The organism is Bacteroides sp. 1_1_14, from assembly GCF_000162515.1.
Lineage (GTDB): Bacteria > Bacteroidota > Bacteroidia > Bacteroidales > Bacteroidaceae > Bacteroides > Bacteroides thetaiotaomicron.
In genome coordinates this window covers 167,037-282,379 of sequence record NZ_GG774710.1, presented here as the reverse complement: position 1 = coordinate 282,379, position 115,343 = coordinate 167,037, and the positions used below count along the sequence as shown (strand labels likewise).

The 115,343-nt window shown below is 41.1% G+C and carries 100 protein-coding genes and 3 pseudogenes (2 of these 103 cut by a window edge); 47 read left to right on the top strand and 56 right to left on the bottom strand.

The genetic code is table 11. From position 1 onward, the window contains the following. Positions 1-1,213, top strand: the 3' portion of a protein-coding gene (locus HMPREF9007_RS04275) for a S9 family peptidase (protein WP_008763172.1). It extends 887 nt beyond the left edge of the window; the window shows 1,213 of its 2,100 coding nt (coding positions 888-2,100); its start codon lies off the left edge, out of view; it ends in the stop codon at positions 1,211-1,213. A 145-nt stretch (positions 1,214-1,358) separates the two neighbouring features. Here the strand turns inward: HMPREF9007_RS04275 and HMPREF9007_RS04280 are convergent, their stop codons facing one another. The 5 genes and pseudogenes from HMPREF9007_RS04280 to HMPREF9007_RS04300 all read right to left on the bottom strand — a co-directional run bounded on the left by HMPREF9007_RS04280 (position 1,359) and on the right by HMPREF9007_RS04300 (position 5,290). Continuing rightward, positions 1,359-2,063: a hypothetical protein gene (locus HMPREF9007_RS04280; RefSeq protein ID WP_195577402.1), complete on the bottom strand. Its 705-nt coding sequence runs from the start codon at positions 2,061-2,063 to the stop codon at positions 1,359-1,361. Between the two features lie 103 nt (positions 2,064-2,166). Beyond that, the gene (locus HMPREF9007_RS04285; protein WP_008763170.1) at positions 2,167-2,676 is read right to left on the bottom strand and encodes a flavin reductase; all 510 of its coding nucleotides are present in this window, start codon (positions 2,674-2,676) and stop codon (positions 2,167-2,169) included. Between the two features lie 19 nt (positions 2,677-2,695). Continuing rightward, positions 2,696-3,695, bottom strand: a pseudogene (locus tag HMPREF9007_RS04290) (MBL fold metallo-hydrolase). A gap of 153 nt (positions 3,696-3,848) precedes the next feature. Continuing rightward, positions 3,849-4,931: a PspC domain-containing protein gene (locus HMPREF9007_RS04295; protein WP_008763168.1), complete on the bottom strand. Its 1,083-nt coding sequence runs from the start codon at positions 4,929-4,931 to the stop codon at positions 3,849-3,851. A 32-nt stretch (positions 4,932-4,963) separates the two neighbouring features. Continuing rightward, complete coding sequence (locus HMPREF9007_RS04300) at positions 4,964-5,290, bottom strand: PadR family transcriptional regulator (protein ID WP_032813353.1); 327 nt, start codon at positions 5,288-5,290, stop codon at positions 4,964-4,966. 167 nt (positions 5,291-5,457) lie between these two features. On the opposite strand from HMPREF9007_RS04300, the gene HMPREF9007_RS04305 reads away from it, so the two are divergent. After that, the gene (locus HMPREF9007_RS04305; protein WP_008763166.1) at positions 5,458-5,955 is read left to right on the top strand and encodes a GNAT family N-acetyltransferase; all 498 of its coding nucleotides are present in this window, start codon (positions 5,458-5,460) and stop codon (positions 5,953-5,955) included. Positions 5,956-6,045: 90 nt separating this feature from the next. Here HMPREF9007_RS04305 and HMPREF9007_RS04310 read toward each other — a convergent pair whose 3' ends face one another. From HMPREF9007_RS04310 to uvrA, 3 genes are all read right to left on the bottom strand, one after another. Continuing rightward, positions 6,046-7,560, bottom strand: coding sequence for a peptide MFS transporter (locus HMPREF9007_RS04310; protein ID WP_008763165.1), 1,515 nt, complete (start codon positions 7,558-7,560; stop codon positions 6,046-6,048). Positions 7,561-7,635: 75 nt separating this feature from the next. After that, entirely contained in the window at positions 7,636-8,115 is a 480-nt protein-coding gene (gene ybaK, locus HMPREF9007_RS04315; protein ID WP_008763164.1) for a Cys-tRNA(Pro) deacylase, read from the bottom strand. A 42-nt stretch (positions 8,116-8,157) separates the two neighbouring features. Beyond that, positions 8,158-10,983 carry an excinuclease ABC subunit UvrA gene (uvrA, locus tag HMPREF9007_RS04320; protein WP_032813763.1) on the bottom strand — a complete coding sequence of 942 codons (2,826 nt, stop codon included), beginning with the start codon at positions 10,981-10,983 and terminating at the stop codon, positions 8,158-8,160. A 157-nt stretch (positions 10,984-11,140) separates the two neighbouring features. Here uvrA and HMPREF9007_RS04325 point away from each other — a divergent pair, with 157 nt between their 5' ends. Together HMPREF9007_RS04325 and HMPREF9007_RS04330 are read left to right on the top strand one after the other, a co-directional pair. Next, positions 11,141-12,907, top strand: a complete 1,767-nt coding sequence (locus HMPREF9007_RS04325; RefSeq protein ID WP_008763162.1) for a LysM peptidoglycan-binding domain-containing protein — start codon at positions 11,141-11,143, stop codon at positions 12,905-12,907. A gap of 7 nt (positions 12,908-12,914) precedes the next feature. After that, the gene (locus HMPREF9007_RS04330; RefSeq protein ID WP_008763161.1) at positions 12,915-13,637 is read left to right on the top strand and encodes a porin family protein; all 723 of its coding nucleotides are present in this window, start codon (positions 12,915-12,917) and stop codon (positions 13,635-13,637) included. A 130-nt stretch (positions 13,638-13,767) separates the two neighbouring features. On the opposite strand, the gene HMPREF9007_RS04335 is transcribed toward HMPREF9007_RS04330, so the two are convergent. The 5 genes from HMPREF9007_RS04335 to HMPREF9007_RS04355 form a co-directional block, all read right to left on the bottom strand. Further along, positions 13,768-14,211 (bottom strand): DUF4293 domain-containing protein, encoded by a 444-nt coding sequence (locus HMPREF9007_RS04335; RefSeq protein ID WP_008763160.1) that lies wholly within the window; start codon positions 14,209-14,211, stop codon positions 13,768-13,770. Between the two features lie 106 nt (positions 14,212-14,317). Further along, a complete protein-coding gene (locus HMPREF9007_RS04340; RefSeq protein ID WP_004299989.1) occupies positions 14,318-14,653 on the bottom strand; it encodes a DNA-directed RNA polymerase subunit omega in 336 nt (111 codons plus the stop codon). Positions 14,654-14,667: 14 nt separating this feature from the next. Then, positions 14,668-15,471 (bottom strand): outer membrane protein assembly factor BamD, encoded by an 804-nt coding sequence (gene bamD / locus HMPREF9007_RS04345; RefSeq protein ID WP_008763159.1) that lies wholly within the window; start codon positions 15,469-15,471, stop codon positions 14,668-14,670. 234 nt (positions 15,472-15,705) lie between these two features. Next, positions 15,706-16,131, bottom strand: coding sequence for an amino acid-binding protein (locus tag HMPREF9007_RS04350; protein WP_008763158.1), 426 nt, complete (start codon positions 16,129-16,131; stop codon positions 15,706-15,708). Between the two features lie 108 nt (positions 16,132-16,239). Beyond that, the gene (locus tag HMPREF9007_RS04355) at positions 16,240-17,538 is read right to left on the bottom strand and encodes a phenylacetate--CoA ligase (protein ID WP_008763157.1); all 1,299 of its coding nucleotides are present in this window, start codon (positions 17,536-17,538) and stop codon (positions 16,240-16,242) included. A gap of 135 nt (positions 17,539-17,673) precedes the next feature. On the opposite strand from HMPREF9007_RS04355, the gene uvrB reads away from it, so the two are divergent. Beyond that, entirely contained in the window at positions 17,674-19,707 is a 2,034-nt protein-coding gene (uvrB, locus tag HMPREF9007_RS04360; RefSeq protein ID WP_008763156.1) for an excinuclease ABC subunit UvrB, read from the top strand. A 276-nt stretch (positions 19,708-19,983) separates the two neighbouring features. Here the strand turns inward: uvrB and HMPREF9007_RS04365 are convergent, their stop codons facing one another. Next, entirely contained in the window at positions 19,984-20,688 is a 705-nt protein-coding gene (locus HMPREF9007_RS04365; RefSeq protein ID WP_008763155.1) for an SGNH/GDSL hydrolase family protein, read from the bottom strand. A gap of 313 nt (positions 20,689-21,001) precedes the next feature. Here HMPREF9007_RS04365 and HMPREF9007_RS04370 point away from each other — a divergent pair, with 313 nt between their 5' ends. From HMPREF9007_RS04370 to HMPREF9007_RS04385, 5 genes are all read left to right on the top strand, one after another. Continuing rightward, the gene (locus tag HMPREF9007_RS04370; protein ID WP_008763154.1) at positions 21,002-21,670 is read left to right on the top strand and encodes a DUF4919 domain-containing protein; all 669 of its coding nucleotides are present in this window, start codon (positions 21,002-21,004) and stop codon (positions 21,668-21,670) included. Next, complete coding sequence (locus HMPREF9007_RS04375; protein ID WP_008763153.1) at positions 21,667-22,311, top strand: ElyC/SanA/YdcF family protein; 645 nt, start codon at positions 21,667-21,669, stop codon at positions 22,309-22,311. The genes HMPREF9007_RS04370 and HMPREF9007_RS04375 overlap by 4 nt, the downstream gene beginning before the upstream one ends. Before the next feature lie 664 nt (positions 22,312-22,975). After that, a complete protein-coding gene (locus HMPREF9007_RS27850) occupies positions 22,976-23,293 on the top strand; it encodes a hypothetical protein (protein ID WP_277754702.1) in 318 nt (105 codons plus the stop codon). Continuing rightward, complete coding sequence (locus HMPREF9007_RS04380; RefSeq protein WP_277754701.1) at positions 23,223-24,224, top strand: hypothetical protein; 1,002 nt, start codon at positions 23,223-23,225, stop codon at positions 24,222-24,224. Before HMPREF9007_RS27850 ends, HMPREF9007_RS04380 begins: the two co-directional genes overlap by 71 nt. Before the next feature lie 3 nt (positions 24,225-24,227). Then, positions 24,228-25,247, top strand: coding sequence for a hypothetical protein (locus tag HMPREF9007_RS04385; RefSeq protein ID WP_004312700.1), 1,020 nt, complete (start codon positions 24,228-24,230; stop codon positions 25,245-25,247). Between the two features lie 130 nt (positions 25,248-25,377). On the opposite strand, the gene HMPREF9007_RS04390 is transcribed toward HMPREF9007_RS04385, so the two are convergent. Continuing rightward, positions 25,378-25,614: a helix-turn-helix transcriptional regulator gene (locus tag HMPREF9007_RS04390; protein ID WP_004312699.1), complete on the bottom strand. Its 237-nt coding sequence runs from the start codon at positions 25,612-25,614 to the stop codon at positions 25,378-25,380. A 121-nt stretch (positions 25,615-25,735) separates the two neighbouring features. On the opposite strand from HMPREF9007_RS04390, the gene HMPREF9007_RS04395 reads away from it, so the two are divergent. Further along, a complete protein-coding gene (locus tag HMPREF9007_RS04395) occupies positions 25,736-26,209 on the top strand; it encodes a hypothetical protein (protein WP_008763152.1) in 474 nt (157 codons plus the stop codon). A 73-nt stretch (positions 26,210-26,282) separates the two neighbouring features. After that, positions 26,283-28,241 (top strand): patatin-like phospholipase family protein, encoded by a 1,959-nt coding sequence (locus HMPREF9007_RS04400; protein ID WP_008763151.1) that lies wholly within the window; start codon positions 26,283-26,285, stop codon positions 28,239-28,241. Between the two features lie 11 nt (positions 28,242-28,252). On the opposite strand, the gene HMPREF9007_RS04405 is transcribed toward HMPREF9007_RS04400, so the two are convergent. Together HMPREF9007_RS04405 and HMPREF9007_RS04410 are read right to left on the bottom strand one after the other, a co-directional pair. Continuing rightward, positions 28,253-28,840: a tyrosine-type recombinase/integrase gene (locus HMPREF9007_RS04405; RefSeq protein WP_004312697.1), complete on the bottom strand. Its 588-nt coding sequence runs from the start codon at positions 28,838-28,840 to the stop codon at positions 28,253-28,255. Positions 28,841-28,963: 123 nt separating this feature from the next. Next, positions 28,964-29,269 carry a hypothetical protein gene (locus tag HMPREF9007_RS04410; RefSeq protein WP_008763150.1) on the bottom strand — a complete coding sequence of 102 codons (306 nt, stop codon included), beginning with the start codon at positions 29,267-29,269 and terminating at the stop codon, positions 28,964-28,966. A 141-nt stretch (positions 29,270-29,410) separates the two neighbouring features. Here HMPREF9007_RS04410 and HMPREF9007_RS04415 point away from each other — a divergent pair, with 141 nt between their 5' ends. Both HMPREF9007_RS04415 and HMPREF9007_RS0125400 read left to right on the top strand, forming a co-directional pair. Beyond that, a complete protein-coding gene (locus HMPREF9007_RS04415) occupies positions 29,411-29,659 on the top strand; it encodes a hypothetical protein (protein WP_008763149.1) in 249 nt (82 codons plus the stop codon). A 357-nt stretch (positions 29,660-30,016) separates the two neighbouring features. Further along, positions 30,017-31,396, top strand: coding sequence for a hypothetical protein (locus HMPREF9007_RS0125400; protein WP_032850676.1), 1,380 nt, complete (start codon positions 30,017-30,019; stop codon positions 31,394-31,396). A 97-nt stretch (positions 31,397-31,493) separates the two neighbouring features. Here HMPREF9007_RS0125400 and HMPREF9007_RS04420 read toward each other — a convergent pair whose 3' ends face one another. Then, positions 31,494-33,524 carry a recombinase family protein gene (locus HMPREF9007_RS04420; RefSeq protein WP_225651522.1) on the bottom strand — a complete coding sequence of 677 codons (2,031 nt, stop codon included), beginning with the start codon at positions 33,522-33,524 and terminating at the stop codon, positions 31,494-31,496. Positions 33,525-33,570: 46 nt separating this feature from the next. Here HMPREF9007_RS04420 and HMPREF9007_RS04425 point away from each other — a divergent pair, with 46 nt between their 5' ends. Beyond that, a complete protein-coding gene (locus HMPREF9007_RS04425) occupies positions 33,571-34,059 on the top strand; it encodes a hypothetical protein (protein WP_008763146.1) in 489 nt (162 codons plus the stop codon). A 267-nt stretch (positions 34,060-34,326) separates the two neighbouring features. Next, on the top strand, positions 34,327-34,755 hold the full coding sequence (locus tag HMPREF9007_RS04430; protein WP_008763145.1) for an Hsp20/alpha crystallin family protein: 429 nt from the start codon (positions 34,327-34,329) through the stop codon (positions 34,753-34,755). Positions 34,756-34,858: 103 nt separating this feature from the next. On the opposite strand, the gene HMPREF9007_RS04435 is transcribed toward HMPREF9007_RS04430, so the two are convergent. Genes HMPREF9007_RS04435 through HMPREF9007_RS04455 form a run of 5 tightly spaced genes read right to left on the bottom strand, consistent with a single transcriptional unit; the run spans position 34,859 to position 40,739 of the window. Continuing rightward, positions 34,859-35,974: an ABC transporter permease gene (locus HMPREF9007_RS04435; protein WP_008763144.1), complete on the bottom strand. Its 1,116-nt coding sequence runs from the start codon at positions 35,972-35,974 to the stop codon at positions 34,859-34,861. Positions 35,975-35,985: 11 nt separating this feature from the next. Beyond that, positions 35,986-37,089 carry an ABC transporter permease gene (locus tag HMPREF9007_RS04440; protein ID WP_008763143.1) on the bottom strand — a complete coding sequence of 368 codons (1,104 nt, stop codon included), beginning with the start codon at positions 37,087-37,089 and terminating at the stop codon, positions 35,986-35,988. Between the two features lie 2 nt (positions 37,090-37,091). Continuing rightward, positions 37,092-38,561, bottom strand: coding sequence for an ATP-binding cassette domain-containing protein (locus HMPREF9007_RS04445; RefSeq protein ID WP_008763142.1), 1,470 nt, complete (start codon positions 38,559-38,561; stop codon positions 37,092-37,094). After that, positions 38,540-39,454, bottom strand: coding sequence for an HlyD family efflux transporter periplasmic adaptor subunit (locus tag HMPREF9007_RS04450; RefSeq protein WP_008763141.1), 915 nt, complete (start codon positions 39,452-39,454; stop codon positions 38,540-38,542). Before HMPREF9007_RS04450 ends, HMPREF9007_RS04445 begins: the two co-directional genes overlap by 22 nt. Positions 39,455-39,470: 16 nt before the next feature. Next, the gene (locus HMPREF9007_RS04455) at positions 39,471-40,739 is read right to left on the bottom strand and encodes a TolC family protein (RefSeq protein WP_032850690.1); all 1,269 of its coding nucleotides are present in this window, start codon (positions 40,737-40,739) and stop codon (positions 39,471-39,473) included. Between the two features lie 161 nt (positions 40,740-40,900). Here HMPREF9007_RS04455 and HMPREF9007_RS04460 point away from each other — a divergent pair, with 161 nt between their 5' ends. Then, entirely contained in the window at positions 40,901-41,794 is an 894-nt protein-coding gene (locus tag HMPREF9007_RS04460) for a helix-turn-helix domain-containing protein (protein ID WP_008763139.1), read from the top strand. Between the two features lie 3 nt (positions 41,795-41,797). Here HMPREF9007_RS04460 and HMPREF9007_RS04465 read toward each other — a convergent pair. The 5 genes and pseudogenes from HMPREF9007_RS04465 to glmS form a co-directional block, all read right to left on the bottom strand. Next, positions 41,798-42,843, bottom strand: a pseudogene (locus tag HMPREF9007_RS04465) (mannose-1-phosphate guanylyltransferase). A 261-nt stretch (positions 42,844-43,104) separates the two neighbouring features. Then, entirely contained in the window at positions 43,105-46,332 is a 3,228-nt protein-coding gene (carB, locus tag HMPREF9007_RS04470; RefSeq protein ID WP_008763138.1) for a carbamoyl-phosphate synthase (glutamine-hydrolyzing) large subunit, read from the bottom strand. A gap of 9 nt (positions 46,333-46,341) precedes the next feature. Further along, positions 46,342-47,508 (bottom strand): glutamine-hydrolyzing carbamoyl-phosphate synthase small subunit, encoded by a 1,167-nt coding sequence (carA, locus tag HMPREF9007_RS04475; RefSeq protein WP_008763137.1) that lies wholly within the window; start codon positions 47,506-47,508, stop codon positions 46,342-46,344. A 27-nt stretch (positions 47,509-47,535) separates the two neighbouring features. Further along, positions 47,536-49,420: pseudogene (locus HMPREF9007_RS04480) on the bottom strand (amidophosphoribosyltransferase). A 38-nt stretch (positions 49,421-49,458) separates the two neighbouring features. Further along, positions 49,459-51,303, bottom strand: a complete 1,845-nt coding sequence (gene glmS / locus HMPREF9007_RS04485) for a glutamine--fructose-6-phosphate transaminase (isomerizing) (protein WP_008763135.1) — start codon at positions 51,301-51,303, stop codon at positions 49,459-49,461. Positions 51,304-51,665: 362 nt separating this feature from the next. Here glmS and gltB point away from each other — a divergent pair, with 362 nt between their 5' ends. From gltB to HMPREF9007_RS04505, 4 genes are all read left to right on the top strand, one after another. Beyond that, the gene (gltB, locus tag HMPREF9007_RS04490; protein ID WP_032850675.1) at positions 51,666-56,276 is read left to right on the top strand and encodes a glutamate synthase large subunit; all 4,611 of its coding nucleotides are present in this window, start codon (positions 51,666-51,668) and stop codon (positions 56,274-56,276) included. A 114-nt stretch (positions 56,277-56,390) separates the two neighbouring features. Then, positions 56,391-57,731: a glutamate synthase subunit beta gene (locus HMPREF9007_RS04495; protein ID WP_008763133.1), complete on the top strand. Its 1,341-nt coding sequence runs from the start codon at positions 56,391-56,393 to the stop codon at positions 57,729-57,731. Positions 57,732-57,937: 206 nt separating this feature from the next. After that, on the top strand, positions 57,938-59,635 hold the full coding sequence (gene asnB, locus HMPREF9007_RS04500) for an asparagine synthase B (protein WP_008763132.1): 1,698 nt from the start codon (positions 57,938-57,940) through the stop codon (positions 59,633-59,635). Positions 59,636-59,815: 180 nt separating this feature from the next. Next, positions 59,816-60,577: a glycerophosphodiester phosphodiesterase gene (locus HMPREF9007_RS04505; RefSeq protein WP_008763131.1), complete on the top strand. Its 762-nt coding sequence runs from the start codon at positions 59,816-59,818 to the stop codon at positions 60,575-60,577. 125 nt (positions 60,578-60,702) lie between these two features. Here HMPREF9007_RS04505 and HMPREF9007_RS04510 read toward each other — a convergent pair whose 3' ends face one another. Continuing rightward, entirely contained in the window at positions 60,703-60,999 is a 297-nt protein-coding gene (locus tag HMPREF9007_RS04510) for a thioredoxin family protein (RefSeq protein ID WP_008763130.1), read from the bottom strand. Positions 61,000-61,409: 410 nt separating this feature from the next. Here HMPREF9007_RS04510 and dapF point away from each other — a divergent pair, with 410 nt between their 5' ends. The 6 genes from dapF (at position 61,410) to HMPREF9007_RS04540 (ending at position 68,594) form a co-directional block, all read left to right on the top strand. After that, on the top strand, positions 61,410-62,213 hold the full coding sequence (gene dapF, locus HMPREF9007_RS04515) for a diaminopimelate epimerase (protein ID WP_008763129.1): 804 nt from the start codon (positions 61,410-61,412) through the stop codon (positions 62,211-62,213). A 57-nt stretch (positions 62,214-62,270) separates the two neighbouring features. Further along, complete coding sequence (locus HMPREF9007_RS04520; RefSeq protein WP_008763128.1) at positions 62,271-63,503, top strand: LL-diaminopimelate aminotransferase; 1,233 nt, start codon at positions 62,271-62,273, stop codon at positions 63,501-63,503. 74 nt (positions 63,504-63,577) lie between these two features. Next, positions 63,578-64,303 (top strand): hypothetical protein, encoded by a 726-nt coding sequence (locus HMPREF9007_RS04525; RefSeq protein WP_008763127.1) that lies wholly within the window; start codon positions 63,578-63,580, stop codon positions 64,301-64,303. Between the two features lie 149 nt (positions 64,304-64,452). Further along, positions 64,453-64,809 carry a P-II family nitrogen regulator gene (locus HMPREF9007_RS04530; RefSeq protein WP_008763126.1) on the top strand — a complete coding sequence of 119 codons (357 nt, stop codon included), beginning with the start codon at positions 64,453-64,455 and terminating at the stop codon, positions 64,807-64,809. An 82-nt stretch (positions 64,810-64,891) separates the two neighbouring features. After that, positions 64,892-66,349, top strand: a complete 1,458-nt coding sequence (locus HMPREF9007_RS04535; protein ID WP_008763125.1) for an ammonium transporter — start codon at positions 64,892-64,894, stop codon at positions 66,347-66,349. Positions 66,350-66,404: 55 nt separating this feature from the next. Continuing rightward, positions 66,405-68,594, top strand: a complete 2,190-nt coding sequence (locus tag HMPREF9007_RS04540; protein ID WP_008763124.1) for a glutamine synthetase III — start codon at positions 66,405-66,407, stop codon at positions 68,592-68,594. Positions 68,595-69,345: 751 nt separating this feature from the next. Here the strand turns inward: HMPREF9007_RS04540 and HMPREF9007_RS04545 are convergent. The 3 genes from HMPREF9007_RS04545 to HMPREF9007_RS04555 are packed head-to-tail and all read right to left on the bottom strand — an operon-like array spanning position 69,346 to position 70,066. Next, positions 69,346-69,585, bottom strand: coding sequence for a hypothetical protein (locus HMPREF9007_RS04545; RefSeq protein WP_008763123.1), 240 nt, complete (start codon positions 69,583-69,585; stop codon positions 69,346-69,348). Next, the gene (locus HMPREF9007_RS04550) at positions 69,582-69,809 is read right to left on the bottom strand and encodes a hypothetical protein (RefSeq protein ID WP_008763122.1); all 228 of its coding nucleotides are present in this window, start codon (positions 69,807-69,809) and stop codon (positions 69,582-69,584) included. The genes HMPREF9007_RS04545 and HMPREF9007_RS04550 overlap by 4 nt, the downstream gene beginning before the upstream one ends. Beyond that, entirely contained in the window at positions 69,806-70,066 is a 261-nt protein-coding gene (locus HMPREF9007_RS04555) for a hypothetical protein (RefSeq protein ID WP_008763121.1), read from the bottom strand. The genes HMPREF9007_RS04550 and HMPREF9007_RS04555 overlap by 4 nt, the downstream gene beginning before the upstream one ends. 520 nt (positions 70,067-70,586) lie before the next feature. On the opposite strand from HMPREF9007_RS04555, the gene HMPREF9007_RS04560 reads away from it, so the two are divergent. From HMPREF9007_RS04560 to HMPREF9007_RS04570, 3 genes are all read left to right on the top strand, one after another. Beyond that, on the top strand, positions 70,587-70,880 hold the full coding sequence (locus HMPREF9007_RS04560) for a helix-turn-helix transcriptional regulator (protein WP_008763120.1): 294 nt from the start codon (positions 70,587-70,589) through the stop codon (positions 70,878-70,880). Between the two features lie 65 nt (positions 70,881-70,945). Then, positions 70,946-71,305: a hypothetical protein gene (locus tag HMPREF9007_RS04565; RefSeq protein WP_008763119.1), complete on the top strand. Its 360-nt coding sequence runs from the start codon at positions 70,946-70,948 to the stop codon at positions 71,303-71,305. A gap of 524 nt (positions 71,306-71,829) precedes the next feature. Further along, positions 71,830-72,078: a DUF6722 family protein gene (locus tag HMPREF9007_RS04570; RefSeq protein WP_032850673.1), complete on the top strand. Its 249-nt coding sequence runs from the start codon at positions 71,830-71,832 to the stop codon at positions 72,076-72,078. Between the two features lie 329 nt (positions 72,079-72,407). Here HMPREF9007_RS04570 and HMPREF9007_RS04575 read toward each other — a convergent pair whose 3' ends face one another. The 20 genes from HMPREF9007_RS04575 to HMPREF9007_RS04645 form a co-directional block, all read right to left on the bottom strand. Then, complete coding sequence (locus tag HMPREF9007_RS04575) at positions 72,408-73,805, bottom strand: phage portal protein (RefSeq protein ID WP_008763117.1); 1,398 nt, start codon at positions 73,803-73,805, stop codon at positions 72,408-72,410. 53 nt (positions 73,806-73,858) lie between these two features. After that, the gene (locus tag HMPREF9007_RS04580) at positions 73,859-74,911 is read right to left on the bottom strand and encodes a hypothetical protein (protein ID WP_008763116.1); all 1,053 of its coding nucleotides are present in this window, start codon (positions 74,909-74,911) and stop codon (positions 73,859-73,861) included. A 1-nt stretch (position 74,912) separates the two neighbouring features. After that, positions 74,913-77,576, bottom strand: coding sequence for a hypothetical protein (locus HMPREF9007_RS0125390; protein WP_032850672.1), 2,664 nt, complete (start codon positions 77,574-77,576; stop codon positions 74,913-74,915). Positions 77,577-77,755: 179 nt separating this feature from the next. Continuing rightward, positions 77,756-78,715 carry a hypothetical protein gene (locus tag HMPREF9007_RS0125385; protein ID WP_032850671.1) on the bottom strand — a complete coding sequence of 320 codons (960 nt, stop codon included), beginning with the start codon at positions 78,713-78,715 and terminating at the stop codon, positions 77,756-77,758. Positions 78,716-78,749: 34 nt separating this feature from the next. Beyond that, the gene (locus HMPREF9007_RS04585; protein ID WP_008763115.1) at positions 78,750-79,457 is read right to left on the bottom strand and encodes a hypothetical protein; all 708 of its coding nucleotides are present in this window, start codon (positions 79,455-79,457) and stop codon (positions 78,750-78,752) included. Between the two features lie 11 nt (positions 79,458-79,468). Next, entirely contained in the window at positions 79,469-80,971 is a 1,503-nt protein-coding gene (locus HMPREF9007_RS04590) for a hypothetical protein (protein ID WP_008763114.1), read from the bottom strand. Further along, positions 80,971-81,114: a hypothetical protein gene (locus HMPREF9007_RS27280; protein WP_165000540.1), complete on the bottom strand. Its 144-nt coding sequence runs from the start codon at positions 81,112-81,114 to the stop codon at positions 80,971-80,973. Before HMPREF9007_RS27280 ends, HMPREF9007_RS04590 begins: the two co-directional genes overlap by 1 nt. Positions 81,115-81,319: 205 nt before the next feature. Then, a complete protein-coding gene (locus HMPREF9007_RS04600) occupies positions 81,320-81,685 on the bottom strand; it encodes a hypothetical protein (RefSeq protein ID WP_008763112.1) in 366 nt (121 codons plus the stop codon). Between the two features lie 10 nt (positions 81,686-81,695). Further along, entirely contained in the window at positions 81,696-81,869 is a 174-nt protein-coding gene (locus HMPREF9007_RS27275) for a hypothetical protein (RefSeq protein WP_165000539.1), read from the bottom strand. Beyond that, a complete protein-coding gene (locus HMPREF9007_RS04605; RefSeq protein WP_008763111.1) occupies positions 81,866-82,162 on the bottom strand; it encodes a hypothetical protein in 297 nt (98 codons plus the stop codon). Before HMPREF9007_RS04605 ends, HMPREF9007_RS27275 begins: the two co-directional genes overlap by 4 nt. Before the next feature lie 34 nt (positions 82,163-82,196). Beyond that, positions 82,197-82,490: a hypothetical protein gene (locus HMPREF9007_RS04610; protein WP_008763110.1), complete on the bottom strand. Its 294-nt coding sequence runs from the start codon at positions 82,488-82,490 to the stop codon at positions 82,197-82,199. 3 nt (positions 82,491-82,493) lie between these two features. Further along, a complete protein-coding gene (locus tag HMPREF9007_RS04615; RefSeq protein WP_129593481.1) occupies positions 82,494-82,982 on the bottom strand; it encodes a hypothetical protein in 489 nt (162 codons plus the stop codon). Beyond that, entirely contained in the window at positions 82,969-83,160 is a 192-nt protein-coding gene (locus HMPREF9007_RS0125380) for a hypothetical protein (protein ID WP_032850670.1), read from the bottom strand. The genes HMPREF9007_RS04615 and HMPREF9007_RS0125380 overlap by 14 nt, the downstream gene beginning before the upstream one ends. 374 nt (positions 83,161-83,534) lie before the next feature. Further along, on the bottom strand, positions 83,535-84,626 hold the full coding sequence (locus HMPREF9007_RS04620; protein ID WP_008763107.1) for a DUF6371 domain-containing protein: 1,092 nt from the start codon (positions 84,624-84,626) through the stop codon (positions 83,535-83,537). A gap of 394 nt (positions 84,627-85,020) precedes the next feature. Beyond that, complete coding sequence (locus HMPREF9007_RS0125375; protein ID WP_128567882.1) at positions 85,021-86,211, bottom strand: phage/plasmid primase, P4 family; 1,191 nt, start codon at positions 86,209-86,211, stop codon at positions 85,021-85,023. Further along, positions 86,198-86,527 (bottom strand): hypothetical protein, encoded by a 330-nt coding sequence (locus tag HMPREF9007_RS04625; protein WP_008763106.1) that lies wholly within the window; start codon positions 86,525-86,527, stop codon positions 86,198-86,200. Before HMPREF9007_RS04625 ends, HMPREF9007_RS0125375 begins: the two co-directional genes overlap by 14 nt. Before the next feature lie 11 nt (positions 86,528-86,538). After that, positions 86,539-86,820, bottom strand: a complete 282-nt coding sequence (locus HMPREF9007_RS04630) for a helix-turn-helix domain-containing protein (protein WP_008763105.1) — start codon at positions 86,818-86,820, stop codon at positions 86,539-86,541. Between the two features lie 156 nt (positions 86,821-86,976). Further along, positions 86,977-87,702: a hypothetical protein gene (locus tag HMPREF9007_RS04635; protein WP_008763104.1), complete on the bottom strand. Its 726-nt coding sequence runs from the start codon at positions 87,700-87,702 to the stop codon at positions 86,977-86,979. A gap of 8 nt (positions 87,703-87,710) precedes the next feature. Next, positions 87,711-88,988 (bottom strand): site-specific integrase, encoded by a 1,278-nt coding sequence (locus tag HMPREF9007_RS04640; RefSeq protein ID WP_225651457.1) that lies wholly within the window; start codon positions 88,986-88,988, stop codon positions 87,711-87,713. Positions 88,989-89,100: 112 nt separating this feature from the next. Continuing rightward, on the bottom strand, positions 89,101-89,679 hold the full coding sequence (locus HMPREF9007_RS04645; protein WP_008763102.1) for a DUF308 domain-containing protein: 579 nt from the start codon (positions 89,677-89,679) through the stop codon (positions 89,101-89,103). Positions 89,680-89,851: 172 nt separating this feature from the next. Here HMPREF9007_RS04645 and HMPREF9007_RS04650 point away from each other — a divergent pair, with 172 nt between their 5' ends. Both HMPREF9007_RS04650 and HMPREF9007_RS04655 read left to right on the top strand, forming a co-directional pair. Next, on the top strand, positions 89,852-91,969 hold the full coding sequence (locus tag HMPREF9007_RS04650; protein WP_008763101.1) for an RNA degradosome polyphosphate kinase: 2,118 nt from the start codon (positions 89,852-89,854) through the stop codon (positions 91,967-91,969). Then, positions 91,966-92,892: an exopolyphosphatase gene (locus tag HMPREF9007_RS04655; RefSeq protein ID WP_008763100.1), complete on the top strand. Its 927-nt coding sequence runs from the start codon at positions 91,966-91,968 to the stop codon at positions 92,890-92,892. Before HMPREF9007_RS04650 ends, HMPREF9007_RS04655 begins: the two co-directional genes overlap by 4 nt. A 757-nt stretch (positions 92,893-93,649) precedes the next feature. Here the strand turns inward: HMPREF9007_RS04655 and HMPREF9007_RS04660 are convergent. Next, on the bottom strand, positions 93,650-95,509 hold the full coding sequence (locus HMPREF9007_RS04660; RefSeq protein WP_008763099.1) for an SLC13 family permease: 1,860 nt from the start codon (positions 95,507-95,509) through the stop codon (positions 93,650-93,652). Positions 95,510-95,854: 345 nt separating this feature from the next. Here HMPREF9007_RS04660 and HMPREF9007_RS04665 point away from each other — a divergent pair, with 345 nt between their 5' ends. After that, positions 95,855-97,471 (top strand): ATP-binding protein, encoded by a 1,617-nt coding sequence (locus HMPREF9007_RS04665; RefSeq protein WP_008763098.1) that lies wholly within the window; start codon positions 95,855-95,857, stop codon positions 97,469-97,471. Between the two features lie 117 nt (positions 97,472-97,588). Here the strand turns inward: HMPREF9007_RS04665 and HMPREF9007_RS04670 are convergent, their stop codons facing one another. Continuing rightward, entirely contained in the window at positions 97,589-98,734 is a 1,146-nt protein-coding gene (locus tag HMPREF9007_RS04670; RefSeq protein ID WP_008763097.1) for an iron-containing alcohol dehydrogenase, read from the bottom strand. Positions 98,735-99,310: 576 nt separating this feature from the next. On the opposite strand from HMPREF9007_RS04670, the gene trpB reads away from it, so the two are divergent. The 13 genes from trpB to HMPREF9007_RS04735 all read left to right on the top strand — a co-directional run bounded on the left by trpB (position 99,311) and on the right by HMPREF9007_RS04735 (position 113,186). Beyond that, complete coding sequence (gene trpB / locus HMPREF9007_RS04675; protein WP_008763096.1) at positions 99,311-100,495, top strand: tryptophan synthase subunit beta; 1,185 nt, start codon at positions 99,311-99,313, stop codon at positions 100,493-100,495. A gap of 44 nt (positions 100,496-100,539) precedes the next feature. Continuing rightward, positions 100,540-101,946 (top strand): anthranilate synthase component I family protein, encoded by a 1,407-nt coding sequence (locus HMPREF9007_RS04680; protein ID WP_008763095.1) that lies wholly within the window; start codon positions 100,540-100,542, stop codon positions 101,944-101,946. Between the two features lie 68 nt (positions 101,947-102,014). Then, positions 102,015-102,581 carry an aminodeoxychorismate/anthranilate synthase component II gene (locus tag HMPREF9007_RS04685; RefSeq protein WP_008763094.1) on the top strand — a complete coding sequence of 189 codons (567 nt, stop codon included), beginning with the start codon at positions 102,015-102,017 and terminating at the stop codon, positions 102,579-102,581. 4 nt (positions 102,582-102,585) lie between these two features. After that, positions 102,586-103,584, top strand: coding sequence for an anthranilate phosphoribosyltransferase (gene trpD / locus HMPREF9007_RS04690; RefSeq protein WP_008763093.1), 999 nt, complete (start codon positions 102,586-102,588; stop codon positions 103,582-103,584). A gap of 78 nt (positions 103,585-103,662) precedes the next feature. After that, entirely contained in the window at positions 103,663-104,445 is a 783-nt protein-coding gene (gene trpC, locus HMPREF9007_RS04695; RefSeq protein ID WP_008763092.1) for an indole-3-glycerol phosphate synthase TrpC, read from the top strand. A 30-nt stretch (positions 104,446-104,475) separates the two neighbouring features. After that, complete coding sequence (locus HMPREF9007_RS04700; RefSeq protein WP_008763091.1) at positions 104,476-105,099, top strand: phosphoribosylanthranilate isomerase; 624 nt, start codon at positions 104,476-104,478, stop codon at positions 105,097-105,099. 18 nt (positions 105,100-105,117) lie between these two features. Continuing rightward, positions 105,118-105,888: a tryptophan synthase subunit alpha gene (gene trpA / locus HMPREF9007_RS04705; RefSeq protein WP_008763090.1), complete on the top strand. Its 771-nt coding sequence runs from the start codon at positions 105,118-105,120 to the stop codon at positions 105,886-105,888. Positions 105,889-106,153: 265 nt separating this feature from the next. Further along, on the top strand, positions 106,154-107,194 hold the full coding sequence (locus HMPREF9007_RS04710; RefSeq protein ID WP_008763089.1) for an asparaginase: 1,041 nt from the start codon (positions 106,154-106,156) through the stop codon (positions 107,192-107,194). A 214-nt stretch (positions 107,195-107,408) separates the two neighbouring features. Continuing rightward, entirely contained in the window at positions 107,409-109,871 is a 2,463-nt protein-coding gene (locus HMPREF9007_RS04715; protein WP_032850669.1) for an LruC domain-containing protein, read from the top strand. 241 nt (positions 109,872-110,112) lie between these two features. Beyond that, positions 110,113-110,478, top strand: a complete 366-nt coding sequence (locus HMPREF9007_RS04720; protein WP_008763087.1) for a response regulator — start codon at positions 110,113-110,115, stop codon at positions 110,476-110,478. Between the two features lie 12 nt (positions 110,479-110,490). Beyond that, positions 110,491-111,651 carry a sugar transferase gene (locus tag HMPREF9007_RS04725; RefSeq protein ID WP_008763086.1) on the top strand — a complete coding sequence of 387 codons (1,161 nt, stop codon included), beginning with the start codon at positions 110,491-110,493 and terminating at the stop codon, positions 111,649-111,651. Positions 111,652-111,666: 15 nt separating this feature from the next. After that, a complete protein-coding gene (locus HMPREF9007_RS04730; protein ID WP_008763085.1) occupies positions 111,667-112,581 on the top strand; it encodes a glycosyltransferase family 2 protein in 915 nt (304 codons plus the stop codon). Continuing rightward, a complete protein-coding gene (locus tag HMPREF9007_RS04735; protein ID WP_008763084.1) occupies positions 112,563-113,186 on the top strand; it encodes an acyltransferase in 624 nt (207 codons plus the stop codon). Before HMPREF9007_RS04730 ends, HMPREF9007_RS04735 begins: the two co-directional genes overlap by 19 nt. Before the next feature lie 582 nt (positions 113,187-113,768). Here the strand turns inward: HMPREF9007_RS04735 and HMPREF9007_RS04740 are convergent. Together HMPREF9007_RS04740 and HMPREF9007_RS04745 are read right to left on the bottom strand one after the other, a co-directional pair. Then, the gene (locus HMPREF9007_RS04740) at positions 113,769-114,380 is read right to left on the bottom strand and encodes a LuxR C-terminal-related transcriptional regulator (protein WP_008763083.1); all 612 of its coding nucleotides are present in this window, start codon (positions 114,378-114,380) and stop codon (positions 113,769-113,771) included. Continuing rightward, the gene (locus tag HMPREF9007_RS04745) at positions 114,370-115,074 is read right to left on the bottom strand and encodes a hemerythrin domain-containing protein (protein ID WP_008763082.1); all 705 of its coding nucleotides are present in this window, start codon (positions 115,072-115,074) and stop codon (positions 114,370-114,372) included. Before HMPREF9007_RS04745 ends, HMPREF9007_RS04740 begins: the two co-directional genes overlap by 11 nt. A 203-nt stretch (positions 115,075-115,277) precedes the next feature. Between HMPREF9007_RS04745 and HMPREF9007_RS04750 the strand changes: the two genes are divergently transcribed. After that, positions 115,278-115,343, top strand: the 5' portion of a protein-coding gene (locus tag HMPREF9007_RS04750; RefSeq protein ID WP_008763081.1) for a phosphoribosylaminoimidazolecarboxamide formyltransferase. It continues 1,110 nt past the right edge of the window; only the first 66 of its 1,176 coding nucleotides appear in the window; it begins with the start codon at positions 115,278-115,280; its stop codon lies off the right edge, out of view.

Here is a 115,343-nt window from a genome sequence, read left to right as displayed (position 1 = left end):
CTCTCCGGATGGCAAGTACATTGCATGGCAAAGCATGGAGCGCGATGGATACGAAGCTGATCTGAACCGTTTGTTTATCATGAATCTGGAAACCGGAGAGAAGCGTTTTGTCAGCAAAGCATTTGAGTCTAATGTGGATGCGTTTGTCTGGGGCAACGATGCCAAGACCATCTATTTTACAGGTGTATGGCACGGAGAAACTCAGATTTATTCTCTTGACCTGACGAATGATTCTGTAAAGGCGATTACTTCGGGTATGTATGATTATGAAGGGGTAGCACTCTTCGGTGACAAACTGATTGCTAAACGCCACTCAATGAGTATGGGTGATGAGATCTATGCGGTAGCATTGGATGGTTCTGCCACTCAACTGACACAGGAGAACAAGGAGATTTATGATCAGCTGGAAATGGGTAAGGTAGAAGGTCGCTGGATGAAAACGACGGATGGCAAGGATATGTTGACATGGGTGATCTATCCTCCCCAGTTCGATCCGAACAAGAAATATCCGACATTGCTGTTCTGTGAAGGTGGCCCTCAAAGTCCGGTAAGCCAGTTCTGGTCTTATCGCTGGAACTTCCAGATTATGGCTGCCAACGACTATATCATCGTAGCCCCGAACCGTCGCGGATTACCGGGATTCGGAGTGGAATGGAACGAACAGATCAGTGGTGATTATGGTGGTCAGTGTATGAAAGACTATTTCACTGCTATCGACGAGATGGCAAAAGAATCGTATGTAGATAAAGATCGTCTGGGATGTGTGGGCGCTAGTTTCGGAGGATTCTCCGTATATTGGTTAGCCGGTCATCACGACAAACGTTTCAAGGCATTTATCGCTCATGACGGAATCTTCAATATGGAAATGCAGTATCTGGAAACAGAAGAGAAATGGTTTGCCAACTGGGATATGGGCGGCGCGTACTGGGAAAAACAGAATCCGATAGCACAACGTACTTTCGCCAACTCCCCTCACCTCTTCGTGGAAAAATGGGATACTCCGATTCTCTGTATTCATGGAGAAAAAGATTTCCGTATTTTGGCTAATCAGGCTATGGCTGCATTTGATGCCGCTGTAATGCGTGGTGTACCTGCAGAGTTGCTAATTTATCCGGATGAGAACCACTGGGTACTGAAACCGCAGAATGGTGTCTTGTGGCAACGCACTTTCTTTGAGTGGCTGGATAAGTGGCTGAAGGCTCCTGCAAAATAAATCTTTGATATAAGACAAATAATGAAGGCTCTGTTCTCAAATCAAATTGAGTTCAGAGCCTTCTGCATTACATCTAAAATCCGCTAGACTTTACTCATGATATATATTTTCGATTGCTACTATATACTTAGATAAGGTCTATGATTCAATCTAGACCTGTTTCATAATCCTTTTCAAATAGCTCAATCGGAGCCTCCATTAAAACAGTTTTTTCAGCACCTTTTTCGTCTGATAAATCAATTAATCCCATTTTTTGCTCCCTTAATTGTTCTCCAGTCCATCTGCCTTTTAAATGGTATTCTTCCCCTTTATTTACGGCCTTCAGTACCAAATAAAAAGTTAAGGTACATCGATATCCACATTCTTGTTTTGTTAACTCATAAGTTGAATAGGGAGGTATCTCATACTTTACATTTCCAATAGAACGTGATCCATTCTTTACTTTTAATGTTTCTCCAAAAATCAACGGAGTCTTCGCACCCGTTCCGTCTATAAAAAGCTTACCTCCAGCATCAATGAAAGGAACAGGAATCTTCAAATCCGCCAAATTTTCAGCATTAACAGGCAAAGAACCTTCAGTCAATACAAATAAAGAGTTCTCTTCCTCTTCCACATCCCATGCATATATCATTGGAAGAGGTTCATCTTTATTATTTACTTTATGCTGCAAGACTACAACAGGATATTCAACCCGCTCTACTACATCCGTTTCCTCCTGCACAAACTTATAGGAAACAACCTCTAATATCGCCGGAGCATTGGATGGAGAAGAAGACACATCATCCGAATCACTACTACAAGCTGCGAGTGCAGCACAGATACCTGCAAGAAAGAACATTTTTGTTTTCATAACGCTTAGTTTTAGTTGTGTTACAATAGTTTAGTTTAGGGCAAATGTATAATATTTATATCACTTATCAAAGCTTTACCGATAAAAAATAAAAAAGGGAGAATTAATCTCCCTCCCAAATATTTTCGATTTCTACTATATACATTTTATGAAAACCTCCATGAGTATCGTCATACCATTTTTCCAAGGACTCTTTATCCAGGAAACATTCAGGTTTAATGTTATCCGCATACAGTTTTCTTCCTTCCAGACTCAGGCGGGCCTGTTCGAAAAGCACATTCCCCTGTTCTGTGAAGACCGGCTTTAACCCGGTTGCTTTCACCTTATCCGTATCACGACCGGACTTTGAGCCACAAATCGCATGAATCTTCTTATTTGCTTCGCCCAAAAAAGAAAGTGTCAGATAATCACTTTTCTCGATGAACTCATACGTATATCGTTCGGGGCGGACAAAAACAAAAGCAACGGGCTTATTCCAAAGCCAGCCAATGCCACCCCAGCTGGCAGTCATTGTATTGAATTTCTCTTTGGTGCCGGCAGTAACCAACATCCATTCTTTGCCAATCGCCTCAAAGAAATTTTCTTTCAGGTCTTTTACTTCTAACTTCTTCATCTCTCAGTTTATTTTATAATTACTTTCTTTTACTCAGTTTTACGATTTCTCCCAGATAAGGGATTTCCACACGAATCTTTCTTTTCTTTGCTTCTGCCGCAAATACTTTAGGCGGATCATGCAAGGGTTCATCAGACAAATCAAATGTACCGTAGTGCATCGGAATGGTTATTCCTGCATGCATCTCTTCTGAGGCAGTCAGTGATTCATAAGGGGAAATATGATTGGGACGCATGAACCAACGGGGTTTATATGCACCGATACCCAACAAGGCATAGTCCGGAGCTCCAAACAGATCCGGGATTTCCCTAAAATGGGTAGAATACCCTGTGTCTCCGCTATAATAGAGAGAAATACCATTCCCCTGCAGCATGAAAGCTCCCCACAATCGCTGCCCTCCATCACGTACGGAGCGTTTGCTCCAATGCTGTGCCGGCAAGAAAGTTATTTTCAGCCCTTCATCTTCCAGTTGCTGATACCAGCCGGCCTCGATCACTCTCATTTCCGGAAACCAGCTCTTTATCAGTTCTCCGGTTCCCAAACCGCAAAACAGTTTCATCTGCGGATTATTATTCAGCAAACGGGTGATACTTTGCTTGTCCAGATGGTCAAAATGGTCATGACTGATAAGCAGGTAATCAATTTCTGTAAAAATGTCGGGATTGGCAGGAAACTCACTCTGTCTTTTCACAAAAGGGATGTTTCCGAAAACCGGATCGAACATGATTCTTTTGCCTGCCAACTGAAGGAAGAAGGAATTATGGCCCAGCCATATTAAAGAATCTCCCACCACAGCATCCAGCGAACGAAGATAACAGACTTTTGGGTCCCACTTCACCGTTTTCTTTTCTTTCCGCTGAGGATTGGGGGACAACCGCCATTTCAACACACTTCCCATACCGGGGCGGAAACGGTGCTGCCTGTTAAAAAAAACGTCCGCGTACCATCGGATTTCCTCTCCAATAAGGATTGACGGTAGCCAAACGTTCGTTTCTCCTGAAACATATATGTTCACCCATTTTCTTTATCTATTGAATAAGTCCTCACAAACTTAATTAAAAATCTCGATTTACAAAGAGGGACAAACAAAAAATGTACCCCGGACACACTATCGGGGCACATTTCTCAGAAAAAGAATAAATATTATTCTTTTTTAATAGAACGATCTTACATTAAAAGCAATGCAGTCCATACAACGGCAGCTGCCATCCGAGAGCTGACAAATTGATAATCACGATGACCAGTCCCAATACCCATAGGATAAACAGAGACCATTTCAAGCCGGTCCCCATCGGTGACCAATGAAACAACTGACGCATTATAGTGTACAGAAAAGCTCCTAATGGAATGGCAATGAGTGCAATTCCTGAAATGGTGCCAAGCAATGTCATCACAGGAGATATGGTAGCTATGGGCGTCCAGTCAATAGCCGGAAGCATTTCATAAAGCAGAGCTCCACCGCCAACAAGCGCAGCAATCACCGCAAACACAAGAGCTACTATCACCACAGCGAGCACGAACAATACCGGACAGCAAATGATGACAAGAGCTACCAGGAATATCTTAAGAATGATAGCGGCGATCGTGACAAATACATCTCCTACTTTTTGCAGAAAGGTACGCGGTTTATCCGAGTTCACAAAGTTATTGACCCCGTCGGCCACCCGTTCAAATCCGTCCGTCACCGTTTTGCCTATATTTTCTATGGTTACCGCTTCGCCACGCATACTCAGCTTCTCTGCTGCCGTACGTGCTTCGGGAATGATAATCCATCCTATAATATAAAGGATAATCATCGGGCAATAGGGAACAAACAATAATACGATCATCAGGATACGCACCAACGTGATATCCCAGTCAAAATAAGCTGCCAGCCCGGAAGCTACTCCTCCAAGCAACTTATTATCCGGATCACGGAACAGGCGACGGGCTGTAGTGGTCCGTGTATATCCCTGACCGGAAGAAGCTGTCTGTTCCTTCTTATGCGGTTCGGATTCGTCGTCAGATACACCAAAATCTTCCGGTTTGCCTACCCGGGCAATTATTTCTTCCACATCGGCAATAGTAATGACTTGCTTCCCTGCGGACACTTTCTCGGCAAACAGCTCGGCAATACGAATCTCGATATCATTCACAATCTCTTCCGCCCCCTCCTGTTTGCGAAAAAAATGTTTCAGGTTGGACAGATAATCGTCCAGCAAACGATAGGCATCATCATCTATATGATAGACAGTTCCTCCCAAATTTACAGTCAATGTTTTTTCATTATTATTTCTTCTTTATCGAATTATCTACTAGCAATATGATTCACGGTTTCGTTCAGTTCCTTCCAGGATATCTCAAGCTCGCCTAAAAAAGCCTCTCCTTTTTCTGTGAGCTTATAGTACTTGCGAGGAGGTCCCTGCGTGGATTCTACCCATTCATAACTCAACAAATCGTCATTCTTCAAACGTGTCAGCAATGGATATAAGGTACCTTCCACTACAATCAGCTGCGCCTCTTTCAACTTCTGAATAATATCAGAAGCATAAGCCGGCTCTTTGTGCAGTAAAAGCATGATGCAATACTCCAACATGCCTTTTCTCATCTGAGATTTTACATTGTCTACATTCATTGTTATTTTTCTTTTTGACAGGACAAATATATGCATTACTTTAGTACCTTGCATTACAAAGTACTATAATTTAATAATAATTAAATCATTAAGAAGTTTTCTCCTTATTATAAAAAGAAATAATAGCTATATTTGCAGCTCATAAAACCACAAAAAAGAAAATACGTATGTTTACTATTCGAAAAGCAAGGATAGATGATTGCGGTCTGATCAACCAAATGGCCGGTGAAGTATTTCCCGCCACTTACCAAGAAATCTTATCTCCCGGACAACTGGACTATATGATGGACTGGATGTACTCTCCCGAAAATATCCGGAAACAAATGGAAGAAGAAGGTCATGTTTATTTTATCGCATATGAAGGAGATGAGCCCTGTGGCTATGTCTCCGTACAGCAACAGGAAGAGAATGTATTCCATCTGCAGAAAATCTATGTCCTCCCCCATTTTCAAGGCGCACACTACGGTAGTTTTTTATTCAGAGAGGCTGTCAGATATATCAAGGAGGTGCATCCGGAACCTTGCTTAATGGAGCTTAACGTGAACCGTAACAACAAGGCTTTACTGTTCTATGAACGGATGGGTATGAGAAAATTGCGGGAAGGGGATTTTCCGATTGGCAACGGGTACTATATGAATGATTATATCATGGGACTGGATATCTGAAAAGTAAGGTAACCATATACAAAATGCCCCGGAACAGATTGTTACTCAATCAATGTTCCGGGGCATTCGTTTATTTATTACCAAGCGGGCTTATTTCGCTACGCGTTCCAGCCATTTCAGCATGAAGATCATGGTAAACATTGAAATAGTACAAGCTACCACAAATACTGTCCATGTCATCCAGATAGGAATGGATTCATACAAAATAGCACCGATCACCAACAGCTGATTGCCAAGTGCAGTCGCACCTAACCAGCCTCCCTGCATAATACCCTGGTATTTCGGAGGAGCTACTTTAGACACAAATGAAATTCCCAACGGAGAAATATACAATTCAGCTACCGTCAAAATCAGATAAGTCAGCATCAACAAGAACGGAGTCACTTTCACCGGTGAAGTTCCTACAGCGATAATGTCCTTGTGCAAAGGCAGATTGGCAAAATAAGAACCGACAGCCATTACGATAAAGGCCAATGCGGCAATACCCATACCAATTGCAATCTTCTTAGGAGTAGAAGGCTCTTTTCCACGTCTGCGCTGGCTGGCAAAGATTGCCATAATCACAGGAGTCAGGAAAACAACAAAGAACGGATTCAACGACTGGAACAACTCAGCGGAAATAGGCATACCAAACAAGTTAAGGTCAGTGTATTCCTTTGCAAAGTATGTCAAAGTCAAACCATTCTGATGGAAAGAGAACCAGAAGAAGATAACAACTCCGAACACTGCGAACAGGGCATACATACGTTGTTTCACTTCCTGAATACTCATTTCTACAGTAGCCGAAGATGCTGAAGATGCAACGGCTTTCTTGCTGGGATCGGGGAAGTTTCTCTTATTCAGCAAATAGATAGTCAAAGAAATGACCATAGCAATGATAGCCACTCCAAATGCATAATGGAAACCTGTAGTAAAGACGTTCAGGTAATCGGATGCAAAAGCTGTATAATCCTGTGCCGGAGCGTTGGAAGCTTTCTCTACCAACGTATGATAAGTTTCAGTAGCTTCGGGCGACAGAGTACCAGCCAAATGACCGTGACATAATGCAGGAAGATCAGCATCGTAATTATAACCGAAAGTAGACAACCACCAGTTACGTACACCTACTGCTGCAAACGGAGCAAAGATTGCACCGATATTAATGAACATATAAAACAAGGAGAAACCGGAGTCACGCATGCTGGCATATTGAGGATTATCGTACATCTGCCCTACCAGAGCTTGCAGATTTCCTTTAAATAATCCGTTACCAAATGCAATCACAAACAAGCTGGCGCAAGTAATGACCAGATAAAAGGTCTGATTGTCTACAGGAGTCTTGGATGGAATAGCCAACAACAAGTATCCCACTGCCATCAGCACAATTCCCGTGAAAATAGTTCCTTTGTAGTTTCGTGTCTTATCGGCGATAATACCTCCAACCAAAGCAAGAATGTAAATGGAAAAATAGAAAGTTGAATAAATAAATCCCGCTTCTTTTCCATTCATTCCAAACTTAGCTTGCAAGAAAAGCACGAGGATCGCCATCATTGTATAGAAGCCAAAGCGTTCACCTAGATTGGCTAAAGCGGCTGCTATCAGTCCTTTAGGGTGTTTGTCAAACATAGATATAAATTTATTAATTAATGATTGATAATTTTTCTAATGACATATATTCTGCAAATATATACTTTTTTGGATTTATTCCTCAAATAAACGGCAAATTTCTGCCCTCGATTCGCGGATTAAATCACCCGGCGCAAGCTTTATCTGCAGCCCCCGTACACCGGCACTTACATAAATATACGGAAATTGCCGGCAGGTTTCATGAATATAAGTAGGAAAATGTTTCTTCATGCCAATAGGCGAACAGCCGCCCCGGATATATCCCGTCAGCGGAAGAAGTTCTTTCACCGGTATCAGATCACACTTTTTATTGCCGGAAGCCTTTGCTGCCAGCTTCAGATCGACTTCGTGCTCACCCGGAATGACGCAAACAAAATAACCGCTTTTGTCACCGTGAAGAACCAGTGTCTTAAATACCTGTTCTATATTCTCGCCTAAGCTGGCAGCTACATGAATGGCACTCAGATCGTTTTCGTCAACTTCATAAGGAATCAGTTCATACGCTATTTTAGCTTTATCCAGCAAACGCGCCGCATTCGTTTTATTGATTTTCATCTTGTTGTTTCTTTTTAGTAAACCGACACTTATACTTCAATATTAAAGTCCTAATTCCTCGCGAAGAAACTTAGGAGTATAACCTTTCTGGCTCTTCGCAACCTCTTCCGGTGTTCCGTAGCTAAGGAGTACTCCCCCGCCCTTACCACCTTCAGGTCCCATGTCTATGATATAATCCGCCATCTTGATAACGTCCAGGTTATGTTCGATTACAATGACGGTATTACCTTTGTCCACCAGCTTATTAAGTACCCCCATCAATACACGGATATCCTCAAAGTGAAGTCCGGTAGTCGGTTCATCGAGAATGTAAAGTGTTTTACCGGTATCTCGCTTGGACAATTCTGTTGCTAGTTTCACACGCTGGCTCTCTCCACCGGAAAGGGTAGTAGATGACTGCCCTAATTTAATATAGCCCAAACCGACATCCTGCAAGACTTTTATCTTATTCAGAATCTGCGGCACATTCTCAAAGAATTCGACAGCACGGTTTATAGTCATATCAAGCACATCAGCAATAGACTTTCCTTTGAAACGTACTTCAAGCGTTTCGCGATTATACCGCTTGCCGTGGCAAACCTCACAAGGCACATACACATCCGGCAAGAAGTTCATTTCAATCGTCTTGTATCCATTTCCGGTACAGGCTTCACAACGACCGCCCGATACATTAAAAGAGAAGCGTCCGGGCTTGTAACCGCGAATCTTAGCTTCCGGAAGGCTTACGAACAAGTTACGGATATCGGAAAATACACCTGTATAAGTGGCCGGATTGGAACGGGGGGTACGACCAATCGGAGATTGATCCACGTCCACTACCTTATCTATGTTTTCCAGTCCCTCTATAGAATCGTATTCCAAAGGATCCTGCAAAGAGCGATAGAATTTCTGTGAAAGAATCGGCTGCAAAGTCTCATTAATTAACGTCGATTTACCACTTCCGGATACTCCGGTCACACAAATCAACTTCCCTAACGGAAATTCAACATCTACATTTTTCAGATTATTTCCCTTCGCTCCTTTCAGCCAGATAGATTTTCCATTTCCTTTTCTTCGCTTGGCGGGTACTTCTATTTTCATCTCTCCGTTCAGATACTGCGAAGTCATCGTTTCGGTTTGAAGCATTTCTGACGGGGTTCCCGAGAAGACTACCTCCCCACCCAGACGACCGGCTTTAGGCCCCATATCAATCACATAATCGGCAGCCAGCATCATATCTTTATCGTGTTCAACAACGATAACCGAGTTTCCCATATCACGAAGCTCTTTCAACGAGCGGATCAAACGCAGATTGTCACGCTGGTGCAACCCGATACTCGGTTCATCCAGAATATAAAGCACATTCACCAATTGCGAGCCGATCTGTGTAGCCAGACGAATACGCTGACTTTCACCACCGGACAGGCTGACCGAGCTACGGTTCAATGCCAAATAATCCAATCCTACATCCAACAAGAATTTCAAACGCGTACGAATTTCTTTCAGAATCTCGGCTGCGATTTTCTTTTGTTTATCGGACAGAAATTGATCTACGTTCATCAACCAGTCATATAGCTCATTGATGTCCATATTGGCCAAGTCATTGATGTTCTTGTCATGAATACGGAAGTGCAATGCTTCTTTATTCAACCGGGCACCTTTACATTCCGGACAAACAGTGGTACGGGCAAACTGCTCCGCCCACTTCTGCGCGGTAGCAGAAGCATCCTTTTCCTGAAGCATCTGGATATATTTTACGACTCCTTCATAGGTTACAAAGTAATCAGAAGAAGTTCCTATCAGCGAACTCTTGATCTTGATCCGGTCATCCGAACCATATAATATTTCTTCAACCGCATCATCCGACAATTCCTTCACCGGAGTTTTTAAAGTGGCTTCATACTTCTCCAGCAAAGCACCGATCTGCCAGAAAATCATGGCATTCTTGTATTTTCCCAAAGGTGCTATCGCTCCTTCATAGATGGAAAGTTCACGGTCGGGAATCACTTTATCGACATCAATCTGATTGACCACGCCTAATCCTTTACATTTCGGGCACGCTCCCTGCGGAGAGTTGAACGAGAAGTTATGAGGAGCCGGTTCCCGATAAGACAGTCCGGTAACCGGACACATCAGGCGTTTACTGTAATGACGGACACTTTCTGTCTGCGCATCAAGAATCATCAATAAACCATCACCTTGGCGCATAGCAGTTGCCACGCTCTGTTTCAGGCGTTTATCATCTTTCTCGGCTACTATCAGTTTATCAATGACTACCTCAATATCATGATTCTTGTAACGGTCGAGTTTCATGCCGTGCGTCACTTCACGCAGTTCGCCGTCTATCCGTACATAGAGATATCCTTTCTTTCGCACCTGTTCGAAGAGTTCTTTGTAATGTCCCTTACGCGAACGAACCAAGGGTGCGAGCAAGTATATTTTCTTTCCTTTATAATCTTTCAGGATTAAATCCAGAATCTGTTCTTCCGTATATTTCACCATCTCCTCTCCTGACAGGTACGAATAAGCAATACCTGCACGGGCATAGAGCAGACGAAGATAATCGTATATTTCCGTTGTTGTTCCCACGGTAGAACGGGGATTTTTATTCGTAGTTTTCTGTTCGATAGAGATAACCGGACTCAGCCCTGTTATTTTATCGACATCCGGACGTTCCAGATTCCCCAAAAAGTTGCGGGCATAGGCCGAAAAAGTCTCGATATAGCGGCGCTGTCCCTCGGCAAATATCGTATCGAAAGCCAAGGAAGATTTACCACTACCACTCAATCCGGTAATCACTGTCAAACTGTTACGGGGAATTTCAGCATCAATATCTTTCAAATTGTGCACACGGGCACCATACACATTAATATATTCTGTTTCTTGCATATTCATATCCTTCATAAACGGTACAAAATTAATGTTTCCGACTGAAATATGCTCCTAAAAAAGCACAATATTATTTTCTTAACTCAAATCTTATGAAGATATAGGGCATTATTCGTACCTTTGTTCCTTGATTTCAAGAACCAATAGTTATAAATTGATGAAACCGATAAGCCGAATATTCTTATTTTTGCTTTTTATAAGCGCCTCATACGCTATTAGTTATGCACAAGAGAACCAATCTTATTTCTTGCATACCATCGAAAAAGGACAGAGTTTATACTCCATTGCCAAGATGTATAATGTCACAACAAACGACATCATACGTCTGAATCCCGGATGTGATGAAAAAATTTATGCCGGACAAGCTATAAAAATCCCTAAAGGAAAAGAAAGCCAAAAAGGGGAAACATTCCATACAATTCAAGCCGGAGAAACTTTATACAAACTGACTACCATTTATAATATATCTGCAAAAGCCATTTGTGAAGCCAATCCGGGATTGAGCGCCGAAAACTTCCGTATCGGTCAGGTTATTCTCATTCCGTTGGAACAAGAGCAGGAAACGGAAACTGCACAAGCACCGGCTGAAAAACCCGCTATACAGGGGCCTGTACAATCCAGATGCAAAGATATGCATAAGGTAAAACGCAAAGAAACCGTATTCAGTGTAAGCCGCGAATATGGAATCAGCGAACAGGAATTGATTGCAGCCAATCCCGAACTGAAAAAGGGAATGAAAAAGGGACAATACCTCTGTATCCCCTATCCCAGTGCAACCACCATGCAACCGACGGCTCCCAAAGAGGATCCGTACGCTATCCCACCCAGTAACAATGAGCTTTTCCGCAAGAGCAAAGAAGCCCCTCAGGCAATCTCTACTATCAAAGCGGCCCTGCTATTGCCTTTCCAGGAAGACAAACGTATGGTGGAATACTACGAAGGTTTCCTGATGGCGGTAGACAGCCTGAAACGTACAGGTACTTCTATTGATCTATATGTATATGACTGTGGAAAAGATGTTTCTACATTAAATACTATTCTGGCGAAAAATGAGATGAAGAACATGAATGTCATTTTCGGTCCGATGCACCAGCAACAGATCAAACCTTTATCTACTTTTGCAGAAAAGAATGATATACGACTGGTGATTCCTTTCTCTTCGAAAGGGGAAGAAGTATTTAATAATCCTGCCATCTACCAGATTAATACCCCGCAATCCTATTTATATTCGGAAGTATACGAACACTTTACCCGTCAATTCCCCAATGCCCATGTCATCTTTATTGAACCAACCAGCGAAGATAAAGAAAAAGCCGAGTTTATCAGCGGCATGAAACAAGAGCTGAAGAGCAAGGGAATGTCAATGAAAACCGTCAATGAAAACGCAACCAAGGATATGCTGAAGGAAGCTCTCCGCTCTGACAAAGACAATATTTTCATTCCGACTTCCGGCAAAAATGTCATGTTAATCAAGATTCTTCCTCAACTGATTCTACTGGTCAGAGATACTCCGGAGCAGAATATTCATCTGTTCGGTTATCCCGAATGGCAGACATATACCCGGGATCACCTGGAAAGTTTCTTTGAACTGGATACCTATTTCTATTCATCGTTCTACACAAATACATTGTTTCCGGCTGCCATACAGTTCACCAACAATTATCACAAATGGTATAGCAAGGATTTGGTGAGTAAATTCCCAAGCTACGGAATGCTTGGTTTCGACACAGGCTTCTTCTTCCTGAAAGGCTTGTCACGCTATGGCTCGGAACTGGAAAACAATTTACCGAAAATGAACCTGACTCCGATACAGACAGGCTTCAAATTCGAACGTGTCAACAACTGGGGAGGATTCATTAATAAGAAAGTATTCTTTATCCATTTCACGAAGAATTTTGAATTAGTAAAACTTGACTTCGAATAAGACGAAAATGACAAAGATAAAATCACTTCTGATTGCCGCTTCCCTGATGATGGGACTTGCGCTTCCTGCCACCGCACAGATCGGCGAACCACGCCAGAACTTTTCTGTCGGATTTAATGGAGGTGTCAACTTAAACAGTGCTTCATTCACTCCTAAAATCAAACAGAACTCATTGATGGGTATTACCGGAGGTTTGACGGCACGCTACATTTCCGAAAAGTATTTTGCAATGATCTGTGGTGCGCAAGTAGAGTTAAATATCTCCCAACGTGGCTGGGATGAATTATTTGAAGTACCGGGGGAGAATGGAGAACCCGTAGAAGATCCTACCCGCAAATACACCCGAAAGATGACCTATCTCGATATTCCCTTCCTCGCCCACTTGGCTTTCGGCAATGAAAAAGGACTACAGTTCTTTATCAATGCAGGTCCTCAGATCGGCCTTCTGATCGGTGAATCTGAAAGCATGGAGAATATAGACATGAATACCCTGACAAACACACAAAAAGCTGTTTACGGGGATAAAATCCAAAACAAATTCGATTATGGTATAGCCGGAGGCGGCGGAATAGAATTCAGAACAAAGAAAGTCGGTAGTTTTCTGCTCGAAGGACGCTATTATTTTGCTCTGTCAGACTTTTACAGCACAACGAAGAAAGACTATTTCTCCCGTGCGGCTCATGGCACAATTACAGTGAAGCTCACTTATCTATTCGATTTAAAGAAATAAAAAACAGTACCCAAAAAGATCAGGCGCGAATTTCGCTCGAACCTACGGTTTATATTTCCGTGAGTCTGCGAAATTCGCGCCTGTTTTTATTCTATCAGGAACTCCCAATGCGAGAGCTTCCCGCGCATTCTTATCGAAGTCTGTCTGCAGCCTTTACCATCACCTCGTCACGTCCGATAGCACGAATAGCCAGCACATTCAGAACGATAGACACCAATGGTAAGCAAAGCGCCCAACCAATACGGAACAGATTGGCATCGCTCTTCAATGCAAAATAGAAAACAATGAAGGCAATATAATAGCCCACCAGCAACAAGCTATTGAAGATTGACATACGAATCTGCAACATTCGGTTCTTATACAGAAAAATAGTCGCAAAAGCTACCAGAGCGCTCAGCATCAGAATACCAAATATCCCCCAAGTAGACTGGAAAATTCCATTCACGTCTATCCCCAGTGCTCTAAAAGGATGTTCTCCTGTAGTGTCAATAAAATATCCCATCGGTAAACACATTGCTGTAATCAGCAACCCTGTTACAATCAATAAGTAAAAACTTTGAATTCGTTGAATCATAAGTATTCTATAGTAGTTAAGTTAAACAATAATAGCCAAGCAATAAGGAATAGGAAAATGCTTCCCGCTTACTACTTGACTATCAATTCTTTCGTTAGAAAATAAATTACTGAAGTTTTTCTTTCTCCTTAGCCGGATTTCTATAATAAATTTTCCCTTCGATGTATTCCTGTGTAGCAATCAAGTCAGGTTTCGGCAATTTCTCATAATAACGAGAAATTTCGATCTGTTCTCTATTCTCGAATACTTCTTCCAAATTATCGTTGTAAGAAGCAAACTCTGCTAATTTCTTAGAAAGATCGTTTTTAATTTCCACACTAATCTGGTTAGCACGCTTACCAATAATGGCAACAGTTTCATAAACATTCCCTGTGTCAGCACAGAGTTCCATCATGTCACGGGTTACCGTCGTAGCGGGAGCGTTCGTTTTTTTGTAGTCCATAAATCTATTTAAATTTAGTCTTTAATTACTTTCTGTGATTCATTGAATATTTTTTCAGCCTCTTTCAGGTATTTACTTTCCGGAAACTCATTCTTGAAAGCATAATATTCATCTATCGTTTCACGGTAACGATCCATCTTCTTGTCTTCTACACTATAAATAGCCATTTCATGTCTGGCACGCAGAATCAATATGGAAAGTTCTTCGCGATAATCTGTATAAGGATAATCTTTCAGAGCATTCTGAGCTGTAATTACACAGGATTCATAGTTATTACCCAGATAGTTACCCAGATTATAATACAACTTTGCAGAATAGAGTTCTTTCAACACCAGTTTATCCTGCAAAGCAAAAATCATATCTTGTGCTTCCTGCTTCTTGGTACTGTTCGGGAAATATTCCATAAACATCTGCAGTTGCTGGATAGCCTGATAAGTGCTTGATTGATCCAAACGTGGTTCCGGAGTATCCAGGAACAGGGATTTACCTGCATGGAAACGTGCCAGTTCAGTGAAAGTGCCACGGGGATAAGTGTTGAAATAGGTGATAAACGTCTGGGCAGCTGTCTGATAATCTTTCTGATTATAGTAACTCATACCCAACATATACAGAGACTCCTCCGCTTTATCGGTTCCCTTAAGGATTGTAATCAATTCGTTCAGCAAGGTAGCTGAGCGGTTATACTGCCCTTTAGCAAAATAGTTTTTGGCGGCCTCGTACTTGTATTCGTAATCGGTACTTTTCAGCAACTTATTGTACTCTCCACACGATGTCAGAGAGGCTGCTGCGAGCAAAGTTATAATGATATTTTTCTTCATCCTTTTAAAAAATATTGCGCAAAGTTACTTATTCGCGGGGAATTAACCAATTAATCTATGTTTTTTAATACATAAAAGGCGTTAAACATCGACGAAAAGAGAAAAAACGACGTCGAACAGGAAGCTATAAACAGTCAATAATAAACGGTGAACGATCAACAAGCGCGCTATATGTCATTGGTATACCAGCGCTATCGTTCTTCGTTCACCGTTCGCTTATGGTCCGCCGTCCGGTTACAGCTTGTACAAATCACTTGCCGCCAACAGGTCGACTTTCTTTTCTTTCAGTACTTCAATACATTTATCCATATTACTAGGACGAATCACAACGTTTGCCACGTTATTATTGGCAAACGAATACATATACTCAATAAAGACCCCTTCTGCCGACAAGAATCCCAGCACTTTTGCCAGAGCTCCCGGCACATTCGGACAGCTAATGCCGACCACATCTGTTATATTCACGGCAAAATGATTATCTTTCAATGCTTTATATGCTTTATCCGGATCGGATACAATTCCACGCAAAATGCCAAAATCAGCATTTTCGGCGATGCACAAGGCAGAAAGATTGATGTTCTCTTTTGCCAGCACTTCAGTCACTTCCGTCAAACGGCCGGACTTGTTTTCCAAAAAGATAGAAAGTTGTTTTGCTACCATTATCGTAAAGTTTTAATTAAGTAATAAGTATTAGGTAATAGGTAATAGCCACACGGATTCCATGTTGCAGCTACGATAATACCTAATACTTATTACCTATTACCTATTTTAAATTTTTCTGTTATCAATCACTCGTTTAGCTTTGCCCACGCTACGTTCAATGCTACGCGGCTCTACCAGTTTCACATTGACTCCCAGTCCGAGTACGCTTTGCAGACGACCTGCCAGCTTCTTCTTCAACGCCAACATGCGGTTAATCTCATCCGAATAGAAATTCGGGCGCACTTCTACCTGAAGTTCCATCGTATCGGTATTGTTTTCACGACCCACTATCAACAAATAATGTGGTTCGAATTCTTCCATCTCAAGAATGACGGACTCGATCTGAGTCGGGAATACATTGACACCACGGATAATCAGCATATCGTCACTACGTCCCAGGATGCGGTCCATACGAACCAATGTACGCCCGCAGGAGCATTTATCATAATGTAAAGCCGTCAAGTCACGCGTACGATAACGCAGCAATGGCATTCCCTCCTTTGTCAGGTGCGTAAATACCAGTTCGCCCGTCTGTCCGGGTTCTACCGGCTGCAATGTATTCGGATCAATAATTTCAGGGAAATAATGATCCTCATTCAAGTGCGTACCATGCTGACATTCGCATTCGTAACCTACACCCGGTCCGGCTATTTCACTCAGTCCGTAGATATCATATGCTTTAATACCAAGTTTTTCTTCGATTTCATGACGCATATTCTCCGTCCAGGGCTCCGCACCCAAGGCTCCCACTTTCAGTTGGAATTCCTCCCGCGGATAGCCGGAATCTTTAATGGCATCCGCCAGATAAAGTGCATACGAAGGAGTACAGCAAAGAACCGTTGATCCAAAATCATGCATCAATGTAATCTGCTTTTCTGTATTACCACTGGACATCGGAATCACAGAGGCACCGATATTCTCAGCTCCGGCGTGTGCTCCCAGGCCACCCGTAAAAAGTCCGTAACCATAGGAAACCTGGAATATATCTGAGCGTCCTGCTCCATAAGCAGTAAAAGCACGCGATATACATTCTGCCCACGAAGAAAGGTCTTTGCGGGTATATCCCACTACCGTCGGCTTTCCGGTCGTTCCGGAAGAGGCATGAATACGCACGATCTGGCTCATCGGCACAGCACAAAGTCCGAAAGGATAATTATCTCTTAAATCATGTTTCGTGGTAAACGGCAGTTTCACGATATCATCAATCGTATTGATATCATCGGGGGTGATACCCATTTCCTGCATTTTCTTCCGGTAAAAAGGCGTGTTGTGATAAACGTAATCCACAATTTTCTTGAGTCGTATGCTTTGAATCTTGCGAAGACTTTCGCGGTCCATACACTCAATGGTCTCATTCCAAATCATGTTCTCTTGGTATTATTAGTTGTATGAATCTGTTTCATGATATTAATATGTTGCAAAGTAAAGGATTTATTTGGAAAAATGATTTGTTATCTCAATTATTTTGCCGAATATTGCTCCACTTTTTAGGATTTAACTATGAATTTTGAACTAACATCAGCTTACAAACCTACCGGGGATCAACCGGAAGCGATCGCTCAGCTTACTGAGGGGGTACTTCAAGGAGTTCCCGCACAGACTTTATTGGGGGTTACCGGATCGGGAAAAACGTTCACCATCGCCAATGTGATCGCCAACATCAACAAGCCTACGTTGATCTTGAGCCACAACAAGACATTGGCTGCGCAGCTATACAGCGAGTTCAAGGGATTCTTCCCCAATAACGCCGTAGAATATTACGTTTCATATTATGACTACTATCAGCCGGAAGCCTATCTGCCAAATTCAGATACCTATATAGAAAAGGATCTTGCCATCAATGACGAGATTGACAAGTTACGTCTCGCCGCTACCTCCTCCCTGCTTTCAGGCCGGAAAGATGTGGTAGTCGTTTCCTCAGTCTCCTGTATTTACGGTATGGGAAACCCGTCGGATTTCTATAAAAATGTAATCGAAATTGAACGAGGGCGGATGCTTGACCGTAATGTTTTCCTGCGTCGTCTTGTGGACAGCCTGTATGTCCGTAATGATATCGATTTGAATCGTGGCAATTTCCGCGTTAAAGGAGATACGGTCGACATTTTCCTTGCGTACTCGGACACTCTGCTTCGTGTCACTTTCTGGGGAGACGAGATTGATGGTATAGAAGAAGTGGACCCGATTACCGGTGTGACTACCGCTCCTTTCGAAGCCTATAAGATCTATCCCGCCAATTTATTTATGACCACCAAGGAAGCCACTCTTCGTGCCATCCACGAAATAGAGGACGACTTGACCAAACAAGTAGCGTTCTTCGAATCTATCGGCAAAGAATATGAAGCGAAACGATTGTACGAGCGGGTTACGTATGACATGGAAATGATCCGGGAATTAGGGCACTGTTCCGGCATTGAGAATTATTCCCGTTATTTTGACGGTCGCGCTGCCGGCACCCGTCCTTATTGCCTTCTCGATTTCTTCCCGGATGACTTTTTGCTGGTTATTGACGAAAGCCATGTAAGCGTGCCGCAGGTTCGCGCCATGTATGGAGGCGACCGTGCCCGTAAAATCAATCTGGTAGAATATGGGTTCCGACTGCCTGCCGCAATGGACAACCGCCCTCTGAAATTTGAAGAATTTGAGGAGATGACAAAACAAGTGATTTATGTCAGTGCTACCCCGGCAGAATATGAGCTGATACAATCGGAAGGGATCGTTGTAGAACAAGTGATCCGCCCTACCGGTCTGCTTGATCCTGTTATTGAAGTACGCCCGAGTCTCAATCAAATTGACGACCTGATGGAAGAAATTCAGCTGCGTATCGAAAAAGAAGAACGGGTACTTGTAACGACACTTACGAAACGTATGGCGGAAGAGCTGACAGAATACCTTCTCAACAATAATGTGAGATGTAACTATATCCATAGCGATGTGGATACATTAGAGCGTGTGAAGATCATGGATGACTTGAGACAAGGCGTTTATGACGTACTTATCGGTGTCAATCTGCTTCGTGAAGGTCTTGACCTTCCGGAAGTATCCCTTGTCGCTATTCTCGATGCCGATAAGGAAGGCTTCCTCCGTTCGCATCGCTCATTGACCCAGACTGCAGGACGTGCTGCCCGTAATGTAAACGGAAAAGTAATCATGTATGCAGATAAAATAACAGACAGTATGCGGCTTACGATCGATGAAACAAACCGTCGACGCGAGAAACAGCTCGCTTATAATGAAGCGAACGGCATCACCCCACAACAAATCAAAAAGGCGAGAAACTTGTCTGTATTTGGCAGTCCAGGTTCCGAAGCCGATGAGTTGCTGAAAGAAAAACACGCTTATGTGGAACCTTCTTCACCTAATATCGCAGCCGACCCAATCGTACAATATATGAGCAAAGCTCAAATGGAAAAGAGCATAGAGCGTACCCGCAAATTAATGCAGGAGGCCGCCAAAAAACTGGAATTTATCGAAGCTGCCCAATATCGGAATGAGCTGCTGAAACTGGAAGATTTGATGAAAGAAAAGTGGGGATAAACGGCTTATAAATATCAATAAATCTATAAGAAACCCGAGCTTTTGCTAATTAGTGTTATAAAAACACCTATTTAAGAGAAATAATTTGCAGATTTCGCAAAAGCCCGTATCTTTGCACTGTGTTTTTCATAGTATTAGATTTAAGGTTAACAAAGGTTGGAGCAAGGCGTTGCTCCTTTTTTTATGCCCATACCCCATCTTAGCATCTTCCAATCCTACAAAAATACCCCTTGAAATCCTATCAAAGGGCATTTTTTATCTACACTCTATCTATAATTAAAGCGCTTTTTCAATAGCCTGTTTAATGAGTGCTTCCATGATATCATATCCTTCTCCTGTAGGATGTACCCCATCTTTCGTATATTGAGGATTCAAGGCCTTATTCTCGCCCACCACCATTGGCTGATAATAATTCACAAACGGAATTTTATTAGCTTTGGCGTAAGCTTCTATGCGGGCATTCAATGCCTGAATCTTTTGAGGAGCATCTTTAATCTCCCGTCTCCACGGAAATTCAGCAGCCGGCAATACTGAAGTCAGAATCACTTTGATTTTATTTGCCTTCGCCAGTTCTGCCATAGATGCAATATTTCCGAATGTATAATCTTCATTATAAGCACCTGTATTTTCGGCTACATCATTTGTTCCTGCATTAATGACAACCAATGCCGGAGAAAGATTGATCACATCTTCCCTAAAACGAAGTAAAAACTGATAAGACGTCTGGCCACTGATACCACGACCGATATATCCATTTGTTTTGAAGAAATCAGGATGTGTCCTCACCCATCCTTCCGTAATGGAATTGCCCATAAAGACCACTCTTTTTTCCTTCTTTACAGGTTGTGCAAGTGCTGCATTCTCTGTCGCATAACGCTTGTAATTAGCGAACTCATGTTTCTGTGCATAGGTCTCTCCTACTGAGAAACTCAAACAAACGATGGCCAACAACATCCATTGACCCAGTCTTTTCTTTTTCATATACGTATATAAAGATTAGTAATTCAAATTGGTTGCAAAGATAAAAAAACTCTTTATATGAACGATCAAATACCGAATATCCGTTAAGCGGAAAGGAGAAATTCTTAATCTATGTTATATAACATAAGATTTTTCTTGGTTAATTTGCAAAGTTCACAGAAGTCCGTATCTTTGCAACGTGTTTTTCATAGTATTAGATTTAAGGTTAACAAAGGTTGGAGCAAGGCGTTGCTCCTTTTTTTATGCCTATACGCTTGGTTTCCTGAAAAAGAATGGTATTTTTGTGAATCTTAATACCCTAAAAAAAACTGCCATGAAAAAGCTCATTACTCTTTTATTTATAAGCATACTTAGCCTTCAGGTTTATTGTTCCGCACAAGAAATATTAAAAGTGGATTATCCGGCTATCAAAGAGTACGTAACTAATCACAATACGGAGTTTCAAAAGCTCATGCAACGTTTTGAAGAAAATGATACTTTACTCACCCGGCAAGATCATGCCATGCTATATTACGGGTATTCATTCACACCAGCTTACAAAGGAAGTATGGATGATTTTCAGGATTTCCGAAAGTTGATTAAAGAAGAAAAGTATGAAGATGCTTATAATATCGGCAAAGAACTACTAAAAAAGAATCCGGTATCTCTCCAATTACTATATAATATGTACGGAATAGCCGGTTTGCTCCAGAAAGATATCCGGGAAATAAAACACTATTCAAAAAGATACGCAGCCTTGCTTACTATGATTGCGCTTACAGGTGACGGTACAAGCGAAGAAACCGCATTTAAGGTTATCTGCGTAAATGACGAATACCAACTGCTGAACATGTTATTCAAAATGGAAAACATGAAAGGTCAATCGCTAGTCAATAAATGTGATATGATAGAGTTTGATAAATGCCAGTACTATGAAGGAAATCAAATGTATTTCGACATTAGCCGTTCCCTTGATTATATGAGTGAATTATTCGGAAAATGAAAAAAAAGCTATTCTATATCACACTGATAATTGCCATACTTTGTGTTATCAGTATCTTTATCTGCGACTGGACCATCAAGAAGAATGCAGCCTCCTGCATCTATACTGAAATCAGTGATATTCCTGCAAACAATGTAGGTCTGCTTCTCGGCACCTCTCCTAAGCTGAAAAGCGGAAATAACAATTTATATTTTGACTATCGCATTGATGCGGCGGTTGAACTGTACAAGGCAGGCAAAATTAATTATATTCTTATCAGTGGAGATAATCGCAAAGAAGATTACAACGAACCGGAAGAAATGAAGAAAGCGCTTATGCAAAAAGGTGTTCCTGAAAAGTCTATCTATTTAGATTATGCCGGTTTTCGTACCCTTGACTCTGTTGTGCGTGCTAAAGAAGTATTCGGTCAGACCCGTCTGACCATCATTTCTCAACGATTTCACAATGAGCGGGCTATTTATCTTGCCGAAAAGAATGGGATTACCGCCATCGGTTTTAATGCCAGGGATGTAGACGTCTATGCAGGATTGAGAACCAATATCAGAGAATTATTTGCAAGGGTCAAGATGTTTATCGATTTAGCGATAGATAAGCAACCGCATTTCCTGGGAGAAAAGTACAAACTGCCATCCGGCAAATAAGAAAATATCAAAAACAAAAAGTTATTGAAAAATTTATGGAACAACAACCTCAACTCAATGATCACAACAAACAGGAGTATCCTCCTATGCATACAGTCGAAACAAACACATCCTTAATTAATCATCTATAATACAGAGTATTAAATCATATACTAAAAAATCATAATTGCGCATTTATCTTACGCACTTGTTTTACGCAACTCGCTTAGAAAATATAAGCCAATAAAGGAAATAAGGTCAGCATTATCAACACCTATTAGGAAGTTAATATTCACAAATATACAATATACTATAAAAGTGAATGCCTGCAAATTACGATTTCACACATAGCTTCTATAAACAACTAATAATCAAAAATCTGCATACATTCTTAATATTCATTTATACTCTTAATGAATATTGGATTGAAACAATCAAATTTCATTTTGGAAGCCTATATAAATCTCATTTTTGGTACATAGTTTATCATACAATAGAAATGAACTTATACTGTATTAGTACATTTATTTCAACTATCAATACTTATCCAATTTAACACAAAACAGCCCAAGCATATTTAAAAAAAATGGGGCTTTAAAACATTGTACTCAAAAAATAAATATTCTTTTGCAAATTCCAATTAGTTTTAGTTCCTTTGTATAATATAACTCTAACATTAAACAAAATGGAAAAACGAACAGAAGGAGCATGGCTGATACACCACACCAAAAAACTATTTGATGTAAGGGATACTCAAGACTTTGAAGATATTGAACTAGCTGGTAAATGCGGAATTTTTCTATCTAACTTAGCTGCAGACGAAAATACCGATTTAAATAAAGATAAGGTCGATGCCATAGCAAAAGCTTCAAGTATAAAAAAAACAGAGATAGAAACGATTAAAAACAAACTTGTAGAGGCACATTTAATTGATGTTGCAAAAAAATGGAGGTATTTCAGTATTAGGCATAACAACTTCTACGGTTTTATCACATACAGCTAATATATTTGATTCTTCAAATTCAAATAATTATCAAAAGGCTGCTTTAGAGTTATCTGAAAGGATATCAGATTTGCCCAAACCTGAGAAAGAATTAAAAGAATACATATCAGATGAATATAAACTGACTTCTAGAGATACAGTTGATTTATTTTCTCAATGTGAAGAAATAGGTTTTATTGATTACGAGAATCTAGATAATGACTCTAAATTTTATTTCAATGGTAACCTATTTAGAAAAGAAAACATTCAAAAAACAAATGCTATATTGAATTCGTTAAACTCTGATGACAGTAGGAAAATTCTTGAGATGAATGAACTTTTGTCAAAAAAAGGTTGTATCACATTCGAAAAAGCTAAAGCTATTTTAGGAGAAGTACTACTAACTAAACTTCAATCAATAGGTATGTACGATTTCAATGAAGTGAGTAATTCACATGAAACCAAAACTTTTGTAACGAAACCATCCGCATTTTCTAAATACGGCAATCCTTTTGAAGAGGATGCATTAGATTTAGCTAAAGCATTCGTTTCATCATTATACTATGGAATGAACTTTAGTTCTTCAGGAAGAGGCAGAATTACCATGCTTAATGCTTTAATGAGAAAATTAGTGAATGGTTTTGAAGTTGGTCCAGCTACAGCCATTGGGGAAGATTATAGATTGCTAGAACTGAAAAGGGTCATTCAGCTTCGTGATGCTGGAAATAATCGCTATTTCATGAAATTACTGAAAAAAGATGTAGGCCAATTGGCTCTACAAGTCTTAGAATTTGGTGATGCAACGGAACAGTCAATCCAAAATTCAATAGTTTATACTGGTAGTGTCACTAATTATAAAGGTCCAGAGCAAAAGCGATTCATTAGTAGGAAAAGGCAAACAAGCCAATCCAAAAAATCAGTAGCAGAATTATTACGAACTTTTAGAAATTAGACTATGGAAACTCAGCAGACGCTTTTTAAAGGTGAATTAATGGAAGAGTTATTGAGATATTATTTTCTAGAAATGGGCTATTTTGTGGCTAGAGGAGTGAAATTTCAATACCAAAATATGGATGTAACTGATATCGACTTATTTTTATATGGAAGACCATCAAGTTTAACACGAGAAAGAATCAATGTTGATATTAAAAATAAAAAAACGCCACAAGCGTTTGAACGAATTGTATGGGCTAATGGTCTAATGCGAATTCTAAATCTTGATTCTTGTATAGTTGCTACAACAGATTCAAAGCCGATAATTACTTCTTTTGCTCAATCAATGCACACTATGGTTTTGGATGGTAAGTTTTTGAACAAAATTAAATCTATCACCAATGAAAATGAGCGTATCTCTGAAGAAGATTTATTAAATGAACTTTCAAAATATAAAAGTTACAAAACCTACAATAATAAGAGTTGGAAATATATCTATGAATTTTCAAAATCAAGACTTCTTACAGAATTAGACTACTCAGGGTTTAACTCCTCTATAATGGACTTAAATTACTTTATTACTAAATATATTGCTGACGAACAAAAAAGAGCAATTTCATTAAGAATGGTCTATGTAATACTAGCACATACTCTTATTATAATGGATTTTATTTTAAAAGACATCGCCTTTTTAGAACAAAAAGATAGAGAATCAAAACTTTCTATTGGATTAAAGTATGGAAATTTAGGAAAAGAAGGAATTGATAAAATAATATCTATGGCAATGCATATCTCGGGAGTGACTTCAGCTAATACTATCATGAAGTCATTAGATAGTATCCCTGTAGATATTCTTAAAGACTTTTTTTCAAAAAATGAGAATGCAAAAAAAGCATTTGGTTGGGCTAAAGAACTCAGCATATTAGCATTCTCTTCCACATTAATATATCCAAATGAAATCGAGTCTTCCTTAAAAGGCGTATTATCTGTCATTTTAGATTTTCTATCCATTGACAGAAAGACTTTTTTCGAAACTAAATAAATTTTATAAAAAACAATCTACTATTTCCTCCATTTTACATAGAAAGGAACATTAAAAAAATTATGTTCCAAAATATCGAGTACAGAAACAACGACAACCCTAGCATATAAACATCTATATAAGCTAGGGTTTAAATTTCCTCTTCCACTGGAGTATCAGGTAAAAAGTCCCGAGGAGAACAACCAAAGACTTTAGCAAGTATATTCAAATGGTTTAGATTATATTTTGCCCTCCGTTTAGGATTCTCAATATCAGCAATAAAACTTGCAGACATATTCATGTAATCTGCCAATTCCATCTGCGACCATTTTCTTTCCATTCGCATAGCCTTCACTTTCTGTATTACAAACTCTTCTATTTTAGTCATATACCAATTATTTAAATTGGTAAAGGAAAGATTATTGCAGAAATATTTTGAGCGTACATGTACGTGTATTATCTTTGCAGTCTCAATTATACAAGAAGTGTTTAAACTAAAAAAAAGAAAAATGAAAAAGAAAACCATTTTTTTATTGACCATTTTATTAATGCCAATTTTCGTAACAAGCTGTTCAAGCGATGATGATAATGAAAAAACAGAATTCACATCAACACTAACAGTAAATGGAAGTGCTGTCAAGATTACAAATCTCGAAGGTAAAGCAATAGCGAATAGTATGTTTGAATTTTGGGTAAATGATGCAATATCCGATTTTTATATTCAAGGTAACATTGACTATCGTGAAGAGCTAACAACGGGGAAAGATGTAACCAAGGGTTGCAAAATGTCAATTGCTTTAGTAAAACTTGAAGAATGGTATTCCTCTGAAAAAGAGTATGTTTCTGGTACTGTTACAATTGAAAAATGGGATTTGGAAAATTTCAGAGTTACACTTGTATTTAAGGATTATAAATGCAAATCGGGTTCAAAGAGTATTGTTTTAAACGGTAGTGTTACCTTTCCAACATCCATAAATATTTAATCAATAGAATAAACAACTTTAAATTGAGTAGTTACATACAAGTATAACTGTTAAATACGGCTTCATTATTCCTATGAATAAAATTGCACTTGCACTTATTTCATTAATATTACCATTCTCTTTAGTCTACACATCACCACGAAAAAAGGTAGGTATCGTTTTAAGTGGTGGTGGAGCTAAAGGGGTTGCGCATATTGGAGTAATAAAGACCCTTGAAGAATTAAATATACCTATTGATTATATTGCAGGAACAAGCATCGGAGCTATTATTGGCGGATTATATTCTATAGGTTATACATCCGAACAATTAGAAACAATAGTGAAACAAACAGACTGGATAGACTTACTTACCGATAAAGTTTCACGCAAAGAAATTCCTTTTCCGTTTAAATCCGATGACAGTAAATACCTTATGTCATTTCCTATTAACAATAGTGGAAAGAATGGAGGTATAATAAAAGGGAAGAACATATCACAGTTATTACATCAACTTACAGAAGGCTATCAAAATGTAACTAATTTCGATAGCCTTCCAATTCCTTTTGCATGTATTGCCACAGATATGGTAAGAAATCAAAAAGAGGTCATCCGCTTTGGCAAACTTTCAGAGGCAATGCGTGCAAGTATGGCTGTTCCCGTTGTTTTTTCACCAATATATTCAGGACAAAAAGTTTTAATTGACGGAGGATTTAAAGACAATCTACCAATTGATGTTGTCAAAGCTATGGGAGCAGATATTATTATTGGCATTGATGTACAATCTGAATTATCAGATGCGGATAACTTGCATTCCATTGCAGGGATAGCCAATCAGCTTATGTTAATGATTTGTCAATCATCGCTTGATGAAAGTACTAAGGATATAGATGCTTATATAAAAGTTGATGTAGAAAACTATAATGCTGCAAGTTTTACAAAAGCCGCAATAGACACTCTCATTATAAGAGGAGAAAATGCCGCAAAAGCCAATTACAACACATTATTATCAATCAAGAATAGGGTAGGCATAGTAAATAATAAAAAAAACAATAAAACCAAATTCCCCTTGTTTTATCCGCAATATGCTCCAAGCAATGATAATCAACTAAGAATTGGACTAAGATTCGATAGCGAGGATATTGCAGCAGTGATTCTTAATATCAATTTGAATAAACAGAAAATCGGGAAAGCCGAAATAGTGGCAAGAGGAGGAAAACAATCTTTTCTCAGAACCCAATATCATCTTCCTATATCAAAACCACAATGGATAACACTTTCAAATCAAATTGGTTACAATGATATATTTTTATACAGTCATGGACACAAAATATCTAATCCAACCTTTATACGGAATACTAGCAGTCTGATTTACTCTATTATACCTTCAAGAAATCTTCAAATGGAAGTTGGAGCTTCATTAGATTACCATCGGTATTATAGAACATTGGTAAGTGAAGATGCAACACTAATGAAACGAAAGAATTTATTTCTTAATTATCATACAAAATTGAAATATGAAACTTTAGACAAAAGATATTTTCCTACTAAAGGTTTGAAAACTAATATTTCTTATACAATATATACCAATTTGCATACTAACACTGCATACTCATCACTTGCTGCCCAAATCACCAAGATATTTCCAATCACACTAAATACATTTATTATACCGACAATATACGGAAGATTTATTTTCAATAATGGTATTCCGTTTATGTACAGCAATGTTATCGGTGGAGAAGGATATAATCCACATTACGAGCAACAAATACCTTTTTCAGGGCTGACTCATACAGAATCCACCCTGAAATTATTGGGAAATGCACAAATCCAAGTAAGACATAAATTTCACGAAAAGCAATACCTTACCTTATTAGAAAATTATGCCATTCATCAAAATCAGTTTTCCAATTTCCTTCAAGGCAAAAAAATATATGGGACAAGTATTGGATATGGCTACGATAGTCCATTGGGACCTATAGAGGGATTTATATGTTACTCCAATAGGACTAACAAACTGGGATTTTATCTTAATATCGGATTTGGATTTTAAAAAATACAGATTTAAAAACTGAGCATATCATACGTTTCTAACAACTCTTCTGTTCTTAATCCTAAATAACGCCTTGTCGTTTGAATATCGGCATGATTAAATAATTCCGATAGTTTGATAAGAGCAAATTCCGAGTTTTCCCCAGCGGTCTCTACAACCTTCCTACCAAATGTTTTTCTCATCGAGTGGGTGGAAAAATGTTCTATCTTCAATCCATATTTAATTTTTATTGATTTAAATAACACATTAATTCGTTGCGTACTATACACTGTTTTTTTTCGACTAACAAAACATTTTTCATCTTTATCTACTATATCCAAAGCCTTGAAACAGTCTGCAATATGCTTTTGGAAATTGGAATTGACTTTTATTTCCCGTCTCTTACCTGTCTTCTTTTCAATGATAACAAACTTTTCATCATCTAATAACATAGACCATGTAAGAGCGAGAATGTCTGATATACGTAACCCAAAGAAGCTACCACAGCCTATTAACAATGACAAACGATATTCCTTATCCCTATATAGTTTGTGAACTAGCGATAACATTGAATCCCATTCCATATAGTCAGAAGTAACATAACTATTTTTTAAGCTCATAATATTCTTTTTTAATTGAAATCTATTGTTTTTGAATCTAACACGAACCCATTTATTATTAAAGCATTGATAATCAACTTATATTCAAAAGTTATATTAGTGAATATTAAAAAACTCTTTTAATTAGTCACCACAATAGAAATTGTTACCTCTTCTATATCCCATTGCATAAGAAAGAGTTTCTGAATCAATTCCTTTATACCAATTCTCATTTGTCTTGGCTTCTTTTCTTTCGTTGTGCGCTTTCCAACTTGCGGCTATCATTGCATCAAGCCTTGCTGCTTTTTCTTCGAGAACTTTGACTGCATCCCGTTCCCAACTCCAAGCTGCTCTAAGACACTCCGACCAAGAACGTCTCCTGCGTTGAAAATCGTTATTGTAAAGTCTATGAGCATCTTTCATCACTTGTCTTTTATTATACCGTTTCATATCGTCTTCGTTTTAATCACAACGCAAAGATATGACATATATTTAATACATGCAATTTATTTACACTAGAAATAGTTAAAAATATGACATTTATTCATTTTATGTCACACAATTACTATTTTTGCAAAAAACTATTGCATTATGGAAGAAAAAGAGAAGAAAGAACGGACAGTAATTCATCTTTATATAAAAGAGAACGACACCCACCACTATTTCGGAAGCATAGCCAATGTTTTTGAATATTTTTCGCCTAATATACTTGGGATTTCCTACGGTTCTTTACGAAATTACGGATTATCCAATGAAAAAACTTTTCAAAACTCAAAGTGCATCATTCGAAAAGGAACCCTTTTGTCAAAATCGGGGAATAGGGGCAAAAAAAATAAATAGCAAACAGTGTGCTACCTAACATTCGTATATATATCCAGTCACTTATATTTCATATAACACATTGTATTACAACAAATTGATAGTACATCGCAAAAATCAGATAATAATAAGACACTTTATACCATACTTGTACTTTTTGAGGGCTTTTCAGGCAAAATTTCTTATTAAAAGGTGGCAATAGATATTAGAAAGTCGTATATTTGCATAAACAAAATATACTTATATTATATAGTTGAAAGTAGGCATACTTGGAAGTAATGGTTTGTTAAGGTTACATTGCTTCCTTTGTTCAACTATCAAACCTTAACATCCTAAATAAGTGACACGTACAAGTCACACAATAATATCAACCTTAACATGTACAAAAATGAAAAATTCTCTTTTAAACTGATGATTTCCGTCAATGGTTACACAGAAAAACCTACCAGTAAAGACTACAACAAAATATCCTTTGCAGAAAAGGAAATTACTATTTCTGGATTGGAGCAATTTATAAAACAAGGATATATATTCTCTTGCACATATATCGACAAGGAAATAAAATCCCTCTTTGGTTATAAGAAGAAAGAAAGGGCTTTACATACTAACATAATAGTATTTGATATTGATAATACATTATTATCATTCGATGAATTATTAGTAACATTGAAATATCAGCCAAGCATTGCGTATACCACATTTTCACATATTACTAAAGGAAACAGATATAGACTTCTATACATTTTCAATACACCACTAAATCAAAATCAATATCAGATACTATATGATAATATTATAACAAATATAGAATTAGATAATCATAATAGAGCAATCTACCAATTTTATTTAGGGAGCTACGCAAATTGTAAACTTATAAACAATCTTATCATTTATAATTATGATGATATTTCCATTTCTAACAGTATAAAAGAAAAGCCAACACCATACAATATACAGTTACAAATGGAAAAGAGGGATAAAGTTGTAGTTGAAATAAAGGACCATGAATATATTACCAATTTTTGGAACCTTTCCCATAAAGACTTAATAGAAAAATACAGAGAAAAATATCCATTCTTTGAAAATAATTTGGAAGAAGCCAATGAAGATATTCCATATATTACAATACCTGAAAACTATTGCTGTATCAAAAGATATTGGTTCAAGGAAAAAACAAAACTTAATAATGGTAATTGTGTTTACTCCAACAGAGTATGTAAAATTAAAGACGGGAACGGGCGTAGAAAAAAACTCTTTTTAAATGCTATAGTACGCAAATATATGTACCCACAAATTGAATTTGAACATTTGCTGCACTGTTTAGCCAACGAACTATACTATTACATCAATAACAGCAAGGACCCAATAAGCAAACAAGAATTATATGATATCGCAGAAAATGCATATAATGAAAACATTGACAAATACTCAACAATGATTAAACAACAGCAGACAGAAAAAAGAAAATGGATAATAAACCCTCAATATTGCATCAAATACAATCTTTCAGCTAAGACTGTACGAAATATGGTAAAAGGGAAAATCAATAATGAATTAATTGGCTTATATTATGATTGTTCCAAATCCCTAAAAGAAAATCTATCAACCTTTAAAGCACTGAATTTAAAAGTAAGAAAAAGTAAATTATATGAATGGTGTAAAGAAAACAACATTCCAACCAATATAAAAAATAATCAATCAACTAAAAATACTGTTGGCTTATATCTGTATAACCCTATTTCGGCAATAGCAGGATAGGATTCCACTATAGAAATCCACCCGTTACAAACTATAGGGGGGGACTACAAAAATCCTCCCCCTGAGTGAGGGGTTACGGCGGTAGGAATATTATTATTTATGACTCGGATAATAAACGTTCCAAGACCTTGTCATTGTGTGCTTTCCAATCAACGCTGTTCTCTTGTAAAGATTTTCTAAATTTTTCATTAAAAGGTACGCTTAAATCTTTATCACTATCTTCATAAGCATAAAAAGGGAAACATCCCATCCATCCTGTTTCTTGTATCATTTGATTAAATGTATCATAATCATACTCACCTGATTTAAACTCCACATATATTTTACTTCCACCATGATAAGTAATAATACGTGTACTTTTATCATACGAAAAACAATGTTCCGTATTATTAAGTAACCACCCCTGAAATTCAACACCATAATGACAATGCAATTCATCATAAAACATCTCCTCCTTTTTATAACGAGCGCATTTAATTGTTCCCCACATCTCCTCACCTCCTTTATAAGATACTACGACCAACAACCAAAGTTCATGTAAACGAAATATAGTAATTTTATCAATATATTCATCAACCATAGTCTTTACCAAATCCCTATTTTTCCTAATCTCATCCATTTTATTAATCAACAAAGGATTGGCATTCAAACGCTTCAAATTATCAATAGTAATTCTCTTTGTTGTGATTTCTCGTGACAATTTATCCATAGTTTTGTTCAACACGTTTTTAGTTTCATCATATTTATGTTTTGCATCTGAAATCAAATTCTTTGCAACCTCATCGTCTTCAATCGCAATAAGACGTTTAAGTGTCTTTTTATAAAGATTCTCCGCTTCAACCAATTCTGTATTCTTTGATGATTTTATTTGAACCAACTCTTCGATTTCTTTCCCTAAATTTTCTATCTTTAAAATATTGGTCTGCTGAATATTAATCTCAGCAAACATTTGAATTGACAACTGTAAAACAAGTCCATCCAATTTCCATTGTCGAAGTTCTGCCCCATTCGTGCATGTTCGTGGTTTATCTTTACGATTCACTCTACCATAACATTTGTAAGTACGTCCACCACTGATATAATTTTTAGATGTTTCATTTGATTTCCCTACAGAAAAATTAGCACCGCATTCGCCACATACCATTAAATGTTTCAATAAATTCTCATGCCTGACTGCATTATTCTTATTATAATGCGCTTTGGAAAGTTTATCTTGGGCTTGCTGAAACAACTCGTCTGATACAATTCGCAGACTTTCTACATGTTCCGAATATTCATAAACAATCTCTCTATCTTGCCTTTCGGATAACGGAAGTGGATTGGTAGGGTCTGGTTTATAAAATGTTATTCTACGATTTCCTTTATATAACTCATTGTGCATAAGTCTGTTTATTGTAGAAATACGCCATTTTAAATTATCTGTATCAAATTTATACTCTTTCACCTCCAATCCTTTTGCTTCTCTATTCTTCTTGTACTCATTCAATTTCCTTACGTATGGAGCAGGTACTTTCTCTGCATTCAATATCTCTGATATTTGAATTGAAGAATATCCACCAACATACATTTCAAAAATACGGGTAACAATCTTACTTTCGATAGGATTTATAACAATCTGTTTATTTTCATTGTGCATATAACCATACGCACGTTCATCCCCGCCTCCATGACCTGCTTGCACTTTTGTTATCTTGCCACTTAATGAACGTTCAATAAACAATTCTATCTCATAGCTTGACATAACAGCAAGCACATGCAATAAAATAATACTACCTACATCTTTATTACTATCTCTTACCCACAATTTTTGTTTATCAAAATACAAGTTAATACCTTTATCTATAAACAATTTGATTTGTTCTAATAACTCCGTAGCATTTCTTGCAAGACGAGAAAATTCAGAGAATAAAATTATATCAATATCCCCATATTCAACTCTTTCAAGCATCTTCACATATTCAGGACGGAACTCTCCCTTTTTAAAACCACTAATAACATCTATGAAAATATCCTCTTCTTCAACGTTCCAATGATTTTCTGCTGCAAACTTCAACAATTCCTCTTTTTGTCTATCAGTTGTCTGTTGTTGCGTACTAACACGACAATAGATTAGTACCTTCTTATCCATATTATTCATTATCTTTGCGCTGTTAATTACATCAATATCAATTAATATGGAAACAAATATAGAAATAAATAAACCAAGTCCCAAGTTTCAGGATGTGTCAATCGCACCTATGCATACAGCAGAGCATTTACTAAATGCCACTATGGTAAAAACTTTCGGTTGCCCTCGCTCAAGAAATGCCCATATAGAAAGGAAAAAGAGTAAGTGCGACTATATTCTTCCTACTTGTCCTACAGATGCGGAGATACAAGCGATAGAAGATAAGGTAAATGAAGTTATCAGTCAAAATCTGCCCGTAACTGTTGAATTTATGACTCATGAGCAAGCTAAAGGCATCGTAGATCTGAGCAAACTTCCTGCTGACGCCAGTGAGACTCTTCGCATTATACGCATAGGAGATTATGACGCCTGTGCCTGTATAGGGTTACATGTATCCAATACCTCAGAGGTAGGAACTTTCAAAATCATCAGTCATGATTATAATGAAGAAAGGCAAACTTTAAGGTTAAGATTCAAACTCATTGAAAAAAAATAGATTATCAAATTAATATCTATATTATATAAAATAAACATACTTCGGTTACATTTTGTCACCAAACGGGCAAAATTGGCATTATTAAAATGACAAATAGACATTTTCAGTCTCAGTTTTCCTTTGGCATAAGGTTTGCACTAATAGCAGTGAACAACGGTTCAAAAGCAGACGGCAAGAGTCGGGATACCCCCCTCTGCGGAAAGCAGCGAACCGAAATTCAAAAGTGAATAAACCGAATGTTTAACTAAAAGATAGGAGACTAAGATTATGATGCCTGTTAGAAGAACTCAAAGTTGGTTACCAAGTATTTTTAACGATTTCTTTGATAACGATTGGATGGTAAAAGCAAATGCAACTGCACCTGCAATCAATGTTTTTGAAACAGAAAAAGAATACAAAGTTGAACTGGCTGCTCCGGGAATGACAAAAGAGGACTTCAATGTTCGCATTGATGAAGACAACAACCTCGTTATCTCTATGGAGAAGAAGACTGAAAACAAAGAAGAGAAGAAAGAAGGTCGCTATCTACGTCGCGAATTCTCTTATTCTAAGTTTCAGCAGACGATGATTCTGCCGGATAATGTAGATAAAGAAAAAATTTCTGCCGCAGTAGAAAACGGAGTTTTGAGCGTCCAACTTCCTAAGATTTCTGAAGAAGAAGTGAAGAAGGCCGAAAAGCAAATCGAAGTAAAATAATACAGTAACCACGATTCATCCCAAGGGGTGAAAACAATAATAAAAACAGCTCTTTTCCAACCAATAAGGATAAGAGCTGTTTTTTATATAATCAAATTCTCAATTATTGATTTTTCCGATAACTGATCACCGCCCAGGTATTGAAACCCAGTGCAAAAAGAAGCAGGACTCCTATTTCAGGCAGCAGTTCCAACAAGCTGCTTCCTTTGAGGTATACCATACGCATTCCTTCCATAAAGTACTTCAAAGGATTGAAATAAGTAATCACCTGTGCCCATTCAGGCATACTGCTCACCGGAGTGAATAATCCGCTCATCAACATCAGAATCAGCATAAAAAAGAACATTACAAACATAGACTGCTGCATAGTTGCCGAATAATTGGATATAACGAGCCCGAAACCGGACATAACGAATACAAACAAAATCGCCAAAAAATAAATCACGATGAAATGCCCTACAGGAGTTATTCCATAAAGCAGCCAGGCTAACAAAAAGCACAAAGTCAATACGATAAAGCCTGTGATCCAGTAAGGTAAAAGTTTAGCCAGAATAAAAGTAAATTTCGGTACGGGAGTCACATTAATCTGTTCGATCGTTCCTACCTCCTTCTCACTAACCACATTCAGGGCAGGCAAAAATCCGCATATCAAAGTCAACAACATTCCCATCAAAGCAGGAATCATATAAAGTTTATAATTCAGATTCGGGTTAAATAATCCCTGCGTATCGATACGAATGGAAGGGGCACTGCCCGACGCAGATATGGCATCAGGATATTCTGCACGTAACTCGGCTGCATAGTTCTTGATAATAGTGCCCAGATAAGCACTGCCTAGCCCTCCTTTCGTTCCATTTACCGAATTGGCTGCAATCAGTATATGGGCTTCTCCTTTGTTCATCCAGTCCCGCTCCAGGTGCCTGGGGATCTCCATTATAATATCCGCTGTTCCCAGTTCAATATTCCGTAATCCATCCTCATAAGATGCCGGCACTTCCGTCAGACGGAAATAGGTAGAAGCCGCAATCTTATTCACCAGCCGCTGAGAAATCACCGAATGATCGTTGTCTACAATATTCAGCTGGATATTCTTTATTTCCAGATTCACAGCCCATGGCATCAGCAACATGATCATGCAGGGAAAGATAAGAATCAATCTCGGCAGGAACGAATTGCGAAGCAACTGTTTAAACTCTTTTTCTATCAGAAATTTTATCATAATAAATTCCTTTATTCCAATCGATATTTAAATTTCCTGATACTGATGGTAATAAGCACTACTGCCATCAGCAACAAAATACCAATCTCTTTAAGTACCAGCACAACCGGCACTCCTTCAATCATCAGTTTGCGCACAGCCTGAATATACCAGCGGGCGGGAATAATATCCGATATGGCCCGGAGAATCACCGGCATACTTTCTACCGGAAAAATCATTCCGGACAAAACCATGGTGGGCATCATCAATATCATTCCGGATGCCAGCATGGCCGCCACCTGTGTACTTGTCACAGAGGAAATCAGCAAACCCAAAGCCAGCGACACGAAAATAAAGAGCAAAGACACCATCACCAACCAGAACAAACTCCCCACTACCGGCACATCCAGTACAAAGACTGAAAGCAGCAAAATGGTTGTCAGATTGACAAAAGATAAAACAAAGTAAGGTACTGCCTTGGCCAGCACGATAAACAATGGTCTTACCGGAGATACCAGCAATACTTCCATCGTGCCCGTCTCCTTTTCACGAACAATGGAAATAGAGGTCATCATCGCGCAAATCAACATTAAAATCAGTCCCATGACTCCGGGCACAAAGTTGTAGGCACTCTTCATCTGCGGATTATACAGCAATTTGACATCCGGAGTCAAACGTGAAACGGACACATTGGGAGGCAACATCTCCTGCCCTGCCGAAGAAACAATGCTGGCTGCATAATTACTCTGCGAGGTAGACATATTGGGATCGGTTGCATCGACTATCAGCTGTACACGGGCATCTCCCGTATAAAGTCCGTCGGCAAAACGCTCTCCAAATACAATCGCCATATCTATCTTATTTTTCCGGAAAGCAGCTTCCATCTCCTGCGAAGAATGAAAACGGGTAGTAACTGTGAAATACTCACTCGCATCCAGCCGGTCTATGATTTTCCTAGTCACCACGTCATTCGAAGGATCGAGAACAGCCAGTCGGACATTCTTCACCTCCGTACTGATGGCAAAACCAAACAAAATAATCTCTACGACCGGCATTCCCAACAGGATCAGCATGGTACGCCGGTCACGGAAAATATGATAAAATTCTTTCTTTACAAAAGCAATAAATTGTTTCATAATCAATCCGCTTTACGCACCGCATGGCGGGCAAGTTGTTGAAACACATCATCCATTGTCTCCACACCAAACTGTTCTTTCAGCCGGGCCGGCGTATCCAGCGCCTTGATCTGCCCGTCCACCATAATCGAAATCCTGTTGCAATATTCCGCTTCATCCATATAGTGTGTGGTAACAAATACAGTGATTCCCCGATCGGCAGCCTGATAAATCAGTTCCCAGAACTGCCTGCGAGTAGCAGGATCGACTCCTCCGGTCGGTTCATCAAGGAAGACTATTTTCGGCTCATGGAAGATAGAGACAGAAAAGGCCAGTTTCTGTTTCCAACCCAAAGGAAGGTTTTTCACCAACGTATCCCGTTCGTCTGCAAACCCCAGGCGTTCTAACAATTCATCTGTCTTTTCTTCAATCTCCATCTCCTTCATCCCATAAATTCCGGCAAAGAGACGGATATTCTCCCAGACTTTAAGATCCTCATACAAAGAGAATTTCTGACTCATATATCCGATATGCTTTTTGACTTGCTCGGCTTCCCGAAAGATGTCATAGCCTGCCACCTTTCCTACTCCCGAAGTCGGACGGCTCAATCCGCAAAGCATACGCATCGCAGTCGTCTTACCTGCTCCATTGGCTCCAAGAAAACCGAAAATTTCTCCCCGCTGCACTTGAAAAGAGATATGATCGACTGCCGTAAAATGTCCGAAGGATTTGGTCAGCTGCTCCACCTCGATAACAAGAGCTGCCATCTGTTGCGCCTCCTCCCGTTCCAAGGGTGGCGGACAAAGAATGGAAGCAAACTTCTGAAGAATCCGTTCGGGCGTATCGATTCCGTGCACCTGCCCGTGATTAATAAAAGCAATCCGGTCGCATTGACGAGCCTCATCCATAATAGGAGTGGAAACAATGATTGTAATCCCCTGTTTTCTCAAATTACGGAGCATCTGCCAAAATTCTTTTCGGGACACAGGATCTACACCCGTAGTCGGTTCATCCAGAAATAAAATATCAGGTTTATGAATCAGGGAACAGCTCAATGCCAGCTTCTGCTTCATACCTCCCGACAAAGCACCTGCCCTTCTTTTCTTAAAGGGCTCGATCTGCTGATAAATATCTTTAATCAAATCATAGTTTTCCTGTATCGACGTATGAAATACCGTAGCAAAAAATTCCAGATTCTCTTCTACGGAAAGGTCCTGATAAAGTGAGAACCGTCCGGGCATATATCCTACTTTCGTACGAATCTGTTTGTAATCCGTCACCACATCCAGTCCGTTGACAGTTGCCGTACCTTTATCAGCCAACAGTAAAGTGGTCAGGATGCGGAATAAGGTACTCTTCCCCGCCCCGTCAGGACCGATCAGCCCGAAAATTTCTCCCTGCTCTACCGCAAAAGAAACCTCTTTCAGTGCCTCTACTTTCCCGTAGCTCTTGCTGATTTCCTTTACAACGACTATGGGTTCTCCTTTTTCCATACCACACCTCCATACATACCAATCTTCAACGAACCGTCATTTTTCACGGCAATCTTCACTGCGTATACCAGATTGGCACGTTCATTTTTAGTCAGAATCGTTTTGGGGGTAAACTCCGAACGGTCCGAAATCCAAGTGACCACACCGGGATAGGCTTTCTGTTCCGAATTTCCATAATCGGAATACACCGTCACTTTATCCCCCAATTTCACTTGGGACAATTGCTCTGAAGTAATATAAGCCCGCAAATACATCCGGTCTACCTCACCCACTTTAAACAACGGTTTGCCAACGGATGCCAGTTCTCCCGCTTCCGCATATTTTGCCAGTACCGTACCTTCAATAGGTGACTGAATATGGCACTTGTTCAACTGATCTTCTACCTGTGCCACTTGTATACTGACCGAATTCCCCTGTTCCGTCAGACTGTTCGTACTCTTCATCAATGAGGATTCCTGAGCAATCAACTGCCGCTGAAGCAAGGTTACCTGTGCATCCCAGTCATCCAGTTGTTTCTGATTGGCAGCTCCGGCAGCAAGCAGGTTCTCTACCCGCTTCTTTTCCCTTTGCGCTGTAGTAATTTGCTGTTTGGTAGCGGCTATCTGTTTGGCCAGATCGGGGCGCTGGCTTTCCACCGATTTCATGTTTGCTTCCAGTTGCAACTTTTTCAGATATAACTGGACGGTATCTACCAGCCCTACTTCTTCGCCGGCTTTCAATCTTGTTCCTTCTTCCACTTCCAGTTGCAGCAGTTTTCCCGCCGCTTCGGCGGAAACGATCACTTCCGTAGCTTCAAAGGTTCCTGTTGCATCATAATCGGGCGTTCCGTTTCCACAGGCAGAAAGCATCCATACTGCCATCCCGTATATTCCTATTTTTGTCATTCGTTTCATATCCGACAGATTTTTATTAATGATTAGTAGTATATTTCAATTGATAGATACCCATCAACCGTTGAATCTCATGCATTGCCTTCGCCTGACGGGCAAGACTCTCATTCGTGAGTTCTCTGAGCATTTCTGTTACTGTCAACGTACCATTCGCAACTTTGGCTTCCGCAGCCTGACGAATATTCGTACGCAACCGGATAATTTCATCATCATCCTGCATCTGCTTCTCCAACGAACGGACAGACTGATCCTGCTGCGTCATTTCCAGTCTCGTATTAAAAAGAAACACATCCCGATTGCTATCCAGTTGCTGCCGTTTGTTTTCAATCACCCGACGGTCATTCTTCAACGTATACAGACTTCCGAAATTCCATGAAAGCCGGATACCTGCAATATAATAAGGAGAAAATTCATTCTTCAGCATATTTAATCCCGGATTACCGTAAGCTCCCTGCACAAACAATCCGAAATGAGGAAGATGGCGCACATTCAAGGCTTTCTCTTGTACCTGCAAACCGGCTCCCTGTGCGTCAAACCACGACAGTTCCGGTCGGCGAATCTCACTGACAGCCGACAGTTCGTTTTGAGGAACAGGCTTCTCCAATACTGTCTCCGTCGAAAGCACCTCTCCCATCAATAACGAAAGCATCTTCAAATAAGCCATACGGGAAGAAGTCAGTTCCACTCTCTTCTGGCGGGTATTCAATTGCTCCACTTTCACAGCATCCAGATCGGCCTGATTGGCTATTCCATTGTCCACATAAGCTGTAATCTGACGGAAGTTCCGTCCCAGTTCATCTTGCAGCAAGGCATTCTGAGCCAACTGCTCATCCAACATAAGAATTCCAAAATACAAATCATTCACACGGCCATTCAACGCATACATATCGACGTTCAACTTTTCCCTGTCAATCTCCGCTTCCGCCGTAGCCTTTTTCTTCTGCATCCGGATTCCTCCGCCATCCCATATCTGTTGCTGTAACTCCAGCATCACCTGATACTGATCTTTGGCCATCCCTTTGATATCCACACCGGGAATGGCAATGGGTAATTCCGTCACATCACTTTGATAAGACGCCTTTGCCGAAAGAGCAAACTGAGGCAAGTATCCCCTCGCCGCATTTTCCAGATTATATTCTTTCGTCTTCTCCACTAAATCATATTGACGCACCAACGGATAGTTATCCTGCGTTTTTTGCTGACATTCTTCTAGTGTTATATGCCCGGTCTGCCCATACATTCCGGGGATTAACAGTAAAAGCGAAAGACTAAAAATAATTCTTTTCATACGCATTTTTTCTATGAATTCTTCAAAAGACAAAGATAGACCTTTAAGTAATAGTTTCACATTCTGATAGTTGGAAAATATGTCCCAATAGTTCGATTCATCCTAAAAAAAGAGAAGATTTAAGGGCTATTTCTTATCTTTGCCGGAAAAGAACTGAGAAAATGGAACAGAAGAAACCGATGGAATTAGGCCTCCAACTGTTGAAGGATATAAATATAGTACGTCACAACGAATTTCGCTTCATCAATGCCGAATTCGGATTTGTGACAAGTTTCTCAAAAATGGAAACGACTATCTTCAGTGTCGGACAACCGTACCGGCTACAGGAAGGCCGTATTGCTATTGTCACTAATGGCTCGGCACGTGTTTTAATCAATCTGATCGAATATATTTTCCTGCCCGACCATATATCCCTGATAGCTCCCAACTCTATCATACAAATCATAGAAGTATCTCACGATTTTGATGCTCACATGATGGCAGTAGACCTGAACTTTCTGCCGATATCCGGAAAGGAAGAATTCTTCACCCATTTCCTCCAACAAAAGAAAAATCTCCTATTTCCACTGTCTACCGAAGAACAAATACAGATAGAGAATTTTGTGACGGTCATGTGGAGTGTATTGCAAGAACCTGTATTCAGAAAAGAGGTCATTCAGCATTTACTGGTAGGATTACTATATAATATAGAGTATATAGCCAAAAGCAAAGGGCAGGCCGAACTCAGTCCATTAACCCATCAAAACGATATTTTTCAGCGCTTCATTTCTTTGGTCAACACCTATAGCAAGACAGAACGGAATGTCAGTTTCTATGCGGATAAACTTTGTCTCACTCCCCGTTATCTGAACACTGTAATCCGGCAAACCAGCCAGCAAACAGTAATGGACTGGATAAACCAGTCCATTATACTAGAGGCTAAAGTATTGCTAAAACATAGCAACCGCCTTGTTTATCAGATATCAGATGAATTAAACTTTCCCAATCCGTCTTTCTTCAGCAAGTTTTTCAAACGAATGACCGGAATGACGCCTCAGGAATATCAAAAGAATTAAGGATTACTTTGAAAACTCCTTTATCCGCTGTTCTTCATCCAGTTTACAAATCAACAGTGTATTATCTTTCTCAGCAATGATATATCCATCCAGACCCTGAATAACGACCCGTTTCTCTTCACTGGTATGTACGATGCAGTTCTTGCTTTCGTACAAACGGACATCGGCCCCTACCGTAGCATTTCCGGATTTATCTTGTGGCAACAGTCCGCGGAGCGCTCCCCAGGTCCCCAAGTCCGACCAACCGAAAGAAGCCGGAAGTACATAGATTTCCTGTGCTTTTTCCATTACGGCATAGTCTATGGAAATAGCTTCGCAGGTAGGGAACAGCTTTTTAATCGTTTCATTTTCCTTCTCCGTATAGAAATCGGGGAAAATACGATCGAAGATTTGCGCTATGCCCGGAGCATATACACGCATCACGGAAGTGATAGTACGCACATTCCAAACAAAAATTCCTGCATTCCAGAAGTAGTTACCCTCGGCCAGATATCTGTCGGCAGTCTCCCTGTCCGGTTTTTCCTTGAATGCATCTACCGTAAAAATCTCTTTATCAGTCATGATCTGATCTCCGGCAGCAATATATCCATATCCGGTTTCCGGGCGAGTCGGTTTGATACCCAGCGTTACGATAGCACTGCTGTTGTCAGTAAAACGAAGTGCTTTCTCTACTACCCGGCGGAATTCACCTGTATCGATAACCAATGCATCCGACGGAGTCACCACCACATTGGCGTTCGGATGTTTTTCTTGATTTTCCAGCAAGCATAGGCGATGCAGGGAGCAGTGTTTCGTGCACAAGGCTCTGCAAGGATATTGCTTTCAGGAATCTCCGGCAATTGCTCCCGGACGATATCAATATATTTCTCGGACGTCACTACCCACACATTTTCCCGTGGACAGACGCCATCAAAACGATCAGCAGTCAGTTGAATCAACGTACGCCCGCATCCCATTACATCAATAAATTGCTTGGGACATTCCGGTGTACTCATCGGCCAAAAACGACTACCGATGCCACCAGCCATAATTACGATATGATTATCCATCCTCATATTACTCCCCTGTTTTAGAATATTTGTGAAATAATTGCGCAATTTACACCAATTTGTCCAATCATGCAACTTATAGACATTAAAAAAAGATAGTGACACTATACAGGAAGGATAGTGTAAGCATACTGACAGGATAGTGACACTATCCCATGCTTATAGTGACACCATCCCAAAAACAGAAATTCATAAAAAAAAGCCGCCCCCGAATGCACGGGAACGACTTTTCCAACTTATTATACAACAATTTATTATTTCTTACTTATACTCTTCCCAGCTCTTGATGGCAATATCATCAACGGTCATCGTACAGAAAGCATTGATAAATGCACTTGCCAGACGGGCGTTCGTTATCAACGGCACGTTCAGGTCGATAGCCGCGCGACGGATTTTATATCCATTGTCCAGTTCTCCGGCAGTCAGGTTCTTCGGGATATTGACTACCATGTCAATTTCCTTATTATGAAGCATTTCCAATGCCTGCGGATGTCCTTCTTCACTCGGCCAGTAGACAAGCGTACTTTCAATGCCGTTCTCAGCAAAGGTTTTATGAGTACCGCCGGTTGCAAAGAGTTTGTATCCCTTGTTTACCAACATACGTGCTGCATCCATCATATCAGCCTTCTGCTTCATTGTACCCGTAGAAAGCAGGATGTTCTTTTTAGGAATACGGTAGCCGACAGACAGCATGGCTTTCAGTACGGCACAGGAAGTGTCACTTCCGATACAGCCGACCTCACCTGTAGAAGCCATATCCACTCCCAATACAGGGTCAGCTTTCTGCAAACGGTTGAAAGAGAACTGCGAAGCCTTAATTCCCACATAGTCCAGTTCAAAGAGATTCTTTTCCGGTTTCTCCACAGGAAGACCCAGCATCACTTTGGTTGCCAGCTCAATGAAGTTTATCTTCAGCACTTTGCTGACAAACGGGAAAGAACGGCTGGCACGCAGATTACATTCGATTACCTTAATATCATTATCTTTTGCCAGGTATTGGATGTTGAACGGACCGGAAATATTCAGTGCCTTGGCAATCTCACGGCTGATGCGTTTGATGCGACGGACAGTTTCCACATACAACTTCTGAGGCGGAAACTGAATAGTGGCATCACCGGAGTGTACACCGGCAAACTCAATATGTTCGCTGATTGCATAGGCTATGATTTCGCCATTCTGCGCCACAGCATCCATTTCTACCTCCTTCGCATGTTCGATAAACTGGCTTACTACCACCGGATGCTTCTTTGATACATTGGCAGCCAGTTTCAGGAAGCGTTCAAGCTCTTCCTGATTGGAGCAGACATTCATCGCAGCACCCGAAAGCACATAAGACGGACGAACAAGAACCGGGAAACCAACTTCATCGACAAACTCATTGATATCCTCCAGCGATGTCAACTCACGCCAGCGTGGTTGATCCACGCCAATACGGTCGAGCATTGCAGAGAACTTTTCACGATCTTCGGCATTGTCGATGCTCTGAGCACTTGTTCCCAGTATGTGAATGTTCTGGGCATCCAGACGCAAGGCAAGGTTATTCGGAATCTGACCACCGGTAGATACGATGACACCATGCGGATTTTCCAGCTCAAGAATATCCATTACCCGTTCGAATGTCAGTTCATCAAAGTAGAGACGGTCGCACATGTCATAGTCTGTAGATACCGTTTCCGGATTATAGTTGATCATAACACTGCGCCAACCTTCCTTGCGAATGGTATTCAGAGCCTGCACACCGCACCAGTCAAACTCTACAGAAGAACCGATACGGTAGGCACCGGAACCCAATACGACAATGGATTTATGGTCACCCAGATAATGTACATCGTTTGCCACTCCGCTATAGGTCAGATACAGATAATTGGTCTGCGCCGGATATTCGGCAGCCAGTGTATCGATCTGTTTTACCACCGGAAGGATACCGGCAGCCTTACGATACTTGCGGACATACAGGCTTCCATTTTCCATATCACCTTCATAACCGATAGCACGGGCAATCTGGAAATCGGAAAAGCCCTGAACTTTAGCCTTGCGAAGCAGTTCCACAGGCAGATCGGCAATCTGTTTATGATTATTTCCCCATTCGTGCATTTCTTCCGAAGTCTTCATTATATTCATCAACTTCTGAAGGAACCATTTGTCAATCTTCGTCAGTTCATGCACCTGATCGATGGTGTATCCTGCACGAAAGGCTTTTGAGATCACAAAAATACGTTTATCGGTCGGTTCGCGCAGTGCTTTGTCAATATCAGGAATTACTAGTTCTTTGTTTTCCACGAATCCGTGCATTCCCTGTCCGATCATACGGAGGCCCTTCTGAATAGCTTCTTCAAAAGTACGTCCGATTGCCATCACTTCACCTACCGACTTCATGGAAGAACCCAGTTCCTTGTCTACACCATGGAATTTTCCCAAGTCCCAACGTGGAATCTTACATACCACATAGTCCAAAGCCGGTTCGAAGAAAGCAGAAGTAGTCTTTGTCACCGAGTTCTTCAAGTCGAAGAGTCCGTAGCCGAGTCCCAGTTTGGCAGCCACGAATGCCAACGGATATCCGGTTGCCTTAGAGGCCAGGGCCGAGGAACGGGAAAGACGGGCATTTACTTCGATGACGCGATAATCTTCCGATTCGGGGTCGAAAGCATACTGTACATTACATTCGCCGACAATACCGATGTGGCGGATAATACGGATAGCCAGTTCACGAAGTTTATGATATTCACTGTTGGTCAGTGTTTGAGACGGAGCAATAACGATAGACTCACCGGTATGAATCCCCAGTGGGTCAAAGTTCTCCATATTACAAACTGTAATACAGTTGTCGAAGCGGTCGCGGACGACTTCGTATTCGACTTCTTTCCACCCCCGAAGCGATTTTTCCACCAACACTTGCGGAGAAAAAGAAAAGGCTTTTTCTACCAGTACATCCAGTTGCTCTTCATTGTCACAGAAACCGGAGCCCAAGCCACCCAGCGCATAAGCCGCACGGACAATGACCGGATATCCCAATTCCTTCGCTGCACGACGGGCATCTTCCGCATTTTCTACAGCTTCACTTTTAATGGTCCTGACATTGATTTCGTTCAGTTTCTGTACAAAGAGTTCACGGTCTTCCGTATCCATAATGGCTTGTACGGGAGTACCGAGTACTTTTACATTATACTTTTCAAGGATTCCTTCTTTATATAAAGCAACTCCACAATTCAGCGCGGTCTGTCCGCCGAATGCCAGCATAATACCTTCCGGCTTTTCTTTCTGGATTACTTTCTCTACAAAATACGGAGTGACCGGAAGGAAGTAAATTTGATCTGCCACTCCTTCGGATGTCTGTACGGTAGCAATATTCGGATTGATAAGAATGGTTTCAATCCCTTCTTCTTTCAAGGCTTTGAGTGCCTGCGAACCGGAATAGTCAAACTCACCGGCTTCACCGATTTTCAAGGCACCGGAACCCAGCAGCAATACTTTCTTTATATTTTCTTTCATGATAGTCGGTTATTTAAGCAGGTTTACAAATTCATCGAACAGGAATTCCGTATCCGTAGGACCACTTGCAGCTTCGGGATGGAACTGTGCAGAGAACCAAGGATTTTTCTTATGTTTGATTCCTTCGTTAGAACCATCATTCATATTGATGAACAGCGGTTCCCAATCTGCCCCCAGCGTATTATTGTCTACCGCATAACCATGATTCTGCGAAGTAATAAAACAACGTTCCGTACCCACCATGCGTACCGGCTGGTTGTGGCTACGGTGTCCATATTTAAGTTTGTAAATCTTTGCCCCTCCGGCTTTCGAGAGCAACTGGTTGCCCATGCAGATTCCAAAGATGGGAAGTTTCTCGTTCGCCATCGCCTTGCGGATATTCTGTACAGCTGCGTCGCAGGTATCCGGGTCACCCGGTCCGTTGGAGATAAACAGCCCGTCAAATTCGAGTCCGTTAAAATCATAATCCCAAGGTACACGGATCACTTCTACACCACGCTTCAACAAGCAACGGATAATATTGGTCTTTACACCGCAATCCACCAAAACAACCTTCTTTAATTGACAATTGACAGTTGACAATTGACAATTAAGCTGCGCGACGGGCATGGTTAATGGAAAAGAACGGGATGTTCCATCGGGAAGATAGGAGATTATTTCTTTGCAGGAAACACGGTCTACGTAATTCACGGCAGCGTAATTGTCAATTGTCAATTGTCCATTGTCAATTTCTTCGACAATTTCATCGTCGAAGACGATACGTCCCATCATGACTCCGTGTTCACGAAGTATTTTGGTCAGTTCACGCGTATCGATGCCTGTGATGCCCGGTACTTTCTCACGTTTCAGCCAGTCGCCGAGGCTTTCCACTGCGTTCCAGTGGCTGTACTCAGAAGAGTAGTCACTTACGATGATCGCTTCGGCATGAATCTTTTCACTTTCCATGAAAGTGGCAAGTCCGTTGGGTTCGATGGTAAAAGGAGGAACTCCGTAGTTACCCACCAAAGGATAGGTAAGAGTCATCAACTGTCCGGCGTAGGAAGGGTCAGTAAGGCTCTCCGGATATCCGGTCATGGCGGTGTTGAAAACTACTTCGCCCGCCACCGGCTTCTCGTAGCCAAACGACTTACCGGAAAACCGGCTCCCGTCGTCAAGGATTAATGTCACATTTCTCATTCTTATTTTTGAATCGTTGTATGGTTGTTAGAATTGATACATCTGCTCAATGTAGTTGATAAATGCCTGATTCACCATTTTTCACACCACCCGGCGTGGGATAGTTTCCACTGAAGTACCAGTCTCCCTGATGGTTCGGACAGGCTTCATGAAGTCCTTCCAACGGTTGGTAGACGATTTCCACTTTCGCTTTCGTTCCCTTCGGTGTCAGGAGTTCTACCATCTTGGCAGATATTTCTTCATCGGTGAACGGCGCATAGATATCCTTCACGTAATTCACCATTTGTTCTTTCGGCAATCCTACCTGATCTTTCGATTTCCGGTAGGCGGCAGCAATCACATCCTTCATATCCCGCTCTTTCAGGAGTTCGATGGCAGCTTTGAAAGCGATAAATTCGCTCATCTTCGCCATATCGATGCCGTAATAGTCCGGATAACGAACTTGTGGAGAAGAAGATACAATCACGATCTTCTTCGGACCAAGACGGTCGAGAATGCCGATGATACTTTGCTTCAAGGTAGTACCACGCACAATGCTATCGTCGATAATCACAAGATTGTCGACACCGGAAACCAGACTTCCGTACGTGATGTCATATACGTGGGCAGCCAGGTCATTCCGACTGTTTCCCTCGGCAATGAATGTACGGAGCTTAATATCTTTGATGGCAACTTTTTCACTGCGGATACGGCGGGAAAGAATGACCTCCAGCTCTTCCATATTGGGATGATGCCCCAATGCCGCAATCTGCCGTACTTTCTCTTCATTCAGATAGTCATCCAGCCCTTGCAACATTCCGTAGAAGGCAACTTCGGCCGTATTCGGGATAAAGGAAAATACAGTATGGTCCAAGTCGTTATTAATGGCTTTCAGAATATTCGGAACCAGTTTTTCTCCCAAGAGTTTCCGTTCTTTATAGATATCTACATCGCTGCCACGGGAGAAGTAGATACGTTCGAACGAGCAGGCGTGCCGCTCGCGAGGCTTGTTGATTTGTGAAGTCCGCAGTCTGCCTTCTTTGCTGATCAGCAATGCCTGCCCGGGTTGCAGTTCCTTGATTTTTTCTACGGGAACATTCAAAGCAGTCTGAATCACCGGACGCTCGGAAGCCAGTACGGCTATTTCATCATCCTGATACCAGAAAGCGGGACGAATACCCCACGGATCACGGATAGCAAAAGATTCGCCGCTTCCGGTGAGGCCGCAGATCACATATCCCCCATCCCACTCACGGCTGGAAGTACGCAATACGTTGGCCAGTTCGATATGTTCTTCTATATAATGGGTGACTCCCATCCCTGTCAGTCCTTCGGCTTCAGCAAGGTTGAAGAGGCGTTCCACTTCACGGTCAAGACGATGCCCCACCTGTTCCAACATGATATAGGTATCGGCATACTTGCGGGGATGCTGACCGATAGCGGTGATGCGGGCAAAGATTTCGTCTACATTCGTCATATTGAAGTTTCCACAGAGAGCCAGATTTTTGGCACGCCAGTTGTTTCTTCTTAAAAACGGATGTACGTACGAGATTCCGGATTTTCCGGTGGTAGAATAACGCAGATGCCCCATATATACTTCACCCGCAAAGGGCAAAGTACGTTTGGCAAATGCCGCATCATGCAACTGTTCGGAAGTGAGGTCCTTGAAGTTACTCTGTACAGCTTCGAAGATTTCGGTGATGGCACCGGAACCTAACGCGCGTTCGCGAAACATATATTCCTCACCCGGATTTGCTTCCAGCTTCACGCATGCCAGTCCTGCCCCTTCCTGCCCCCGGTTATGCTGTTTCTCCATCAACAGATAGAGCTTGTTGAGACCGTACATCCATGTTCCGTACTTTTTCTCGTAATACTCCAGGGGTTGGAGCAGGCGTATCATGGCAACGCCACATTCATGTTTCAATTGTTCCATTAATCTATCTCTTACTATTTGACTATTTACATTTTAAACTACTCGACTGTTACCGACTTAGCCAAATTTCTAGGTTGGTCTACATCCATCCCCTTACATACCGCAATATGATAAGCAAGCAACTGGAGAGGTACCGTAGTAATTAACGGATCAAGGCACTCGATTGTTTCCGGAAGTTCGATACTGCAATCGGCTATTTTACTGATCACCGTATCGCCCTTGGTTACAAATGCAATCACCTTTCCTTTTCGTGCCTTGATTTCCTGAATATTGCTAAGTACTTTCTCATACAACCCGTTTTGGGTAGCAATGACTACTACCGGCATTTCGGCATCAATCAGGGCTATCGGTCCGTGCTTCATTTCGGCAGCCGGATAACCTTCGGCGTGAATATACGATATTTCTTTCAATTTCAATGCACCTTCCAAAGCAACCGGATAACTATATCCGCGTCCGAGGTAAATAAAGTTATGCGCATAGGTGAAAGTTTTCGACAGTTCCGCCAGCTTATCATTCAGTTTCAATACTTCCTTCATTTTGCCGGGAATGCTATTCAATTCCCGTACAATGTTCAGGTATTGTGTCTCGTCTATCGTACCTTTCTCTCGGGCGAGAGTCAATGCCAACATGGTCAGCACAGTCACCTGTCCGGTAAATGCTTTGGTCGATGCCACTCCGATTTCCGGTCCGACGTGGATGTACGACCCCGTATGCGTAGCGCGGGGGATGGAGGAACCAATCGCATTACAGATACCATATATAAATGCACCCCGACTTTTTGCCAGTTCCACTGCCGCCAGCGTATCCGCCGTTTCTCCACTTTGAGAAATGGCAATCACCACATCGTGCTCATCGATCACCGGATCACGGTAACGAAATTCGGAGGCATACTCCACTTCTACCGGAATACGGCAGAAACTTTCAATCAGATGCTTTCCGATCAATCCCGCATGCCACGAAGTACCGCAAGCCACAATAATAAAGCGTTTGGCGTTCAGCAACTTTTCTTTATAGTCTATTACTGCCGAAAGCACCACATTATTGGCTTCCACATTGATACGTCCGCGCATACAATCGTGAATACAGTCCGGCTGCTCAAAAATCTCCTTCAACATGAAATGCGGATAACCGCCTTTTTCCAGCTGACCAAGCTTCAATTCTACTTTTTTCACTTCGGGAGTCATCTCCACATTGCTGAGATTGACTACCTTCAATTCTTTTCCCCGATTGATCACCGCTATCTCACCATCTTCGAGATACACCACCTTATCTGTATATTCTACAATCGGTGTGGCATCCGAAGCAAGGAAAAACTCATCTTCACCAATACCTACCACCAGCGGACTGCTTTTTCGAGCCGCAATGATTTCTTCCGGATGTTCTTTATCAAGAATCGCAATCGCATAAGCACCAATCACTTCATTCAAAGCCAACTGAACGGCAGTAAGCAGATCGACCTGATTGGCAACTTTCATATATTCGATTAATTGAACGAGCACCTCAGTATCAGTACTACTTTTAAAGACGTAACCTTTGGCTTGGAGTTTTTCTTTGAGAACGGCGTAATTTTCAATGATACCGTTATGAATGAGAGCGAGTTTTTCGGAAGAAGAGTAATGAGGATGAGCATTAACGGAACAAGGTTCCCCGTGAGTAGCCCAACGGGTATGGGCAATTCCGACTGTACCGGAAATATCTTTTTGTGTGACGAAATTTTCAAGTTCGGAGACTTTCCCTTTCGTCTTGTACACATTTAACTGTTGGTTATCACTGATCAATGCTACCCCTGCACTGTCATATCCACGATACTCCAGTCGCTTCAGCCCTTTAATAAGGATGGGGTAGGCTTTTCTTTTACCAATATAGCCTACTATTCCACACATATTATGATATTTTTATTTCGGGTGCAAATATACACATTCAAAATGACACAAAGATAACTTTTTCAATATTTATTTGACATAAGCACATAAAAAAGTTGCAAACACATCAAAACGTTAAATAATATATTATTTTAAGCTCAAAAAGAAACAAGTTACAATCAAAACAAAATAAAACCGGACAGACTGATAAATTATAAGCAAATCAGAGCATTTTGATTACAAATTAAAAGAATAAAGAAAAGGTATCTTATTTTGTGTCACACAAAACAAACAATACACTATCATTATGAAATTAAATTCCTAACTTTGCCGAACAATTTGATACATCAAACAGGTATTATCATACAATAAAGCTAAAAAGAATGAAGAAACAAGAACTTTTTAACAACGCAACAGGAAAAATCCCCTACCAACGACAGCCCGGACAAATGGGCTTGTATGATGCGGCATACGAACACGATGCCTGCGGGGTTGGTATGCTGGTGAACATTCACGGAGAAAAGTCACATGACATTGTTGAGTCGGCTTTAAAGGTATTAGAGAATATGCGTCACCGTGGCGCTGAGGGGGCGGATAACAAAACCGGCGACGGTGCAGGTATTATGTTACAGATTCCACATGAGTTTATTTTACTGCAAGGCATCCCCGTACCCGAAAAGGGACGGTACGGCACCGGTCTGCTTTTTCTACCGAAAAACGAGAAAGATCAGGCAGCTATTTTTAGTATCATTATTGAAGAAATAGAAAAAGAGGGACTTACATTGATGCATCTGCGCAATGTACCCACCTGTCCGGAAATTCTAGGTGAAGCGGCTCTGGCTAACGAACCGGATATCAAGCAGGTCTTTATTACCGGTTTTACGGAAACGGAAACCGCCGACCGCAAACTGTATCTGATTCGCAAACGGATAGAGAATAAAGTCAGATTGTCAGCTATTCCGACGAGAAACGATTTTTATGTCGTTTCGCTCTCGACCAAAAGTATTATATATAAAGGTATGCTCTCGTCATTGCAGCTACGCAACTACTATCCTGATCTGACGAATAGCTACTTCACCAGCGGCTTGGCTCTGGTACACTCCCGTTTCAGCACCAACACTTTTCCGACATGGGGACTGGCACAACCTTTCCGCCTGCTGGCGCACAACGGTGAAATCAATACCATTCGTGGCAACCGCGGATGGATGGAAGCCCGTGAAAGCGTACTCTCCACTCCTATGCTGGGAGATATCAAAGAAATACGCCCGATCATACAGCCGGGCATGAGCGACAGTGCTTCTCTGGACAATGTGCTGGAGTTTCTGGTCATGTCAGGATTAAGTCTGCCTCATGCAATGGCTATGCTCGTACCGGAATCTTTCAACGAGAAGAATCCGATCAGTGAAGATCTGAAAGCATTCTATGAATACCACTCTATCCTGATGGAACCTTGGGACGGACCGGCAGCCTTGCTTTTCAGCGACGGACGATTTGCAGGTGGTATGCTCGACCGTAACGGCCTGCGCCCTGCCCGCTATCTGATCACTAAAAACGATACGATGGTAGTGGCATCCGAAGTGGGCGTAATGGACTTTGAACCGGGAGATATCAAGGAAAAAGGGCGCCTGCAACCGGGCAAGATTCTATTGATCGATACAGAGAAAGGAGAAATCTACTATGACGGCGAATTGAAGAAACAACTGGCCGAAGCGAAGCCTTACCGTACATGGCTATCGACTAACCGTATCGAACTGGATGAACTGAAAAGCGGTCGTAAAGTGCCTCATCACGTAGAAAACTATGACCAGATGCTCCGTACTTTCGGCTATTCAAAAGAAGATATCGAACGGCTGATTATGCCAATGGCGAGCGCGGGTGCCGAACCCATCCACTCAATGGGTAATGATACGCCACTGGCTGTACTTTCCGATAAACCACAGCTACTCTACAACTATTTCCGCCAGCAATTCGCACAGGTTACGAATCCGCCGATCGACCCGCTACGCGAAGAACTGGTAATGTCTTTGACGGAATATATCGGAGCGGTAGGCATGAATATCCTGACTCCCAGCGAGAGTCATTGTAAAATGGTACGTCTGAATCATCCGATTTTAAGCAATACACAGCTGGATATTCTTTGCAATATCCGCTACAAGGGCTTTAAGACTGTAAAACTACCGATGCTGTTTGAAGTATCCAAAGGGAAAGCCGGATTACAGGAATCACTGAACAACCTTTGCAAAATGGCGGAGGAATCAGTTACGGACGGAGCAAACTACATTGTACTGACCGACCGTGACGTGGATGCAACTCATGCCGTTATCCCTTCATTACTGGCAGTAAGTGCCGTGCATCACCATCTGATATCTGTCGGCAAACGTGTGCAGACAGCATTGATTGTAGAGAGCGGAGAAATGCGTGAAGTAATGCACGCCGCTTTACTACTCGGTTTTGGAGCCAGTGCACTGAACCCGTATATGGCATTTGCCATCCTCGACAAGCTGGTAAAAGAGAAAGATATTCAACTGGACTATGCTACCGCTGAGAAAAACTATATCAAATCTATCTGCAAAGGTCTGTTCAAAATCATGAGTAAGATGGGGATTTCCACTATCCGCTCTTATCGCGGTGCAAAGATTTTCGAAGCTGTCGGACTCAGCGAAGAGTTGAGCAAGGCTTATTTCGGCGGACTCGGTTCCCCCATCGGAGGTATCCGCCTGGAGGAAGTGGCAAGAGACGCAATCGCTTTCCACGATGAAGGAGTTGAAGGAATGGAAAATGGAGAATTGAAAATGGAAAATGAAGCACCGCACGGCAACTCTCAATTTTCAACTTTCAATTTTCCATTATTAAAGAACAACGGACTGTATGCCTTCCGAAAGGACGGAGAGAAACATGCGTGGAACCCGGAAACCATCAGTACATTGCAACTTGCCACCCGCTTGGGCAGCTACAAGAAATTCAAAGAGTTCACTCATTTGGTAGACAATAAGGAGAAACCTATTTTCCTGCGTGACTTCTTAGGATTCCGTCGCAATCCTATATCCATCGAACAGGTAGAACCGATAGAGAATATTCTCCGTCGTTTTGTGACGGGTGCCATGTCTTTCGGATCTATCAGCAAGGAAGCTCATGAAGCAATGGCGATTGCCATGAATACCATTCACGGACGCAGCAACACGGGTGAAGGTGGCGAAGATGCTTCCCGCTTCCACCCGCTGCCGGACGGTACTTCCATGCGAAGTGCCATCAAACAGGTAGCTTCCGGACGCTTCGGGGTCACCACCGAATATCTGGTGAATGCCGATGAGATACAAATAAAAATAGCGCAGGGAGCTAAACCAGGGGAAGGCGGACAGCTTCCGGGATTCAAAGTGAACGACGTCATAGCCAAAACACGCCATTCCATTCCGGGAATCTCACTGATCTCTCCTCCTCCCCATCATGATATTTATTCGATTGAGGATTTGGCGCAATTGATATTTGACTTGAAAAACGTTAATCCACAAGCCAAAATCAGTGTCAAACTGGTAGCAGAAAGTGGCGTAGGTACCATTGCCGCAGGCGTGGCAAAAGCAAAAGCGGATTTGATTGTCATCTCCGGTGCCGAGGGTGGTACGGGAGCCTCTCCCGCTTCATCCATCCGTTACGCCGGCATTTCTCCGGAACTGGGACTGAGCGAGACACAGCAAACCTTGGTTCTGAACGGTCTGCGGGGACAAGTCGTCCTACAAGCCGATGGCCAATTAAAAACCGGACGCGACATTATCATAATGGCATTAATGGGCGCCGAAGAATATGGTTTTGCCACCTCCGCCCTGATCGTGCTGGGATGTGTGATGATGCGCAAATGTCACCAGAATACTTGTCCGGTAGGAGTAGCCACACAGAATGAGGAATTACGCAAACGCTTTCACGGGCGCAGCGAATATCTTATCAACTTTTTCACCTTCCTGGCACAGGAAGTCCGTGAATATCTGGCGGAAATGGGATTCACCAAAATGGATGATATTATCGGACGCACGGACTTGATTGAACGCAAATCCGACGAAAACGATCCGAATCCGAAGCACGCTCTGATTGACTTCACCAAGCTACTGGCACGTGTGGATAACAGTGCAGCCATCCGTCACGTCATCGATCAGGATCATGGTATTTCTACAGTGAAGGATGTGGCAATCATTGATGCTGCCCAAGAAGCGATAGAACACGAAAAAGAAGTTTCATTGGAATACACAATTGCCAATACGGACCGTGCGACAGGTGCCATGCTCTCCGGTGTCATTGCCCAAAAATACGGAGAGAAGGGATTGCCGGAACATACCCTGAATGTGAAATTCAAAGGCTCTGCGGGACAGTCATTCGGTGCCTTCCTCGTACCGGGAGTCAATTTCAAATTGGAAGGTGAAGCGAATGATTATCTGGGTAAAGGATTGAGCGGCGGACGCATTGCCGTATTACCGCCTATCCGCAGCAACTTCGAAGCCGAAAAGAACACGATTGCAGGCAATACCCTGCTCTATGGTGCAACCAGCGGCGAAGTCTATATCAATGGGCGCGTAGGTGAACGTTTTGCCGTGCGCAACTCAGGGGCTGTTGCCGTAGTGGAAGGTGTAGGCGACCACTGTTGCGAATATATGACCGGAGGCCGTGTAGTGGTTCTGGGGCAAACCGGACGAAATTTTGCCGCCGGTATGAGTGGCGGTGTGGCTTACGTATGGAACAAAGACGGCAATTTTGACTACTTCTGCAACATGGAAATGGTTGAACTGTCACTGATCGAAGAGGCCGGTTACCGCAAAGAACTGCACGAACTGATTCGTCAGCACTACCTGTACACTGGTTCGAAACTGGCACGTACCATGCTCGATGACTGGAACCATTACGTAGATCAGTTTATCCAGATAGTACCTATTGAATACAAAAAAGTACTACAGGAAGAGCAGATGAGAAAGTTACAGCAAAAAATAGCAGATATGCAAAGAGACTATTAATTCAAGTATTAGGTATTAAGTATTAGGTATTAACCATAGCTTCAAACATCTTTAATCCATATAGTTAATACTTATTGCTTAATACCTATTACCTAATACTTATTACTTAACAAGATGGGAGATCCTAAAGCTTTTTTAAATATACCTCGGCAAGAGGCGGGATACCGCCCCGTTAGCGAGCGCATCACTGACTATAGTCAGGTAGAACAAACATTGAATACGAACAGCCGTAAATTACAGGCATCACGGTGTATGGATTGCGGAGTACCTTTTTGTCACTGGGCTTGTCCAATAGGCAATAAACAGCCGGAATGGCAGGACGCTTTATTCAAAGGAAAATGGAAAGAAGCGTATGAAGTGCTGTCATCCACTTGCGACTTTCCGGAATTTACAGGACGTATCTGCCCTGCCCTCTGTGAGAAATCCTGTGTACTGAAACTATCCTGTGACCAACCGGTGACTATCCGTGAAAATGAAGCTGCCATTGTAGAAGCCGCCTTCCGTGAAGGATATATACAGGTGCAGCATCCCCAAAGAAACGGCAAAAAAGTAGCAGTTGTCGGTGCCGGTCCGGCCGGATTGGTAGTTGCCAACCAACTGAATCTAAAAGGATACACCGTAACGTTATTCGATAAAGATGAAGCTGCGGGAGGATTATTACGTTTCGGTATTCCAAACTTCAAACTGGACAAAAACGTAATCGACCGCCGCATGAAAATACTTGCCGCAGAAGGTATTCAGTTTGAAATGGGAGTAGAAATAGACGTTAACCATTTGCCGGAAGGATTCGATGCATATTGCATTTGCACGGGTACACCGACTGCCCGTGATTTAAGCATTCCGGGACGGGAGTTGAAAGGAATCCATTTCGCACTGGAAATGCTGGCGCAACAGAACAGGATTCTGGAAGGACAAACTTTCCCCAAAGACAAACTGGTGAATGCCAAAGGCAAAAAAGTGCTTGTGATCGGCGGTGGAGACACCGGTTCGGACTGTATCGGAACCAGTGTACGACAGGGAGCAACCAGCGTCACGCAAATTGAAATTATGCCCAAACCTCCCGTCGGTCACAATCCTTCTACGCCCTGGCCGCAATGGCCGGTAGTTTTCAAAACGACCTCCAGCCATGAAGAAGGTTGTACCCGTCGCTGGTGCCTGACTTCCAATCAGTTTTTGGGTAAGAACGGTAAAGTAACCGGCGTCGAGGTGGAAGAAGTAGAATGGACACCGGCAACAGATGGCGGACGTCCGACCATGAACCTCACAGGGAAGAAAGAAGTAATCGAAGCAGATATGGTGCTGCTGGCCATGGGGTTCCTGAAACCGGAACAACCGAAATTTGCAGAAAACGTATTCCTTGCCGGAGATGCAGCTACCGGAGCAAGCCTCGTAGTACGGGCGATGGCAGGAGGACGAAAGGCTGCTGCGGACATAGATCACTATTTGGTGAAGTAACCCTTACAGCAAGGAACACCATGAAGTTTATAGACTATTATTTATTCGTTTGACCTAGGTTGAACGAAACAACAACCTAGGTTGAACTAAAAGATGACCCAGGTCAAACGAAAGGAAAAGCCAGGGAAAACGAATAAATAGTAACGAACCGACTTTAAAAAAACAGAGAATCAACAAATTATATTAACTTCCAAATACTCAAAGTTATGTGTGGAATAGCAGGTATACTCAACATAAAAACTCAAACCAAAGAGCTAAGAGACAAAGCACTGAAAATGGCACAGAAAATCCGTCATCGCGGACCGGACTGGAGCGGTATCTACGTAGGTGGAAGCGCCATTTTGGCACACGAACGCCTCTCGATAGTTGACCCGCAAAGCGGAGGACAGCCCTTATACTCCCCCGACCGGAAACAAGCGCTCGCCGTGAACGGTGAAATCTACAACCATCGGGATATCCGCGCCCGCTATGCCGGACAATATGATTTTCAGACCGGAAGCGACTGTGAAGTGATTCTTGCCCTTTATAAAGATAAAGGCATCCACTTTCTGGAAGAGATCAGCGGAATTTTCGCCTTTGTACTTTATGATGAAGAAAAAGACGAGTTCCTCATTGCACGTGATCCTATCGGAGTCATACCTTTATATATAGGAAAAGACAAGGATGGCAAAATCTACTTCGGCAGTGAACTGAAAGCACTCGAAGGATTCTGTAATGAGTACGAACCATTTCTTCCGGGACATTACTTTTACAGTAAAGAAGGCAAAATGAAGCGTTGGTATACACGCGAATGGACAGACTATGAGTCTGTAAAAGACAATGATGCCAAAGTCAGTGATGTAAAAGAAGCATTGGAAGATGCCGTTCATCGCCAGCTGATGAGTGACGTTCCCTATGGAGTACTTCTTTCAGGTGGTCTAGACAGTTCTGTGATTTCAGCTATCGCCAAAAAATATGCAGCAAAACGTATTGAAACAGACGGAGCAAGTGACGCCTGGTGGCCTCAACTACATTCTTTTGCCATCGGTCTGAAGGGGGCGCCCGATTTGATAAAGGCACGTGAAGTGGCAGAATATATCGGTACGGTTCATCATGAAATCAATTATACGGTTCAGGAAGGGCTGGATGCTATTCGGGATGTTATCTATTTTATCGAGACGTATGATGTGACTACGGTACGTGCCTCCACTCCCATGTATTTACTGGCACGTGTGATCAAATCGATGGGGATCAAAATGGTATTGAGTGGTGAAGGTGCCGATGAAGTTTTCGGCGGTTATCTTTACTTTCACAAAGCTCCCACTCCGAAAGATTTCCATGAGGAAACGGTACGCAAGTTATCAAAACTGCATATGTATGATTGCCTTCGTGCCAATAAGAGTTTATCAGCCTGGGGTGTAGAGGGACGTGTCCCATTTCTGGACAAGGAATTTCTGGATGTAGCGATGGCGTTGAATCCAAAAGCTAAAATGTGCCCCGGAAAGGAGATTGAGAAACGAATTGTACGTGAAGCTTTTGCCGATATGCTACCGGAAAGCGTAGCATGGAGACAAAAAGAGCAGTTCAGTGATGGTGTGGGATATTCGTGGATTGATACCTTAAGAGAGATTACAGCGGCTGCCGTCAGTGATGAACAGATGGAACACGCTGCCGAACGTTTCCCGATTAACACTCCGCTCAACAAGGAAGAATATTACTACCGGAGTATCTTTGAAGAGCATTTTCCGAGTGAAAGCGCAGCCCGCAGCGTACCAAGCGTACCAAGTGTGGCTTGCTCTACAGCAGAAGCGCTGGCATGGGATGTAGCTTTCCGTAACCTGAATGAACCAAGCGGCAGAGCAGTGAGAGGAGTGCATGAAGAAGCCTATGCCGAAGAGGTAAATAAATTTGTTGAAAAATTTTAGATGTCTGAAATAAACTCATATCTTTGAATATATATTCATCAGTTTGTAAAGTCAGGAATAAAAAGTATAGACTTCTATGCATAAAAAGCTGTCAATTAACGCAGATTAGCATAATAACAGGCTGATCTGTGTTTTATTTTTTATAATTTTGGACTCATAAACTTTTTAAATGTACTATCAATGAAGATAAAAAGAATTATTCTAATGGTTGCCCTTATCATTTCAGTAGCTAGTGTCCAAGCGCAAAAGTCGCAAGTTATCGCCCATCGTGGCTACTGGAAAACAGCAGGTTCTGCGCAAAATAGTATCACAGCACTTCAAAAAGCCGATTCTATCCATTGCTATGGCTCCGAATTTGATGTATGGCTTACCAAAGACAATAAACTGGTTATCAATCATGACCCTGTCTATAAGATGAAATACATGGAGTATTCCAAAGGTGACGCTCTTACAGGATTGAAACTATCGAACGGAGAGAACCTGCCCAGCCTGGAACAGTATCTGGAAGCCGGTAAAAAATGCAATACCAAACTTATATTGGAACTAAAAGCACTTAACAGCAAAAAGCGTGAAACGAAAGCCGTACAGGAAATTCTTGCCCTGGTAACAAAGATGGGACTGGAAAACCGTATGGAATATATCACTTTCTCACTGCACGCCATGAAAGAGTTTATCCGCCTGGCACCTGCCGGAACTCCGGTATTCTATCTCAACGGCGAGCTATCTCCCAAAGAACTGAAAGACCTCGGTGCAGCCGGACTCGACTATCATATGGGAGTAATCAAGAAACATCCCGAATGGATCAAAGAAGCCCATGATCTCGGACTGAAAGTCAATGTATGGACCGTAGATAAAGCAGAAGACATGAAGTGGCTCATAGACCAAAAGGTGGACTTCATTACGACCAACGAGCCGACTGTGGCACAGGAAATACTAAAATAGTTACTCTCAGAAAATGTAAAAAGCCGACAGAAACTTTTTGCAAATATTCGATAGATACAAGAAGCACCATTATACATATTTATTTGCTGTATAATGGTGCTTCTTACATAAAATTCAAACAGGACTTATTTAAAATCTTCCAATACCTCTTTCAACTCTCCTATGGTCAACTCTCCTACCTGCCTCCACAATTCATGTCCTTTATGCAACAGAAGGAACGCAGGCACCGTATCTATATTATGAGAATCGGCTACAGTTTTATTTTCCTCGATATTCACGTTAATCAATTCAATGACTCTCCGTTCATAAGTACGGAGCACAGGCCCTATCCATTCGTAATGAGGTGACCAGTCGGCATAAAACACAATCAATACCAAATGATCGCTCTGCGCCGCAACTTCCAATTGTTTCTCTATATCCATATTGCTACATTATTATATTTATTAGTAACTAAACAATGCTATAACAAAAAGGTTCTGCAAAACTGCAAACAAGCAATATGATATATAAAAGCGAAAAATCACTAGCATATCGACCTATTGTAAAAGCGAAAATTCACATTTTAGATCGAATACAAGGACTGATTTACCCCAAATATTCTTCATATATTATGGAAGGATATGCAAAACAAATCAAGCAAATAACAGTTTATTAATATAAAGGTATGCATAATTTCAATTTATAACAAAACATGGCTTTATTTCCCGCGATTGTAAGATCGTATAAAATAAATAGAGATTAGACATCTTTTCATCAAAAGTTAAATCAAAAAGTCATATCTTTGCATTGTAATAAAACAAAAGGATACAACAACCAATTAATAAAGAACAAAATGACAACCAAGATTAAGTTCACAAAAATGCATGGAGCAGGTAATGACTACATATATGTAGATACTACCCGATATCCGATAGCAGCCCCTGAAAAGAAAGCAATCGAATGGAGCAAGTTTCATACGGGAATTGGAAGTGACGGACTTATATTGATTGGCAGTTCTGACAAAGCAGATTTCAGTATGCGTATATTTAATGCAGATGGTTCGGAAGCAATGATGTGTGGCAATGGAAGCCGTTGTGTAGGCAAGTATGTATACGAATACGGATTAACTGCCAAAAAGGAAATCACGCTTGACACCCGTTCGGGCATTAAGGTTCTGAAATTACATGTAGAAGGAGGAAAGGTGACGGCAGTCACTGTAGATATAGGTAGTCCTCTGGAAACGGAAGCGGTAGATTTCGGCGATCAATTTCCTTTTCAGTCTACCCGGGTATCAATGGGAAACCCGCATCTGGTAACTTTTGTAGAAGATATTACCCAAATCAATCTGCCGGAAATTGGTCCGCAGTTAGAAAATTATCATCTCTTTCCGGACAGGACAAATGTAGAGTTTGCTCAGATCGTAGGTAAAGACACCATTCGGATGAGAGTTTGGGAAAGAGGTTCAGGAATCACCCAGGCCTGTGGAACAGGCGCTTGTGCCACGGCTGTAGCCGCTGTTCTCCATGGATTGGCAGGAAGAAAATGTGATATAATAATGGATGGGGGAACCGTCACCATCGAGTGGGAAGAAGCAACGGGACACATATTAATGACAGGACCGGCAACTAAAGTTTTTGATGGGGAGATGGAGGGATAGGTAATAAGTATTAGGTAATAGGTAACAGGTTTTGCAGAAACTTAAAACAATAACAATATGGCATTAGTAAACGAACATTTTTTGAAATTACCGGGGAGCTATTTGTTCTCGGATATAGCGAAGAAGGTAAATACATTCAAAATAACGCATCCGAAGCAGGATATTATCCGGTTAGGTATCGGAGATGTCACTCAGCCGCTTCCCAAAGCATGTATCGAGGCTATGCACAAAGCAGTGGAAGAGCTGGCAAGTAAAGATACATTTCGCGGATATGGTCCTGAGCAGGGGTACGATTTTCTGATTGAAGCTATTATAAAGAATGATTTCGCTCCACGTGGCATTCATTTCTCACCATCAGAAATATTCGTCAACGACGGAGCCAAAAGTGATACCGGAAATATCGGCGATATCCTTCGCCACGACAATAGTGTCGGTGTAACAGACCCTATTTACCCGGTATATATTGACAGTAACGTCATGTGCGGACGTGCCGGAGTGCTGGAAGAAGGAACAGGCAAATGGAGCAATGTGACTTATATGCCTTGTACAAGTGAGAATGACTTCATTCCGGAGATTCCCGACAAACGGATAGACATTGTTTACCTCTGCTACCCGAACAATCCGACAGGGACGACACTGACCAAACCGGAACTAAAAAAGTGGGTAGACTACGCATTGGCAAATGATACACTGATTTTGTTCGATGCCGCATACGAAGCCTATATCCAAGATGCGGATATCCCCCACTCCATATACGAAATCAAAGGAGCCAAGAAATGTGCTATTGAGTTCCGCAGTTTCTCAAAGACAGCCGGTTTCACCGGAGTACGTTGCGGATATACCGTAGTCCCGAAAGAACTGACAGCTGCCACACTGGAAGGCGACCGGATTCCACTCAACAAATTATGGAACCGCCGCCAGTGCACTAAATTCAACGGCACTTCTTACATCACACAACGTGCAGCGGAAGCCGTCTACAGTACAGAAGGCAAAGCACAGATTAAAGAAACGATTAACTATTATATGACCAATGCGAAGATCATGAAGGAAGGACTGGAAGCTACCGGATTGAAAGTATACGGAGGCGTCAATGCTCCATACTTATGGGTGAAAACCCCGAACGGACTCTCTTCCTGGCGATTCTTCGAACAGATGTTGTATGAAGCCAATGTAGTAGGAACCCCCGGTGTAGGTTTCGGCCCCAGCGGTGAGGGATATATCCGACTGACAGCATTCGGCGATCACAACGATTGTATGGAAGCAATGAGAAGAATAAAGAACTGGCTTTGATAGTATTTTGCGCGCTACTATATAACACTGGACCGTACATCCACATTTTTCTAACTATTAAAGGTAAAAAGACGATGAAAACGACGATTAACAAAAAATTGAGGGGCATAGCAGCAGCGTTATTACTGATCGGCCTTGTGCCATCCAATATGATGGCGCAGGATAAAGTAGAAGCCTCCGTAGGAGCAGACTTGGTAAGTGGTTATATCTGGCGTGGTCAGGATTTAGGCGGAGTCAGCATTCAGCCTTCATTAGGAATCTCTTACAAAGGACTTTCACTCGGAGCATGGGGATCGGTAGGGTTTGAGTCATCGGATACTAAAGAGTTCGATTTGACTCTCGGTTATTCAACCGGTGGTTTCAGCATCTCGGTAACGGATTACTGGTTCAACACTCAGGTACCTACCAACAAGTATTTCAAATATGGCGCTCATTCAACCGCTCATGTATTTGAGGCACAGGTAGGATATGATTTTGGTCCGCTGGCAATCAACTGGTACACGAACTTTGCAGGTGCCGACGGAGTTAAAGAAAACGGGAAAAGGGCTTATTCTTCCTACCTCGCACTTAGTGCACCGTTCAGCCTTGGAGGACTTGACTGGACAGTAGATGTAGGAATGGTACCTTGGGAGACGACTTTTTATAATGGATACACAAGTGGATTCTGCGTTTCCGACATCAGTCTCGGAGCTGTCAAGGAGATCAGGGTTACTGATTCATTCTCGGTTCCGGCATTTGCCAAAGTATCAGTAAATCCACGTACGGAAGGCGCTTACTTCACATTCGGATTAAGTTTTTAAGAGAGAGAGTTTATATAGTCAAAGAGCGTATAGGGAACAGGAAGGTAGTTAGAGTTTAGATTTTATCGGTTTGTTGTATGGTAACCTGCGATGGCTGCCACCTCCCTATACCTCTTCTTTTTACAGGTCAACACTAATATTTAAGGTATATGAAAAAGATTGAAGCTATCATCCGTAAAACCAAATTCGAGGACGTGAAAGACGCTCTGCTCGAAGCGGACATTGAATGGTTCTCTTACTACGATGTAAGAGGGATCGGTAAAGCACGGCAAGGACGTATCTATCGTGGAGTGGTATATGATACCAGCACCATCGAACGTATTCTGGTTTCTATTGTAGTACGCGACAAAAATGCAGAAAAGACCGTACAGGCTATCATCAAAGCCGCACAAACCGGAGAGATCGGTGACGGACGCATTTTCGTCATTCCTATCGAGGACGCCATCCGCATCCGCACCGCCGAACGTGGCGACATCGCTCTCTATAACGCCGAACAGGAACGATAACCGACAACCGGCAAGGTGCCGGGGCCAGATTTCCTTTCGGATGATAATATTATAAAAACAGGTATTAAATAAGATAATCATTATGGATAAAACATATAAGAGACACAGCTTCACAAAGCTGTGGATAGCCACTGCTATGTTCATTTTCTGCTGTTTCGCAACCAGTGCTTTTGCACAGGAAGCAGTTGATGCAGATACTTTTATGACAACTACGGAGACAATTACTGAAGTCAAAACTACACCTGAAATTGCTGAAACCGCCACTGCTTCTGCCGAAACAACTCCCGATACAATCGGGGAACTGGCATTAGGATTGAATACAGTCTGGATGCTGCTTGCGGCAATGCTCGTATTTTTTATGCAGCCGGGGTTTGCATTGGTTGAGGCGGGTTTTACCAGAGTCAAGAATACCGCCAACATTTTGATGAAGAACTTTGTGGATTTCATGTTTGGTTCCTTGCTCTACTGGTTCATCGGTTTCGGTCTGATGTTTGGTGCGGGAGGTCTCATCGGAATGCCACACTTCTTTGATCTGTCATTCCTCGACAGTGATTTACCCAGAGAAGGATTTCTGGTTTTTCAGACAGTATTCTGCGCAACGGCAGCCACGATTGTATCGGGAGCGATGGCGGAACGCACCAAGTTCTCCATGTATCTGGTCTATACTATCTTTATCAGTGTACTGATTTACCCAATTTCCGGTCACTGGACATGGGGTGGCGGCTGGCTGATGAACGGAGAAGAAGGTTCGTTCATGATGAATCTTTTCGGAACGACGTTCCATGACTTTGCAGGTTCAACGATTGTCCACTCCGTTGGTGGTTGGATTGCTTTGGTAGGTGCTGCTATTCTTGGTCCCCGTATCGGTAAATATGGCAAAGACGGTAAGTCAAGAGCTATTCCGGGACACAACCTGACAGTTGCCGCACTGGGTGTATTTATCCTTTGGTTCGGATGGTTCGGATTCAACCCCGGATCACAGTTGGCAGCAAGTACCGAAGCGGATGCAATGGCCATCTCACATGTATTTCTGACAACAAATCTGGCGGCTTGTGCCGGTGGCTTCTTTGCACTGGCGATGAGCTGGATGAAATATGGCAAACCGTCTTTATCACTGACACTGAATGGTGTTTTGGCAGGTTTGGTAGGTATCACAGCCGGATGTGACGCTGTAGTTCCCTCAGGAGCGGTATTAATCGGTGCCATTTGTGGTGTAGTCATGATATTTGCAGTCGACTTTATTGACAAGGTATTGAAGATTGACGATCCTGTCGGTGCTTCTTCCGTACACGGGGTTTGTGGTTTCTTGGGAACAGTGCTCACAGGATTGTTTTCTACCAGTGAAGGGTTGTTCTACGGACATGGAGCCGGCTTTTTGGGTGCCCAGCTTTTCGGTGCGGTTGTTGTCGGAGTCTGGGCGGCAGGTATGGGATTCATTATCTTCAAAGTACTCGACAAGATTCACGGACTTCGCGTTCCGGCACGTGTCGAAGAAGAAGGTCTCGACATCTACGAACACGGAGAATCTGCTTATAACTAAGCTAAAAAAGGAATTTTTACTCTAACATATTTAACAACAAATCAAATTAGGTATTATGTCAAAACTAAGATTCAGAGTCGTAGAGACAGCTTTCAAGAAGAAAGCGGTTGAAGTAGCAACACCTGCCGAACGCCCTTCGGAATACTTCGGTAAGTATGTGTTCAACAAGGAAAAAATGTTCAAGTACCTTCCAAGCAAGGTATACAACGCACTGATTGACGCTATTGACAATGGTGCCCCGCTAGACCGCAGCATCGCTGATGAAGTAGCTGCCGGAATGAAAAAATGGGCTGTCGAAATGGGTGTCACTCATTATACTCACTGGTTTGCACCGCTCACCGAAGGTACGGCAGAAAAGCATGACGCTTTCGTCGAACATGACGGCAAAGGAGGCATGATGGAAGAGTTCACAGGCAAACTGCTGGTACAGCAGGAGCCGGATGCTTCTTCTTTCCCGAACGGCGGTATCCGTAATACTTTCGAAGCACGCGGATATAGCGCATGGGACCCATCATCACCCGCATTTATCGTAGATGATACGCTTTGCATCCCGACTGTATTTATCGCATATACAGGTGAAGCCCTTGATTATAAAGCACCGTTACTGAAAGCTCTGCGTGCCGTAGATAAAGCTGCAACCGCCGTCTGCCACTATTTCAATCCTGAGGTAAAGAAGGTCGTTGCCTATCTGGGATGGGAACAGGAATACTTTCTGGTAGATGAAGGTTTGTATGCCGCACGTCCGGACTTACTTATGACAGGACGCACATTGATGGGACATGACAGTGCCAAGAACCAGCAGTTGGAAGACCACTATTTCGGTGCCATCCCTACCCGTGTGGCCGCATTTATGAAAGACCTTGAAATTGAAGCGTTGAAACTGGGTATTCCTGTAAAGACCCGTCATAACGAGGTAGCTCCGAATCAATTCGAATTAGCTCCTATCTTCGAAGAATGCAACCTGGCAAATGACCATAACCTACTGATCATGTCGTTGATGCGTAAAGTCAGCCGCCGTCACGGTTTCCGTGTATTGCTTCATGAAAAGCCGTTCAAGGGTGTCAACGGTTCCGGCAAGCACAATAACTGGTCACTGGGAACGGATACAGGTATCCTGTTGATGGGACCGGGCAAGACGCCGGAAGATAACCTGCGCTTTGTCACATTCGTAGTGAATACGCTGATGGCAGTTTACCGTCACAACGGATTACTGAAAGCTTCTATTTCCAGCGCTACCAACGCTCATCGCCTGGGAGCCAATGAAGCACCTCCCGCTATCATCTCTTCTTTCCTCGGCAAACAGTTGTCACAGGTATTGGATCATATCGAGAACAGCACCAAAGACGATCTGATCAACCTTAGCGGAAAACAGGGAATGAAGCTGGATATTCCCCAAATCCCCGAATTGCTGATTGATAATACAGACCGCAACCGCACCTCTCCTTTCGCTTTCACCGGAAACCGGTTTGAGTTCCGTGCCGTAGGCTCTGAGGCTAACTGTGCAAGTGCCATGATTGCATTGAACTCTGCCGTAGCAGAACAACTGATGAAATTCAAAAAGGATGTAGACGCTCTGATCGAAAAGGGAGAACCGAAAGTTTCCGCTATCCTTGAAGTAATTCGCGGATATATCAAAGAATGTAAGGCTATCCACTTCGATGGCAACGGTTACAGCGACGAATGGAAAGTAGAAGCCGCCCGTCGAGGTCTGGACTGTGAAACAAGTGTTCCCGTTATCTTCGACAACTATCTGAAACCGGAGACAATTGCTATGTTCGAAGCAATCGGTGTGATGACGAAAAAGGAACTGGAAGCCCGCAACGAAGTAAAATGGGAAACTTACACGAAAAAGATTCAGATTGAAGCCCGCGTATTAGGCGACCTGGCAATGAACCACATTATTCCGGTCGCTACTCAATATCAGACGGATCTGATTAATAATGTCTATAAAATGCAGTCCTTATTTCCGGCAGATAAAGCAGCCAGACTATCTGCCAAGAATCTGGAACTGATCGAAGAAATCGCCGACCGCACCGCCTTCATCAAAGAACACGTAGATGCAATGATTGAAGCACGAAAAGTGGCGAACAAGATCGAAAGCGAACGCGAAAAAGCGATCGCTTACCACGATACAATCTTTCCGGCACTGGAAGAGATTCGTTACCACATTGACAAGCTGGAACTGATCGTAGACAACCAGATGTGGACACTGCCGAAATACAGAGAACTGTTGTTTGTAAGATAAAAAAGAAATGCTGAATGGAGAATATCTTCATTCAGCATTAAGATAGAAATTATCTATTTCTTTTGTTGGTTGTTTTAAGTTTACAGATAGGCTTTATTGAGAAATAAGGTCTATCTTTTTATTTATCAGCAATTTACAAAACAAATAGAGATAATAAAAAGCCCATCATTACTAATGATGGGTAACAAAATAGTAACAAAAAGTATTTTTATGCTCTACTGATGGGCTTTCTTGGTGTAAAGTTACATATTCTTTCCTAATACACAAACTTTCCAAAGAGAAAGCCAATATTTATAGGGAGAGAAGCATTTGGACTTTCTCTCCCCATAAGTATTCTTTTAGCTGAACCTATGCAAGCGAAATAAGACCGCTCTCAACAAACGGCCATTTTCCGTCCGTATCTGCTTATGTCCTGTATCTTCACCTCCGACTATGTTATGTGCCGGTTAAGTGTGCATTCGTTCCTTGTCACATTCTCGCTATGTGTTGCCGTTCAATCCGTCTACAAGGATAAATCTCAAAAAAATAAAGTTTTATTCTTGCGTCATTTGCGTCATATCCGTCATAAAAGCATGGTTTATTGCCGGGAATGGTGGCATTTAAACCGACTTGCCAAAGGCAACTATAATGCTAATCTTTAAATATTCTTCAATAATTTGCAAGAAATGTAATCCCGGCAACCATATTGTTACCGGGGCGTCTTTGTTGATGGCGTCAACTTCAGTGTCGGACCGAAGTCCCCTGACACTTACTATGTATTCTCATCACTCCTATGTGTACTTCCTTTTCCAATTGTTGCCCATTTGATAACATCATAAGCGTTACAATACCATCTCCCATTTTGACGATTAGGCGGTATTTTCTCAGCGCGAATATCACCGGAACCTACCAATTTAAACAAACGCCCTCTACCTCCAACAATGTCAGCTGCTTCACGCTGACCAAAAGTCTTATCATTAAGTACAATCTTTAATATTTCCTCGTTTATCATACCCGCCCCTCATCATCTATAGATAATTCCTCTATCAACTTATGATAATCATGTATTACCATCAACGGGTAGAAATCCTCTTCACTGTATTCATCATTGGCCAATGCATGTTCTACAGCCTTTGTATAGGCTTCACAGAGAAAAACCTTTCTTTCCTCTAATTCCTCCTCTCTGATCTGCTTAATGAACCGAGCGGCCGCGTCTGTTACTCTGATTGTCTTCATACTTTCACCTCCTTGTTAAGTTCTGCGTGCGCCTGTTGTGCGATATCGTAGCCGATAATATCGGATAAATCCGACATCATATCTAAAGTACTATTCTGCATTTCTGCAATCTGCTTTGCCGGATATTCTTGCCAATCCTGATAATCCAAGCCTTTAAAATGCTTTTTTACATAGCTATTAAGCAAGCCGTTCAACTCTGTTGCAGCCCGCAACAAGTCCGCCAACTCTTCGTTAATGGTTAAAGGAAATTGTTTCATAATTAATATCTTTATGATGGGGGTACGTCAAACGCACATCCCCGGGTTAATAATCTTGTAAAGATAGGATACCTATTTTCACAAACCAGTATCCCCAAAGTAGACAAAATGTAATTACAAGTTACACACAGTTATACCGTCTTAAAATTCACTAAGCAGGGATAATCCTTGTTTATGTCAAACATAGCGTTGTAGTTATGTTTCCGACCTTGTGCAGTAAGATAAAGTTTGTTGTAACGTTTCGGTTCTATACAAACTTCTCTGCTACTTACTTCTTCATAACTGGAACAGTGTTTCAAAAAGATGTGCTCCACTTGTTCCAAAATCTTAGAAATGTTCTTCTTTGCCATAATCGTTTTTATTGGTGTTTATTATGATTTTTCGGCTACAAATGTATGGGAAAAAATATACAAAACAATATGCAAACACAATAAAATCCCATACTTTAACAATAATTAGTATGACATATCCCATACACAAAGTAAATAAACACTATTTTTGAAATGAAAAATAAAAAGTTATGGAGCATAGAATTAAAGAACTTATTAAAGAAAAGGGATATACGCAGGCGCAATTTGCGAAAAAATTAGGTATAACACGTGTTTCTCTGATTCAATCATTAGAATTGCCTTCAGGGTCAACTCTTGAACGTATTGCCGCCGCTTTGGACGTTCCCATGTGGCAACTATTCGCATCACCTGAAGAAGCCAAAGGCGAAGAGCTAACCGCCCTAATTCAACACAAAAGTGACTACTACAAAGCCACATCTGTAGATGAATTGAAAAAAATCATATCTGAAATAGAAGAAAAATAGAGAAATGTTTGCTTTTTTGTGTGCTTGTCTGTTAATTTGTTGTATAATTTTAAACATACAAAGACATGAAAAAAGCACTATTTTTTCTGGCAATGTTGCCGTTAATACTATTTTCTGCGTGTAGTGATGATAACGAGAATGTTACAGGCTTAAACGGTACTATTTGGGAGTATAACGATGGTAAGTATTATAAGACGATCCTTTCATTTTGGGAAACTTCATTTGAGATGAAATCATCTTTAGATATTGATGAAGATGGTGTTTTTGAAATATCAACGACGGACAAAGGTACGTATGAAATGAATGGAAATGATCTTTATTTTAATAGTAATGATATAGATATTAAATCTGCTCGGATTGATGGTGATCTCATATACATACAATTAGATGAAAGTACAGATAATATCATTTTTCATAAGAAATAAAAGAGCTTTTAAATAAGTAGCTCATTCTTCCATAGTGTCGGGGGGGGTGCCTGTAAAGCACTCCCTTTTTTATGTCAGCGCAAAAATGCGCTCACATTGATTTTCGCTCATACGGGAAATTACCCCTATGTAACGTTTGTTATCTGCCCTAAAAATGTTTAGTTCAGGTTTAGGGCGTGATAATCAGGCGCTGCCCCAATACCAGTTTTTCCGGTATTGAAATACGTGTTCAAACCGTATTTAAAACGTAACTCACAATTACCTTTATAATGTGTGTTCAAACCATATTTAAGACGTAACTACCTGATTATCAATTTTAGGGGAATTTCCCCCAAAAATGGGGAAACAGTTTTTTTGCTCCACAAAATTATGGAGCAAGTTTTCAACAATTTTGGCGAATACGGTATTTTAACCACCTTATCCGGTGGTCCAAAAAGTCAAATAATTAATTTCTCTTGATTTCGTTTGATTTATTACTGCAAATGACTATCTTTGTATTTGCAATACATATACAACAGTGCAAAATGGGTAATTGGAGCGAAAGACAAGAAGAAAAAAGAGAAGGAAAGGAGAAAGAGAAGATAAGCCGGGAAACGCTCGGAAAGTATTTTTATGACTTATCAAAACTTTCTTTTACTGCTTTATTTTTAGGTGGTGGAGTATCTTTAGTATTGGATTTTCAGAACATTAATTACTGGATACTTGTTTCTTTTGGTGCTTTTACTTCTTTTATATTTGCATATATTGGCTATAAAATACTTAAAAATAAATAGTTATGAACGGATTAACGATAATATTCATGTTTACTAGCGTCGTGGGGGCTGGGATAGCAATTTGGCTTAACACCAAATCCGGTAAAAAATGGCTCAATAGCCTTTGATATAATACACTGATTCACTATATTGTGAACCCAGGTCTATAAAGGGGGGGATGTAAATAATATCAGCGTTGCCCCTTTTCTATTGCTCAAATTAGACCTACGCATGTGTAAGTGCGTAGGTTATTTTTATATCTTCATGGCACAAAAAAGAGCGACCGTTTCACAACGCCCGCCCCTTCAGAATTTTCTAAGAACATTATTATGAATAAACAACATGAATCCTTACAATGCGCTAACATTTATCGCACCCTTGTTTTCTTGCGCTACGGCTTCCTCTTCCTGAATCTGCTTTAGTGTTGCTTCCGGGTCGTTGGAATAACCGAGCGCTTTAATACTTTCTAGCTGGCTTAATATTGGTTTACCGCCGTTTGCGGTAGTAAGTTTTTCTATTTCGTTCTTCTCGTCGTTCTGGATAAACGGCGTTATGATGTTTTCAACATCTACATTATCTATCTCTTCCTTCCACTGTATATTCATCAGGGAAAGGAACGCTTTCACAATACTACTTTCACGGTCCAGAAACTCCAACCAGTTCCCCGCCTCGTCTCCGACTTTGAGATGCGCATCGGTTAGAAGTGTCTGGCGTGCATCATAGCCGATATTTCCCAAATCCTTCATCTTATCAAAGGAAATATCCGGCATCTGTGATTGCGACCAGAAGGAGTTGGTAAGCGTTTCTACATGATACTTCAGGGCTTCGATAGATTGTGCCCATGAAACATAAGAAACGTCTCCGCCGTTTTCGACACGGAACACCCTACGGCTTTCTCCTTTATCTTCTCCGCCTTTCATTCCTCCCGCAACTTTGAGGATAGGCGCACTATTGTATGCGATCACGTCACTATTGCGTGAAAGGGTGTATTCTATCTCTTTTCTGATATATGACAAATCGGCGTAGATCGCGGAATCCCTGTAGGCATAGATAGCCGGTATCTTCATAAGTGCGATAGGTTCGTTGGTGACTTCTTCCCAGAACAAGCCGTTTTCCTGTTTCCACTTGTAATGCTTTTTGTCGGTGTATGTCTCGAAATAGGTTATTTCTTTATCCAGTATCTTTTTATTGTATTCCAGTGACATAGCGAGCATGTCGCCCCGTTCGTCAAAGAGAGGGTACAGGCTGACACCGTCCATTGGTGAGTAGGTCTTGCACTTTAGTTTAAATCTGCTTCTGAATCCGTACAGGCTGTTAGGTTTTTCTACGGCATACCATATCGTACAGATTTCACACGCTGCATAATAAGCGTTTCCGCGCCTGATATTTTCCGCATCAATGCGGGCGTACTTGTATATTGCTTCAATCGCTTTTGCAATACTTTGGCGAGTTTCATTATCTTCGATGTTGTGATATACACGTTTGACCGGGATAGCGAAAGTAAATTCAGTCATTCGCCTTGTGAGAAGTTTCTCCAGTCCGAGATAGATCCGGGAAGCCTTTTCTACCGAACCATCTGTTTTTACTTTATTTTTCCGGGTGACTGTATCCGTCACTATCTCGTGCTCTTTGGGTTCATAATCCTTGATAAGTTTATCCCATGAAGGAACACAGACGGATTTCCTTTTCAATGCTTCAATGATAACATTAACCGATCCTGCGGTTAGAATTTGCTCTATTTCGTTCATAATTCGGGTGCGCTGCCTCTTCACAACGCTTGGTTTAATTCGTTACAAATATACTATTTTTTTTGTGGATAAAGGATATTATCTACTATTTCCTGATTGTCCTTAATAAAATACGGAGAAGTCCCTTTTCTTTTGGCTGCTTCGATACGGAGCGCATTTGTACCTACCCATTGTTTGAAGGCGTCCGGCACGTCCTTAACCTCGTTCACGCTGGTTGTGTCGTTCGGATCATCAAAATACCCATGCGCCCAGAACTCCTCTTCAGTTTTCATTATTGGGAGACAATAATCTTTGCAAAGCGGATGCCAGCCGACCCATTTAAAATTCTTGGGGTATTTCCCCGCCAATAGGTCGCAAATGTCCTTCTTCTTGTGCATCCCGCTTGGTTTGATTTCATAACCTACAACGAAATCCATCTGCTCCCATCTCATTTGTTCCGCTTTTCTATATGCGATGTTAATTTCAGATGCTGCAAGACGAGCACTCCTGAACTCACAGTCATGGATATCAGATGCTTTGCCATATTTCTCTTTATAGTCCTTTTGGAACGTCGGAAAGTCATTCAGATACTTACTAACCCGCTTACTAAGAGTTATTGCGCTGTAGCCCTTTTGAATAGCTGTAGATATTGTTTCCTCCAACTCTTCTTTCAGTTCTCGCGACTGGTTCCACAACTTTTGGGAAAGATTCATTCCTTCGTCTTTTCGCTGCTGGAAAGCCTTCAGGGCGTCCGAATTGGTCTGATAGTATATTTTATACTTCTCCCTGTCTATTTGTCCCGTGTAGGATCTGATAACCTTATCTGCGAGCAAGCTTTGTATCTCGTTGCTTTGTTTCCATTCTTTGGACGTCCCTTGATAGATGAGAACCTGCATATCTTCCACGAAGTTGCGCAAAAGTTTGTCTATTCCCGCTTTCGTCTGTGGATAGTCCTTAAACCGGAAAACCTTCTTTCCTTCCGGATCGTAACCGGTACGAAGTACGAGCTTTGACGCTTCGAGTGCCAAATCTTCGTATATCTGTTGCACCAGAAGTATATACTTTTGTAAACGTCGGTTTAACTCCTGATACTGCTGTTTCTGGTTGCGTATTTTAGGTTTGGCCATATTACCTGCGTGTATTTAATGCTGCTGTGTTATTTCTTACCTGTAATATATTAGCATTCATTTCTTGCAGTACTTTTGTATATTTGGCAATATCCTCTAGGTAACTGTTAGTTAATACCTGTTGGTACAACATGTTGTTTAATGTGGCATTTCCCGCCTCGTTTACACTTAACAACGCGCTTGTTACCTGATTGAGCAATACAAGTTGATTTTTGCTTTCTTCCCCGGAAATTTGTAAAGCAGTGAAGCGTCCGTTCAACTCGTCAGCAGAATCCTGAGACATCGTGGCAAATCCTTTCTTGGAAGATTCCTGAGAAGTAGATGTGCCGCCAACAATGGCATCTATATTTTTTGCTTCTTCTGTAGCGGATCTTATTATATCATTCCAATCATTTCTAAGATCGCTTATCTCTTCTGCTGTTAGATCCAACTTTCCATTATTATCACTATCAGCCAAAAGGGTATATTTCTTATAAAATTCTTGCGCCTTACCTCTTAACTGATCTATAACAAATGACTGCAACAAAGCATTACGCATTATCTCCTCAAAATCGTCTCCAAAGTCGGCAATTCCTCTCTTTCCGCCTTTCAACCCCTCCAAAATAGCTTCTTCTATACTCTGGGATGTTGCTTGAAATAAATCTTTATTTAAAGTTTCTTCTAAATCCTTTGCCTGATCGTTCAACTCAACAAACTTATCTATGGCTTCTTGCATCCATTCAGGCAACTTAGACCAGATGTCGGCATTGCTTTTCATAGCCCATATTGCCTCTTCGGATATGAGCTTATTTTCTAAATCATACCCACCGTTCTCATTTATGAAATCAAAAATTTCTTTAGCTTGTAGACCGCCAAAATTTTGTTCTAATAGTTTATTAGAAAATTTCCCAGAATAAAAAAGCTGATATAGTCCAAATGTTGTACTATCAACATCACCGACAGGCAAAGATTTGACTATATCTTCGTACGCTTTTTTTCTAGCCTCTTCAAGTGTAGTTAATGATTTGCCGGCTATTTCAAAATAATCATTTGCTGTAGCCTCTTTTAATAGCTCCAAATATCGTTCGACTTGATAATTAATAGAATCCCAATATCCTTCTTGCCTGCGCTGGTATTCAAGATTACGGGCTTGTTCTTCGGCGGTAGAATCAAAAGCATTCATTACAGTACCTATTAGGGTAGTTACGATTCCAACGATTCCGCCTATCCCCTTTATAGTATCACCTGCCGATTTTTCACCTGTTTTACCGAATACCTCAAAAGCTGTGATGCCATCCTCTATAACATCTACTGCCTTTTGGATACCTTCACCCAGTTCATTAGAAAAAGTATTTCCAAGAGAAGATAGAGAAGCCCCTAATGTTGAAATATTACTCTTTATAGACTCGCTAGCCTGTTCTACATTACTCCATGAAGTTGAAGCTCCTTGTTTATCACCCTTCTTTATTGCTTTCTGATACTTTTCATATTCTTCTTTCAATGTCTTGAAAGGGTTGCGAGCTATGAGATTTTGACGAGCATTATTTATAGTATCCATCATGGCTTTCATATCCGTAGCCGACAAGTTTGTAGTTTTGACAAGTTGCTCAGCATCAGATAATAGTTTTTCAAGTGTATCTGTAGACAATGCGTTTATATCTCCCATTAACATTTTCCAAATGCCGGAATCTTCGATTTCGCTTTTTGAGATAGAAGTAATTGCTCGTTTTTTTTGTTTATTCAGCTCTTTTAAAGCATTTGCATATTGTTCTTTTTCAGAATCATTTTGAGCCTTAGACATACCTTCTTTAAGCTTCTTTTCATCATTGAGAAACTGCTTTTCTACGGCTATACGTTGGGCTGTATAATCTTGGTACTTAGAAAGGACTTCTTTATAATATTTAGCTACATCATTAGCTTGTCCTTTTAAGGTGTCTTGGTTGATTGAATCAAGTGCGGAAGTATCTACCGAAACACTGGCAGAATCAAACGTTTTCTTTTTATATCCTTTGGTCTTTTTGGCTTTTAGCTCCTCTTGCTCATCAAAGACTTTTTTCTGATATTCGATTTCCGTGCGTATGTAGTCTTCTCTTTGGCGTTTCAAATCTTGGATTTCCTTCTTGTTATCCAAGGCTCTTTGCGCCCGTATTTTGGCTTCTCCTTCCTCCATCGCATTAATACGAGCTTGGAAAGCCTGATTTTCCAAATCTTCTTCTTTACGTCTTCTCTCAATGGCTTGTTTATCCAAAAGCTCGGCTATTTTATTTTGCTGGTCTACGATGGAATTGTAGTTTTTATCTGTATCTTCATACTTTCCGCCTAATCCGGATACAGTTACTAATTTTTCAAGAGCTTTAGACGATTTTTGATAAGAATCTTGTAGGTTTTCTTGTATTGCGATTTCTCTATCAGTTTCTTTTATTCGGTCCTTAATTCCCTCAATTTCTTTAGCTAATCCGGCATAACTTTCCGGTCTGGCTCTCATTTGGGAAAGTTGTTGAACTGTGGCTTCTTTTGCTACTAATTCTTGTTCTAATCTCTGTTTTGTAATATAAGCTATATTTTTGGAGACGCCAGCCTGAAATGATTTGTACCAATTCTTTGCTATCTGATCAGCTGCCGCTGTAGCTTTCGCATTTGCTATAATTTGGCTAGTCTGTTCTTTTATAGCTTTTGGAAACTTCACCGTTTTTTTATAGATTCATCTGATAGATTTTTTCAGATGCTCAGGATAAGACCTTTTTAGCTCTTTTACTGCGTTATTTCTTTCTTTTGTAGATTTTAGTTACATCTGTTGCAATCTTATATAGACTGTTAAGTTTGGTAACTTCGCCTGCACTCTGTTCTATAGATGTTGATAGAACATTATTCAAGTCTCTTAATTGAGTGTACAATTTTTTTAAGGGTCTTTTCAGCCTTTTTTGATGTTCCTATCCAATCAAATATCTTATCACCAAAAGCCACGAACAACGTAGTTAATACCGCCAAAATAGGACCGGTACCAGTTAGAGATTTGAGCAACTGTTTCCAAACAGGCGTAGCAGTCTTCCCGGCTGCTATCATTTCCTGATATTCTTTTCTTGCAGCCGCCAATGCATCTTGGAATGGCCCAATATTGTTAGAGATAGCTAGAAAGAACATTTGTGGCCCCATTGCCAAAGATGGCAATTCACGTGCGATCTGCGTGATGCTGAATCCTAAAGCGTCAAATCTGGTCTTTGCCCCGGATGCGTACTTGTCCATAGACAAAGAAGCGTTATCCAATTGCGTTTGGGTTTCCTGTAGGTTCTTCAACAGTGCCGCGCCTTCGGTCCCTTCCCGTTGGGCTTTGGAAAGGTTCATGTAGTCAGTCGTCAACATCAGCACCTTTGCATGAAGCCCTGCGATAGAATCCGCTGCAATCTTGGTTGTAGTCGTCTCGGATTCGAGTGCCGCCCGGCTTTCATTAATGCCTTTAGCCAGCTCTTCATGTAGAACGGTTAACCGGGCTTGTGACTGAATATATGCGTTCAAGTCAATATCCCCATCTTCATACAGGGAATTTAATCCCGCCTGCATCTTCTCTACTTGCTGAAGGCTTAATATATTCTCTTGTATCTCTTTCACGTATTTTTGGGCGTCTTTTGACATGTTGTCGAACGCCTCCCGACTCTGTTGGTCTAACCGTTTGAAGTTCTCACCCAGCAAAGAAAAATCAATCCCTGCGCTAAGGTCTATCTTTGTATTTTTTCTGTTGTAGACCTTCTTTAGTTCGGTTTGTATCTGATTGATCTTTTTTAATACGTCCTGATTATCTCCTGTGAAAGTAAATTTTAATCCTGCCATAATGGTACAATTTAAAGATTGATATAAAAATGATTTAATCCCAACGCATAGCCTTGATTTTCGCCATGTTTGCCGGGTCGTCTGCGTTTATAACTGTTCCGATATGTTTCAGATGTGCTTTCTTTCGCTCTTCATCTGTCAAGTAGGCACTATCTGGGCGATCGTTGAACAACATCAGCAGATTATTATAGCTGATTTCCCACATGACATAATCAAACGACCATCCGTAACGCTCGCACGCAAAATCTATCAGTGTGCCCCAGATAGAATGTCCACCGAACGCAACGGTATTATTACTGTTTTTTACCTGGGCTATCTTCCGCCGGTTCTCGTTGTCTCGGTCTATACCGAAATGTTTGATAAGATCGGAAACGGTGGTGTCTGAAATAACAGTCAAAAGCAGCGTCGCCAGTTCATCAGCTTCCAGTTTGGAAAGAACGGAAATACGTTCTTTTATGCAGGCTTCGTTCTGTACTTCCTCTTTCAGTCGTAGGGTACAATATGCGAGCAACTGCAAAACTATCTCTTTGTTTTCCTCGCATACCCTCAAAGCTTCTTCCAGGGGGGCTGCTTTTGAGCATTCAGAATTGATTGACAACTTTCTTTTCAGTCGATCAATAAGCAATGTCTTTCCCAAGGTAGGGGGATAGATACTATATTTTTTATTATTTACCTCAAATACTACCGGCGCATCTGTCAACGTGTCCAGTATCAGGGATTCAGTGTTTATATAATTATCCATTTACTATAAATTTATAGAAAATCCTGTAATAATTCCGCATCATCCTTGTATGTGAATGAATACGGGTAAAATGTCTCTGAAAGCGCGTCCATGTAGTCGGGTGAACGCTTGATGCGCTTCTTTATCTCTTCCTTTGGCTCTATGAGTATCTTTCCGTCGCTCCTGAATTTCCACTTTGTTTCGGTTGCTTCTTCCGTGAACTGGTCGCACGGCGGCAACATCGGGAAGAAGTTATTTTTCGGGTCCAGCCAGTCACGCAAAGCCCAATACAAATACGCGCGCATGTTGGCGAAACTGTATTCACCCGTTATATCATGCAGTCCTTTCGCTCCTTGTGAGTTTTTAACGGAAAATATGTTTCTTATCCCTTGCTCCACTAGGCGGGAATACACGCCCGCACCTTCCCCGATAGTGTCGATAAAGATAATATCCCTATCCGTCCTTTTGTATGAAAGTGCTTTGCCTACAACGTGCATGTGACTTGCTTTGCCTGCGGACTGGAACACGTCGAACTGCGAAACATAGTTCCCATACCGGGGACAAAACACACTGTTATCGCGTCCCATGCCGGCAACATCAACACCAAGTTTACAAGATTTACGCGGTCTATACGGGTGGTTCTCCTGCCAACGTTTATTGGCAATCTCGATCCATTCGTAGGGGATGAGCACATCTTCCGCAACTTTGGGGAACATTCCGCGTACTTTGATGCGAAACAGATCGTTAGGTCGGTACAAGTTGTTCTCAAAGAGAAAATCCCCCTCGCCTTCGTTATATTCTTCTTTCGTGATAGGGGTACACCAGTGTTTAACTTTGTCCTCTACCCATTCGTAATTAACTTGTCCGGGGATAATCTCCCTTTTTGCCGTTACGTTGGTTGCATTCAGGGAATCGAGACGGAATTTTGCGAAACGATCCGATTTCATGGCATTTGCTGCATAACCTGTAGTAATGTTGGGATTGAATACAAGCAAAAGGCGTGAGTTTCCCTGTAGGTTTCCTTCTATCGCACTAAATATCGTTTCAGATACGCCGGAAGCTTCAGTAATGACAAACATAACGTTTGCCGCATGGAACCCCGACCAAACTTCTTGGTTTTTGTTGTCTGCCTTGAATCCGGTTAGAAAATATTCCTCGTAGTCCGTGCGAATGTCATTTGCAACCAGTCGCCCCGGCAATATACCGGCGTTACGGAACAGTCTTCTAACTTCCGGAGTCATGATGTTTTCTACCTGTCTTTGACTAGGTGCGGATAGGGCTATCTTTGTATTACGGATTAAATTTCCGTCGTCGTCCCATTCGGGCGTAAGATACATAAAGCATAAGGCAGCACAAGCTGCCACAAAATCTTTGCCACGACTCGTGCCGCTGGCTAGAGCGGTCATGGGATTCTTTTGCACCGAACGCAACACGGCTTTCTGTTCTTCGTCCAGATTAGCCCGTAGAACGTCAGATGCAAAAGCGCACCAATCACTGCGCCATTCTGCCAGATATTTTAATGCTATATCGTCCATCAGTCACAAACTACCGGGAAATCATCGTCTTCTTCAATCTGTTGTTGTAGTTCTTCTTCCGCACATATGTATGCAAAACCGTTGATGTCAAACTTTACTGGCTTGTTGAAGAACTCGCATTCGTTATCTCTTATTGCTACCATAACGTCCCACTTTGATAGACATTCAGGAAGGATAAAAGAACGATAAGCCTTGCATCTCCAAACCCATCCCAAAGACTCATCAAAGACCTTCCGTTTATGGGAACACATATCACATATTGCCATATACAAGGATTTTAAACGGCGTCCCTGCCTGCCATCGTATGAAGGTATTTTTTATTTATGCAGGCAGAAACAACCGTTGATTCTACCAACCACCTTTAGCGATAGCAATAACTTCATCATTTGACATAACACCGTCTTCACCCTCAGGAGGATCTATGCCAAGTATTTCACGAATCTCTTTACAATCATCTTCCTCACGTTTCTTTTCCTTTGCTGATTGATAAGTTGTACCGCGAGCAATGGCAATAACTTCATCTTCCGGCAACGCTTCCGCCTGTTTCAATTCTTCTTTCAAGGCTTTAATACTGCGATTGTATTTTAGTACATAATCAAATGCACTTTGACCGTTAGGCAATTTATCACCTTTGATACTTTGATGAAGGTAGAGCGCATCCAAACACTCCTGTTTCTTCTTCAATTCCGCTTTAATCTCTTCTACTGTTCTCATATTGATATAATTAATCGTTAGTACTCTTGTTGTCCGTCCGCCGTTTAATCAGTTCGGCAAACCAAGTGTTTTGCGCCTGGTTCTGCTCCTTCTTCAACGCCGGTATATCGTCCGTATTGATGACGCCCTTTTGCAGCCATTTAAGAAGAATAATCTTTATTTCACGGTTTATCGGTATTCTCATTCTTCTTCGTCTTTAGTGATACGGTTTATCAGTTCGTCCAGTTGTTCATCAGTAAGCCGTGAAAAGTCTATTTGTGTAGATACGGAAGATTTACGCGGTAAAACATAATTAAGCAGTTTCTCAAAAATCTTCAAACGCTCTTTAGGTTCCAATGACTTCATATCTTTCTGAATCTGTTTCAGGTTGGAACTAATCAGCTTTTGAACCCAGTTTTGAATCTCTGCTGTAGATTTGTTTCTAGAGCCTAGCGGGCGACCTTTGGGGTTATTACTCTTTCCGTTTACGCTTCCCATTTAGTAAATATTAGTTATTTTCTAAATGTTTACATTATTCATAACGGAAGATTTTCTTTAAATCTACCCATACTTTCCAGATGTTTTCACGGTTTACTACCAGTTTCTCCGATTCAAGACGCTTTGAAATGCCTTTTGCATCTATGTTGAACTCGTAGTAGTTAACAGGAGACGATAAGATTTTGCGGCATGTCATGTAGAACTCTTCCGCCTCTTCGTATGAAAGCACATATACGCCTTGTTCGTGATGTAGGAACACGTTTTGCGTCTTTGGCATGTTCTCAACTCGGAACGTTACCTTTCTCTCTTTTCTTGTTTCTTTCTTCATAAATCAAATCATTTGAATTTTATTAATATCGTTTTCTATTTGGTCTTTCAAAGCTTTTTCCATATACCTCCATTCTTCTACAGCAAAAAGATGAGCACCTGCAAGAACATTTTTATTTTCTAGCGCTTCAACCTTATCGGCATAATTCATTCCGGCTACTATGACTAGCGCAAAACTGTTATCTCTTGCTACTTCTGCCACTGTTTCTTGCAAGAACTTTTCCCCGTCGGATCGTCCTTTGCTTCCGTCGCCTTTAGGTGCTGTTGTAGGCATAAATCCACCTCGTTGTACGGATTGTCCGTTATACAAAACCATATAGCCAACAGAGCTACGCAGGTTTCCTGTGTAATCCTTCCAGCTTTCTTCAGGGGTACGGTCACGTACATACGTAACACATTCTTCACCAAGCTTAGAAAGAGCTTGGATCGTGTCATGTTTGATTATCTCCGCACATTTGGCAATATATTCCGCTGCTAGATCAAAGCTTTTCATCTGCATCCTGTTTTTGTTTCTTCGCCAGCCTGTCGGCTGCTTCTTTGATTTTCCCGGAGAATGTACGGGCGAACGTGATACTTAAATCCCGGTAGGTGTTTCCGATATACAAGCGGATTTTATCACCATTTTCACACAAACGGAGATTGCCGGGAGGAGCCGTATATGTTTTTTCCATGATGTTTTGTTTATAGAAGACACTGGGAACCGTTTTTTTTGACGACAAAGCCACTTTTCCGCATGGATATACAAAGTATCATCCATGCGGAAAAGTGGCTTAAATCGCCTTAGAAAGATTTATGATCGGGAAACGAAAAAAAAGAGACTTATTTCTGTTCATAACTTTACGGTTCCGTGCATCTTCACACGGTTAATAAAACAAAAGGGCGATTAACCTTTGCTCACATAAATGCGGGGACTAGCATCAGTTAAAACACCCTCAGAATTTATATCTTTATGAGAATGTCCCTATTCTCCTGATTTTCTGAATGCAAATATAATATATTTTTGCAAAATAACACTATGATTCAACCATGAAAATTTCAACTTTAATTAGACAATAAGCTTTAAATCAAATGTATCAATTAATATCTGTAGAAATGGATTCATTTCTGTCATGTATCGCAACATTTTTTCAGTTTCAGTAAATTCAGTCTTTACTATCATAACAGTATCTGACATTTCTGTCTCCACAGATAACTGCCTAATAAGCCAGTCCGCCAAATCTATTTTATTGGTTCTGTCTACATCACTAGCGTTCTTTTCTAGTAGATCGGAGACCACCACTTTGCAGCCGATTGCCTCAACCTCTTTAGCCTTATCACTCCAATACTCGAAGCCGTCTACATCCGGAAACATGATAACAGTTCTTCCTTGCAGTACCTTTAGTTTATCAATAGAGAGTTGAGATTTCCCTCCGGTAGCCAGCCAAATATATTCAGGATAAACACCAGAAGCGATTAGAGCACTTTTTTCTGATTCAACTAAAGCGACCACTTTATCTGGGTACATTCTCAGAAGATGCTCACCAAACAAGCATTGTACTAGATTGAAATCTTCAGGTAACAAGCCCTGTCTTTTCATTATTGAATGAATCCAGTTAATACCTCCACCGTCTTTAATCCTATGCCCAGTATTCGGGTCATACTTCATCACCTTACCGGTTCTTACCTTTCCTTTGATGTCTATCTGCCAGTAAATCACACTACCGCCTTTTGTAGCTCCTAATGCGTAATCCTGCATCATTTTCTCAATAGTGGGTGATTCAAGCGTATAGCGGTCAAACAAGCCACATAAGAAGTAGATAAATGAACTATTATAACTTACTGACTTTTCCACATATGAAAATGGAATATATCCCGTTTCCCGTTGCGATTCCTGTATCGGATTCCGGAATGTCTTCTGTTTGACGGGATCGGTAAACCGATCCTTCTCTACCGGATTATCAATAAAGAACTGTTTAGGCGTATAATGATAGCCGCACCCGCTTTCATGGTTACATCTGCCTACTGCCTTGTCTATCACTTCTCCAGTGTTACCGTCCAAGTAATAAGCGAATGAATGAGGATCACCACATTTCGGGCATTTATGACGGGATGATTTCCCGGTGTATTTTTCTAAATATGGTTGAATATAGATGTTCATATTATTAACTTTTTACATATTCTAACTAGAAAATAAAATGTTTTATTTCATCGTCATATTCGTCATGTGCGTCATACTCATATCTCTTTTTCATGACTGATATGACGCAAATGACGCAAGAATAAAACTTTATTTTTTTGCTATTCGCGAATTGCATAGATAATACGTCCGTTCATTTTCTTCTCACCATCAAATCCAAGCATTCTCAATCTTTCCGAGAAGGTTCTGATACTCACAGACTTATAAGCATTATCTAGAGAATAAGCTTTATATTCATCGTATATTGCTTTTAACGAGTAACTACTTCGATAAGATGGAACATAACTATATTCACCCACATACATTGCCACACTATCTGATTCCATCCGATACTTATCTATCTGCTCCTTCACCTTTATTGATTGTGTAAACTTTTATTAACCAGCAACCTTCGTAGGCCTTCTAATATCCAATTGAAAACTCCAGAGAGTTCTTGACCTATAATTTTGTTTGCTAATTCGGGGTCTTGCTCTTCAGGTGGAATGGTCTCGCTAAATGGAATAATGATAAAGCGTCGGAAGAAAGCATTTGTCTGTTCTACCTCTTTGGGAAGCTCATTGCAATTAAACATCAACTTCCCATAATCAGTCATGACAAACGGCTTACCGTAAATCTGTCTAGCTTCTACAGGTTCACCTGACACTAATTGCTTAAATATTGAGGCTTCCAATTTCCCGTTGATCTCACTGGCATAATTTAATAACTTATTAGCTAACTCTGCACGCTGATAGCTATCGTATTTAGTTAGATTCTGCAATGAATAGGAACAAATATTCTCTGTGCCTAGAATTGCGTTTATAATCTCAAAGAACACGCTTTTCCCGTTAGCACCACTTCCATATAGAATAACAGCCTTCTCTAGTTTTAAATTATTGATGAATATGTATCCTAGGTATTCAGCCAATACCTTACGACAATCTTCATCCGGTAAAACACGCAGGAGATACTTGTCAAATACTGGACATACAGATTTCGGATCATATTCAAATGAAAGCTGATATTTGATGAAGTCGTCCCTGTCAAATTCTCTAAGTCCTTGCCAATCTGGAGATATTTCAAATGTACCATTTTTTAAGTTAATAAGTACTTTATTTCCTCTAGTGGGTGGTTGAAGGTTAGCCTCTGATAAAAACTGCTTGTATAGTTCATCCTTAAACATATGATACTTTGATTCCATCACAGGAACACCCATTCTCATCGCGGCTTTTGCAAGAAAGGGTTTGAAATCATCTGCGCCCACCGGTTGCCAGTACTCACCGTTAAAGATATAGATAAATCCATCACGGGTAGCTAATCCCCAGTTGTTAGCAGTGGCTACATCTAGCACTTCGTCAACGGTAACAACCACGTAAATCTTCCGTGATATCTTTCCTTCATCTGGCAATCCTGACTTTGCCTGAAAGTCTATGGATTTAATCTGCTCTAATAACTCTGTGAGAACTGCCTCGCATGTTCCCGGCTTAGGAGTTCTGTACTTGCGTTCAGCTGTACTAACGCAACGTTTTAGTTCGTCACCTATTACATCCTTTAAATTAAATGCTTTCATCGAAAACTATATTTAATTGCCTATCACTTATATTTTTCCACATAGCAGGATCGGCAGAATAATGTTTGGCCATCCTACGAGTGTGTTTATCTCTAGCTCTGAATACAGCTTGCAATAGGTTCATCTTTTCCAAATCACGAATATAGTAGGTGATACAATTTCGAAGGATACCAATTTCCAACATACAATCTAAAGAAGTTCCTGTTGTATATCGAAAGTAATTGTACACCTTGTTTATTCCCTTTTCTTTTTCTATCTTTGCCTCATCATCATGGAATTGGGTGGTTGTGGAGACTGCCCTTTTTCTTTTTTCCATAGCCTACCTCCTTACTTCCTTGAAGCCTTTGCTAAATACACAGCTACCATCTGTTCACTTTCATCAATGGTATTCACTTTCCCCTGCTTCATCCATGCTTCTATTTCAGCACGATCAAAGTATAACTGTTTATTAGGTTTGTAGTGCGGTATTTGATGATTACAGGTAAGTTTATACAAATGACTTTTACTAAGCCCAGTTAATAGCGATACATCATCCAATGTCAGCACATTCTTTGCTGCCAATAAGGTATAAACTAAAATCTGATTAATTTTATCTTCCATATCTTCCATTTTTGTGACTTTGGAGCTATGTACACTTGCACCTCTGTCTGTTTAACATGGTGCAAAAATCGGAAAGGAAAGAAAGAAAAAACATTTGCTTTTATTGGGATATACATTGGGCAATATATTTCCCAATGTATTAGGCAATACATCAAAAAAGGCAACCTAATCGGTTGCCTCATCAAATAAATTATCTATGTCTTTATATCCTTTAGGTGGCCGTAGTATCTGCAAACGTGATTGCCCTAGATTCTTTATATTCTCCCCCTTATTATTTAAGAAGAAAGAATTTAAAGCGGCTTCTGGGAAAAAGACACCACCTCGTTTTATGACCAATTCTTTTGTCACATCGTCCTGTTTTAATCTATCACCACAATAAATTTTTCCACAAAAATAAGCCAGTAGTGCATTCCCTTTATTCCATTGATAACCACCCTTATCTTTTAATGGTTGCATTAAACCGGCCTTTACTGCCTTTTCAAACATTTTTTTAGCATCATCGGTATTTAAATTATCTGGCAGTTCTGGCAATAGTATATCTTCCTTTTTCTTTTCTTGTTTACCTGACAAACTTTTTTCATCGGTATATGATTCATTGGCCATCATATCAAAATACATAGTTTCGCAATTAAACGCATCTATCACCACAGAGTTTGCTCCCGCATTTCTTAGTCTTTCCGTTGCTTCACGCAGGAATTGGGCTATATCCTTATCTTTGCCTACCGATATTACTTCAATGCACCTTTCACCAACAAGCCCCAAATCGCATACTTTAAAGAATTTATCAAAGTGAAAATCGAACCATACTTTACCATTGTTGCCCAATATTTCCTTGCTATATTTGTAGCTTTCCTCGCCAAGATACTTAAGAGTTCTTATTTTATCCATCATTACTCACTTTATTTATTAAACACATCATTTACAAGGTTTACAGCGTCAACTTTTTTCCTATCCACCACTTTGGCATAAATTTGAGTTGTAGCCACATTAGTGTGCCCTAACATTTTGCTAACAGTGTATAGATCGGTTCCTAACGTAAGCAATAAAGTTGCATAAGTATGGCGAGCTGTGTGAAAAGTCAAATGCTTATTTATTCCTGCCGCTTCTGCCCATTTCTTCAAATTATCTTCTACGGTGGGATTGGAAGGCAAAGAGAATACCTCATCTTCATCATTACCTCTTATTGGTATTATTTCCATCGCTTTATCCGGTAAAGGTATTTTCAACTCCTTACCAGTCTTTTGCATGAAAAGCATAGCAAAGAATTGCCCATCTTCTGCTATAATATTCTTCCATCTCAACGCACGAATATCTGAAATTCTTAGTCCAGAAAAGCAAGCAAAAAGATATGCTTTCCCTATATCATCCCTTCTACATGGTGTTATCATTAACTTTAGCAGTTCTTCTTGACTTAAATATTCCCTATGACTATCCGGCTGTTTTACTTTCTCATCAGAAGAAAGAAGTTTAAAAGGATTGATTATTTTATATCCGTCTTTTATAGCAGCATTTATCGCAACTGAAAATGTCCTCACATAGTCTACGATTGTACTATTCTGCAAACGCTTGTTGCCCTTGTAGCTTACATAATCATGTTTCAAGTAATCAATGAAGCCTTTTGCAAAGCCCTTATCAATGCTTGTTAGTCTTGCTACTACTGCAGGTTTATATTCCGCAAGTATTCTCATTAAATTGTCAACATGGGAAATGTCTTTATACTGCCTCTTTTCAAGTTTGACTCTGTAGATCTTAAGCCAGTCCATCAATAATAGCTTATTCTTAACACTGGTATCAGTAATTCCAGCCTGCCCCTTAACTATCGCATTTTGTCGCTCACTTCTTATAACCTCTGCCGCCTGCAAGGTGTTTTCATTCTGCTGTCTTGCTGTTACATTGTTCTTTTCTGGAACAAGATACATTTTCAAGAACTCATAACTTCTTACTCCGTCTCGATAAATATCGAGATACAGGCTTTTATTGCCATTAGCTAATTTCTTGTTCCGAAGCCTAACAAAGTTTTTAGGCTTAACGCTCGCTTTTTGCCTTGCCATTGCTACTATATTTTTTGTTACCTCTACAAAGATAACAGATTCTTTTGATACGAGTAACAAAACGGGTAACAAAAATGCACCCAAAAAGAACAAAGTAACAGAAAACAAACAACCAATACAGTACACTAATCACTTGTTTTTCTTTATGTTTTAATTGTTGTTGTTTTCATGTAAAGTCAATTGTTGGTTGTTTTAAGTTTGCAGGGGAGGGGTACCGTGACGGTAGTCCTCTTCTTTTTTATTCTATAATCTTAGCATCCTCAATATCCTCATCGTGAGGCGTAACCGGAGTCTTAGGACGACGGCGTGCAAACTTAAACCAGTTGATCAGTTCGGACAGAGAATAAACCAAGCTACTGATACCGATAATAATGAAAGCAGTATTACGTACTCCCGTCGGATTGAACAGCGCAATAACACCTGCGATAAGAATCAATGAAGGCACCAGATAGAAAATCCCCGGAACAGGTGTCCAACGACGGGCCATCGACAAAGAGGCAATCTGCTGCACACCTCCCATGATCAGGATAAAGCCCAAAAGGAACATCAGGACGTCTGCAAAAAACTCAGGCATCACAATCAGCCAAAGTCCGAATAACAAACTGCCGATTCCCTCAATAGGAAAACGGGGAGCCGGTTCATGTTCCGATCTTTTCCGTCCGAAAAAGCTAAAAAGACTGATGACACCGGGAATCAAAAAAGCCACTCCTATCGTAATGACAATATAACTAGCTGCTGTATTCGGCCAAAGTACCAACACCAGACCTATGACAAGCGCAAACAAAATGCGAATCAGAGAGTAATTCATTGTTTTCATATATTCTATATTTTTTAACGAAGTCCATTTCAATACTTTTGCGAATATAAGTGTTTCTATTCACATATAAAAATAACAAACGTAGATTGTAATAAGTTCGTAACAAAATCGTTATAGCCATTACACCTCACTTAGATAATTTTGCAGAAAATTAATAAACAGGTTTTTCATCATGAAATCAAGCGAAACAAAAAAGAAGTGCCCTTATGTAGAACGTGACATCAGCTGGATGTACTTCAATCAGCGTATCCTGCTCGAAGCTGCCCGTCCGGAAGTACCTCTTCTGGAACGCCTGACTTTTCTTGGCATCTATTCCAATAATCTGGATGAGTTTTTCCGCGTCCGCGTAGCTACGCTGAACCGGATTATCGAATATGCAGATAAAAACATACAGAAAGAACAAGAAACGGTTACACGCACACTGAAACAGATAAGCAAACTACACAACCGCTTCTACGAACAATTTGAAGATACTTTCGCTTCTATCATGGAAGAACTGAAGAAGGAGAACATCTGCGTCATCAAAGACACCGAAATGACGGATGACCAAAAGACATTTATCACCTCCTTCTATCGCAATAAACTGAATGGCTCCACCACCCCTCTTTTCCTCAACGGAGCCCGACCGCTGGACGACCAGACTGACGAAGATATTTATCTCGCCATCCGCCTGCTTCGTAAAGACGAAACAGGAAAAATAAAAGAGAAAGATTATGCAGTGATCGAATTACCCACCGAAGAATACGGTCGTTTTATCCAATTGCCGGACTCGGAGGGGAAAACATATCTGATGTTTCTCGATGATGTGATCCGCTATTGTCTGCCGTTGATTTTTGTCGGCATGAAATATACGGATTACGAGGCATATACCTTTAAATTCACCAAAGACGCGGAAATGGAGATAGACAGCGACCTGCGGACAGGCGTACTTCAGAAGATTTCAAAAGGAGTGAAAAGCCGGAAGAGAGGAGAACCGATTCGATTCGTTTATGACGAACAGATTCCCAAAGATTTACTGAAAAGATTAGTTGACCGGCTGAATGTGGATAAAAACGACACCCGTGTGGCAGGAGGACGCTATCATAACTTCAAAGACTTGATGAAATTTCCGGTGTGCGGTCGCTACGACTTAAAGTATCCCGTCTGGGAACCGGTTTTCAAGCCCGAACTAAACGGCAAAGAAAGCCTGCTCACATTGATTCGTCAGAAGGACCGCTCCCTGCATTATCCATTCCATAGCTTCGATACTTTCATCCGCGTACTTCGTGAAGCAGCCATCAGCAAAGAAGTAAAAAGTATCAAGATGACACTTTACCGGCTCGCTAAAGAATCAAAAGTGATCAAAGCACTGATCTGCGCAGCCAAAAACGGGAAGAAAGTAACGGTGGTCATCGAACTACTGGCACGTTTCGACGAAGCATCCAACATCAACTGGAGCAAAAGAATGCAGGACGCAGGCATCCACGTTATCTTCGGAGTGGAGGGACTGAAGATTCATTCCAAACTGGTACATATCGGTACCCGTCACGGAGACATTGCCTGCATCAGCACAGGAAACTTTCATGAAGGAAACGCACGTATGTATACCGATTATACCATCATGACCGCCCATCGTCTGCTGGTACGAGAAGTGAATGCCGTTTTCGACTTTATTGAGAAACCATACACTCCCGTCAATTTCAAAGAATTACTGGTTTCACCCAACGATATGCGCAAACGTCTGATTGCTCTCATCAGCAAGGAAATAAAGAACAAGGAACAAGGGAAAGAAGCCTATATTCTGGCAAAAGTAAACCATATTACCGACCGTGCGCTTATAGAAAAACTCTACGAAGCCTCGACAGCCGGAGTTCAAGTGGAACTGGTAGTACGCGGCAACTGTTCGCTGGTGACAGGCATCGCAGATATCAGTGAAAATATCCATATCAACGGTATTATCGACCGATATCTTGAACACTCCCGTATCTTTATCTTTGCCAATGGCGGAGAAGAAAAATATTATATCGGTTCTGCCGACTGGATGCCCCGCAACCTTGATAACCGGATCGAAGTACTGGCTCCGGTGTACGACAAAGAAATACAGGCAGACTTAAAACGAATTGTCTGCTACGGATATCGGGATACGGCCAAAGGACGTATCGTAGACGGGACCGGAGAAAACCGACCTTGGGAAAACCGACCTTCCACACTCTGCAAAGACTTCACTCCTGCCCTTGCCGAAGCAGAGACAGCCACTGTCGTTTTCCGTTCGCAAGAAGAATTATATAGAAAATACAAGAATACATTATGATAAGTATGAAGAAAGTTAATTATGCAGCTATCGACATAGGTTCGAATGCCGTGCGGCTATTGATAAAATGCGTAAACGAAGAAAACGCTCCCGAATTAATGAGCAAGGTACAACTCATCCGCATTCCCTTACGACTGGGAGAAGATGCTTTTACCATGGGAGTTATTTCTGCTGAAAAAGAAAAGAAACTGATCCGGCTGATGAAAGCCTACAAACAGTTGATGAAGATATATGACGTAGTAGATTACCGTGCCTGTGCTACGTCCGCCATGCGTGACGCACGCAACGGAAAGGACATCACCCGACAAATAGCCAGGAAAACAGGTATCCGCGTAGATATCATCGACGGTCAAGAAGAAGCACACATTGTATATGACAACCATATCGAGCAACTTTTTGCTTCCGGACAAAACTACCTGTATGTAGATGTCGGCGGTGGCAGCACCGAGATTAATCTGATCAGTAACGGAGAACTGAAAAATTCCCGTTCATACAATATCGGAACGGTTCGCATGCTCAGCGGCATGGTGAAAGAAGAAGAAAAAGAGGCTTTACGCACCGACCTCATAGGGCTTGCCGCGGAATACGCGCCTATCAGCATCATCGGTTCGGGAGGAAACATCAATAAGCTTTTCCGTCTGGCAGACAAGAAAGACAAAAAGGCTTCTCTCCTACCCGTCGAATCGCTACGTGAAATTTACGAAGCATTGCAAGCTCTTCCTGCCGAGCAACGTATCAAACAGTATAAGCTAAAACCTGATCGGGCTGATGTCATCGTTCCGGCTGCGGAGATATTTCTGGAAGTAGCTATGAATGTGAAAGCTACCGGAATCATTGTACCTACCATCGGACTGTCCGACGGAATTATCGACAGCCTGTACACTCAGAAGATGAATACACCTGTCGCACCAAAGGTTCAATAAATAGATAAAAGGCTCCTGATATCCGAATGATAAGTCATTTGCATCAGGAGCCTTTTTCTATAAATTCCATCTTTCTTCATGTATAAAATGACATTCTGAAAGATAAGTATGTTTTTGACAGTTTGTAATTCGTAATGCATCAAGAAGGGCTTCTTTAGCCGGTCATACTACTATTGATATTTTTTCGCGATTGTTGGGCAACTAGCATATATCAAAAAATCAGCATTTACATCCAATTCAGCACTTATTAATATATTATACTCTACTTATATATCTACATGATTATATTTTCATCAGTTCTGTTTATTTTCAACATTAGCCATCTAAACTTTCCAAAGAGCGAAATAGAAAACAGAGAAGGTCAAAAGTATTAAATAAAGACAGTTTTATCGGTATAATGACACTATAGCAATGGTTTACTTACATCATACCTACCTTTTAGTGACACCATCTGCATCTTTTGGTTACTTCATCCGCATCTTTTTCACAAACAATACGGTGTTTTTCACCGAATCATACGGTCATTTCATGCAAATCAACCGTATATTTGCGATAATTCAACCACCTTTCCAAGCTAACAGAAGATTATTAAAAAACAGGCAGGAAAGCAAATCGGATCTTTCTACAAACAAATGACAGAAGAAAGACTTATCACCGAACATTATGATAAAAGCAATCATCTATTGATATAATAACAACTGCCCTGTAATCTGATATCAGACTACAAGGCAGTTGCTAAAACGTTATACTAAATCTGTCAGAATGGGAAAATCAGAGGCAGCACCAATATCATCACAATTCCCATGATAATCTGCAACGGTAATCCCACTTTTATATAATCCATAAAAGTATATTGTCCGGCAGGCATCACCAGCGCATTAGGCGGTGTAGAGAACGGAGAAGCGAAACACATACTTGCACCCACCGTCACGGCAAACAGGAAAGGAACCGGACTAACTCCGATCTGCATAGCACTTTGCAAAGCAATCGGTGCAAGCAAGACAGCAGTAGCGGTATTACTGATAAACATAGTCATCAATGATGTCGTAAAATAAATACCAGCCATCAATGCTATCGGTCCGTAAGATCCAAGCCCACTTACCAAAGTATTGGAGATGTACTCCGAAGCGCCTGTTTTCTCTAATGCCAAAGACATAGGAAGCATAGCCGCAATCAATACAATACTTTCCCAGTTGATTGTTTTGTAAGCTGCTTCCACATTACGGAAACATCCCGTCAAAACCATCAGGATACCTGCTATCATAACGGCCGTAACAGGTGCAACCGGAATAAAATCGAATACCATCATTGCTACCATCAATACCATGATAGCAGCAGCAACAGGTGCTTTATAGTCCAAAGTTACTTTAGCCGCTTCTGCCAAAGGCTGTCCCAACACTACCCAATCCGAATCTTCCTTACTAAGCCGGGCAATATTACCCCAAGTTCCCTGCACTAAAAGCACATCACCACTATGAATCCGCTCATTTCCCAAATCCTGCAACAGATATTCCTTTTTACGACGGATACCTAATACATTCACATTAAACTTATCACGGAATCCGGACTCTTTAATAGTCTGATTGACCAGATTGGAAGCAGGCATCAATACTATTTCGGCAATACCGATATCATAAAAATCAAGCGAATTAGTAGTGCTTTTCGTCTCTTCCGTAGCATGATCATCCAATATATCCAGCAGATAATCTTCGGCAAATTGCTGCACTTTATCAAATTCTCCCGTCACATACAGAATATCTTCCGCTTCCAGCATAGTATCCGGTTCGGCAAGTTTCTGAGTAATAGTCTTCAGAAAACGGTGCTGCGAAGCATCTCCACGACGGACTTCCATAATATTAAGTCCATATTTACGACGAATATCCAGATCGAGGATGGTCTTTCCCAAAAGGCGGGAGTCTTTAATCACCTGCATACGGAACAGATTACTGGAAAGACCATATTCATTCACCAACTGTTTCAGCGACTTACCCGAACGGCTGTTATCATCTTTCTGCCCTTTTTTAGAAAGAAACCACTTACTAAGCGGCATCAGAACCAGCGTACCGACAGCCACACTCACCAAACCTACAGGCAGGAAAGTAAAGAAAGAAAGCGGTTCGAAGCCTGCGGAAGTCAATGTGTTTTGTATGACAAGGTTGGGCGGTGTACCAATCAGCGTCATCATACCTCCCATACTACTGGCAAAGGCCAACGGCATCAGCAACCGACTCGGATTCATTTTGGCGCTCATCGCCAGACTGACCACAATGGGAAGCATCAGTGCCACCGTTCCGGTATTACTGACAAACGCACCGATAGCGGAAGTGACCAACATAACAAGGAAGAAGAGGCGAATTTCACTGTTTCCAGCAAGTTTAAGGATACGCGAACTTATCATTTTTGCCAGTCCTGTCTGAAAAATAGCTCCGCCCACGACAAACAATCCGATCATCATAATGACTACCGAATTGGAGAAACCGGAAAGGGCTTCGTCGGGTGTTAATATCTGAAAGATAAGCAAAGCTACTAACGCACATAGTGCCACAAGATCCGAACGTATCTTACCGTTTACAAAAAAGATAGCCGAAAGAACGAGAATGATAATGGTTATCAACATAAGCTAAAAATAAAATGATTGTTTTATCCTGAATGTATCAAAGATTTATTTTGGAGGAGCAAAATTAAAAAATACTTTGCCGTTATAAAAACAAATTAGAATTGTTTTTGGTTCATGGGACATCATTTAATATTTTAATACATTCTTACTCTTTACGAAAATACGTTCCATCAAAAACATTTTAAAACCGAACCGGAAATAGAAGGCACCAAAGTTCTACTAATCAGTAAAGGTATTCTTTTCAGAAGAGTTTTATAAGGCTGATAAACAATATATTTCAGAAATTTCCTTTGTGAATTACAAAAAATGCATATATTTACCACAGATTTAGTACAAACATAAATTATGGCAAACAATATACTATCCGTTATATGGATTACAGACCAGCATTGGAGTTATTATTATTTACTAATAGGCTTTTTACTCCTGATCATCTGCTTTTTATTATACAGACTACGACAACTTAAAAAGAATATAGGAAAAGAACAGGATTACTATCATTCTTTATTCGATATACTCGATAACCTCCCTTTCCCTATTATGGTAAAAGATATCCAGAATAGTTTCCGATACTATTACTGGAACAAAGAATCCGAACTGCAATCCGGCATTAAGCGGGAAGAAGCAATAGGATGCACAGACTACGAAATCTATGGAGAAGAACGGGGCAGAAAATACCGTGATGTGGATGAATCACTTGTGCAGGCAGACAAGATATACCGGGCAGAAGAAAGCTACAGCACAGTGGACGGAGCAGTACATGATACAATTGCCGTAAAATCGATTATCAAATGGAAGGAAAAGAAAAAATGGCTGTTAGTGACCCGATGGGACATCACCCGGCTAAAGACTTACGAACGAGAACTGATTGCCGCCAAAGAAGAACTGGAAAAAGCGCTGAACAAACAAAAGCTAGCTTTGAAGAGCGTCAACTTCGGGCTCATTTATATCGACAAAAACTATCTGGTACAATGGGAAGAAACGACGCAAATTGCCAGCCTCGTGAAAGGAAGGCATTATACACCGGGACAAATCTGCTACAAAACAAGTGCACTCCGGGATACTCCATGCGAACAATGCGCCTTTCAGAAAGCGATTGAACAAGGAAAAATCATACGCCATACTATCCAGATAGATCAGGTAGACTTTGAAGTGACAGCTACTCCGGTTTATGATAATGAAGGAATAGAAATCATCGGCGGTCTGTTGCGCTTCGAAGACATCACCGAAAAGGTGAAAATGGACAAGATGCTACAGGAAGCAAAAGAAAAAGCAGAAGAATCAAACCGTCTGAAATCAGCTTTCCTTGCCAACATGAGTCACGAGATACGTACTCCGTTGAATGCGATTATTGGATTCTCTGACATGATTTGCCAAACGGGTGAAGAGGAAGAGAAACAGGAATACATGAAGATAGTGTCCAGTAACAATGAGTTGTTACTGCAATTGATAGATGATATTCTCGATCTTTCCAAAATAGAAGCCGGAACGATGGAGTTTACTCTTGCCCCTACCGATATCAATGATCTGATGGAAGGTATTTGCAGGCAAATGCAAGAGAAAAACACTTCTCCCGACGTGGCGATCACCTTCACGGAGAAAGCGGAAGAATGTATTCTCAACACAGACCGCGTACGTCTTTCGCAAGTAATCATCAACTTCACAAACAATGCGATGAAGTTCACTCCGAAAGGTTCCATTCAAATGGGATACCGGATTGACGAAGCAAAAGATGAAATCTACTTCTATGTAAAAGACACGGGAATTGGGATTCCGGCGGATAAAATAAACGAAGTATTCGAACGTTTCGTCAAGTTGAATACATTCGCAAAAGGTACGGGACTTGGTCTGGCTATCTGCCGGGTGATCGTAGAGCGCTTAGGCGGCACTATCGGAGCAGATTCTAAAGAAGGAAAAGGTTCGTGCTTCTGGTTCAGACTTCCGATACATGAAAAAGCATAAAACCTGATACTGATTATAACTAACAAAACTGCCCGAAAAGTATATTTATCTCTGCCATCATGACAGTAAACAAATCCTTTCGGGCAGCTTTATTATTTTAGATTATAAAAGAAGCGATCAGAGGGCAGCCTCCAATATTTTACGGGCAACAGCTCCTGTCACATTCTCATTTTCTCCATACTTGGCACCACGTTCATTAAACCGGCGTTCAATTTCCAAAACGGTTTCTTCACCGATATTTTCTTCATGCAGACGAGTAGTCAAGCCCAATGAACGGAAAAACTCTTCAGTACGATCAATTGCTTCATCAATGCGTTCTTCTTTCGTTCCGGAAGTAATTCCCCATACTCTTTCACCGTATTGCACCAACTTGTCTCCTTTCGCTTCCCGAAGGACACGTAAAGTTGCCGGGAGAATAATCACCAGCGTATGCCCATGTGTCAGTCCATGCAATGCAGTGATTTCATGACCGATCATGTGAGTCGCCCAGTCCTGAGACACTCCCATTGCAATGAAGCCATTCAATGCCATTGTTGCAGAAAGCATGAAATCTGCCATAAGCTGATAATCATGCTGGTTCTCACGAATCTTTGGAGCTATTTCTACCAGAGTTTGCAGGATACCTTCCGCCCAACGGTCCATCACACGGCTTTGTCCGGCAACTGTCATGTATTGTTCCATCACATGAACGAATGTATCCGCCAATCCGCACGCCACCTGATGAGGAGGTAGAGTAAAGGTTACTTCCGGATCAAGAATAGAGAACAATGGGAAATTGGAATAAAAAGGATATTTTTCCTTAGTTTCGTGACGAGAGATGACAGCTCCGTTATTCATTTCCGAACCTGTGGCAGGAAGTGTCAATACGGTAGAAAGCGGAACAGTCTTGGTAACCGGACGTCCGGCAAGTACCAAATCCCATGCATCACCGTCGTACAACAAACCTGCGGAAATCAATTTCGTACCATCAATCACAGAACCACCGCCTACAGCCAATAGATAATCGACTTTCTGCTCCTTGCCCAAAGCAATCGCCTTGCGAAGCGTTTCGATGGCCGGATTAGGCTCGATGCCCCAAAACTCTATTGTAAAATGGTCTTTAAGCGCTTCTTTTACCTGATCATACACACCATTCTTTTTCACGCTGCCTCCGCCAAAAGTTATCATGATACGTTTGTCGGATGGTATTTCTTTGCTCAACCGGGCAATCATTCCATGCCCCATAATCAGCTTTACGGGATTCTGAAAGATAAAATTTTCCATATCTGTCTATTGTTATTATTTTGGTTATTAGTTACTAACCTTGCAAATATACGCCAATTATCTGAAACCTGTCGGGATCAGGCAATGAATTGTTGCAAGGCTGAAGGAACCATAGCGGACAGCCAAGGTTTCATATCTTCAGCTACCAATAACCAATAAAGCAATAATATAATAAAAAATGGCAATAGCGATACCTACTAAGACTTTTCTCTGTTTCATAATTGTTTTTCGTTTAAATATTCAATATTTATAAGAACAGATCAGGCAGAAAATTGTTCTATATCAGAAAAATGAAGGGGAAAAAGAAAAAAGTAAGATTTTGTTTGTTGTTTCAAACAAAGTGTCTATATTTGTCCCCGATAAATAACAAAAGACAATGAGAACAATGTTAGTAAATACATATTGGTGGTGGCGCCCGTTACAACTCCGACAGTCGTAAGGGAGCAGTGCTCGTATGTATATACCTCATTAAAGATATAACAAATTTGAAAGAGCCCTGTCGCAACCTGCGACAGGGCTCTTTTTATTTGCCCGTTTTTGAAAATCGAATAAATAATAATAAATAAAAATAGGATTATGAAAAGTTTTTTAGTTGATCAGGATGGTTACTACGGAGAGTTCGGCGGCGCTTATGTTCCGGAAATTCTCCACAAATGTGTAGAGGAACTGAAGAATACGTACCTCGGAGTGCTCGAAAGCGAAGATTTCAAAAAGGAGTTTGACCAGTTGCTGCGTGACTACGTAGGCCGCCCTTCCCCACTCTATCTCGCCCGCAGACTTTCAGAAAAGTATGGTTGCAAAATGTATCTGAAACGGGAAGACCTGAACCATACAGGTGCCCACAAAATCAATAATACTATCGGACAGATTTTGCTGGCACGCCGCATGGGAAAGAAACGTATTATCGCTGAAACCGGAGCCGGACAACACGGCGTTGCAACGGCTACCGTATGTGCTTTGATGGATATGGAATGTATTGTCTATATGGGTAAAACGGACGTTGAGCGCCAGCACATCAATGTCGAAAAAATGAAGATGCTGGGAGCTACCGTAATCCCGGTCACTTCCGGCAACATGACACTGAAAGATGCGACCAACGAAGCAATCCGCGACTGGTGCTGTCATCCTGCCGACACTTATTATATCATCGGCTCAACAGTAGGTCCCCATCCTTATCCCGACATGGTGGCACGCCTGCAATCCGTAATCAGCGAAGAAATCAAAAAACAACTTATGGAGAAAGAAGGACGTGATCACCCTGATTATCTGATAGCCTGTGTAGGTGGAGGAAGCAATGCCGCCGGAACGATTTATCATTATATCAATGACGAAAGGGTAGGCATCATTCTGGCAGAAGCAGGAGGAAAAGGAATAGAAACCGGAATGACCGCCGCCACTATACAGCTTGGGAAAATGGGCATTATCCATGGAGCCCGTACTTACGTTATCCAGAACGAAGACGGACAGATTGAAGAACCCTACTCTATCTCCGCCGGACTGGACTATCCGGGAATCGGACCGATACACGCCAATCTTGCCGCTCAAAGACGGGCTACCGTATTGGCTGTCAATGATGACGAAGCAATAGAAGCCGCTTATGAACTGACCAAACTTGAAGGAATCATTCCCGCACTGGAATCTGCCCACGCACTGGGTGCGCTGAAAAAATTGAAGTTCAAACCGGAAGATGTGGTTGTACTGACCGTATCGGGACGTGGCGACAAAGACATTGAAACTTATTTGTCTTTCAATGAAAAGTGATTATCAACATCTAGTTTTGTAGTTTGAATTTAGAAATTATAAAAATGAAAACATTCAGTTATACAGCCCATAGCAAACAGGTACTCGGAGATATGCACACTCCTGTCAGTATCTATCTGAAAGTACGTGATATGTACCCACAATCTGCATTGATGGAGAGTTCCGATTATCATGCAGGAGAAAATTCCCTCTCGTTCATCGCTCTTTGTCCGCTGGCAAGTATCGGTGTCAATAGCGGAATAGTCACTGCCAGTTATCCTGACAATAGTCGGAAGGAAGAGCCGCTCACCCAATCATTCACGGTAGAAAAAGCGATGAATCAATTCATCAGTCAGTTTCAAGTGACCGGAGAAAACAAGAATGTGTGCGGACTTTACGGATACACCACATTCAACGCAGTGAAATACTTCGAACATATCCCGGTGAAAGAAAGTCATGATGAGCAGAATGATGCTCCGGACTTGCTATACATATTATATAAGTATATCATCGTTTTCAATCATTTCAAGAATGAATTGACATTGGTAGAAATGCTGGGCGAAGGTGAAGAAAGCGGTTTGCCGGAACTGGAGGCCGCTATCGAAAACAGAAATTATGCTTCTTATAATTTCTCGGTGACAGGTCCTGTCAGCAGCCCGATCTCCGATGAGGAACATAAAGCGAACGTTCGCAAGGGTATTGCCCATTGTATGCGTGGTGATGTTTTTCAGATTGTCCTTTCCAGAAGATTCGTCCAGCCTTATGCCGGAGATGATTTCAAAGTTTATCGTGCTCTTCGCAGCATCAACCCTTCTCCTTATCTTTTCTATTTCGATTTCGGAGGATACCGCATTTTCGGTTCTTCTCCGGAGACTCACTGTAAAATTGAAGACGGACGTGCCTACATCGACCCGATTGCCGGAACAACCCGCCGTACCGGAGATACGGTAAAAGACCGCGAATTGGCAGAAGCACTGCTTGCCGATCCGAAAGAGAACGCGGAGCATGTGATGCTGGTTGATCTGGCAAGAAATGATCTTTCACGTAATTGCCATGATGTACGGGTATTGTTTTATAAGGAACCACAGTATTACAGTCATGTGATTCATCTGGTCAGCCGCGTGAGCGGTCAGCTGAATGAAGGGGCGGATAAGATTAAAACTTTCATCGATACTTTCCCTGCGGGAACGTTGAGCGGAGCACCGAAAGTACGCGCCATGCAGCTGATCAGTGAAATCGAACCTCATAACCGCGGTGCTTATGGCGGCTGTATCGGCTTTATCGGACTTAACGGAGAACTGAACCAGGCAATCACCATCCGTACTTTTGTCAGCCGGAATAACGAGTTGTGGTTCCAGGCCGGAGGCGGTATCGTTGCACGCAGTCAGGATGAATACGAGCTGCAAGAGGTAAACAATAAATTAGGAGCTCTTAAAAAGGCTATCGATTTAGCTGTTAATTTAAAAAACTAACTGTTCAGAGCGATCTGCCTGATAAGTCAGAAACAGTATTTGAACAACAATTTTACAATAACAATAAAATGAAAATATTACTTTTAGATAACTATGATTCTTTCACCTACAATTTGCTGCATGCAGTGAAAGAACTGGGAGCTACAGACGTCGAAGTAGTCCGCAACGACCAGATAAACCTTGATGAAGTGGAACGATTTGATAAGATCATACTTTCACCGGGGCCGGGAATACCCGAAGAAGCAGGCTTGCTATTGCCCATTATCAAACGATATGCACCGACAAAGAGTATTTTAGGCGTTTGTCTGGGACATCAGGCCATCGGCGAGGCTTTTGGTGCACGACTGGAAAACCTGAAAGAAGTATATCACGGTGTACAGACACCGATCAGCATCCTGCAGAAAGACGTACTTTTTGAAGGGCTGGGCAAAGAGATACCTGTCGGACGTTATCATTCCTGGGTAGTCAGCCGGGAAGGTTTTCCCGAGTGCCTGGAGATAACTGCTGAAAGTCAGGAAGGACAAATCATGGCATTACGTCACAAAACCTATGATGTACATGGCATCCAGTTCCATCCCGAATCCGTACTGACTCCGCAAGGAAAAGAAATCATCAAAAACTTCTTAAACGAATAAACTTATGAAACAGATTCTATATAAACTTTTCGAACACCAATATTTGGGACGCGATGAAGCACGTACTATCCTGCAAAACATCGCACAAGGGAAATATAATGACGTACAGGTAGCATCACTGATTACTGTCTTTCTGATGCGTAATATTTCTGTCGAAGAATTATGCGGATTCCGTGATGCATTATTGGAAATGCGGGTTCCGGTTGATTTGAGCGAGTTTGCTCCGATCGATATTGTCGGTACGGGAGGAGATGGAAAAAATACGTTCAACATTTCTACGGCGGCCTGCTTTACAGTAGCCGGAGCAGGTATTCCGGTAGTAAAACATGGCAATTATGGAGCTACTTCAGTCAGCGGTGCCAGCAATGTGATGGAGCAACATGGGGTTAAATTCACAAGTGATGTTGATCAGATGCGGCGCAGCATGGAACAATGTAATATTGCTTATCTGCACGCTCCTTTATTCAATCCGGCACTGAAGGCAGTTGCCCCGATCCGTAAAGGATTGGCGGTACGTACATTCTTTAATATGCTCGGTCCGTTGGTCAATCCTGTATTGCCGACTTATCAGCTTTTAGGTGTGTATAATCTTCCACTTTTGCGCCTTTATACCTATACTTATCAGGAGAGTAAGACTAAATTTGCCGTTGTACATAGCCTGGACGGATATGATGAGATTTCTCTGACGAACGAGTTTAAGGTAGCTACCTGTGGCAATGAGAAGATTTATACTCCGGAAGGTCTCGGATTTGCACGTTATCAGGATACTGATCTGGATGGTGGACAGACACCGGAAGATGCTGCTAAAATCTTTGATAACATCATGAACAATACAGCTACGGAAGCACAGAAAAACGTGGTTGTTATCAATGCAGCTTTCGCTATTCAAGTAGTTCGTCCGGAAAAAACGATTGAAGAGTGCATCGCCCTCGCTAAAGAATCACTGGAAAGTGGCCGGGCATTGGCTACACTGAAGAAATTCATTGAATTGAATAATAAGTAATAGGTAATAAGTTATAAATGATAAGTGGTAAAGGATGAATATGCGATATCCTTTGCCTTGATTCAAAATTTAAGATTAATGAAAGATATATTATCCGAAATTATAGCTAACAAACGGTTTGAAGTCGATTTGCAAAAGCAGGCTATTTCCATCGAACAGTTGCAGGAAGGTATCAATGAAGTTCCGGCTGCCCGTTCTATGAAACAGGCATTGGCTTCTTCCGATTCCGGTATTATAGCCGAATTTAAGCGTCGCTCGCCATCCAAAGGGTGGATCAAACAGGAGGCACGTCCCGAAGAAATTATTCCGTCATACCTTGCGGCAGGTGCTTCCGCCCTCTCTATTCTCACTGATGAGAAGTTTTTTGGAGGAAGTCTGAAAGATATCCGTACAGCACGTCCTTTGGTCGATGTTCCCATTATAAGAAAAGACTTTATCATTGATGAGTATCAGTTATATCAGGCAAAAATTGTCGGTGCGGACGCCGTACTTCTTATCGCCGCCGCACTGAAACAGGAAAAATGTCAGGAACTGGCAGAGCAGGCACATGAACTGGGACTGGAAGTATTACTTGAAATCCATAGTGCGGAAGAGTTACCTTATATTAATAGTAAAATTGATATGATTGGGATTAATAATCGCAATCTGGGTACTTTCTTCACAGATGTAGAAAACTCTTTCCGACTGGCAGGACAACTTCCACAAGATGCGGTATTAGTATCGGAGAGTGGCATTTCCGATCCGGAAGTGGTAAAACGTCTTCGGACTGCCGGATTCCGGGGATTCCTCATCGGAGAGACATTTATGAAAACTCCGCAACCGGGAGAAACGCTGCAGAACTTTCTGAAAGCCATTCAATAAATACATGAACTTCCAAAAACGGACAGCCCTATGATCAACGGAAAAATCATCAAAGTATGCGGTATGCGTGAAGCCCCCAATATACGGGATGTGGAGTCACTACAAAAAGTGGATATGATAGGATTTATCTTCTATCCCAAATCTCCCCGTTATATCTACGAACTTCCCGCTTACCTACCCGTTCGTGCCCGCCGTGTCGGAGTTTTTGTGAATGAAGACAAAGATGTAATCACGATGTACGCCGACCGTTTCGGGCTGGAATATATCCAGCTCCACGGCAAAGAATCACCGGAATACTGTCAGTCATTGCGCACCTCCGGCCTGAAAATCATCAAAGCTTTTTCTGTGGCTCGCCCAAAAGACTTGAATCACATAAGCAAGTATGAAAAAGCTTGCAATCTTTTCCTGTTTGATACGAAATGTGAGCAGTATGGTGGCTCAGGAAACCAATTCGACTGGAACATTCTGCATACCTACAACGGACAAGTTCCATTCCTATTGAGTGGCGGTATCAACTCACACAGTGCCAATGCATTGAAAGCATTCAACCATCCCCGTCTGGCAGGGTACGACCTGAACAGCCGTTTCGAACTGAAGCCCGGGGAAAAGGACCCGGAACGAATCCGGATGTTTCTAAATGAACTAAAGTCATAAATTTAAATTCTCAAAATCATGAACAGAATTAATCAACTCTTTAATAGCAACAAGAAAGATATTCTTTCTATTTATTTTTGTGCAGGTGATCCTGCCCTTGATGGAACAGTCAATGTCATCCGTACTCTCGAAAAACATGGCGTCAGCATGATCGAAATCGGAATCCCATTCAGTGATCCAATGGCGGACGGTATTGTCATCCAAAACGCTGCCACTCAGGCATTACGAAACGGCATGTCACTGAAACTCCTTTTCGAACAATTACGAAACATTCGTCAGGAAGTAAGCATTCCATTGGTATTTATGGGATACTTAAACCCTATTATGCAGTTCGGATTTGAAAACTTCTGCCGCAAATGCGTGGAATGCGGAATAGACGGCGTTATCATCCCCGACTTACCTTTCAGAGATTATCAGGATCACTACCGTATCATTGCCGAACGTTATGGAATCAAAGTAATCATGCTCATCACCCCGGAGACCAGTGAAGAGCGGGTACGTGAGATCGATGCACATACAGACGGATTCATCTATATGGTTTCATCCGCAGCTACTACAGGCGCACAACAGGACTTCAACGAACAGAAACGTGCCTATTTCAAAAAGATCGAAGACATGAATCTACGCAACCCGCTAATGGTAGGTTTCGGTATCTCCAACAAAGCTACTTTTCAAGCAGCTTGCGAACATGCTTCCGGAGCTATCATCGGTAGCCGCTTTGTCACTCTGCTTGAAGAAGAAAAAGATCCGGAAAAAGCCATTCTGAAACTGAAAAATGCACTTAAATAGACATAGGAAATAGTCAGACAAATAGTAGCTAAAATAGCCGGACAGCATCGTTTTGCTTTGCATAACCATTCTTTCCGAACAATTTTAGCTACTTGACTATTTTTACGACTCACTTCATTTTTTCTTTTAATCCATCGTATAATTCCGCATAAATATTCATATTTATAACATTTCACTGCAAACTACGAACAAATTCATCATTTACTATTCATAATTCGCAATTAATCTATATCTTTGTCAGCGTTTTAACAGAAATTCATCAATTATGAGAGTAGAGACCCCTTCTGTTTTGTTGATTTACACGGGTGGAACTATCGGAATGATAGAAAATCCGGAGACAGGTGCCTTAGAAAACTTTAATTTCGACCATTTGCTCAAGCACGTTCCTGAGCTGAAAAGATTCAACTATCGCATTTCCTCCTATCAATTCGAACCTCCTCTCGACTCCTCGGATATGGAGCCTGCTTACTGGGCAAAACTTGTAAAGATCATCAACTATAATTACGACCATTTTGATGGTTTTGTTATTCTGCATGGAACGGATACAATGGCCTATACTGCTTCCGCCCTAAGTTTTATGCTCGAAAATCTGAGTAAGTCTGTTATTCTGACCGGTTCTCAATTGCCAATCGGAACGCTGCGTACGGACGGAAAAGAAAATCTGATCACTGCAATCGAGATTGCTGCTGCCAAGAATCCAGACGGTACAGCTATTGTCCCCGAAGTATGTATTTTCTTTGAAAATCACCTGATGCGAGGTAATCGTACCACAAAAATCAATGCTGAGAACTTTAATGCCTTCCGGTCTTTCAATTACCCGCCATTGGCACGCGTAGGCATCCATATTAAATACGAGCCCAACCTTATTCGCAAACCGACCCCGGACAAACCACTAAAGCCACACTATCTGTTTGATACAAATGTGGTAATATTAACTCTTTTTCCCGGCATCCAGGAGGAGATCATCCATTCACTACTCCATGTCCCCGGATTGAAAGCTGTCGTGATGAAAACATTCGGATCAGGAAATGCACCGCAAAAAGAATGGTTCATCCGGGAATTAAAAGAGGCTACTGATCGTGGAATTATCATTGTTAACATCACACAATGTGCTTCCGGAGCAGTAGAAATGGGACGTTACGAGACCGGAATGCATCTGCTCGAAGCAGGTGTTATCAGTGGATATGACAGTACTCCCGAATGTGCTGTAACTAAACTGATGTTTTTGCTGGGACACGGACTATCTAATAAAGACATCCGATACAAAATGAACTCTTGTTTAATAGGGGAAATAACCAAACCCTAAAAAAGAAAATCTCTATAGTAATCTCCTGATTTTCATCCTATAATATTTCTGCAAAAGAAAAAATCAGGAGATTACTCTTTCGTTTTTCATATAAAGCGAACCAAAACGGAAATATCGTTGCTTTTTACACAAGAAATATCAATAAATACATCTTTAATCCAAAATATACAACTATCTTTGCAACAAACAAAAAAACAATCAAACAATAGACATTATGATGAAAAAAACAATTCTGCTTACATCTATAATTGCGATAGCAATAGTAAGCATGTTATCCAGTTGCGTAGATTCCGAGAAGGATCTATATGATCCGTCTTATCAGACAGCCAATCCAATGGGGGACGGTTTTGCTGCACCGGATGGATTTGACTGGAATATGACTACAACTAGTATTCTAAGCATAGAAATTGATGATGAACTATACAACCAAATAGAAATATTGGACGCAAATCCATTTTCAACGTCTGATTACCATATACTTGCCAAAGGAGTTTCCAAAAAAGGTCAAGCTTTTTCACAAGAAATAAATTATACAGAAGGAACTAATTACCTATATATTCGTAAGACAGACTCTAGAAGCAGAGTGTCTATTAGTACATGGGATGTATCTAAAAATAAAGAAATTGTAGGTTCAAGGACTACAAGAGTGGCAAAAGCGACCACCGGAAGCTATAATATTCCAGAAAAATATCCCGAAGAAACTTATGATACCACAGGAGCCATTGAACTTAGAGGTAATACTAATTGGAATCAATCAAATCATCATTTGGAAGCAGGCAAAAGCTATATCATAAAAGACAAATTTAATGGTGAAATCAACCATACCAGTGGATATTTGAATGGCGGAAGATTTACCATATTTGTAGAAGGTGAATGGACACCCTCGCAAAACCAAATACAAAGTGCAGATATTATTATTTTGAAGGGTGGAAAAATCAACACAGATTCATTCACGAGTTTTCTTATTGCTGACAACTCAATATTAACGATTCAATCAGGCGGAAGTCTTATTGGCAATAACATCAATCTTGCTGCCATAGGAGTACTACTGAAAAATTTTGGAACAATTAATGTCAATAGTATGAAGGACTTGAATACGACGTCTATTTTATACAATGCTCCTAAAGCCACAATTAATGTTACAGGAAAATCTGTTGCTTCTTGGGAACAGTCCATATTTACCAAAGGAGCTATTTATAACTTTGGAGAATTGACTATTCAAGAAGGTGCATTAAAGTTTAACTCTCAAGATGCAACATGCTATTTTTATAATGGAACTGAAGCAACAATTAATACTCCAACTTTCATTATAGGTGGAATTGGTGTAAATGATGGAACTGTTAATGCTCAAAAAATAAGTAATGATAATGGCGGTAACCCTACTTTTACTAATAATTGCAGTCTTTATGCCAAAAACTCTTTCGAATTCGGAGGAACAAACGGAACTATCATAATGAATAAAGGTATATTGGCTGGTGGCATAAAAAATGGTACTTTTATAGCTATTCCATCTTTTAAATGCGGTAATAGCGGAAGCACTTTTGAACTGAATAATGGTTCTATGATAAAAGCAGAGATAATGGATATTCCTAATGTCACTTTTAAAGCTGCCGGAACCCGTTCATTATTAAAATCTACAAAAAGCATATCTACTGGTTGGACAACTAAGTTCAATGGTAATTTAGATATTGAATGCCCGGAAGAGGAATTCGCCAAAGGGGTACCTGCCAATAACCCTAATTACATTATGGAAAATTCAGTAGAATTATATATCCCTAATGGTTCCAAAACAATCATTACTTCATGTAGTGAAATTTCAGAAATACCTGACCCTACCCCTGACCCGGAAGATCCTGAATTCCCTATTGAAGTGGAAGACAACAAGGATTATACCTACCTCTTTGAAGACCAATGGCCACTATATGGAGATTATGATATGAATGACATCGTTCTGACCATTCAGAAAAGGAAAATATATACTAATAAAGAGAATAAAGTAACAAAATTCGAGTTGAGTATTGACTTATCCGCAGCCGGAGCAACAAAAAGCATCGGAGCAGCTATTATGCTGGACAATGTACCCGCCAATGCCATTACACAGCCAGTTGAATTCAGTGACAATACTCTTGCCAAGAATTTCAATCTAAATAATAACAATATCGAAAATGGTCAGGATTATACTGTGATTCCTCTGTTTGATGATGCTCATAAAGTATTGGGAAGAGATCGGTATGAGCAGATTAATACTGTTTCAGACTATGCAGGCAATACCAAACCTAAAAATATCAGTTTCTCCATTACATTCAATAATCCGACAATATCAGCAGATGCCTTTAATGTCAACAAATTGAATGTCTTTATCATCGTAGACGGCAACAGAAACCCACGTAAGGAAATACATGTTGCAGGCTACCAACCAACCAAACTCGCAAATACCGATCTGTTTGGCGGAAACAACGATAACAGCCATCATGCCAGCAAAAAATATTATATCAGTAAAGAGAATCTGGCATGGGGCATCATGGTTCCTTCCAATTTCAAATGGCCTTTGGAGTATGTAAATATCAAAACTGCTTATTCACAATTCAGTGACTGGGTAACGAGCGGTGGTACAGAAAATGAAAAATGGTGGAATGATTTTGATGTAAACAAGGTATTCCAAACAAATAAAAACTAATCTCCCTTATCAACACGGGTTTCATAAAAATAATGAAATCCGTGTTTTTTTCCTCACTAAACGTATCAGATATATTCTATTAATAAATAAAAATAATAATCTTCATGAATTTTACTTCTGCTAATTGGAAGTTTATTCTAAAATTATATATATATTTGCACGAAGTGAAACAAAGGCAAGAGATTCAATTTAATCTATATAAATCAAGTAGCAAAGCAAGCGATAGAAAGGTTCTATTTGTATGAAAAAAAAGATACTATTAGTTGACGATAAAGCGACTATTGGAAAAGTTGCAAGTATATATTTAGGCAAGGATTACGACGTTATGTATTTGGAGAATCCTATTAAAGCAATAGATTGGCTTAATGAAGGTAATGTACCCGATCTCATTATTTCCGATATTCGTATGCCGTTAATGAGAGGAGATGAATTCCTCAGATATATGAAAGCCAATGAGTTATTCAAGTCAATTCCTATCGTTATGCTGTCCAGCGAAGAAAGTACCACGGAAAGAATCAAATTACTGGAAGAAGGAGCAGAAGACTATATTCTGAAGCCATTCAATCCTTTGGAACTAAAAATCCGAATCAAAAAGATTATCGACTAATACAGCCTTTAAATGCAATATTTTGTTTACATAGGCAGACACAACAAAACAATAGAACTGTTTTCGAAATTAAGTACCGGAGTATTCTATGCAGCACCAAACTGCTATAAGGCAACTAAAGTGCTAGACAAGATACGAGAAAAATACGACGCAGCTTTATTTATTGAGCAGGTAGAATTATCAAAAGATATCGCTGATATTCGCTCTATACGAAAAATGTATCCAGGGCTTTATATGGTACTGGTTATAGATTCCATTACTAAGGAAGAAGCTACAGAATACTTGAAGGCAGGAGTTAATAACACGATTAAGTACGAAACCAACAGTGAAGTACTGAAAGATCTGTCAACTTTTCTCACACGTAGAAAAGAACAAAAAATAGAAGCACTGCAACTCCAAACACAGAATTTAAAAGCCTTTCGCCTGCCTTCATGGAAAAGAATCTTCGATATATTCTTTTCCGGAATAGCACTACTTTTCCTTGCTCCTCTTTTAATAGCTACTGCTATAGCCATTCGCTTGGAGAGCAAAGGACCGATTATCTATAAATCCAAACGTGTAGGAAGCAATTATCAGATATTTGATTTTCTCAAATTTCGTTCGATGTATACCGACGCTGATAAACATCTGAAGGATTTCAATGCTCTCAACCAATACCAACAGGAAGAAGAAGAGGAAGAAGATATATGGGGAGAAGAATCCTGTGTCTCTGAAGAAGCAGACGAAGAAGAAATTCTCCTGATATCCGACGATTTTGTAATTTCTGAAGAAGACTATATCCACAAGAAATCAAAAGAGAAAAGTAATGCTTTCGTAAAACTGGAGAATGACCCCAGAATCACAAAGATAGGACGTTTTATCCGTAAATACAGCATTGATGAATTACCACAGCTTATCAATATCCTCAAAGGAGATATGTCTATAGTGGGCAATCGTCCCCTCCCACTCTATGAGGCAGAGTTACTGACTAGTGATGAACACATTGATCGTTTTATGGGACCAGCCGGACTTACCGGGCTGTGGCAGGTTGAAAAAAGAGGTGAAGCGGGTAAACTCTCCGCAGAAGAACGCAAGCAACTGGATATCCAATATGCAAAAAACTTCTCTTTCGGACTGGACATAAAAATCATTCTGAAAACAGTTACTGCATTCGTTCAAAAAGAGAACGTATAACTCCTTCACTACAGGATGGACTACTTTATCTACATAGCAGACGATTTCTTCTTTTTGTGTATAGGGCTTTTGCTCCTATACCTTTTCATATTGGCTGTTGCCTCACATTTCAAACATTCCAATTATCCCAAAGCCAGAAAACAATATCAGTGTGCCATATTAGTTCAGGACGGAAGCCTCCTTCCTTTCATGTATCAACAGGAAGCATATGAATTCATCACATATAAAGATTTGCTGGAAGCAATTAATTCATTAGATAAAGAACGATACGAATTAGTCATCCTTCTTTCTGATAAAGCCAGTGCTTTATCACCCCATTTTCTGGAAAAGATTTATAATGCCTACGATGCCGGAATACAGGCAATGCAGTTGCACACGATCATTAATAATCGTAAGGGAGTACGGAAACGTTTCCATGCTCTATCCGAAGAAATCAATAACAGTCTTTTCAGATCGGGGAATACTCAGATCGGCTTTTCTTCAAGTCTTTTCGGAACCAATATGGCTTTCGACTTAGAATGGCTACAGAAGAATCAAAGAACTGCCAAAACGAATCTCGAACGAAAGTTATTCAAACAGAATATATATATTGAATATCTGCCGGATGTGATTGTACACTGTGACTCCGCCCCTGTTTATCCCTATCGCAGGCGCATACGGAAGACCCTCTCTTATCTATTGCCGTCTTTATTAGAAGGCAACTGGAATTTCTGCAACCGTATAGCCCAGCAGCTGATACCTTCTCCGATGAAATTATGCACCTTCGTCAGTATCTGGACTTTATTAATAACAGGATACCACTGGACCTCGTCACTCAAGTGGTGGATATTGCTTTTAGGATTGGCAATCACATACAGTCTGGCAATACCGGATTATTTAGTAGAAGATAAAAAGAAACAAAAACATTCAATATGGAAAAAAGGACACTGAAACTGCGAATCAAACAAAATCCGGCTTTGAAACAAGCCGTACATCGTTTTATTATGCATCCTGTAAAGACACGCCCCAACTGGTGGATACGCCTTTTCTATTTTGTATATCTGAAACGTGGAAAAGGTTCCGTGATTTATCGCAGTGTCCGCAAAGACCTTCCTCCTTTTAATCAGTTCTCGCTAGGACGCTATTCGGTAGTAGAAGACTTTTCCTGCCTTAATAATGCGGTAGGAGATTTAATCATTGGAGATTATACCCGCATCGGATTAGGAAATACCATTATCGGTCCGGTTCTTATAGGAAATCATGTGAATCTTGCACAGCATGTAACAGTCACAGGACTTAATCATAATTATCAAGATGCGGAGAAATCAATCGACGAACAGGGAGTAAGTACACAGCCTGTCACTATTGAGGATGATGTATGGGTAGGTGCAAACTCAGTCATACTGCCAGGAGTTACTTTAGGGAAACATTGTGTAGTGGCTGCCGGAAGCGTTGTCAGCCGTTCCATCCCAGCATACTCTATTTGTGCCGGTTGCCCTGCCAAAGTGATCAAATCATATGATTTCGCAACGAAAGAGTGGAAAAAAGTAAAATGATATCCACCACTAATTATTAATAGTGAGAGCAGCTACGCAATATACCTTATAAAGGGGATTGTGACAGATACAGAAACGCACTATCTTTGCAGTATCAGAATTGAATTAATTAGTCATAATTTTATTACGTAGCCACATTTAAGTAAAAATGAAATAGGGTCCCGCCGAAGCGATTTCGTCGGGATTTTATTTTATACACTCCTGGCATTAGCAATCCCGGTATTTATATACCTTTCGGCTCCCCTGCGTCTATAAACAAAAAACGAGTCAATTCCTAGAAGGGAACCACTCGCCACAGCATTAGAAAAGCCAGAAAGGCTTTTCTTTTATTACCTCAATTCCTGAAAACTAATCTTCTTTTTACCTTTTAAACTTCTTACCTATTGTTATCCTTTTTACCTTTTACCAAAAAATGTCCTATTGAACACTAAAAAATTTAATACCTTAATTATTTAAATCTAATACCTTAATAATCTTTTCTTTTACCTTTTAAACTAATAGCAATTTCCCAATTGCACTGCAAAGGTACGAAAAGATTCCGTGTTCGCAAACGGCTTCAGATTTTATAACATTCTTTTAAGGTTATAAATCTTTCACATCATTTAGCGTAACAAGCTTATTTACAATAGCATAAATAGTCAGGCCAGCCGCACTGTGTATCTGTAGCTTTTTGCTGATATTTCTCCGGTGAGTAATGACAGTGTGAATAGACAAGAAAAGATTCTCTGCAATCTCTTTATTCGTCATACCTTTCACCACACAGATCACTATCTCTTTCTCCCGTTGGCTAAGCGTTTCCTGATTGTCAAGCTCCTCCTCTTCCGAAGCCAGATTTAGCAGACCATGAATCTTTTTAGAAAGAATATCCAGATCATCAAAGATAGAAATCGACTCATCATATTTGGTCAGCAAAGAGGCATCTACAAAAGAGCTAACCAAAGCAATCAAACGTATTTTCTTACCGGCAGTTTCTTCCCGGAACTTATTTACATCAAAGTAGTCACCAAAAGTAGGATTTACAATCAGCATTTCCGGATATTGCGTACGCAGGCAATCACTCAGAGCCTCTACTGAAAGTAATTCTATAGGTTGCACCTTCACATTAGGAAGACGCTTCAATGCAGCGGTCAGCCCACCCCGGATAATCACTGAGGTTTCGGCGATCGCAATTCGAATGGCTTCGTTATTTTTCATTTTCCCTAATCCTCCTTTCCAACTTCAGAATGGCAGGAACAAAAATATAGTCTTCAACCTTGCAGTGAGATTCCAAACCGGCCTCACAGGCGTATATATCGAAAAGAGCCGCATTCAACAGATTCTCATTGGCTTTGGCAGGACAATATTTAATGATGATATTTTTCAGTTCTGTCAGCTTCTCTCCCACCTGGTCATGATGCTTGGAGAATGTGCTAATCTGATAATTCCGGGGAGCATTGCCATTTATCAGCGCATCCACATATTTGAATACCGTTTTCTCCTCATAATCCATGTGTTTACGTACCTCTCGTGTATATTCATCAAAGAACTTAAGAATCAGAAAAGCTACATCATCCTGCGAACAGTCAATCGCTTCAATCAGTTTACGGCGAATGGCAGGAAGAGAAAAGTCCAGAAAGTAAATATGGGCTTGCCGCAGATAATCGATTAGTGCAGGTATAGAAATATCCTCACTGCTTCCATCCATCCGCGAAAAACCTTCAGACATAAAGTTGACTACAATCAGAAAAGTCCTGCAATCTACTCCATTAAGCTCGCAAACTTCTTTCACTGTTTTGTCACCAAATCCCAACGAAAGGCCGAAACGGCTCATCACTTGTAACAAGGAATAGTTATCACTGATGAGATCAATCATCTTATCAGTTGGTTTGTATTTTTGCAAATTATCCATTTACACCTATTTATATTAGAGACTGCAAAGAAACGGAATATTTCGAGGATATGCAATCACCACAAATAGGTATTTTCGCTACTCACAGTTTCCCCAATACTAATTACTTGTTACTAATTTATAACAGGAGGCTAGGCTGGCTATTCTTTTTTTAGTAATTTTGTCGCTATCAATTTGTAATCAGTAATTCATAATTAAATAATATGGCAAACGAACTCGAACTGAAATACGGCTGCAACCCAAATCAAAAGCCTGCCCGTATCTTCATG

Bases quoted from the DNA above. Each gene is read 5' to 3' on its own strand.
- HMPREF9007_RS04280 (WP_195577402.1), bottom strand. From the start codon at position 2,063: ATGAAAACAAAAATGTTCTTTCTTGCAGGTATCTGTGCTGCACTCGCA.
- HMPREF9007_RS04285 (WP_008763170.1), bottom strand. From the start codon at position 2,676: ATGAAGAAGTTAGAAGTAAAAGACCTGAAAGAAAATTTCTTTGAGGCG.
- HMPREF9007_RS04300 (WP_032813353.1), bottom strand. From the start codon at position 5,290: ATGAATGTAGACAATGTAAAATCTCAGATGAGAAAAGGCATGTTGGAG.
- HMPREF9007_RS04305 (WP_008763166.1), top strand. From the start codon at position 5,458: ATGTTTACTATTCGAAAAGCAAGGATAGATGATTGCGGTCTGATCAAC.
- HMPREF9007_RS04310 (WP_008763165.1), bottom strand. From the start codon at position 7,560: ATGTTTGACAAACACCCTAAAGGACTGATAGCAGCCGCTTTAGCCAAT.
- ybaK (WP_008763164.1), bottom strand. From the start codon at position 8,115: ATGAAAATCAATAAAACGAATGCGGCGCGTTTGCTGGATAAAGCTAAA.
- uvrA (WP_032813763.1), bottom strand. From the start codon at position 10,983: ATGCAAGAAACAGAATATATTAATGTGTATGGTGCCCGTGTGCACAAT.
- HMPREF9007_RS04325 (WP_008763162.1), top strand. From the start codon at position 11,141: ATGAAACCGATAAGCCGAATATTCTTATTTTTGCTTTTTATAAGCGCC.
- HMPREF9007_RS04330 (WP_008763161.1), top strand. From the start codon at position 12,915: ATGACAAAGATAAAATCACTTCTGATTGCCGCTTCCCTGATGATGGGA.
- HMPREF9007_RS04335 (WP_008763160.1), bottom strand. From the start codon at position 14,211: ATGATTCAACGAATTCAAAGTTTTTACTTATTGATTGTAACAGGGTTG.
- HMPREF9007_RS04340 (WP_004299989.1), bottom strand. From the start codon at position 14,653: ATGGACTACAAAAAAACGAACGCTCCCGCTACGACGGTAACCCGTGAC.
- bamD (WP_008763159.1), bottom strand. From the start codon at position 15,471: ATGAAGAAAAATATCATTATAACTTTGCTCGCAGCAGCCTCTCTGACA.
- HMPREF9007_RS04350 (WP_008763158.1), bottom strand. From the start codon at position 16,131: ATGGTAGCAAAACAACTTTCTATCTTTTTGGAAAACAAGTCCGGCCGT.
- HMPREF9007_RS04355 (WP_008763157.1), bottom strand. From the start codon at position 17,538: ATGATTTGGAATGAGACCATTGAGTGTATGGACCGCGAAAGTCTTCGC.
- uvrB (WP_008763156.1), top strand. From the start codon at position 17,674: ATGAATTTTGAACTAACATCAGCTTACAAACCTACCGGGGATCAACCG.
- HMPREF9007_RS04365 (WP_008763155.1), bottom strand. From the start codon at position 20,688: ATGAAAAAGAAAAGACTGGGTCAATGGATGTTGTTGGCCATCGTTTGT.
- HMPREF9007_RS04370 (WP_008763154.1), top strand. From the start codon at position 21,002: ATGAAAAAGCTCATTACTCTTTTATTTATAAGCATACTTAGCCTTCAG.
- HMPREF9007_RS04375 (WP_008763153.1), top strand. From the start codon at position 21,667: ATGAAAAAAAAGCTATTCTATATCACACTGATAATTGCCATACTTTGT.
- HMPREF9007_RS27850 (WP_277754702.1), top strand. From the start codon at position 22,976: ATGGAAAAACGAACAGAAGGAGCATGGCTGATACACCACACCAAAAAA.
- HMPREF9007_RS04380 (WP_277754701.1), top strand. From the start codon at position 23,223: ATGTTGCAAAAAAATGGAGGTATTTCAGTATTAGGCATAACAACTTCT.
- HMPREF9007_RS04385 (WP_004312700.1), top strand. From the start codon at position 24,228: ATGGAAACTCAGCAGACGCTTTTTAAAGGTGAATTAATGGAAGAGTTA.
- HMPREF9007_RS04390 (WP_004312699.1), bottom strand. From the start codon at position 25,614: ATGACTAAAATAGAAGAGTTTGTAATACAGAAAGTGAAGGCTATGCGA.
- HMPREF9007_RS04395 (WP_008763152.1), top strand. From the start codon at position 25,736: ATGAAAAAGAAAACCATTTTTTTATTGACCATTTTATTAATGCCAATT.
- HMPREF9007_RS04400 (WP_008763151.1), top strand. From the start codon at position 26,283: ATGAATAAAATTGCACTTGCACTTATTTCATTAATATTACCATTCTCT.
- HMPREF9007_RS04405 (WP_004312697.1), bottom strand. From the start codon at position 28,840: ATGAGCTTAAAAAATAGTTATGTTACTTCTGACTATATGGAATGGGAT.
- HMPREF9007_RS04410 (WP_008763150.1), bottom strand. From the start codon at position 29,269: ATGAAACGGTATAATAAAAGACAAGTGATGAAAGATGCTCATAGACTT.
- HMPREF9007_RS04415 (WP_008763149.1), top strand. From the start codon at position 29,411: ATGGAAGAAAAAGAGAAGAAAGAACGGACAGTAATTCATCTTTATATA.
- HMPREF9007_RS0125400 (WP_032850676.1), top strand. From the start codon at position 30,017: ATGTACAAAAATGAAAAATTCTCTTTTAAACTGATGATTTCCGTCAAT.
- HMPREF9007_RS04420 (WP_225651522.1), bottom strand. From the start codon at position 33,524: ATGGATAAGAAGGTACTAATCTATTGTCGTGTTAGTACGCAACAACAG.
- HMPREF9007_RS04425 (WP_008763146.1), top strand. From the start codon at position 33,571: ATGGAAACAAATATAGAAATAAATAAACCAAGTCCCAAGTTTCAGGAT.
- HMPREF9007_RS04430 (WP_008763145.1), top strand. From the start codon at position 34,327: ATGATGCCTGTTAGAAGAACTCAAAGTTGGTTACCAAGTATTTTTAAC.
- HMPREF9007_RS04435 (WP_008763144.1), bottom strand. From the start codon at position 35,974: ATGATAAAATTTCTGATAGAAAAAGAGTTTAAACAGTTGCTTCGCAAT.
- HMPREF9007_RS04440 (WP_008763143.1), bottom strand. From the start codon at position 37,089: ATGAAACAATTTATTGCTTTTGTAAAGAAAGAATTTTATCATATTTTC.
- HMPREF9007_RS04445 (WP_008763142.1), bottom strand. From the start codon at position 38,561: ATGGAAAAAGGAGAACCCATAGTCGTTGTAAAGGAAATCAGCAAGAGC.
- HMPREF9007_RS04450 (WP_008763141.1), bottom strand. From the start codon at position 39,454: ATGAAACGAATGACAAAAATAGGAATATACGGGATGGCAGTATGGATG.
- HMPREF9007_RS04455 (WP_032850690.1), bottom strand. From the start codon at position 40,739: ATGAAAAGAATTATTTTTAGTCTTTCGCTTTTACTGTTAATCCCCGGA.
- HMPREF9007_RS04460 (WP_008763139.1), top strand. From the start codon at position 40,901: ATGGAACAGAAGAAACCGATGGAATTAGGCCTCCAACTGTTGAAGGAT.
- carB (WP_008763138.1), bottom strand. From the start codon at position 46,332: ATGAAAGAAAATATAAAGAAAGTATTGCTGCTGGGTTCCGGTGCCTTG.
- carA (WP_008763137.1), bottom strand. From the start codon at position 47,508: ATGAGAAATGTGACATTAATCCTTGACGACGGGAGCCGGTTTTCCGGT.
- glmS (WP_008763135.1), bottom strand. From the start codon at position 51,303: ATGTGTGGAATAGTAGGCTATATTGGTAAAAGAAAAGCCTACCCCATC.
- gltB (WP_032850675.1), top strand. From the start codon at position 51,666: ATGAAGAAACAAGAACTTTTTAACAACGCAACAGGAAAAATCCCCTAC.
- HMPREF9007_RS04495 (WP_008763133.1), top strand. From the start codon at position 56,391: ATGGGAGATCCTAAAGCTTTTTTAAATATACCTCGGCAAGAGGCGGGA.
- asnB (WP_008763132.1), top strand. From the start codon at position 57,938: ATGTGTGGAATAGCAGGTATACTCAACATAAAAACTCAAACCAAAGAG.
- HMPREF9007_RS04505 (WP_008763131.1), top strand. From the start codon at position 59,816: ATGAAGATAAAAAGAATTATTCTAATGGTTGCCCTTATCATTTCAGTA.
- HMPREF9007_RS04510 (WP_008763130.1), bottom strand. From the start codon at position 60,999: ATGGATATAGAGAAACAATTGGAAGTTGCGGCGCAGAGCGATCATTTG.
- dapF (WP_008763129.1), top strand. From the start codon at position 61,410: ATGACAACCAAGATTAAGTTCACAAAAATGCATGGAGCAGGTAATGAC.
- HMPREF9007_RS04520 (WP_008763128.1), top strand. From the start codon at position 62,271: ATGGCATTAGTAAACGAACATTTTTTGAAATTACCGGGGAGCTATTTG.
- HMPREF9007_RS04525 (WP_008763127.1), top strand. From the start codon at position 63,578: ATGAAAACGACGATTAACAAAAAATTGAGGGGCATAGCAGCAGCGTTA.
- HMPREF9007_RS04530 (WP_008763126.1), top strand. From the start codon at position 64,453: ATGAAAAAGATTGAAGCTATCATCCGTAAAACCAAATTCGAGGACGTG.
- HMPREF9007_RS04535 (WP_008763125.1), top strand. From the start codon at position 64,892: ATGGATAAAACATATAAGAGACACAGCTTCACAAAGCTGTGGATAGCC.
- HMPREF9007_RS04540 (WP_008763124.1), top strand. From the start codon at position 66,405: ATGTCAAAACTAAGATTCAGAGTCGTAGAGACAGCTTTCAAGAAGAAA.
- HMPREF9007_RS04545 (WP_008763123.1), bottom strand. From the start codon at position 69,585: ATGATAAACGAGGAAATATTAAAGATTGTACTTAATGATAAGACTTTT.
- HMPREF9007_RS04550 (WP_008763122.1), bottom strand. From the start codon at position 69,809: ATGAAGACAATCAGAGTAACAGACGCGGCCGCTCGGTTCATTAAGCAG.
- HMPREF9007_RS04555 (WP_008763121.1), bottom strand. From the start codon at position 70,066: ATGAAACAATTTCCTTTAACCATTAACGAAGAGTTGGCGGACTTGTTG.
- HMPREF9007_RS04560 (WP_008763120.1), top strand. From the start codon at position 70,587: ATGGAGCATAGAATTAAAGAACTTATTAAAGAAAAGGGATATACGCAG.
- HMPREF9007_RS04565 (WP_008763119.1), top strand. From the start codon at position 70,946: ATGAAAAAAGCACTATTTTTTCTGGCAATGTTGCCGTTAATACTATTT.
- HMPREF9007_RS04570 (WP_032850673.1), top strand. From the start codon at position 71,830: ATGGGTAATTGGAGCGAAAGACAAGAAGAAAAAAGAGAAGGAAAGGAG.
- HMPREF9007_RS04575 (WP_008763117.1), bottom strand. From the start codon at position 73,805: ATGAACGAAATAGAGCAAATTCTAACCGCAGGATCGGTTAATGTTATC.
- HMPREF9007_RS04580 (WP_008763116.1), bottom strand. From the start codon at position 74,911: ATGGCCAAACCTAAAATACGCAACCAGAAACAGCAGTATCAGGAGTTA.
- HMPREF9007_RS0125385 (WP_032850671.1), bottom strand. From the start codon at position 78,715: ATGGCAGGATTAAAATTTACTTTCACAGGAGATAATCAGGACGTATTA.
- HMPREF9007_RS04585 (WP_008763115.1), bottom strand. From the start codon at position 79,457: ATGGATAATTATATAAACACTGAATCCCTGATACTGGACACGTTGACA.
- HMPREF9007_RS04590 (WP_008763114.1), bottom strand. From the start codon at position 80,971: ATGGACGATATAGCATTAAAATATCTGGCAGAATGGCGCAGTGATTGG.
- HMPREF9007_RS27280 (WP_165000540.1), bottom strand. From the start codon at position 81,114: ATGGTAGCAATAAGAGATAACGAATGCGAGTTCTTCAACAAGCCAGTA.
- HMPREF9007_RS04600 (WP_008763112.1), bottom strand. From the start codon at position 81,685: ATGAGAACAGTAGAAGAGATTAAAGCGGAATTGAAGAAGAAACAGGAG.
- HMPREF9007_RS27275 (WP_165000539.1), bottom strand. From the start codon at position 81,869: ATGAGAATACCGATAAACCGTGAAATAAAGATTATTCTTCTTAAATGG.
- HMPREF9007_RS04605 (WP_008763111.1), bottom strand. From the start codon at position 82,162: ATGGGAAGCGTAAACGGAAAGAGTAATAACCCCAAAGGTCGCCCGCTA.
- HMPREF9007_RS04610 (WP_008763110.1), bottom strand. From the start codon at position 82,490: ATGAAGAAAGAAACAAGAAAAGAGAGAAAGGTAACGTTCCGAGTTGAG.
- HMPREF9007_RS04615 (WP_129593481.1), bottom strand. From the start codon at position 82,982: ATGAAAAGCTTTGATCTAGCAGCGGAATATATTGCCAAATGTGCGGAG.
- HMPREF9007_RS0125380 (WP_032850670.1), bottom strand. From the start codon at position 83,160: ATGGAAAAAACATATACGGCTCCTCCCGGCAATCTCCGTTTGTGTGAA.
- HMPREF9007_RS04620 (WP_008763107.1), bottom strand. From the start codon at position 84,626: ATGAACATCTATATTCAACCATATTTAGAAAAATACACCGGGAAATCA.
- HMPREF9007_RS0125375 (WP_128567882.1), bottom strand. From the start codon at position 86,211: ATGAAAGCATTTAATTTAAAGGATGTAATAGGTGACGAACTAAAACGT.
- HMPREF9007_RS04625 (WP_008763106.1), bottom strand. From the start codon at position 86,527: ATGGAAAAAAGAAAAAGGGCAGTCTCCACAACCACCCAATTCCATGAT.
- HMPREF9007_RS04630 (WP_008763105.1), bottom strand. From the start codon at position 86,820: ATGGAAGATATGGAAGATAAAATTAATCAGATTTTAGTTTATACCTTA.
- HMPREF9007_RS04635 (WP_008763104.1), bottom strand. From the start codon at position 87,702: ATGATGGATAAAATAAGAACTCTTAAGTATCTTGGCGAGGAAAGCTAC.
- HMPREF9007_RS04645 (WP_008763102.1), bottom strand. From the start codon at position 89,679: ATGAAAACAATGAATTACTCTCTGATTCGCATTTTGTTTGCGCTTGTC.
- HMPREF9007_RS04650 (WP_008763101.1), top strand. From the start codon at position 89,852: ATGAAATCAAGCGAAACAAAAAAGAAGTGCCCTTATGTAGAACGTGAC.
- HMPREF9007_RS04655 (WP_008763100.1), top strand. From the start codon at position 91,966: ATGATAAGTATGAAGAAAGTTAATTATGCAGCTATCGACATAGGTTCG.
- HMPREF9007_RS04660 (WP_008763099.1), bottom strand. From the start codon at position 95,509: ATGTTGATAACCATTATCATTCTCGTTCTTTCGGCTATCTTTTTTGTA.
- HMPREF9007_RS04665 (WP_008763098.1), top strand. From the start codon at position 95,855: ATGGCAAACAATATACTATCCGTTATATGGATTACAGACCAGCATTGG.
- HMPREF9007_RS04670 (WP_008763097.1), bottom strand. From the start codon at position 98,734: ATGGAAAATTTTATCTTTCAGAATCCCGTAAAGCTGATTATGGGGCAT.
- trpB (WP_008763096.1), top strand. From the start codon at position 99,311: ATGAAAAGTTTTTTAGTTGATCAGGATGGTTACTACGGAGAGTTCGGC.
- HMPREF9007_RS04680 (WP_008763095.1), top strand. From the start codon at position 100,540: ATGAAAACATTCAGTTATACAGCCCATAGCAAACAGGTACTCGGAGAT.
- HMPREF9007_RS04685 (WP_008763094.1), top strand. From the start codon at position 102,015: ATGAAAATATTACTTTTAGATAACTATGATTCTTTCACCTACAATTTG.
- trpD (WP_008763093.1), top strand. From the start codon at position 102,586: ATGAAACAGATTCTATATAAACTTTTCGAACACCAATATTTGGGACGC.
- trpC (WP_008763092.1), top strand. From the start codon at position 103,663: ATGAAAGATATATTATCCGAAATTATAGCTAACAAACGGTTTGAAGTC.
- HMPREF9007_RS04700 (WP_008763091.1), top strand. From the start codon at position 104,476: ATGATCAACGGAAAAATCATCAAAGTATGCGGTATGCGTGAAGCCCCC.
- trpA (WP_008763090.1), top strand. From the start codon at position 105,118: ATGAACAGAATTAATCAACTCTTTAATAGCAACAAGAAAGATATTCTT.
- HMPREF9007_RS04710 (WP_008763089.1), top strand. From the start codon at position 106,154: ATGAGAGTAGAGACCCCTTCTGTTTTGTTGATTTACACGGGTGGAACT.
- HMPREF9007_RS04715 (WP_032850669.1), top strand. From the start codon at position 107,409: ATGATGAAAAAAACAATTCTGCTTACATCTATAATTGCGATAGCAATA.
- HMPREF9007_RS04720 (WP_008763087.1), top strand. From the start codon at position 110,113: ATGAAAAAAAAGATACTATTAGTTGACGATAAAGCGACTATTGGAAAA.
- HMPREF9007_RS04725 (WP_008763086.1), top strand. From the start codon at position 110,491: ATGCAATATTTTGTTTACATAGGCAGACACAACAAAACAATAGAACTG.
- HMPREF9007_RS04730 (WP_008763085.1), top strand. From the start codon at position 111,667: ATGGACTACTTTATCTACATAGCAGACGATTTCTTCTTTTTGTGTATA.
- HMPREF9007_RS04735 (WP_008763084.1), top strand. From the start codon at position 112,563: ATGGAAAAAAGGACACTGAAACTGCGAATCAAACAAAATCCGGCTTTG.
- HMPREF9007_RS04740 (WP_008763083.1), bottom strand. From the start codon at position 114,380: ATGAAAAATAACGAAGCCATTCGAATTGCGATCGCCGAAACCTCAGTG.
- HMPREF9007_RS04745 (WP_008763082.1), bottom strand. From the start codon at position 115,074: ATGGATAATTTGCAAAAATACAAACCAACTGATAAGATGATTGATCTC.